Origin of the sequence: Streptosporangium sp. G11, from assembly GCF_051192615.1 — a bacterium.
Classification (GTDB): domain Bacteria; phylum Actinomycetota; class Actinomycetes; order Streptosporangiales; family Streptosporangiaceae; genus Streptosporangium.
The window spans coordinates 1-115,343 of the sequence record NZ_JBPJUQ010000026.1; the positions used below are offsets into that span (position 1 = coordinate 1).

The 115,343-nt window shown below is 71.1% G+C and carries 97 protein-coding genes, 4 tRNA genes and 1 pseudogene (1 of these 102 running past the window's edge); 31 read left to right on the forward strand and 71 right to left on the reverse strand.

Annotation, left to right across the window (positions count from 1 at the left end; translation table 11 throughout):
* A partial coding sequence (locus ACSDR0_RS23520) for a hypothetical protein (protein WP_435291033.1) occupies window positions 1-282 on the forward strand: 282 nt, incomplete at its 5' end.
* 456 nt (window positions 283-738) lie between these two features.
* On the opposite strand, the gene tyrS is transcribed toward ACSDR0_RS23520, so the two are convergent.
* The 10 genes from tyrS to argC form a co-directional block, all read right to left on the reverse strand.
* Window positions 739-2,007, reverse strand: a complete 1,269-nt coding sequence (gene tyrS, locus ACSDR0_RS23525; protein ID WP_435291034.1) for a tyrosine--tRNA ligase — start codon at window positions 2,005-2,007, stop codon at window positions 739-741.
* A gap of 168 nt (window positions 2,008-2,175) precedes the next feature.
* Window positions 2,176-2,826, reverse strand: a complete 651-nt coding sequence (locus ACSDR0_RS23530) for a DNA-3-methyladenine glycosylase (protein WP_435291035.1) — start codon at window positions 2,824-2,826, stop codon at window positions 2,176-2,178.
* Window positions 2,827-3,165: 339 nt separating this feature from the next.
* Window positions 3,166-4,563 carry an argininosuccinate lyase gene (gene argH, locus ACSDR0_RS23535; RefSeq protein ID WP_435291118.1) on the reverse strand — a complete coding sequence of 466 codons (1,398 nt, stop codon included), beginning with the start codon at window positions 4,561-4,563 and terminating at the stop codon, window positions 3,166-3,168.
* Window positions 4,564-4,625: 62 nt separating this feature from the next.
* Window positions 4,626-5,825: an argininosuccinate synthase gene (locus ACSDR0_RS23540; RefSeq protein WP_435291036.1), complete on the reverse strand. Its 1,200-nt coding sequence runs from the start codon at window positions 5,823-5,825 to the stop codon at window positions 4,626-4,628.
* A 69-nt stretch (window positions 5,826-5,894) separates the two neighbouring features.
* A complete protein-coding gene (locus ACSDR0_RS23545) occupies window positions 5,895-6,401 on the reverse strand; it encodes an arginine repressor (protein ID WP_435291037.1) in 507 nt (168 codons plus the stop codon).
* Window positions 6,398-7,435: an ornithine carbamoyltransferase gene (gene argF, locus ACSDR0_RS23550; protein ID WP_435291038.1), complete on the reverse strand. Its 1,038-nt coding sequence runs from the start codon at window positions 7,433-7,435 to the stop codon at window positions 6,398-6,400. Before argF ends, ACSDR0_RS23545 begins: the two co-directional genes overlap by 4 nt.
* A complete protein-coding gene (locus ACSDR0_RS23555; RefSeq protein WP_435291119.1) occupies window positions 7,425-8,576 on the reverse strand; it encodes an acetylornithine transaminase in 1,152 nt (383 codons plus the stop codon). Before ACSDR0_RS23555 ends, argF begins: the two co-directional genes overlap by 11 nt.
* Before the next feature lie 56 nt (window positions 8,577-8,632).
* The gene (gene argB / locus ACSDR0_RS23560) at window positions 8,633-9,595 is read right to left on the reverse strand and encodes an acetylglutamate kinase (protein WP_435291039.1); all 963 of its coding nucleotides are present in this window, start codon (window positions 9,593-9,595) and stop codon (window positions 8,633-8,635) included.
* Window positions 9,592-10,746: a bifunctional glutamate N-acetyltransferase/amino-acid acetyltransferase ArgJ gene (argJ, locus tag ACSDR0_RS23565; protein ID WP_435291040.1), complete on the reverse strand. Its 1,155-nt coding sequence runs from the start codon at window positions 10,744-10,746 to the stop codon at window positions 9,592-9,594. The genes argB and argJ overlap by 4 nt, the downstream gene beginning before the upstream one ends.
* Window positions 10,743-11,765 (reverse strand): N-acetyl-gamma-glutamyl-phosphate reductase, encoded by a 1,023-nt coding sequence (gene argC / locus ACSDR0_RS23570; protein WP_435291120.1) that lies wholly within the window; start codon window positions 11,763-11,765, stop codon window positions 10,743-10,745. Before argC ends, argJ begins: the two co-directional genes overlap by 4 nt.
* A 270-nt stretch (window positions 11,766-12,035) precedes the next feature.
* Between argC and ACSDR0_RS23575 the strand changes: the two genes are divergently transcribed.
* From ACSDR0_RS23575 to ACSDR0_RS23585, 3 genes are all read left to right on the forward strand, one after another.
* Window positions 12,036-13,697 carry a class I adenylate-forming enzyme family protein gene (locus ACSDR0_RS23575; protein WP_435291041.1) on the forward strand — a complete coding sequence of 554 codons (1,662 nt, stop codon included), beginning with the start codon at window positions 12,036-12,038 and terminating at the stop codon, window positions 13,695-13,697.
* 185 nt (window positions 13,698-13,882) lie between these two features.
* A complete protein-coding gene (locus ACSDR0_RS23580) occupies window positions 13,883-15,187 on the forward strand; it encodes an MFS transporter (protein WP_435291042.1) in 1,305 nt (434 codons plus the stop codon).
* Between the two features lie 125 nt (window positions 15,188-15,312).
* Window positions 15,313-15,891 carry a Uma2 family endonuclease gene (locus tag ACSDR0_RS23585; RefSeq protein ID WP_435291121.1) on the forward strand — a complete coding sequence of 193 codons (579 nt, stop codon included), beginning with the start codon at window positions 15,313-15,315 and terminating at the stop codon, window positions 15,889-15,891.
* Between the two features lie 165 nt (window positions 15,892-16,056).
* On the opposite strand, the gene ACSDR0_RS23590 is transcribed toward ACSDR0_RS23585, so the two are convergent.
* The 17 genes from ACSDR0_RS23590 to ACSDR0_RS23670 all read right to left on the reverse strand — a co-directional run bounded on the left by ACSDR0_RS23590 (window position 16,057) and on the right by ACSDR0_RS23670 (window position 32,776).
* On the reverse strand, window positions 16,057-16,302 hold the full coding sequence (locus ACSDR0_RS23590) for a hypothetical protein (RefSeq protein WP_329078959.1): 246 nt from the start codon (window positions 16,300-16,302) through the stop codon (window positions 16,057-16,059).
* 174 nt (window positions 16,303-16,476) lie between these two features.
* On the reverse strand, window positions 16,477-19,047 hold the full coding sequence (locus tag ACSDR0_RS23595; protein WP_435291043.1) for a phenylalanine--tRNA ligase subunit beta: 2,571 nt from the start codon (window positions 19,045-19,047) through the stop codon (window positions 16,477-16,479).
* A complete protein-coding gene (gene pheS, locus ACSDR0_RS23600) occupies window positions 19,047-20,096 on the reverse strand; it encodes a phenylalanine--tRNA ligase subunit alpha (protein ID WP_435291122.1) in 1,050 nt (349 codons plus the stop codon). The genes ACSDR0_RS23595 and pheS overlap by 1 nt, the downstream gene beginning before the upstream one ends.
* A 121-nt stretch (window positions 20,097-20,217) precedes the next feature.
* Window positions 20,218-21,300, reverse strand: a complete 1,083-nt coding sequence (locus ACSDR0_RS23605) for an ATP-binding protein (RefSeq protein ID WP_435291044.1) — start codon at window positions 21,298-21,300, stop codon at window positions 20,218-20,220.
* A 79-nt stretch (window positions 21,301-21,379) separates the two neighbouring features.
* Entirely contained in the window at window positions 21,380-22,195 is an 816-nt protein-coding gene (locus tag ACSDR0_RS23610; RefSeq protein WP_435291045.1) for a TrmH family RNA methyltransferase, read from the reverse strand.
* Window positions 22,196-22,267: 72 nt separating this feature from the next.
* Window positions 22,268-22,651: a 50S ribosomal protein L20 gene (gene rplT / locus ACSDR0_RS23615; protein ID WP_012892552.1), complete on the reverse strand. Its 384-nt coding sequence runs from the start codon at window positions 22,649-22,651 to the stop codon at window positions 22,268-22,270.
* Window positions 22,652-22,675: 24 nt separating this feature from the next.
* Window positions 22,676-22,870, reverse strand: coding sequence for a 50S ribosomal protein L35 (gene rpmI, locus ACSDR0_RS23620; protein ID WP_435291046.1), 195 nt, complete (start codon window positions 22,868-22,870; stop codon window positions 22,676-22,678).
* Window positions 22,871-23,000: 130 nt separating this feature from the next.
* Window positions 23,001-23,684, reverse strand: coding sequence for a translation initiation factor IF-3 (gene infC, locus ACSDR0_RS23625; protein ID WP_435291123.1), 684 nt, complete (start codon window positions 23,682-23,684; stop codon window positions 23,001-23,003).
* 271 nt (window positions 23,685-23,955) lie between these two features.
* Window positions 23,956-24,813 carry a shikimate dehydrogenase gene (locus ACSDR0_RS23630; protein ID WP_435291124.1) on the reverse strand — a complete coding sequence of 286 codons (858 nt, stop codon included), beginning with the start codon at window positions 24,811-24,813 and terminating at the stop codon, window positions 23,956-23,958.
* Entirely contained in the window at window positions 24,810-25,985 is a 1,176-nt protein-coding gene (gene mltG, locus ACSDR0_RS23635; RefSeq protein ID WP_435291047.1) for an endolytic transglycosylase MltG, read from the reverse strand. The genes ACSDR0_RS23630 and mltG overlap by 4 nt, the downstream gene beginning before the upstream one ends.
* A 163-nt stretch (window positions 25,986-26,148) precedes the next feature.
* Window positions 26,149-26,805: an endolytic transglycosylase MltG gene (locus ACSDR0_RS23640; RefSeq protein ID WP_435291048.1), complete on the reverse strand. Its 657-nt coding sequence runs from the start codon at window positions 26,803-26,805 to the stop codon at window positions 26,149-26,151.
* Window positions 26,802-27,302, reverse strand: coding sequence for a Holliday junction resolvase RuvX (ruvX, locus tag ACSDR0_RS23645; protein WP_435291049.1), 501 nt, complete (start codon window positions 27,300-27,302; stop codon window positions 26,802-26,804). Before ruvX ends, ACSDR0_RS23640 begins: the two co-directional genes overlap by 4 nt.
* A gap of 52 nt (window positions 27,303-27,354) precedes the next feature.
* Window positions 27,355-30,024: an alanine--tRNA ligase gene (gene alaS, locus ACSDR0_RS23650; RefSeq protein ID WP_435291050.1), complete on the reverse strand. Its 2,670-nt coding sequence runs from the start codon at window positions 30,022-30,024 to the stop codon at window positions 27,355-27,357.
* Between the two features lies 1 nt (window position 30,025).
* On the reverse strand, window positions 30,026-30,280 hold the full coding sequence (locus ACSDR0_RS23655) for a hypothetical protein (RefSeq protein ID WP_435291051.1): 255 nt from the start codon (window positions 30,278-30,280) through the stop codon (window positions 30,026-30,028).
* A complete protein-coding gene (locus ACSDR0_RS23660) occupies window positions 30,277-30,669 on the reverse strand; it encodes a DUF948 domain-containing protein (protein ID WP_435291052.1) in 393 nt (130 codons plus the stop codon). The genes ACSDR0_RS23655 and ACSDR0_RS23660 overlap by 4 nt, the downstream gene beginning before the upstream one ends.
* Before the next feature lie 262 nt (window positions 30,670-30,931).
* Complete coding sequence (locus ACSDR0_RS23665; protein WP_435291053.1) at window positions 30,932-32,242, reverse strand: replication-associated recombination protein A; 1,311 nt, start codon at window positions 32,240-32,242, stop codon at window positions 30,932-30,934.
* Between the two features lie 75 nt (window positions 32,243-32,317).
* Window positions 32,318-32,776, reverse strand: a complete 459-nt coding sequence (locus ACSDR0_RS23670) for a hypothetical protein (protein ID WP_435291054.1) — start codon at window positions 32,774-32,776, stop codon at window positions 32,318-32,320.
* 200 nt (window positions 32,777-32,976) lie between these two features.
* Here ACSDR0_RS23670 and ACSDR0_RS23675 point away from each other — a divergent pair, with 200 nt between their 5' ends.
* Window positions 32,977-33,861 carry a peptidylprolyl isomerase gene (locus ACSDR0_RS23675; protein WP_435291055.1) on the forward strand — a complete coding sequence of 295 codons (885 nt, stop codon included), beginning with the start codon at window positions 32,977-32,979 and terminating at the stop codon, window positions 33,859-33,861.
* A 494-nt stretch (window positions 33,862-34,355) separates the two neighbouring features.
* On the opposite strand, the gene aspS is transcribed toward ACSDR0_RS23675, so the two are convergent.
* The 3 genes from aspS to ACSDR0_RS23690 are packed head-to-tail and all read right to left on the reverse strand — an operon-like array spanning window position 34,356 to window position 38,094.
* Window positions 34,356-36,092 (reverse strand): aspartate--tRNA ligase, encoded by a 1,737-nt coding sequence (gene aspS, locus ACSDR0_RS23680; protein ID WP_435291056.1) that lies wholly within the window; start codon window positions 36,090-36,092, stop codon window positions 34,356-34,358.
* Window positions 36,089-37,354, reverse strand: a complete 1,266-nt coding sequence (gene hisS / locus ACSDR0_RS23685; protein WP_435291057.1) for a histidine--tRNA ligase — start codon at window positions 37,352-37,354, stop codon at window positions 36,089-36,091. The genes aspS and hisS overlap by 4 nt, the downstream gene beginning before the upstream one ends.
* Before the next feature lie 2 nt (window positions 37,355-37,356).
* Window positions 37,357-38,094 carry an MBL fold metallo-hydrolase gene (locus ACSDR0_RS23690; RefSeq protein WP_435291058.1) on the reverse strand — a complete coding sequence of 246 codons (738 nt, stop codon included), beginning with the start codon at window positions 38,092-38,094 and terminating at the stop codon, window positions 37,357-37,359.
* Window positions 38,095-38,241: 147 nt separating this feature from the next.
* Between ACSDR0_RS23690 and ACSDR0_RS23695 the strand changes: the two genes are divergently transcribed.
* Together ACSDR0_RS23695 and ACSDR0_RS23700 are read left to right on the forward strand one after the other, a co-directional pair.
* Window positions 38,242-39,111, forward strand: a complete 870-nt coding sequence (locus tag ACSDR0_RS23695) for a peptidylprolyl isomerase (RefSeq protein ID WP_435291059.1) — start codon at window positions 38,242-38,244, stop codon at window positions 39,109-39,111.
* 65 nt (window positions 39,112-39,176) lie between these two features.
* Entirely contained in the window at window positions 39,177-40,406 is a 1,230-nt protein-coding gene (locus tag ACSDR0_RS23700) for a DUF349 domain-containing protein (protein ID WP_435291060.1), read from the forward strand.
* Window positions 40,407-40,584: 178 nt separating this feature from the next.
* On the opposite strand, the gene ACSDR0_RS23705 is transcribed toward ACSDR0_RS23700, so the two are convergent.
* From ACSDR0_RS23705 to pgsA, 18 genes are all read right to left on the reverse strand, one after another.
* The gene (locus ACSDR0_RS23705; RefSeq protein ID WP_435291061.1) at window positions 40,585-42,780 is read right to left on the reverse strand and encodes a RelA/SpoT family protein; all 2,196 of its coding nucleotides are present in this window, start codon (window positions 42,778-42,780) and stop codon (window positions 40,585-40,587) included.
* 237 nt (window positions 42,781-43,017) lie between these two features.
* Complete coding sequence (locus ACSDR0_RS23710; RefSeq protein ID WP_435291125.1) at window positions 43,018-43,539, reverse strand: adenine phosphoribosyltransferase; 522 nt, start codon at window positions 43,537-43,539, stop codon at window positions 43,018-43,020.
* 164 nt (window positions 43,540-43,703) lie between these two features.
* Window positions 43,704-44,765: a protein translocase subunit SecF gene (gene secF, locus ACSDR0_RS23715; protein ID WP_435291062.1), complete on the reverse strand. Its 1,062-nt coding sequence runs from the start codon at window positions 44,763-44,765 to the stop codon at window positions 43,704-43,706.
* Window positions 44,765-46,540, reverse strand: coding sequence for a protein translocase subunit SecD (gene secD, locus ACSDR0_RS23720; RefSeq protein ID WP_435291063.1), 1,776 nt, complete (start codon window positions 46,538-46,540; stop codon window positions 44,765-44,767). The genes secF and secD overlap by 1 nt, the downstream gene beginning before the upstream one ends.
* 84 nt (window positions 46,541-46,624) lie before the next feature.
* On the reverse strand, window positions 46,625-46,990 hold the full coding sequence (yajC, locus tag ACSDR0_RS23725) for a preprotein translocase subunit YajC (protein ID WP_435291064.1): 366 nt from the start codon (window positions 46,988-46,990) through the stop codon (window positions 46,625-46,627).
* A 225-nt stretch (window positions 46,991-47,215) separates the two neighbouring features.
* Complete coding sequence (gene ruvB, locus ACSDR0_RS23730) at window positions 47,216-48,274, reverse strand: Holliday junction branch migration DNA helicase RuvB (RefSeq protein WP_435291065.1); 1,059 nt, start codon at window positions 48,272-48,274, stop codon at window positions 47,216-47,218.
* 172 nt (window positions 48,275-48,446) lie between these two features.
* On the reverse strand, window positions 48,447-49,067 hold the full coding sequence (gene ruvA, locus ACSDR0_RS23735) for a Holliday junction branch migration protein RuvA (RefSeq protein WP_435291066.1): 621 nt from the start codon (window positions 49,065-49,067) through the stop codon (window positions 48,447-48,449).
* Entirely contained in the window at window positions 49,064-49,651 is a 588-nt protein-coding gene (gene ruvC, locus ACSDR0_RS23740) for a crossover junction endodeoxyribonuclease RuvC (protein WP_435291126.1), read from the reverse strand. The genes ruvA and ruvC overlap by 4 nt, the downstream gene beginning before the upstream one ends.
* Window positions 49,652-49,817: 166 nt before the next feature.
* A complete protein-coding gene (locus tag ACSDR0_RS23745) occupies window positions 49,818-51,095 on the reverse strand; it encodes a cation:proton antiporter (RefSeq protein WP_435291067.1) in 1,278 nt (425 codons plus the stop codon).
* 73 nt (window positions 51,096-51,168) lie between these two features.
* Window positions 51,169-51,921 carry a YebC/PmpR family DNA-binding transcriptional regulator gene (locus tag ACSDR0_RS23750; protein ID WP_435291068.1) on the reverse strand — a complete coding sequence of 251 codons (753 nt, stop codon included), beginning with the start codon at window positions 51,919-51,921 and terminating at the stop codon, window positions 51,169-51,171.
* A gap of 3 nt (window positions 51,922-51,924) precedes the next feature.
* Window positions 51,925-52,515 (reverse strand): pyridoxal 5'-phosphate synthase glutaminase subunit PdxT, encoded by a 591-nt coding sequence (gene pdxT / locus ACSDR0_RS23755; protein WP_435291069.1) that lies wholly within the window; start codon window positions 52,513-52,515, stop codon window positions 51,925-51,927.
* 287 nt (window positions 52,516-52,802) lie between these two features.
* Window positions 52,803-54,485, reverse strand: coding sequence for an alkaline phosphatase D family protein (locus ACSDR0_RS23760; protein ID WP_435291070.1), 1,683 nt, complete (start codon window positions 54,483-54,485; stop codon window positions 52,803-52,805).
* 176 nt (window positions 54,486-54,661) lie between these two features.
* A complete protein-coding gene (gene pdxS / locus ACSDR0_RS23765) occupies window positions 54,662-55,576 on the reverse strand; it encodes a pyridoxal 5'-phosphate synthase lyase subunit PdxS (RefSeq protein ID WP_435291071.1) in 915 nt (304 codons plus the stop codon).
* Window positions 55,577-55,728: 152 nt separating this feature from the next.
* A complete protein-coding gene (locus ACSDR0_RS23770) occupies window positions 55,729-56,730 on the reverse strand; it encodes a DUF3048 domain-containing protein (RefSeq protein ID WP_435291072.1) in 1,002 nt (333 codons plus the stop codon).
* Window positions 56,731-56,868: 138 nt separating this feature from the next.
* Entirely contained in the window at window positions 56,869-57,408 is a 540-nt protein-coding gene (locus ACSDR0_RS23775; RefSeq protein WP_435291073.1) for a hypothetical protein, read from the reverse strand.
* On the reverse strand, window positions 57,405-58,595 hold the full coding sequence (locus tag ACSDR0_RS23780; protein ID WP_435291074.1) for a glycosyltransferase family 4 protein: 1,191 nt from the start codon (window positions 58,593-58,595) through the stop codon (window positions 57,405-57,407). The genes ACSDR0_RS23775 and ACSDR0_RS23780 overlap by 4 nt, the downstream gene beginning before the upstream one ends.
* Window positions 58,592-59,515 (reverse strand): phosphatidylinositol mannoside acyltransferase, encoded by a 924-nt coding sequence (locus ACSDR0_RS23785; RefSeq protein ID WP_435291075.1) that lies wholly within the window; start codon window positions 59,513-59,515, stop codon window positions 58,592-58,594. Before ACSDR0_RS23785 ends, ACSDR0_RS23780 begins: the two co-directional genes overlap by 4 nt.
* A 12-nt stretch (window positions 59,516-59,527) precedes the next feature.
* Complete coding sequence (gene pgsA / locus ACSDR0_RS23790) at window positions 59,528-60,145, reverse strand: phosphatidylinositol phosphate synthase (protein ID WP_435291076.1); 618 nt, start codon at window positions 60,143-60,145, stop codon at window positions 59,528-59,530.
* Window positions 60,146-60,435: 290 nt separating this feature from the next.
* Between pgsA and ACSDR0_RS23795 the strand changes: the two genes are divergently transcribed.
* From ACSDR0_RS23795 to ACSDR0_RS23805, 3 genes are all read left to right on the forward strand, one after another.
* Window positions 60,436-62,568, forward strand: a complete 2,133-nt coding sequence (locus ACSDR0_RS23795; RefSeq protein ID WP_435291077.1) for an elongation factor G-like protein EF-G2 — start codon at window positions 60,436-60,438, stop codon at window positions 62,566-62,568.
* 158 nt (window positions 62,569-62,726) lie between these two features.
* Entirely contained in the window at window positions 62,727-64,331 is a 1,605-nt protein-coding gene (locus tag ACSDR0_RS23800; RefSeq protein WP_435291078.1) for a glycoside hydrolase family 10 protein, read from the forward strand.
* Window positions 64,332-64,439: 108 nt separating this feature from the next.
* Entirely contained in the window at window positions 64,440-66,752 is a 2,313-nt protein-coding gene (locus ACSDR0_RS23805; protein ID WP_435291079.1) for a hypothetical protein, read from the forward strand.
* On the opposite strand, the gene ACSDR0_RS23810 is transcribed toward ACSDR0_RS23805, so the two are convergent.
* A complete protein-coding gene (locus tag ACSDR0_RS23810; protein ID WP_435291080.1) occupies window positions 66,695-67,246 on the reverse strand; it encodes an HIT family protein in 552 nt (183 codons plus the stop codon). The genes ACSDR0_RS23805 and ACSDR0_RS23810 overlap by 58 nt on opposite strands.
* A 286-nt stretch (window positions 67,247-67,532) precedes the next feature.
* On the opposite strand from ACSDR0_RS23810, the gene ACSDR0_RS23815 reads away from it, so the two are divergent.
* Window positions 67,533-68,258: an Asp23/Gls24 family envelope stress response protein gene (locus tag ACSDR0_RS23815; RefSeq protein ID WP_435291081.1), complete on the forward strand. Its 726-nt coding sequence runs from the start codon at window positions 67,533-67,535 to the stop codon at window positions 68,256-68,258.
* Between the two features lie 317 nt (window positions 68,259-68,575).
* Here the strand turns inward: ACSDR0_RS23815 and thrS are convergent, their stop codons facing one another.
* Entirely contained in the window at window positions 68,576-70,543 is a 1,968-nt protein-coding gene (gene thrS, locus ACSDR0_RS23820; RefSeq protein WP_435291082.1) for a threonine--tRNA ligase, read from the reverse strand.
* A 77-nt stretch (window positions 70,544-70,620) separates the two neighbouring features.
* Entirely contained in the window at window positions 70,621-71,226 is a 606-nt protein-coding gene (locus ACSDR0_RS23825; RefSeq protein ID WP_435291083.1) for a glycoside hydrolase family 25 protein, read from the reverse strand.
* A gap of 93 nt (window positions 71,227-71,319) precedes the next feature.
* Here ACSDR0_RS23825 and dapD point away from each other — a divergent pair, with 93 nt between their 5' ends.
* From dapD to ACSDR0_RS23840, 3 genes are all read left to right on the forward strand, one after another.
* Window positions 71,320-72,297: a 2,3,4,5-tetrahydropyridine-2,6-dicarboxylate N-succinyltransferase gene (gene dapD / locus ACSDR0_RS23830; protein ID WP_435291084.1), complete on the forward strand. Its 978-nt coding sequence runs from the start codon at window positions 71,320-71,322 to the stop codon at window positions 72,295-72,297.
* Between the two features lie 240 nt (window positions 72,298-72,537).
* The gene (locus tag ACSDR0_RS23835) at window positions 72,538-73,155 is read left to right on the forward strand and encodes a hypothetical protein (protein ID WP_435291085.1); all 618 of its coding nucleotides are present in this window, start codon (window positions 72,538-72,540) and stop codon (window positions 73,153-73,155) included.
* Window positions 73,156-73,236: 81 nt separating this feature from the next.
* A protein-coding gene (locus ACSDR0_RS23840; protein WP_435291086.1) for an IS5 family transposase occupies window positions 73,237-74,042 on the forward strand; the annotation gives its coding sequence in 2 pieces (ribosomal slippage) (window positions 73,237-73,588 and window positions 73,588-74,042; 807 coding nt in all).
* Window positions 74,043-74,466: 424 nt separating this feature from the next.
* On the opposite strand, the gene ACSDR0_RS23845 is transcribed toward ACSDR0_RS23840, so the two are convergent.
* A complete protein-coding gene (locus ACSDR0_RS23845) occupies window positions 74,467-75,141 on the reverse strand; it encodes a hypothetical protein (protein WP_435291087.1) in 675 nt (224 codons plus the stop codon).
* A gap of 78 nt (window positions 75,142-75,219) precedes the next feature.
* Between ACSDR0_RS23845 and ACSDR0_RS23850 the strand changes: the two are divergent.
* Window positions 75,220-75,367, forward strand: a pseudogene (locus tag ACSDR0_RS23850) (transposase); the annotation flags it as partial.
* A gap of 8 nt (window positions 75,368-75,375) precedes the next feature.
* Here the strand turns inward: ACSDR0_RS23850 and ACSDR0_RS23855 are convergent.
* The 6 genes from ACSDR0_RS23855 to ACSDR0_RS23880 all read right to left on the reverse strand — a co-directional run bounded on the left by ACSDR0_RS23855 (window position 75,376) and on the right by ACSDR0_RS23880 (window position 87,701).
* Window positions 75,376-76,272 carry a TIGR03564 family F420-dependent LLM class oxidoreductase gene (locus ACSDR0_RS23855; RefSeq protein ID WP_435291088.1) on the reverse strand — a complete coding sequence of 299 codons (897 nt, stop codon included), beginning with the start codon at window positions 76,270-76,272 and terminating at the stop codon, window positions 75,376-75,378.
* A 198-nt stretch (window positions 76,273-76,470) separates the two neighbouring features.
* Window positions 76,471-77,133 (reverse strand): potassium channel family protein, encoded by a 663-nt coding sequence (locus tag ACSDR0_RS23860; RefSeq protein WP_435291089.1) that lies wholly within the window; start codon window positions 77,131-77,133, stop codon window positions 76,471-76,473.
* Window positions 77,134-77,270: 137 nt separating this feature from the next.
* Complete coding sequence (gene recQ / locus ACSDR0_RS23865) at window positions 77,271-79,172, reverse strand: DNA helicase RecQ (RefSeq protein ID WP_435291090.1); 1,902 nt, start codon at window positions 79,170-79,172, stop codon at window positions 77,271-77,273.
* Between the two features lie 362 nt (window positions 79,173-79,534).
* Window positions 79,535-83,137 carry a galactose-binding domain-containing protein gene (locus ACSDR0_RS23870; RefSeq protein ID WP_435291091.1) on the reverse strand — a complete coding sequence of 1,201 codons (3,603 nt, stop codon included), beginning with the start codon at window positions 83,135-83,137 and terminating at the stop codon, window positions 79,535-79,537.
* Window positions 83,138-84,213: 1,076 nt separating this feature from the next.
* On the reverse strand, window positions 84,214-87,135 hold the full coding sequence (locus tag ACSDR0_RS23875; protein WP_435291092.1) for an ATP-binding protein: 2,922 nt from the start codon (window positions 87,133-87,135) through the stop codon (window positions 84,214-84,216).
* 494 nt (window positions 87,136-87,629) lie between these two features.
* A tRNA-Val gene (locus ACSDR0_RS23880) sits at window positions 87,630-87,701 on the reverse strand.
* Between the two features lie 486 nt (window positions 87,702-88,187).
* Between ACSDR0_RS23880 and ACSDR0_RS23885 the strand changes: the two genes are divergently transcribed.
* Complete coding sequence (locus ACSDR0_RS23885) at window positions 88,188-88,604, forward strand: SsgA family sporulation/cell division regulator (protein WP_184547867.1); 417 nt, start codon at window positions 88,188-88,190, stop codon at window positions 88,602-88,604.
* Between the two features lie 24 nt (window positions 88,605-88,628).
* On the opposite strand, the gene ACSDR0_RS23890 is transcribed toward ACSDR0_RS23885, so the two are convergent.
* Entirely contained in the window at window positions 88,629-89,249 is a 621-nt protein-coding gene (locus ACSDR0_RS23890; protein ID WP_435291093.1) for a DUF305 domain-containing protein, read from the reverse strand.
* A gap of 121 nt (window positions 89,250-89,370) precedes the next feature.
* Here ACSDR0_RS23890 and ACSDR0_RS23895 point away from each other — a divergent pair, with 121 nt between their 5' ends.
* Window positions 89,371-90,756: an LVIVD repeat-containing protein gene (locus tag ACSDR0_RS23895; protein WP_435291127.1), complete on the forward strand. Its 1,386-nt coding sequence runs from the start codon at window positions 89,371-89,373 to the stop codon at window positions 90,754-90,756.
* 75 nt (window positions 90,757-90,831) lie between these two features.
* On the opposite strand, the gene ACSDR0_RS23900 is transcribed toward ACSDR0_RS23895, so the two are convergent.
* From ACSDR0_RS23900 to ACSDR0_RS23910, 3 genes are read right to left on the reverse strand one after another with little or no spacing between them, the layout of a single operon-like run.
* The gene (locus tag ACSDR0_RS23900; RefSeq protein WP_435291094.1) at window positions 90,832-91,662 is read right to left on the reverse strand and encodes an aminotransferase class IV; all 831 of its coding nucleotides are present in this window, start codon (window positions 91,660-91,662) and stop codon (window positions 90,832-90,834) included.
* Complete coding sequence (locus ACSDR0_RS23905) at window positions 91,659-92,678, reverse strand: chorismate-binding protein (RefSeq protein ID WP_435291095.1); 1,020 nt, start codon at window positions 92,676-92,678, stop codon at window positions 91,659-91,661. Before ACSDR0_RS23905 ends, ACSDR0_RS23900 begins: the two co-directional genes overlap by 4 nt.
* A 4-nt stretch (window positions 92,679-92,682) precedes the next feature.
* On the reverse strand, window positions 92,683-93,585 hold the full coding sequence (locus ACSDR0_RS23910) for a LysR family transcriptional regulator (RefSeq protein ID WP_435291096.1): 903 nt from the start codon (window positions 93,583-93,585) through the stop codon (window positions 92,683-92,685).
* Window positions 93,586-93,644: 59 nt separating this feature from the next.
* On the opposite strand from ACSDR0_RS23910, the gene ACSDR0_RS23915 reads away from it, so the two are divergent.
* Complete coding sequence (locus ACSDR0_RS23915; protein ID WP_435291097.1) at window positions 93,645-94,976, forward strand: NAD(P)-binding domain-containing protein; 1,332 nt, start codon at window positions 93,645-93,647, stop codon at window positions 94,974-94,976.
* Between the two features lie 40 nt (window positions 94,977-95,016).
* On the opposite strand, the gene hutH is transcribed toward ACSDR0_RS23915, so the two are convergent.
* Window positions 95,017-96,564, reverse strand: a complete 1,548-nt coding sequence (gene hutH / locus ACSDR0_RS23920) for a histidine ammonia-lyase (RefSeq protein ID WP_435291098.1) — start codon at window positions 96,562-96,564, stop codon at window positions 95,017-95,019.
* A gap of 152 nt (window positions 96,565-96,716) precedes the next feature.
* Here hutH and ACSDR0_RS23925 point away from each other — a divergent pair.
* The 9 genes from ACSDR0_RS23925 (at window position 96,717) to ACSDR0_RS23965 (ending at window position 100,085) form a co-directional block, all read left to right on the forward strand.
* Window positions 96,717-96,788 (forward strand) — tRNA-Gly (locus tag ACSDR0_RS23925).
* Window positions 96,789-96,813: 25 nt separating this feature from the next.
* Window positions 96,814-96,884: transfer RNA gene (locus ACSDR0_RS23930), tRNA-Cys, on the forward strand.
* 14 nt (window positions 96,885-96,898) lie between these two features.
* Window positions 96,899-96,973, forward strand: a tRNA-Val gene (locus ACSDR0_RS23935).
* 285 nt (window positions 96,974-97,258) lie between these two features.
* Complete coding sequence (locus ACSDR0_RS23940; RefSeq protein ID WP_435291099.1) at window positions 97,259-97,486, forward strand: hypothetical protein; 228 nt, start codon at window positions 97,259-97,261, stop codon at window positions 97,484-97,486.
* Window positions 97,461-97,979 carry a DUF6879 family protein gene (locus tag ACSDR0_RS23945; RefSeq protein ID WP_435291100.1) on the forward strand — a complete coding sequence of 173 codons (519 nt, stop codon included), beginning with the start codon at window positions 97,461-97,463 and terminating at the stop codon, window positions 97,977-97,979. Before ACSDR0_RS23940 ends, ACSDR0_RS23945 begins: the two co-directional genes overlap by 26 nt.
* A gap of 13 nt (window positions 97,980-97,992) precedes the next feature.
* Window positions 97,993-98,829, forward strand: a complete 837-nt coding sequence (locus tag ACSDR0_RS23950; protein ID WP_435291101.1) for a helix-turn-helix domain-containing protein — start codon at window positions 97,993-97,995, stop codon at window positions 98,827-98,829.
* 214 nt (window positions 98,830-99,043) lie between these two features.
* Entirely contained in the window at window positions 99,044-99,280 is a 237-nt protein-coding gene (locus ACSDR0_RS23955) for a hypothetical protein (RefSeq protein WP_435291102.1), read from the forward strand.
* Window positions 99,277-99,462 (forward strand): hypothetical protein, encoded by a 186-nt coding sequence (locus ACSDR0_RS23960; protein WP_435291103.1) that lies wholly within the window; start codon window positions 99,277-99,279, stop codon window positions 99,460-99,462. The genes ACSDR0_RS23955 and ACSDR0_RS23960 overlap by 4 nt, the downstream gene beginning before the upstream one ends.
* Entirely contained in the window at window positions 99,459-100,085 is a 627-nt protein-coding gene (locus ACSDR0_RS23965; RefSeq protein WP_435291104.1) for a hypothetical protein, read from the forward strand. The genes ACSDR0_RS23960 and ACSDR0_RS23965 overlap by 4 nt, the downstream gene beginning before the upstream one ends.
* 78 nt (window positions 100,086-100,163) lie before the next feature.
* On the opposite strand, the gene ACSDR0_RS23970 is transcribed toward ACSDR0_RS23965, so the two are convergent.
* Complete coding sequence (locus ACSDR0_RS23970) at window positions 100,164-100,361, reverse strand: hypothetical protein (RefSeq protein WP_435291105.1); 198 nt, start codon at window positions 100,359-100,361, stop codon at window positions 100,164-100,166.
* Between the two features lie 188 nt (window positions 100,362-100,549).
* Window positions 100,550-100,948: a hypothetical protein gene (locus ACSDR0_RS23975; protein ID WP_435291106.1), complete on the reverse strand. Its 399-nt coding sequence runs from the start codon at window positions 100,946-100,948 to the stop codon at window positions 100,550-100,552.
* Window positions 100,949-101,181: 233 nt separating this feature from the next.
* Between ACSDR0_RS23975 and ACSDR0_RS23980 the strand changes: the two genes are divergently transcribed.
* Together ACSDR0_RS23980 and ACSDR0_RS23985 are read left to right on the forward strand one after the other, a co-directional pair.
* Window positions 101,182-102,540, forward strand: coding sequence for a WD40 repeat domain-containing protein (locus ACSDR0_RS23980; protein WP_435291107.1), 1,359 nt, complete (start codon window positions 101,182-101,184; stop codon window positions 102,538-102,540).
* 286 nt (window positions 102,541-102,826) lie between these two features.
* Window positions 102,827-103,744 (forward strand): NAD(P)H-binding protein, encoded by a 918-nt coding sequence (locus ACSDR0_RS23985; protein ID WP_435291108.1) that lies wholly within the window; start codon window positions 102,827-102,829, stop codon window positions 103,742-103,744.
* A 199-nt stretch (window positions 103,745-103,943) separates the two neighbouring features.
* On the opposite strand, the gene ACSDR0_RS23990 is transcribed toward ACSDR0_RS23985, so the two are convergent.
* Together ACSDR0_RS23990 and ACSDR0_RS23995 are read right to left on the reverse strand one after the other, a co-directional pair.
* Window positions 103,944-104,615, reverse strand: a complete 672-nt coding sequence (locus ACSDR0_RS23990; protein WP_435291109.1) for a response regulator — start codon at window positions 104,613-104,615, stop codon at window positions 103,944-103,946.
* A 31-nt stretch (window positions 104,616-104,646) separates the two neighbouring features.
* Complete coding sequence (locus tag ACSDR0_RS23995; protein WP_435291110.1) at window positions 104,647-105,798, reverse strand: sensor histidine kinase; 1,152 nt, start codon at window positions 105,796-105,798, stop codon at window positions 104,647-104,649.
* A 452-nt stretch (window positions 105,799-106,250) separates the two neighbouring features.
* Between ACSDR0_RS23995 and ACSDR0_RS24000 the strand changes: the two genes are divergently transcribed.
* A complete protein-coding gene (locus tag ACSDR0_RS24000) occupies window positions 106,251-106,412 on the forward strand; it encodes a hypothetical protein (protein WP_435291111.1) in 162 nt (53 codons plus the stop codon).
* 37 nt (window positions 106,413-106,449) lie between these two features.
* Here ACSDR0_RS24000 and rfbC read toward each other — a convergent pair whose 3' ends face one another.
* Window positions 106,450-107,049 carry a dTDP-4-dehydrorhamnose 3,5-epimerase gene (rfbC, locus tag ACSDR0_RS24005; protein WP_435291112.1) on the reverse strand — a complete coding sequence of 200 codons (600 nt, stop codon included), beginning with the start codon at window positions 107,047-107,049 and terminating at the stop codon, window positions 106,450-106,452.
* A gap of 250 nt (window positions 107,050-107,299) precedes the next feature.
* Window positions 107,300-107,881 carry a TetR/AcrR family transcriptional regulator gene (locus tag ACSDR0_RS24010; protein ID WP_435291113.1) on the reverse strand — a complete coding sequence of 194 codons (582 nt, stop codon included), beginning with the start codon at window positions 107,879-107,881 and terminating at the stop codon, window positions 107,300-107,302.
* Between the two features lie 55 nt (window positions 107,882-107,936).
* On the opposite strand from ACSDR0_RS24010, the gene ACSDR0_RS24015 reads away from it, so the two are divergent.
* Window positions 107,937-109,079, forward strand: coding sequence for an FAD-dependent monooxygenase (locus tag ACSDR0_RS24015; RefSeq protein ID WP_435291114.1), 1,143 nt, complete (start codon window positions 107,937-107,939; stop codon window positions 109,077-109,079).
* A gap of 142 nt (window positions 109,080-109,221) precedes the next feature.
* On the opposite strand, the gene ACSDR0_RS24020 is transcribed toward ACSDR0_RS24015, so the two are convergent.
* Together ACSDR0_RS24020 and ACSDR0_RS24025 are read right to left on the reverse strand one after the other, a co-directional pair.
* Window positions 109,222-109,785 (reverse strand): YciI family protein, encoded by a 564-nt coding sequence (locus ACSDR0_RS24020; RefSeq protein WP_435291115.1) that lies wholly within the window; start codon window positions 109,783-109,785, stop codon window positions 109,222-109,224.
* Window positions 109,786-110,119: 334 nt separating this feature from the next.
* Window positions 110,120-115,343 carry the 3' portion of a type I polyketide synthase gene (locus tag ACSDR0_RS24025; RefSeq protein WP_435291116.1) on the reverse strand. 569 nt of this gene lie beyond the right edge of the window, so the window shows 5,224 of its 5,793 coding nt (coding positions 570-5,793); the start codon falls outside the window, past its right edge — the gene reads right to left on this strand; it ends in the stop codon at window positions 110,120-110,122.

Below are 115,343 nucleotides of genomic sequence, written 5' to 3' on the forward strand. Positions count from 1 at the left end.
CATCCCCCACCACCACACAAGGCGGAAAAAGGAACGCAGTGGATGTTCAACCAAAGGAATCCGTCCCCCACCCCAAAGGGCAGGTTGAACGGGGTTGTGCATCATGCACTGGCTTTTAACACACTGTTGAGTTCTCAAGAAACGGACGCGTACACCATCACCCTGACCGGCCAGATCGGCCGACCCGAACTCCGGGGCGTTCCATTTCGTATTTCAACCTTACAAGCCTGTCAAGATTGTGTCAAATTGCTTGCTATCGGCTATTTGTCACAAAACCTGTAAACTTGCCAGGGTTTCCATCGCCCCGCTTCCGAGGCAACCCCATGAACCTACCGTGTCATCCGGGCCACAGCGAATCAACCGGTTTTCCGGCGACCTATGCGGGGTCCGAACGCTCAGGTTCGTTCAGGTGGAGTGGCCCTGGGCCCGTCCGCCTGTCGGCGTCCGGCTCGCTCCGGGGCATTGGAAACATTATGCGCCTCTCGGAACATCGTCAAATCAGTCGCGCTTGGCAAAACCGCAGGTCAGAGCGGTTTATTAAGGAAACGAGGGGCGTTCGCTACCGGAATGTTACGCGGTGAGACGGTTGACGCCCCGGCCGGAGCCGGGGCGTCAATCGTCCGGGACCATCGCGTTGACCTGTTCAAAGGCCGGGACGACGCGACAGACCGAAACGGCACGGCGAGCCCGAGGGACACCTGGGATCCAGGAGACCCGAGGAACCCGGACCCAAAAAGATCAGGCCGCGACGATCTCGACACCGCCGACGGAACGCTTGCCACGGCGCAGCACCAGGAAGCGTCCGTGGAGCAGGTCGTCGGCGGACGGCACGTACGCCTCGTCGGTGACCTTGACGTTGTTGAGGTAGGCGCCACCCTCCTTCACCGCGCGGCGCGCCTCCGACTTCGACTTGACCAGGCCACTCTCGGCGAGCAGGTCGACGAAGGACGCCCCCAGGGCGGGCACCTCCGCGCGCGGCACCTCTGCGAGGGCCTCCCCCAGCGTGCGCGCGGGCAGCTCCTCCAGGGAGCCCTGCCCGAACAGGGCCGCCGAGGCGGCGATCACCGCGGCGCACTCGTCGGCGCCGTGCAGCAGCGTGGTGAACTCCTCGGCGAGCGCCCGCTGCGCCTCGCGCCCGGCGGGACGGTCGGCGGCGGCCTTCTCCAGCCCCTCGATCTCCTCGCGGGACCTGAAGCTGTAGATCTTGAGGAACTTCACCACGTCACGGTCGTCCGCGTTCAGCCAGAACTGGTAGAACGCGTACGGGGAGGTCATCTCCGGGTTGAGCCAGACCGCGCCGCCGGCCGTCTTGCCGAACTTGGTCCCGTCGGCCTTGGTGATCAGCGGCACGGTGAGGGCGTGCACGTGGCCGCCCGTCACCCGGCGGATGAGGTCGGTCCCGGCGGTGATGTTGCCCCACTGGTCGCTGCCACCGATCTGGAGCGTGCAGCCGTAGCGCCTGTTCAGCTCCAGGTAGTCGTTGGCCTGCAGGATCTGGTAGCTGAACTCGGTGTAGCTGAGCCCGTCTCCGCCCAGCCGGGCCGAGACCGACTCGCGGGCGAGCATGCGGTTGACCGGGAAGTGCTTGCCGACGTCGCGCAGGAAGTCGATCGCGGACATGCCTTCCGTCCAGTCGAGGTTGCTGACGAGGATCCCGGCCGTCTCGTCCGAGAAGTCGAGGAACTTCTCCAGCTGGACGCGGATCCGCGCGACCCATTCGGCCACGACCTCGGAGGAGTTGAGCGAGCGCTCGGTGCTCCGGCCGCTGGGGTCGCCGATCAGGCCCGTCGCGCCGCCCACCAGGCCGACGGCCCGATGGCCCGCCCGCTGGAGGCGGGTGAGGGTCAGCAGCGGGACCAGGTTGCCGACGTGCAGGGAGGGGGCGGTCGGGTCGAAGCCGCAATAGACCGTGATCGGACCCTCGGCCATCGCCGCGCGCAGGGCGTCGATGTCGGTGGACTGCGCGATCAGGCCGCGCCAGGCGAGGTCATCCAGAATGTCGGTCACGATCCTTGCTTTCCAATGCTCGAAGTGACGTTTAGCGCTCCTGTACACCCTGCCCGATCACGGCACCGTCGCGCCACTCAAAACCCCTCGCGCACGAGACGACCGGCGAGAGGAGCCGCGAGAACCCGCGAACGGGCGGGGAAGGAGCGAGGACCGAGCACGCGCGGCCTACCGGCGGCGCGGAACGTGCGGGCGGTGGGGAGAGACCGTGGGCTCACCGTCGATCCAGAAGCGCCACGGCGTCTCCCTGCCCGACGAGACGCCGGTGCGCGGCCCCGACAGGATGGACGACGCCTTGGCGGGCTCCCCCTCGACCACGGAGAGTGATCCCGGGGCGCAGGCGTCGAGCCCGTTGTGCTCGCGGTTGAACCCGAGCGCCACCGCCAGCCGTGCCGGCCCCTTCGCGAGGTCGACCTCCCTGACGGGACGGGCGCTTCCCACGCTCCGGCGGGCCAGGGCGGTCTCGACCCCGGAGATCACCTCTCCGGCCCGCAGCAGCACACCGGAGCCGACCCCCTCGGGAAGGCACGTGAAGTTGGCGCAGAAATGCATGCCGTACGTGAAGTAGACGTACAGGTGGCCCGGCGGGCCGAACATCACCGCGTTGCGCGGCGTCCGGCCCCGGTAGGTGTGCGACGCGGGATCCTCACCCGGCACTCCGTACGCCTCGACCTCGGTGAGACGCAACGCGACCGGCCCGTGCAGGAGCACCCGCCCCAGCAGGTCGGGAGCGACCTCGTGGGTGGGCCTGTCGAAGAAGTCGCGTCTCAGCGGCGCGGACGCGGCGGGCAATCGCCCGCCGTGCTCGTCAGCGACCATGGCCCGAGGCTCCGGCGACCAAGCGGCTGTCACCCGATCCGCCGCCGGCCGATCGGGCACCGCCCACCCCTCCGGCGATCAGACGAGCCTCACCGACCGGGCGACCCTCAGACGGGCCCCCGCCGGCCGATCGAGCGCCACCCGGCCTCCCGACGACCAGGCGGGCATCGCCCACCCCTCCGGCGACCGGACGAGCCTCGGACGGACCCCCGGCGGCCGGGCGGACGTCACCGCGGCCCCGGCAGGCCGGACGGGCACCATTCGAACGCCTGGTGAACACGGGCCCGGCCGGACCGGGACCGCGCACCCCCACGATCTCGGGACGGCCGTCTTCGGGCATCAGCTTCCGCTCGCCCAGGCGGCCTGGGCGTCGACGATCTCCCGCAGCGCGATGAGCTGGTCACGGACCCGGTCGGGTGCCGTACCGCCGTGTGCCTTGCGGGCGGCCAGGGCGCCGGGCACCGAGAGGACCTCGCGGGAGTCGGGCGTGAAGTGCGGCGAGACCTTGGCCAGCTCCTCGTCGGTGAGCTCGCCGAAGTCCTTGTCGTTGACCTGGCACCAGACGACCAGGTGCCCGACCGCCTCGTGGGCCTCGCGGAAGGCGACGCCCCTGCGGACCAGCAGCTCGGCCAGGTCGGTGGCCAGCGCGAACCCGTCGGGGGCCGAGGCCTCCAGCTTGGCGGTGTTGACGCGCATGGTCGCGACGAGCCCGGCCATCGCGGGAAGGACGAGCAGCAGGCTGTCGACGGAGTCGAACACCGGCTCCTTGTCCTCCTGCAGGTCGCGGTTGTAGGTCAGCGGCAGGCCCTTGAGCGTCGTCAGCAGCGCCATGAGGTTGCCGATGAGACGGCCGCTCTTGCCCCGGGCGAGCTCGGCCACGTCGGGGTTCTTCTTCTGCGGCATGATCGACGAGCCGGTGGAGTAGGCGTCGTCCATCTCGATCCAGCGGAACTCCTGCGAGGCCCACAGGACGATCTCCTCGCCCAGCCGCGACAGGTGCACGCCGATCATCGCCGCGTCGAACAGGAACTCGGCGGCGAAGTCGCGGTCGGCGACGGCGTCCATCGAGTTGGGCGCGGCGGAGTCGAAGCCGAGCTCCCTGGCCACGGCCTGCGGGTCGAGCGGCAGGGAGGATCCGGCCAGCGCCCCCGCGCCCAGCGGGGAGACGGCCGCGCGCCGGTCCCAGTCGCGCAGGCGGTCGATGTCGCGGGCGAAGGCGTGCACGTGCGCCAGCAGCTGGTGGCCGAAGGACACCGGCTGGGCGTGCTGCAGGTGGGTCATGCCGGGGGCCGCCGTCTCGGCGTGCTCCTCGGCCTGGCTCATCAGCGCGGTCTCCAGCTCCACCAGCCGGGACACGATGTGCCTCACGTGGTCGCGGAGGTAGAGCCGCAGGTCGGTGGCGACCTGGTCGTTGCGGCTGCGACCGGCCCGGAGCTTGCCGCCGAGCGTGCCGAGACGTTCCAGCAGGCCGCGCTCCAGCGCGGTGTGGACGTCCTCGTCGGCGACGGTCGGCCGGAATTCACCCGCCTTGCAGGCGCGCTCCAGGTCCTCCAGGGCGCCGATCATCCGCGCCAGCTCGTCGTCGCTCAGCAGGTTCGCGCGGTGCAGCACCCGGGCGTGCGCGCGCGAGGCCAGCAGGTCGTACGGCACCAGCCGCCAGTCGAAGTGCACACTCACCGAGAGCCTGGTCAGCGCGTCGGCCGGACCTCCTTCGAACCGGCCGCCCCACAGCCGCATGGGCTTGCCACCATCAGTCACCGTTGTTCTCCCTCCCCATTCAATCCGCGACCTTAGCCCAATCAGACCAGCCGGGCGTCCCGGGCGGAGGCAATCTTGGAGGGCAGGCTCCACAGCTCGACGAAGCCCTTGGCGAGGGACTGGTCGAAGGTGTCGCCGGTGTCGTACGTGGCGAGGTTGAAGTCGTACAACGACGCCTCGGAGCGCCGCCCGGTGACGGTGGCCCTGCCGCCGTGCAGGGTCATCCGGATCTCGCCGGTGACGTGCTCCTGCGCCTCGGCGATGAAGGTGTCGAGGGCCTTCTTGAGCGGGGAGAACCAGAGGCCGTCGTAGACGAGCTCGCCCCAGCGCTGGTCCACCGACCGCTTGAAGCGGGCGAGGTCACGCTCGACGGTGACGTTCTCCAGCTCCATGTGGGCGGTGATCAGGGCGATGGCGCCCGGCGCCTCGTAGATCTCGCGGGACTTGATGCCGACGAGCCGGTCCTCGACCATGTCGAGGCGGCCGACGCCCTGGGCGCCCGCGCGGCGGTTGAGCTCCTCGATGACCTGGAACGGGGTGAGGTGGCGCCCGTCCAGCGCCACGGGGACGCCCTTGACGAAGCTGACGATGACCTCGTCCGCGTCGCGCGGCTGCGCCGGGTCGGCGGTGTAGGCGTAGACGTCCTCGATCGGGCCGTTCCAGATGTCCTCAAGGAAGCCGGTCTCGACTGCCCTGCCCCAGATGTTCTGGTCGATGGAGTACGGGTTCTTCGTGCTGGTCTCGATCGGCAGGTTCTTCTCCTCGGCGTAGGCGATCGCCTTGTCCCGGGTCCACGCGTAGTCGCGGGCGGGGGCGATGACCTTGAGCTCGGGGTACAGGGCGGCCAGGCCGGCCTCGAAGCGGACCTGGTCGTTCCCCTTGCCGGTGCAGCCGTGCGAGACGTGGGTGCCGCCGAACTCCTTGGCCGCGGCGGCCAGGTGCTTGACGATCAACGGCCGCGACAGGGCGGAGACCAGCGGGTAGCGGTCCATGTAGAGGGCGTTGGCCTGCAGGGCGGGCACGCAGAAGTCGGTGGCGAACTCCTCGCGGGCGTCCACGACGACGGACTCCACGGCGCCGCAGTCGATGGCGCGCTTGCGGATGGCCTCCATGTCCTCGCCGCCCTGGCCGACGTCGACGGCGACCGCGACGACCTCGGCACCGGTCTTCTCGGCGAGGAAGGGAATGGCTACGGAGGTGTCCAGGCCTCCGGAGAATGCGAGTACGACCCGATCGGTCATGATGGATATCTCCAAGATCTTGTTTGTCGCAGATGTCGGATGCTGCCGGGGATAGCCTGCCTGAGCAGGCTAAATACGTCGGTCGGCGTGCCGGAGCAGTCCCTCGGCGACCGCTGCCCCGCCCATCGGGTCGCGGCTGATGACGAGGATCGTGTCGTCTCCCGCGACCGTGCCGAGGATGGACTCCCAGTCGGCGTGGTCGATGGCGGAGGCGAGGAACTGCGCGGCGCCCGGCGGCGTACGGACGATGACCAGGTTCGCGGACGCCTCGGCGGAGACGAGGAGCTCCTCCGCGAGCCTGCCGAGCCTGGCGGCCGGAGACTCGCCGGTACCGAGCCTGGCGAGCCTTATCCGGCCGCCGCCCTCCCCCGGCAGGGCGTAGACCAGGGAGCCGTCCTCGGCGCGCAGCTTGAGCGCGCCGAGTTCGTCCAGGTCGCGCGAGAGGGTGGCCTGGGTGACCTCGACACCGCTCTCCAGCAGGAGCTTGGCCAGCTCGGGCTGGGACCTGACCGGCTGCCGCTGCAGGAGATCGGCGATCCGTGCCTGGCGGGCGACCTTGGTCATCGGGATCGTCATCTGGATCCCTCGCCTCCGGGCGTGTCGTCGCCCGTGGGGCTCTCCCCCGGAGAGCTTTCCGGCCCGGCATCCGGGGAGGCGTCCCGGCCCGCCACCGACACCAGCCAGTGCAGCAGGGCCTTCTGGGCGTGCAGCCGGTTCTCCGCCTGGTCCCACACCAGGCTCCGCGGGCCGTCGAGCACCTCGGCGGAGATCTCCAGGTCGCGGTAGGCGGGCAGGCAGTGCAGGACGACGGCGCCGGGAGCCGCCCGGCTCACCAGCGCGGCGTTGACCTGGTACGGCATGAGGTCGGCGATCCGCTGCTCCTTGCCCTCCTGGCCCATGGAGACCCAGGTGTCGGTGGCGATCACGTCCGCGCCCGCGGCGGCCTCGGCCGGGTCGGTGAGGACGGCGACCGACCCGCCGGTCTCCGTGGCGATCTCGCCCGCCCGCCGGAGGATCTCCGGGTCGGGCAGGTATCCGGCGGGGGCGGCGACCCGCACGTGCATGCCGGCGACGGCCCCGCCGAGCAGGTAGGAGTGGGCCATGTTGTTGGCCCCGTCGCCGAAGTAGGCCAGGGTGAGCCCCGCGGTCCCGCCGAAGTGCTCCCTGACGGTCTGCAGGTCGGCGAGGATCTGGCAGGGGTGGTACTCGTCGGTGAGGGCGTTGACCACCGGCACCGAGGACGCCGAGGCCATGGCCTCGATCCTCTCCTGGCCCGAGGTGCGCCACACGATGGCGCCCACCTGGCGCTCCAGGACCCGGGCGGTGTCCTCGATCGACTCACCCCGGCCCATCTGGGAGGATCCGGCGTCGATGATCAGGGGGAGGCCGCCGAGCTCGCCGATGCCGACCGCGAAGGAGATGCGGGTGCGGGTCGACTGCTTGTCGAAGAGGACGGCGACGGTCTGCGGGCCCTCGAAGGGGCGGTAGCCGTAGCGGTCCTTCTTCACGGCCTCGGCCAGGTCGAGGACCTGGGCCTGCTCCGCGGGCGAGAGGTCGTCGTCCTTCAGGAAGTGCCTGACGTGTGCCTGTCCGGCGAGGTTACTGGGCATCTGCGGCCTCGTCGAGGATCGCGGGAAGCGTGGCCACGAAGGCCGCCACCTGGGCGGAGGTGATCACCAGGGGGGGTGCGAGCCGTACCGCGTCGGGCTGGAGGGCGTTGACCAGAAAGCCCGCGCGCTGTGCGGCGGCCTGGACCTGCGCGGAGCGGTCGGCGGTCAGCACGAGGGCCCGCCACAGGCCGCGGCCGCGGACGCCGGCGAGCAGCGGGTGGCCGATCGCGGCGATGCCCTCGGCGAGTTCGGCGCCGACGATGCGGACGTGCTCCAGCAGGCCGTCCCCGTCGATGGTGTCGAGCACGGCGAGCGCGGCGGCGGCCGAGACGGGGTTTCCGCCGAAGGTGGACCCGTGGTCGCCCTGGGCGAAGACGGTGGCCGCCGCGCCGAAGCCGACGCAGGCGCCGATCGGCATGCCGCCGCCGAGGCCCTTGGCCAGGGTGAGCACGTCGGGCAGGATGCCGTCGTGCTGGTGGGCGAACCAGTGCCCGGTGCGGCCGATCGCCGACTGGATCTCGTCGGCGACCAGCAGCGCGCCGGTGAGGTCGCAGATCTCCCTGGCGGCCGTGAAGTAGCCCGCGGGCGGGGGCACGATCCCCGCCTCGCCCTGGGTGGGTTCGAGGAAGACCGCGGCGCACTCGGCGGTGACCGCGCTCTTGAGCGCGTCGGCGTCACCGTATGGGACGAAGCGGACATCGATCGGGAACGGGCCGAACTGGTCGCGGATGGCGCGCTTGCCGGTCAGGGCGAGCGCGCCGAGGGTACGGCCGTGGAAGCCGTTCTCCGCGGCCACGAAGTAAGTGCGGCCGTTCGACTTGCCGTACTTGAGGGAGAGCTTCAGCGCGGCCTCGTTGGCCTCGGTTCCCGAGTTGGCGAGGAACACCTTGGCCGGGGCCCCGAGCAGGCCGAGCAGGCGCTCGGCGAGCAGCACCTCGGGCTCGTGCAGGAAGAGGTTGCTGGTGTGGGCGAGCGTGGCGACCTGCCGGGAGACGGCCTCCACCAGGGCGGGGTGGGCGTGGCCGAGCGAGCTGACCGCGATGCCGCCGATCAGGTCGAGATACTCGCGGCCGTCGACGTCCCAGACCCTGCTGCCCTCGCCTCGGGCCAGCGCCACCGGGGGCACGCCGTAGTTGGGCATGAAGGCGGCCTCGAAGCGCCTGGCGAGCGCCTCTCCTGCGGGTCGTTCCTGCGGGCTCACTGGTCGTTCCCCTTCAGCTGGGCGGGGGCCTCGGGCCGCCGCCTGACCGGATCGGGCGCGGCCGCCGCCTCGGGGGCGTCGGGCAGCACCATGGTTCCTATGCCCTCGTCGGTGAAGATCTCCAGCAGCACCGAGTGGGGCACCCTGCCGTCGAGCACGTGGGCCCGCGGCACGCCGCCCTGGATGGCGGTCAGGCATGCCTCCATCTTGGGGATCATGCCGCTGGACAGGCCCGGCAGGAGCTTCTCCAGCTCGGTGGCGGACAGTCGCTCGATGATCTCGTTCTCGCCGGCGCCGGGACGCCAGTCGCGGTACAGGCCCTCGACGTCGGTCAGGACGATCAGCTTGGACGCCTGGAGCGCCACGGCGAGCGCGGCGGCCGCGGTGTCGGCGTTGACGTTGTAGACGGTGCCGTCGTCGCTGCGCGCGACCGAGGAGATCACCGGGATCCGCCCGTCGTCCAGCAGCGCCCGCACGGCTCCGGCCTCGACCTTGACGATGTCGCCGACCTGGCCGATGTCGACGCCGACGCCGTCGACGACGGCGTGCTTGCGCACGGCGGTGAACAGGTGGGCGTCCTCGCCGGACATGCCGATCGCGAACGGCCCGTGCCGGTTGATCAGGCCGACCACGTCGCGGTTGACCTGGCCGACGAGGACCATCCTGACGACCTGCATGGCCTCGGGAGTGGTGACCCTGAGGCCGGCGGTGAAGGTGGACTCGATGCCGAGCAGGTCGAGCTGGGCGTTGATCTGCGGTCCTCCCCCGTGCACGATCACCGGCCTGAGCCCGGCGTAGCGCAGGAAGACGACGTCGGCGGCGAACTTCTCGCGCAGGTGCTCCTCGGTCATCGCGTTGCCGCCGTACTTGATGACGACGGTCGCGCCGTGGAAGCTCGCGAGCCAGGGCAGTGCCTCGATCAGCGTGGCGGCCTTCGTCAGGGCCTCGGCGCGTCTCATGAGGAGTACGCCGAGTTCTCGTGGACGTACGCCGTGGTGAGGTCGGTGGTGTGGATCGTCGCCGAGTGCGGTCCCGCCGACAGGTCGATGGTGATCGTCACCTCGCGCGGGGTGAGGTCGACCTTGGAGCGGTCGTCGCCCGCGGCGCCGCCCCTGCAGATCCAGATGCCGTTGATGGCCACGTTGAGCCGGTCGGACTCGAAGACGGCGTCGGTGGTGCCGACGGCCGACAGCACCCGGCCCCAGTTGGGGTCCTCGCCGTAGATGGCGCATTTGAAGAGGTTGGAGCGGGAGACGGCGCGGCCGACGGTGACCGCGTCGTCCTCGGAGACGGCGCCGACGACCTCGATGGCGATGGCCTTGGAGGCGCCCTCCGCGTCCATCAGCAGCTGGCGGGCGAGGTCCGCGCAGACCGCCAGCAGGACCTGCTCGAACTCGGCGAGGTCGGGGACGGTTCCCGAGGCGCCGCTGGCCAGGAGCAGCACGGTGTCGTTGGTGGACATGCAGCCGTCGGCGTCGAGCCGGTCGAAGGTGACCCGCGTCACCTTGCGGAGCACCGCGTCGAGTTGCTCGGCGGGCAGGTCCGCGTCGGTGGTGATCACCGACAGCATGGTGGCGAGACCGGGGGCCAGCATGCCCGCGCCCTTGGCCATGCCGCCGACCATGTAGCCGCCCGCGCCCTTCTTGAAGGAGATCTTCGAGACGGTGTCGGTGGTGCGGATGGCGTCGGCGGCGGCCAGGCCGCCGTCCCTGGCGAGCTGGGAGACCGCGAGGTCGACCCCGGCCAGCAGCGGGTCCATCGGCAGCCGCTCGCCGATCAGGCCGGTGGAGCAGACCGCGACCTCCCCCGCCGAGTCTCCCAGGGCGCCGGCGACCTTCTCCGCGGTGGCGTGGGTGTCCTGGAAGCCGAGCGGCCCGGTGCAGGCGTTGGCGCCGCCGGAGTTGAGGACGACGGCGTGGACCCGGCCGCCGGCCAGCACCTGGGCGGACCACAGGACCGGCGCGGCCTTCACCCGGTTGGCGGTGAAGACCCCGGCGGCGGCGCGCGAGGGGCCGTCGTTGACGATCAGTGCCAGGTCGCGGTCGGCGCTGGACTTGATCCCGGCGGCGACACCCGCCGCGCGGAAACCGAGAGGGGCGGTCACGCTCATGGGGCGACTCCGTTGAGAGGAAGGCCAAGCTCTTCCGGCAGGCCGAGGGCGAGGTTGGCACTCTGGATCGCGCCTCCGGCCGTGCCCTTGGTGAGGTTGTCGATGGCGACGACGGCGACGACGCGGCCCGCGCGCTCGTCCAGGACGACCTGGAGGGCGGCGGTGTTGGCGCCGAGGGTCATCGAGGTCGCGGGCCACTGGCCCTCGGGGAGCAGCCGCAGGAACGGCTCGTCCTTGGTGGCGGCCTCGTAGGCCTCGCGCAGGACCGCCGGGGTGAGGCCGGGCCTGGCGCGGGCGGTGCAGGTGGCGAGGATGCCGCGGCTCATCGGTGCCAGCACGGGAGTGAAGGAGACGGTGACCGGCTCACCCGCCAGCGGGGAGAGGTTCTGCTCCATCTCCGGGGTGTGCCGGTGGACGCCGCCGACGCCGTACGCGCTGGCGGAGCCCATCACCTCGCTGCCCAGGAGGTTCGGCTTGGGCGCCCTGCCCGCCCCGCTGGTGCCGCTGGCCGCGACCACCACCACGTCGGGCTCGACGAGCGAGGCGGCGAAGGCCGGGAACATGGCCAGGGTGACGGCCGTCGGGTAGCACCCCGGCACGGCGATCCTGCGGGTGGCGCGCAGCTCCTCGCGCCGTCCAGGCAGCTCGGGCAGCCCGTACGGCCAGGTGCCCGCGTGGACGCCGCCGTAGAAGTGCTCCCAGGCGGCGGGGTCGGTGAGCCGGAAGTCGGCGCCGCAGTCGACCACGAGGGTGCCGTCGCCGAGTTGCTCGGCGACGGCGGCCGACTGGCCGTGCGGCAGGGCGAGGAAGACGAGGTCGTGGCCGCCGAGGGTCTCGGGAGTGGTCTCCAGCAGGATCCTGTCGGCCAGCGGGGCCAGGTGTGGCTGGTGGGCGCCGAGAGCGGTGCCCGCGCTCGAGGCCGCGGTCAGCGCGCCGATCTCGATGCCGGGGTGGGACAGCAGCAGGCGCAGGAGCTCACCTCCGGCGTAGCCGCTGGCACCCGCGATCGCCGCTCTCATCCGTCCCCCCGATGTCTGCATGTTCATGCACTGTTACTCATGGACTTACTAGAAAGATTATGCATCGAGAAGGATTGCCATGCAAGCCGATAGGACAACGGGTTCCAACGCCTAGAAATGCCCTACCCAGTCGGAAACACCGCGAAAATCGCGCTTCGCGGCTTGTGAATGCGGGCACGAGTTCATCGGCCATGTTTCGGTACTGTTGCACGTACCTACCGGTCGGTATCGTGACGTTTCCGGTCCCTCAGCCTCCGGGAGTACGAACGTATGACTGTCACCCACGACCAGGTCCAGGCCCAGCTCACCGGCCCGGGGCAGCTTTTCGAGACGGAAGAGGTCCCCAGCCACGGCGGGACCGTCAAAACCTGGAAGCACGCGCCCCGCGACTTCCGGGCCCTCCTCGAGACGAGCAGGTTCCACGGCGACAAGGTCTTCCTGACGTACGAGGACGAGCACATCACCTATGAGGAGCACTTCCGGCGGGCCGCCACGCTCGCGCGGCGCCTGGTGGACGAGTACGGCGTGGTCAAGGGCGACCGGGTGGCCATCGCCATGCGCAACTACCCCGAGTGGGTGATCGCCTTCTCGGCCGCGCTGGCCGCCGGGGCGATAGCCGTGCCGCTCAACGCGTGGTGGACCCCGCAGGAGCTGGAGTACGGGCTGTCGGACTCGGGGGCCAAGGTGCTGATCGCCGACGGCGAGCGGGCGGCCGGGCTGACCGGACCGGGCCCGGCGCTGATCGTGACCCGCGGCGAGGCGCCCGAGGGCGCCCGCTCCTTCGAGGACGTGATGGGCGAGGTGGAGGCGGACGTGACGCTGCCGCCGGTCGAGCTCTCCCCCGAGGACCCGGCGACGATCTTCTACACCTCCGGCACCACGGGCCGGCCCAAGGGGGCGCTCGGCAGCCACCGCAACCTCGGGCAGTCGCCCATGACCGTCGCCTACAGCCTGTACCGCAGCGTGATCAAGGCGGGCAAGGACCCGGGCGAGGCGGCCGGGCAGCGCCGCGTCACCCTGCTCACCGTGCCGCTCTTCCACGTCACCGGCTGCTTCGCGGTGATGACCACCACCATGTTCACCGGGGGCGGCCTGGTGCTGATGTACAAGTGGGACCCGGGCCGCGCGCTGGAGCTGATCGAGCGCGAGAGGATCACCGGGCTCACCGGCGTGCCCACCAACGTCTGGCAGCTCCTGTCGCATCCCGACCTGGGCAAGTACGACATCTCCAGCCTCAGCGGCCTCGGGTACGGCGGCGCCCCCGCCCCGCCGAAACTGCTGGAGCGCATCACCGAGCAGCTGCCCGACCGCGCCCCCTCCAACGGGTACGGCATGACCGAGACCACCGCGCTCGTCATCAGCAACGCAGGAGCCGACTACCTGGCCAAACCCGACAGCATCGGCCTGCCGATGGCCGTGGTCGAGGTGAAGATCGCCGACCCGCTCGGCGGCGAACTGCCGGTCGGCGCGGTCGGCGAGCTCTGCCTGCGCGGCCCCAACGTCATCCTGGGCTACTGGAACCGGCCGGAGGCCACCGCGGAGACCTTCGTCGGCGGCTGGCTGCACACCGGAGACCTGGCCAGGGTGGACGAGGAAGGGTTCGTGTTCATCGTGGACCGGGCCAAGGACATGGTCATCCGCGGCGGCGAGAACGTTTACTGCGCCGAGGTCGAGGCCGCCCTGTTCGAGCACCCGGCGGTCGAGGACGCCGCGGTGATCGGGATTCCCCACGACGAGCTGGGCGAGGAGGTCGGCGCGGTGCTCCGGCTGTCGTCCCCGGTGAGCGACGAGGAGCTGCGGGCCTTCCTGCGCGAGCGGATCGCGGCCTTCAAGGTACCGATCAGGTTCTGGGTGCGCGAGACGGAGCTTCCCCGCAACCCCGGCGGCAAGATCCTCAAGACCCGGCTGCGCCAGGAGGTCCTGGGCCCCTGACGCCCGCCGGACGACGCTCCACCCCGTCGCCGTCGCCCCGCAGGCACCCGGCGCCGGGGAGCGGCTCCCACCCCCGGCCCCGCGGGCGCCCGGTGCCGGGGAGCGGCCCTCCCGCGCCCGGCCCCGCGGTGACCTGCCGGAAAACAATTTGCCTTCGCGTAGATCATCACTGAAACTAGCTGTTCGTGCCGGAAAACGCCGATCGATCGATCACCACCCTGCTCCGCCGTATGGCGATGGATCTCAGTCCCCTCCGCGACTCGCGCGACTTCCGGCTGCTCTTCGGCTCCGGCGTCATCACGATGTTCGGCACCTTCCTGACGCTGGTCGCGGTGCCGCTGCAGATGAAGGAGCTCACCGGCTCCTACCTGGCGGTCGGCCTGGTCAGCGTGGCCGAGTTCGTCCCGATGGTGGTGTGCGGGCTCTGGGGCGGGGCGATCGCCGACGCCCTCGACCGGCGCAAGATCATCCTTCTCACCGAGGTGGGCCTCTGCGTCACGGTCACGATCCTGACCGTCAACGCGATGCTGCCCACACCGCAGGTCTGGGTGCTGTACGTGGTCGGCGCGCTCTCGGCCGGGCTGGGCAGCCTGCAGCGGCCCAGCCTGGAGTCGCTGATGCCGCGCGTGGTCAGGCACGACCAGCTGACCGCGGCCGCCGCCCTCAGCTCCTTCCGGTGGAATCTGGGCGCCATCGTCGCCCCGGGCCTCAGCGGCCTGATCGCGGCCTGGTACGGCGTCGCCGTCGCGTACGGCATCAACGTCGTGACCTTCCTGGCCTCCCTGGTCCTGCTCTGGATGGTCCGGGCCCAGCCTCGGCCCGAGAGCACCCAGGCCGCCTCGATCAGGTCCCTGGTCGAGGGGGTCCGCTACGCCGTCGGCCGCCCCGACCTGATGGGCACCTACCTGGTCGACATCGCCGCGATGATCTTCGCGTTCTCCACCGCGCTGTATCCGTTCCTGGCCGACGAGCTGGGCGCTCCCGAGGCTCTCGGGCTCTTTTTCTCCGCCTCGGCCATCGGCTCGCTGATCGCCTCGGCCACCTCCGGCTGGACCGCGCACGTGCACCGGCACGGCCTCGGCGTGATCATCGCGGCGGCCGTGTGGGGCGTCGCGGTGGCACTGGCGGCGCTGATGCCCAACGTCTGGGGCATCTTCGCCTTCCTGGCCGTGGCCGGGGCCGCCGACATGATCAGCGGCGTCTTCCGCGCGACCATCTGGAACCAGACCATCCCCGACGAGTTCCGCGGCCGCCTGGCGGGCATCGAGCTCCTCTCCTACACCAGCGGCCCGATGCTCGGCAACGCCAGGGCCGGCCTGATGGCCGGCCTCGGCGGCACCCGCTTCTCTCTGGGCGCCGGCGGCCTGCTGTGCGTCGGCGCCGTGGCCGCGATGGCCGCGCTGCTGCCGAGGTTCCGCACCTACGACGCCCGCACCGACGAGCACGCGATCAGGGAGCGCGCCCGCCGCGAGGAGGCCGCCCGCGCCTGACAGCGGGCAGCGGGCAGCGGGCAGCGGGCAGCGGGCAGCGGGCAGCGGGCAGCGGCAAGTATCCTCACCGAACGGAATCCCGTTGCTACTGTGAGAACATGACGGTCGACGTACGGAGCCCCGAGATGACGGAGTCCTCGCTGCCCGACTGGGTCTTTCCTCCGCCGGAGGGGTTCGTCGCGGAGGATCTCGATCGCATTCCGCAGTTGCCTGCACACACAGAGTTAATCGATGGAAGCCTGGTCTTCGTGAGTCCTCAGGCTTCTTTTCACACGCGCGCGGTGGATCTACTGGTCAGCGTCCTCCGCCGCGCCGCGCCCGCCGAGCTTCGAGCGCGCCGGGAGATGAGCGTCATCCTGGGCGAGCGGCAGCGGCCCGAACCCGACATCAGCGTCATCCACGCCTCCGCCGAGCACAGCCCGGAGCAGACCTTCTACCGGGCCGAGGACGTCGTGCTGGTGGTGGAGGTCGTCTCCCCCGAGTCCGTGGGCCGCGACCGCGACCGCAAGCCCGTGCTGTACGCCGAAGCGGGCATCGAGCACTTCTGGCTGGTCGAGAACCAGTCGGGAAAGCCTGCGATCTACGTCTACGAGCTCGACCCGGTCACCCGCTCCTACGCGCTCACCGGCATCCATCGCGACCTGCTCAAGGTCTCGGTCCCCTTCGACGTCGACATCGACCTGACGGAGATCGACCGGCTCTAGGATCCGGCTCCGGGCTCCGGGCTGCGCTCACGCCGCCCGGGGCGGCTCCGCCACACCGCCCGGACATCCCTCGTCCCCCGCGGACTCCCCGCTCCACCCGGACGTACCGCCGCCCGTCACGGAATTCGCCTCTCCGCGCGGAAGCCCGCCGGACGAGGCCGCGCCTCACCCGCTCTCGCGCCAGCCGTCGTACTCCTCGGCCAGCGCCTCGAGGCGGGCCACGCCCTCAGGTGGCAACGCCCCTGAGGGGTCCTCGACCACCACCAGCCACTGGGCGTCCTCGGCATCGTCCTCGCCCGCGAGGGTCTCCCTGACCACCGCGGGCACGCCGATCACCGGAAACTCCCCGGCCACGGTCTCGGCGACCTCCTCGGCGTCGTCGCGCTCGGCGAACACCAGCAGATGCCTCATCGCCCCCTCCCGGGGAAAGCCTCTTCCACGCTCCGGGCGAGCGATCCGCCCGAGGCGACCTGCGGGTACGTCATCGTCGCCTCCTGAAGGAAAATCCACCCGGAACGCGAATTACCCCGGCCCGGTACGGCGAAAAGGGGCTCGGGACATGGCCCCGAGCCCCTCGTGAACCGGTCAGACGCCGCGCAGTCGCGCCCCGGTGCGCTCCCCTGCCAGGGCCACGGCCGCGTCACGGGCCGCGGTGGTCTCCTCCACGGTGAGCGTCCGGTCGGGCGCCCGGAAGCGCAGGGAGTAGGCGAGGGACTTCCCGCCCTCGCCGACCTGGGTGCCGGTGTACACGTCGAACAGGCGAATCGACTCCAGCAGCGGGCCCGCGCCCTCGCGCAGCGCCGCCTCCACGGTGGCCACCGGGGTCGCCGCGTCGACGATGAGCGCGACGTCCTGACCCGCGACGGGGTACGCGGAGATCGCCGGGGCCTGCGGCGGACCGGCGGTCAGCGGCTCCAGCCGGGTCAGCTCCAGTTCCATCGCGCAGGTGCGCGGGGGCAGGCCGTACGCCTCGACGACGCGCGGGTGCAGCTCACCGGCGTGACCGACGAGCACGTCACCGGCGTACAGCGCGGCGCAGCGGCCCGGGTGCCAGGGCTCGTGCCGGTCCGCGCGGACGTCGAGGGTGACACCGGCCTCGGCGGCCACCACGCGGGCCGCCTCGACGGCGTCCGCCCAGCCGGCCGCGCGGCCCTTGTCCCACCAGCCGGACGGCTCGAACTCCCCGGCCAGCACGGCACCGACCCGGAGCGGCTGGGCGGGCAGCGCGGACTCGATCGAGGCGAGCTCCTCCGGGCTCGGCCTGCGCTCGACGCCCAGCACCGGGGCGACGGCGGGCGCGCCGGAGGAGGGCCGGTAGACCAGGCCCGCCTCGAACAGCGCCACGTCGCCGAAACCCCGGCCCACGTTGCGGACCAGCGTCTTGAGCAGGCCGGGCAGCAGGGTCGTCCGCATCAGCGGCTCGTCCTCGCTGAGCGGGTTGGCCAGCCGTACCGCCAGGCGGCGTGCGTCGCCGGCGGGCAGCTGCAGGTTGTCGAAGTCGCGCTCCCCGTTGAACGGGTAGGCGAGGATCTCGACGTAGCCTGCGGCGGCCAGCGCGCGGCCGACCCTGCGGCGCAGGCGCTGGCTCTCGCTGAGACCGGCGCCCGCGGGGGCGGCGGGCAGGATCGAGGGCAGGTTCTCGTAGCCCTCCAGCCTGATGACCTCCTCGGCGAGGTCGTTCGGGTCGGTCAGGTCGGGCCGCCACGAGGGCGGGGTGACCGCCAGCATGTCGTCACCGGTGACCGCGAGCCTCGCGGCGATCCCGGCGGAGGCCGGGTCACCCGTGGCCGCGGTGCCGGCGGCCGCGCCGCCCGTCACCGGGCCGGTCGCGGTGGTGCCGCTCTCCACCGTGCAGCCGACCTGCTCCAGGCGGCGGATCACCGTCTCGCGGTCGTAGGCGGTGCCCGCGACCCTGCCGGGGTAGTCGCTCGGGATGGCGATGTGGACCGGCTCGACCTCCACCTCGGCGTGCGTGACGCCCGGCTGGATCGTGCCGCCGCCGAGCTCGGCCAGCAAACGGGCCGCACGCCAGGAGGCGTACAGCGGGAGCTCCCTGTCGACGCCCCGCTCGAAGCGCTTGGAGGCCTCGCTGACCAGGTTGTGCCGGCGCGACATGCGCGCGGTGCCGCTGGCGGAGAAGTGGGCCGCCTCGATCACGACGTCGGTGGAGGCGTCGGAGATCTCGGTGTGCAGACCGCCCATGGTGCCGGCCATCGAGATCGCGCCCGACCCGTCGGTGATCAGGATGTCGTCCGGGTGGAGCTTGCGGACCACGTGGTCCAGTGTCTCCAGCGTCTCGCCCGGCTCGGCCCTGCGCACCACGATCTCGCCGGTCAGCTTGGCCGCGTCGAAGGCGTGCAGCGGCTGGCCGAGCTCCAGCATGACGTAGTTGGTGACGTCGACGGCCAGCGAGACCGGACGCATGCCCGCGCGGGAGAGCCGCGCGCGCATCCACAGCGGGCTCGGCGCCGACGGGTCGAACCCGCGGACCTCGCGGAGCACGAAGCGGTCACAGGCCGACGGGTCGGCGATCGAGGCCGGGTAGGACGGGTCCGACGCGGCGGGCGGGGAGACGTCGGCGGGGTCGATGAACGCCGAGTCGAAGGCGGTGGCGGCCTCGCGGGCCACACCCCGGATGGAGAGCGCGTAGCCGATGTCCGGGGTGATCTCCAGCTCGATCACGTCGTCGCGCAGGCCGAGCAGCTCGACCACGTCCGCGCCGATCGGGGTGCCGCCGGGCAGCACGAGGATGCCGGGCGAGGACTCGGCCACGCCGAGCTCCGACTCCGAGCAGATCATGCCGTCGGACAGGCGCCCGTAGGTCTTGCGCGAGGCGATCTCGAATCCGCCGGGCAGCACGGCTCCGGGCAGCGCGACCGGGACGCGGTCGCCGACCTCGAAGTTGGTCGCGCCACAGACGATCTCGCGCGGCGCGGCCTCCCCCACCTCGACCTGGCAGTGGCGGATGGGCTTCTTGAAACCCTCCAGCGTCTCGATGGAGATGACCTCGCCCACGACGACGTTCTTGATGTCGTGGCCGTAGGGGATGACGGACTCGAGCTTGAGCCCGGCGGCGGTGAGCTTCTCGGCGATCTCGTGCGCCGTGACGGCGGGGAGATCGACGTACTCCCGCAGCCATGAAAGCGGGACCTTCATCAGACCTCCATTCCGAAGGGAAGGGTGAAGCGGACGTCTCCCTCGACCATGTCGCGCATGTCCTCGGCGTTGTGGCGGAACATCAGGGTGCGCTCGACGCCCATGCCGAAGGCGAAGCCGCTGTAGCGGGCGGGGTCGACGCCGCAGGCGATGAGCACCCGCGGGTTGACCATGCCGCAGCCGCCCCACTCGATCCAGCCCTCCGACTTGCAGGTGCGGCAGGGCGGGTTACCGGGCACCGCGGAGGCGCCGCGGCAGACGAAGCACTTCAGGTCCATCTCGGCGGAGGGCTCGGTGAACGGGAAGTAGTTGGGCCGGAAGCGGGTGGTGATGCCCTCGCCGAACATGACCTCGGCGAACCGGTCGAGGGTGCCCTTGAGGTGGGCCATGGTCAGGCCCTCGTCGATCGCCAGCCCCTCGACCTGGTGGAAGACGGGGGTGTGGGTGGCGTCGAGCTCGTCGGTGCGGAACACCTTGCCCGGCGAGATCACGTAGACCGGGAGCTCCCTGCTGAGCAGCGCCCGGATCTGGACGGGAGAGGTCTGGGTGCGCAGCACCTTGCCGGAGTCGACGGACTCCACGAAGAAGGTGTCGTGCTCCGAGCGCGCCGGGTGGTCGGCGGAGATGTTCAGCGCGTCGAAGTTGAACCACTCCCCCTCCAGCTCGGGGCCCTCCGCCACCTCGTAGCCCATCGCGACGAAGGCGTCGGCGATGCGCTCCTGGAGGGTGGTCAGGGGGTGCCTGGCGCCGCGGGGGGCGCGGGCGGAGGGCAGCGTGACGTCGACGGTCTCCTCGACGAGGACCCGCTCGTCGCGCTCGGCCTCCAGCTCCGCCTGCCGCTCGGCGAGGGCGTCGGCGACCGCCCTGCGGGCACCGCCGATGCGCTTGCCCGCCTCGGAGCGGGCCGCCGGGGGCAGTGCGCCGATCTCGCGGTTGGCCAGGGCGATCGGTGAGCGGTCACCGGCGTGCGCGAGGCGCACCTGCTTGAGTTCTTCGAGGTCCCGCGCCGCCTTGACGGCGTCGAGCGCGTCGGCCTGCATGCGCGCCATCTCGTCGGCATGCAGCGGGGTCACCTCGACCGGGTCGTAGTTTGACAAGAGAGAGCTCCGAATCCAGGGCTTGAGCGGCCATGAGTCTAGTCGGGTAAGCCCACCGGGCCGACATTCACGATCAGGCGAAGTCAGGGGTGCCGGTGGGCACCATAAATCGAAACTCGGCGCCGCCCTCGGGCCCGCGCTGCACGGAGATGGTGCCGCCGTGAGCCTCGATCAGCCCCTTGACGATGAACAGGCCGAGCCCGGTGCCGCCACGGCGGCGGGCGTTACCCCGCCAGAACTGCCGGAAGACGCGCGTGACCAGCTCGGGCGGGATGCCCTCCCCCTGGTCGCGGACGGACACGGTCACTCCCCATTCACTCGGCTCGACGACTATTGTCACCGTACCGCGCCCGTGACGCACCGCGTTTTCCATCAGGTTGGCGAGCACCTGGTCGATCTTGTCCTGGTCGAGCCAGGTCTCGGGCAGCTCGCCGCGCACCTGGAGCACGAAGCGGTCCTCCGGCTCGCCCGCCGCCACCCGGCCCGCGATGATCCTGGAAACCCTGGCCGGGACGTCGACCACCTGGCGGTGGATCTCCAGCCGCCCCGACTCGATGCGCGAGACGTCGAGCAGCTCGGTGATCAGCCGGGTCACCCGGTCGGCGTCGGCGTTGACGGTCTCCAGCATGACGAGCTTCTGGTCGTCGGTGAAGCGCGTCCACTTGGCCAGCAGGGTCGCGGTGAACCCCTTGACGCTGGTCAGCGGGGAGCGGAGCTCGTGGGCGACGGTGGAGACCAGGTCGGCGCGGCTGCGCTCCAGGCGAGCTCGGGCTCCGGCGTCACGCAACGTGATGACCACCCGGACGACCCCTCCGCCCCGCCGGGGCTCGCGCACCAGCCGGGCGGCCACCAGGAGCTCCTGGCCGCCGGGGGTGCGCAGCGGCAGCTCGGGCTGGCGGGCCCGGCTGGACAGGCCGCCGTAGGTGTCGAGCCACTTCCACCAGTCGCGTCCGTCGTGGTCGCGGAAGGAGAACACGTCGCGCAGGTTCCGTCCCACGGCCTGCTCACGGGCGATGCCGGTCAGGCGGGCCGCGGCCCGGTTGACGGTCAGCACGTGGCCGTCACCGTCGGTCACCACGAGGCCGTCGGGGAGCTCGTCGACGTCGATCACGGAAGCGGCGTCGGTGCTCTGCTCGCCGGTGTGTTCGCCGTGCACGACCCCGCCTCCTCGACGCTACATGGCCGACAATAGCGGGTTTCCCGCACCGTACGGCAGCCTCGCCGGGCGGGGGGCGTCACCTGGGGCTGGGACCGGTGCGCTGAGACCGGGCAGATGCGTACAGACAGACCGCGGCGGCGGTCGCGAGGTTCAGGCTCTCGGCCCGTCCGTAGATGGGAACCCGGACGACCTCGTCGGCCAGCTTCAGGATCTCCTCGGGAAGCCCCCACGCCTCGTTGCCGAAGATCCAGGCCGTCGGGCCGGACAGGTCCACGTCGTCCAGGGTCTGCCTGCCCGCGCCGTCGGCGGCGAGCACCCGCAGCCCGGTCCCCTTCAGGTGCTCCACGGCCCGCGCCACCGGCACGCCCGTGGTGACCGGGAGGTGGAAGAGGCTGCCGGCGCTGGCCCGCACGCACTTGCCGTTGTAGGGGTCGACCGAGGCGTCGGTGAAGACGACGGAGTCCGCGCCCGCGGCGTCGGCCGTACGCAGCACGGTGCCCGCGTTGCCGGGGTCGCGGACGTGGGCCAGCACCGCCACCAGCGTGGAGGTCGCGACGACGGAGGCTTCCAGGGGCACGTGCACGAAGCGGCACACGGCCAGCAGCCCCTGGGGGGTGACGGTCTGGGCCAGTTCGGCCATGACCTCGCCGCTGGCCCGGTGGACGGGCACCCCCGCGGCGGTGGCCGCGGTGACGACGTCGGCGTGACGCAGCTCGGCCTCGGCCGTGGCGAACAGCTCCACCACGACGCCGTCCAGCGCCAGCGCCTCGCGGACCGCCTGCGGCCCCTCTGCCAGGAAGGAACGGTCGCGGTCCCTGAAGGCCCGCTTCGTCAGCCTCCGTGCGGCCTTGACCCGCGGCGACTTGATGTTGGTCAGCTCAGACCCGGCCATGCCCGTCCCCCAAGAATGCGAATGCGGCCCGCAGCGTCATCGCTGCGGGCCGCATGGTCGTCAGTGCCTCGCTCAGCCGGCGACCGGCGCGTTCACGTCGGCCGGAAGCGCCTTCTTGGCGGCCTCGACCAGCGTCGCGAACGTGGCGGCGTCGTTGACCGCGAGGTCGGCGAGGATCTTGCGGTCGACCTCGATGGAGGCGAGACGCAGACCCTGGATGAGCCTGTTGTAGGTGATGCCGTTCTGGCGGGCAGCGGCATTGATGCGCTGGATCCAGAGACGACGGAAGGTGCCCTTGCGGTCCTTGCGGTCGCGGTAGGCGTACGTCATCGAGTGGAGCATCTGCTCCTTGGCCTTGCGGTACAGCCTGGATCGCTGACCCCGGTAGCCCTTCGCCCGCTCGAGAACGACCTTGCGCTTCTTCTTGGCGTTGATCGCCCGCTTCACGCGTGCCATGTGTATCTATCTCCCCGGGGGCGGTTACTTAGCGAGCAGCTTCTTGATCTTCTTGGAGTCGGCGTCGGAGAGCACGACCTCGGACTTGAGACGACGCGTCACGGTGGACGACTTGTGCTCGTTGTAGTGCGCACGGTTGGCGCGGCGGCGCACAAGCTTGCCGGAGCCCGTGAGCCTGAACCGCTTCTTCGCACCACTGTGCGTCTTCATCTTCGGCATCTCAGCCGTCTCTCCCTCGATCGTGCCGATGTCCCGGGCCGGTAACCCAAGTCAAGGGCGTGCCTGACTACGAGACCGGACCCGGTCTCGGACTGATCTCGCGACTACCTGACGATCCAGGCTATGCGAGTTACTCCTGCGGAGCCGCCACCGCTCCGTTGACGGACACCTCGTCGTTGACGTGGGTCTCGCCTGCGTTCGGTGACTCGTCACCCGAAGGGTTCTCGTCATGCCGCGCCTTGGCCGCCGCCTTCTCGGCCTTGGCCTCTGCCTTCTTCTTGTGCGGGCCGATCACCATGATCATGTTTCGACCGTCCTGCTTGGGCTGGGACTCGACGAAGCCGAGCTCCGTCACGTCCTCCGCCAGCCTCTGCAGGAGCCGGAAACCCAGCTCGGGACGGGACTGCTCCCGCCCGCGGAACATGATGGTGACCTTGACCTTGTCGCCGGCCTTGAGGAACCGCACCACGTGACCCTTCTTGGTCTCGTAGTCGTGCGGGTCGATCTTCGGCCGAAGCTTGATCTCCTTGATGATGGTGTACGCCTGGTTACGGCGCGCCTCACGTGCCTTCATCGCGGACTCGTACTTGAACTTGCCGTAGTCCATGAGCTTGCACACTGGCGGGCGAGCCGTTGCCGCGACCTCGACCAGGTCGAGGTCGGATTCTTGAGCCAGCTTCAAGGCATCGCCGATGGAGACGATGCCCACCTGCTCGCCGTTCGGGCCGACGAGGCGGACCTCGGGCACGCGAATGCGGTCATTGATGCGGGGCTCGGCGCTGATGGGGCCTCCTAGGTTGCGATCCGCGGCCATCCTGACGGAGGCCGCAACATGCTCGATCGTGCCGGGAGGTCGTAGAACGCACACCCTGTTGAGGGCGTTCGAACGCAAGATGCCCCGCACGTCACGCATGCGGGGCCACATGAACTCGAAGGCTTCACGCCGTAAGCTCCCCGGAGATTTACTCCGGTCGTGATCCTGACCTGTCAGCCTTGCGGCCGACGAGGTGGGAGGACGACCTCCGCTTGCGCGTCCAGCAGGCACGCCGGACCGATCGATTCGTTACTCTACCACAACAGCGTGCTCACACAGAATCATCCCGGCCCCCTCGCGAAGGTCGTTCCGCCGGGGCGGAACGCCTGGCGATCTCGGCCTTTCCGGCCTCGCGCATCGCCTCCACCGGCACGTCCGCGCGGCCGGTCATCATCTCGACCTGCCGGACCGCCTGGTGCAGGAGCATCGGGAAGCCCCCGACGACGATCCCGCCCCGCCCGGCCACGGCCGCGGCCGACCTGGTGGGCCAGGGCGCGTAGACCACGTCGAAGAGGGCGGGCACGTCCGCCAGCGTCTCGGCGAAGCCGTCGGCCGCGCCGGAGGGCAGGGTGGAGACGACCAGGTCGACCTCCAGCGCGGTGTCGAGCTTGTCGAGGGTCCGCACCGACAGGTCCATGCCCAGCCGCTCGGCGACCTCCACGGTCTCTCCCGCCCTGGTGGGGTCGCGGACCACGAGGATCGCCTCGTCCAGGCCCAGCTCGCGCAGGGCGGCCAGCGCGGAGGCCGCCGTCGCGCCGCCGCCGAGGACGGTCGCCGCCCTGGGCGGGGCCACGCCCGCCTCGGCGAGCGCCCGGACGATGCCGTACACGTCGGTGTTGTCGCCGTGCCGGGCACCGTCGCGCAGGATCACGGTGTTGGCCCCGCCCACCTGGACCGCGAGCTCGGAGACGGTGTCGAGCAGCGGCAGCACGGCCCGCTTGAGCGGCATCGTGAGCGAGAGCCCCGCCCAGTCGCCGTCCAGCCCGGCGAGGAGACCGGGAAGCCCGGCCTCGTCGCACTCGATCGCCTCGTATCGCCAGTCGTGCAGTCCCATGCCCTCGTGGGCGGCCCGGTGCAGGTGCGGGGAGAGCGAGTGGACGATCGGCGATCCCAGGACCGCCGCTCTCAGCACCCGTTCACCTTGTTCCTCTCGTACTCGGCCTTGAGCGCGAAGAAGTCCGACTCCGCCGAGGCGAACTTGGTGATGCTCTTGCTCGGGCAGGTGGTCACGAACCACACCCAGTCGCCCTTGGTGGGGTTGAGCGCCGCCTGGATGGCGTCGTCGCCCGGGTTGGCGATCGGCCCGGGCGGCAGGCCCGCGACCTTGTAGGTGTTGTAGGGCGAGGTGCTCTCGAGGTCCTTGTGGGAGGCCTCGATGCCGACCTTGTTCAGCGCGTACATCACCGTGCTGTCCATCGCCAGGTTGAGAGGCGGCTCGCGGTCGAGCCGGTTGTAGATGACGCGGGCCACCTTGCCCATGTCATCCTTGGTGCCCGACTCGGCCTGGACGATGCTGGCGATCGTCATGATCTCGTGCGGGGTGTGGCCGAGGGCCTTGGCCTTGCCCTGGAGGTCGTCCTTGTCGGCGGTCTGGTTGAAGCGGTCGACCATCTTGGTCAGGATCTCCGAGGCCGTCATCTTGGGCGTGATCTCGTAGGTGGCCGGGAAGGCGTACCCCTCCAGCTTCCCCCTGGCGTAGGGGGGCAGGCCGAGCTCGCGGACGTTCCTGGCGGCCTGCTGGAACTCCCTCAGCGGCTTGCCCGTCTGCTTGGCGAGCCGCTGGAGGGTGACGCTCAGGCGTAGCCCCTCCTCAAGGGTGATCTTCTCGCGCAACCGCTTGTCCGGATCGAGGAGCTTGACGGCCTCCGCGGCCGCCATTTGCTTGCGCATGGTGTACTCGCCCGGCTGCAGGGAGGAACTCTTGCCCGCCTCGGCGACGGCGTTGACGAAGGCCTTGACGCTCTTCACCACGCCCTGGTCCTGCAGGGTCTGGGCGATGTCGGAGGCGTTCTGGCCGTCCTTGATCTCCACGACGACCTCACCGGACCCCTGGCCGGTGTAGTCGTCGGGGGTCATCACGTCGCGGACCCAGGTGTAGCCGTAGAAGCCGGCGGCTCCGATGCCGCCGATCAGAACGATGATCGCGAGCATGGGGGCGAGAAAGCCGCCCCGGTTGCGGCGGCGCCTCCTGCGCCGGCCGCGTCGGCCGCCGGAGTCGCGGCCTGGAGACGTGTCGGATCCTCGGCGCGACCGACCTTCGTCGTCGGAGCCGACCAGGAAGTCCATATCGAGATCGTTCATAGAGGCGCTGGCCAATCTCCCGCTAGAGACGGACTGGCGTCAAGCGGGTGTGCCGAACCGAAGGAGAGCACCCGGCCAGACGTCCCGGTGTTCCGGGAGCCGTCGTCTGATCCGCGGGTGCGGGTCGCCGCCTGCGGCGGAACCGGGGGTATTCCGCCGGGCATCAACGCTTCCCGAGGTATCTGTTCAGCTCTTCCCGGTATCTCACAAACTCACTCTCTTTGTCAGTGAATTTCGTGATTCTATGCTCCGGAGTGGTGGTAACAAACCAGAACCAATCACCTTGATCTGGCTGGAGTGCCACGATCAATGTCTTCTCCCCGGGATACGCGATGGGTCCGGGCGGCGAGTCAGGCGTGAGGTAGGTGTCATACGGAGACCTCACCTCGGAGCCCCTCTCCGAAACCTCCGGGGCCCCGAACCCCTGCGCACACGGCGTCGCGGTGCCCGAACGGAGCGGCGTCCGGGTCCCGATCCGGCCGTGGATCACTCTAGCGATCTTCGGATGGCCCGGATCCCGCCCGCCCTCCACCTGGACGATGCTCGCCACCGCGACGGCCTCCAAGGGCGACGATCTTTTTTTAGCGGCCGGTTTCCCCAGGATTGGCCGGGTGGCCACCCGCTTGTAACGTTCCAGCGTCGCGGCGAGAGGAGCCGCGACGCTCGTACCGGGCTCGTGGACGGCGGGAGACGGAAGGCCCCCGGCGCGCCGGGGCGGGCCCGGCGCCTCGGAGCCGGTGGGCAGGAGACGGGGGCGCGACGAGCCCTGCCGTCCCCGTGGCGGGCACGAGCACGGACGTCCCGGCCGCGGGCCGCTCACCGAACGGTCCCGCCGCCCGGACTTTCCGCGTTCTCCCCGCCCGAGGGAGACCCGGCGGGAACGCCGGGGGGCCTGCCGGTGGCGCGTTCGGCGTCCAGCGCCGCCTGGAGCAGCACGATGGCGGCCGCCTGGTCCACCACGGCCCGCTGGTTCTTCGCCTTCACCCCGCTGGCCCGCAGGCCCTGCTGGGCGGTGACGGTGGTCAGCCGCTCGTCGAACAACCGCACCGGGACGGGCGCCAACCGCAGCGAGATCCGGTTCGCGAAGTCGCGGGCGGCCTCCGCCGCCTGCCCCTCGCGCCCGGAGAGCGAGGTGGGCAGGCCGACGACCACCTCGACGACCTCGTACTCGGCCGCGATCTCCGCGAGCCGGTCGAGGTCGCCCTTACCGCGCCGGACGGTCTCCACCGGTGTGGCCAGCAACCCCGAGGGGTCGCTGCGGGCCACACCGATGCGGACCGAGCCGACGTCGACGCCCAGCCGAATGCCGTTTCTCATCGTTCCCGCCCCCGCCCCGGCGCCGGACGCGGCGCGAGGACGTCGTTCCTCGTCAGGTGAGCGCCTGCGCGATCGCCTGCTCGACGGCGGCGAGCGCCTCGCCGATCGCCTCGGGACGGACACCGCCTCCCTGGGCGACGTCGTCCTTGCCGCCACCGCCACCTCCGAGGGCCTTCGCGGCGACGCCGACCAGGCGGCCCGCCTTCAGGCCACGGCCGCGTCCCACCTCGTTGACCGCGGCCACGACGACCGGCCGGTCACCGGGGACACCGGCGACGACGACCACCGCCGCGCGATCGGCCGGGAACCGGCCGCGCACGTCAAGGGCGAGCTTACGCAGGTCGTCGGGGGAGGTTCCATCAGGCGCGCGGTGCGTCACGACGGAGACTCCCTGCAGGTCACGGGCGCTTTCCGCCATCGCTCCCGCACCGGCGAGCACCTGGGCGGAGCGCAGCGCGCCCAGCTCCTTCTCTGCGGAGCGCAGCCGGGTGACGATGCCCTCGATGCGCTCGGGCAGCTCCTCCCTGCGGGCCTTGAGCTGCTCCGACAGCTGGGCGACGAGCACGCTCTCCCTGGCCAGGAAGCGGAACGCGTCGAGACCGACCAGGGCCTCCACGCGGCGCACGCCGGCGCCGATCGAGGCCTCGCCCAGCACCTTGACCAGGCCCAGCTGCCCGGAGCTGGCGACGTGGGTGCCGCCGCAGAGCTCGCGGGAGTATTCGCCGACCTCGACGATGCGGACGGTGTCGCCGTACTTCTCGCCGAACAGGGCCAGCGCGCCCATCGCGCGGGCCTCCGCCTGGGAGGTGTGGAAGGCGTTGACCCGCAGGTCGTTGATCAGGACGGCGTTGACCTCGTCCTCGACGTCGCGCAGCACGCTGGGCGGCACGGCGCCCGCGGCGGTGAAGTCGAAGCGGAAGCGACCCGGGGAGTTCTCGGAACCGGCCTGCGCCGCGGTCTCGCCCAGCGCGTTGCGGAAGCCGCGGTGCACCAGATGGGTGGCGGTGTGGCTGCGGGAGATGGCCCGGCGCCGCTCGACGTCGATCTCCGCCTGGGCCTGGTCGCCCACCCGGATCTCTCCGGAGCGGACCTTGCCCCGGTGCACGACGACGCCGGAGACCGGGGACTGCACGTCCACGATCTCCACCTCGGCCCCGCCGGTGCGGATGACGCCCTGGTCGGAGAGCTGGCCGCCGCCCTCGGCGTAGAAGGGGGTGCGGCCCAGCACGACCTCGACCGCCGTGCCCGCGCCCGCCGCGGGCACGGAGGCACCGTCGACGAGGAGGCCGACGACCTCGGCCTCGGCCGTCACGTGGTCGTAGCCCAGGAACTCGACCCTGCCGGTCTTCTCCAGGAGCGTGCCGAAGATCGAGATGTCGGCGTTGCCGGTCTTCTTGGAGGCGGCGTCGGCCTTGGCCCGGTCGCGCTGCTCCTTCATCAGCCGGCGGAAGCCCTCCTCGTCGACCTCCAGCCCCTGCTCCGAGGCCATCTCCAGGGTGAGGTCGATCGGGAAGCCGTAGGTGTCGTGGAGCTGGAAGGCCTGGTCGGCGGCGAGCGTGGCCCGCCCCTTGCGCTTGGTCTCCTCGGCCGCCACGTCGAAGATCGCGGTGCCGGTGCGGAGGGTGCCGAGGAAGGAGGCCTCCTCCGCGTCGATGGCGCCGTGGATCTGCGGGGCGTCGGCCTTGAGCTCGCTGTACTGCTCGCCCATGACCTCGATGGTCACGGCGGTGAGCTCGTGCATGTAGCGCTCCTCGCCCGCGCCCAGCAGGCGCAGGTTGCGGATGGCGCGGCGCAGGATGCGGCGGAGCACGTAGCCCCTGCCCTCGTTGGAGGGCAGCACCCCGTCGGCGACGAGCATCACGCCGGTCCTGACGTGGTCGGCGACGACCCGCAGCGACACGTCGGCGCGCTCGTCGCGGCCGTAGCGCGTCTTGGTGAGGTCGGCCGCCCGGTCGAGGATCTTGTACGTGGTGTCGATCTCGTAGATGTTGTCGACGCCCTGCAGGATCGCCGCCATGCGCTCCAGGCCCATGCCCGTGTCGACGCTCTTGGCGGGCAGCTCACCGGCGATGTCGAAGTCGATCTTGCTCCGGACCGCGCTGAGCTGGTACTGCATGAAGACGTTGTTCCACACCTCGAGGTAGCGGTTCTCGTCGACGACCGGGCCGCCCTCGCGCCCGTACTCGGGGCCGCGGTCGTAGTAGATCTCGCTGCACGGGCCGCCGGGGCCGGGCACGCCCATGTGCCAGTAGTTGTCGGCCAGGTCGCGGCGCTGGATGCGCTCCTGCGGCACCCCGGCCTTGCGCCAGATGTCGGCGGCCTCGTCGTCGTCGAGGTAGACGGTGGCCCAGAGGCGGTCCTCGGGGAAGCCGAACCCGCCCTCGGACTCGGGCTTGGTCAGCAGCTCCCAGGCGAACGGGATCGCCTGCTCCTTGAAGTAGTCGCCGAAGGAGAAGTTGCCGAGCATCTGGAAGAAGCTGGCGTGCCTGGTCGTCTTGCCGACCTCGTCGATGTCGAGGGTCCGCACGACCTTCTGCGCGCTGGCGGCCCGCCTGTAGGGCGGCTTCTGCTGGCCCAGGAAGTAGGGCTTGAAGGGCACCATGCCCGCGTTGACCAGAAGCAGCGTCGGGTCCTCGGCGATGAGGCTGGCCGAGGGCACAACGGTGTGCCCACGCTCCTCGAAGAAGCGCAGGAAGCGGCGGGCGATCTCTGCCGACTCCATGTCAGCGGCCATCCTTTACGTTGGAGTGATAGGAATTTTCAACGGTGTCGAGCCCGAACCTGGACCGCAACTCGATTTCCCGCTCGGCCGCGCCTCGCAGCGCCTCACCGGCGAGATCCCGTGCCTGTTCCAGGGCACCGGTGGCGTTGTGCACGGCCCTTCGGGCCAGGTGGTTCGGGTGCAGTGCCTGAAGCTTACGCATGACCCACACCGCGCCGAACGCGCCCAGCCCCATGTAGAACAGCCTGCGGATCATCGCGGGCGCCTCTCCAGCGCCGGCGCGACGGGCCTGGCGCGCCTACGGGCGCCCAGGGCCCTGCGGACGCCGTGAGTGAGGGCCGCGACCTTGATCATCGGCCCGGTGACCAGGCTCTGGGTGACGTCGCTGACCTTGGCCACATGCCCGCTGACCTGCTTGACGTCCTTGGTGATGGCCTCGATCGCGACCAGCTGCCGGTTGGTCTCGCCGACGGCGGCGGACACGTCCTCCAGCAGCGGCACGACACGGTCGCCCAGCTGGGAGACCATCTTGGTGGTCTCGGTGAGCAGCCGGGCCAGCCTGACCATGACGACGGCCATGAAGGAGACCAGGATCGCCCAGGCCATCGCGGCGATCAGCCCGGCGACCTCTCCTGCGGTAAGCATGTGCGGACCCGCTCCCCTCATAGGTGACCCCGGCCATGGTCGGGCGGATTGGCAAAACCCTATCGTGCCCGATATCACTCATCCCCGCTTACCGCGCACCCCCGGGGGATACGCCGGGACCGGCGGGGTGCGTCGCGCTCCTGTCCGAACCCGCCGGCGCGGGCCTCACCGGGTTCGGAGCCGGAGGAGCAGGCCGTCATCCGGGAGGACGCGCCGGAGAGGCCAGGAAGGACGGGAAGGCCGGGAAGGGTGGTGCCGGGGGCTACTCCCCGCGGAGGAAGGCGCGAATCCTGGACCAGCGGTCGGCGAAGCCCGCCTCGGCGCCGTGGCGGGTGGGCTGGTAGTAGCGCCGGTCCCTGAGCTCCTCGGGGGCGTACTCCTGGCGCACCAGGCCGTGCTCGAACTCGTGGGGGTATCGGTAGCCCTTGCCGTGGCCTAGCTGCTTGGCCCCGGCGTAGTGGGAGTCGCGCAGGTGGTTGGGGACGTGGCCGATGTTGCCGCGCCGAACGTCCTCGGAGGCCGCGCCGATGGCGTTGATCACCGCGTTGGACTTGGGGGCCAGCGCGCAGTGGATGACGGCCTGGGCCAGGTTGAGCCGCCCCTCGGGCAGGCCGATGAACTCCACCGCCTGGGCGGCGGCCACCGCGACCTGCAGGCAGGTGGGGTCTGCCATGCCGACGTCCTCCGAGGCGAAGATGACGATCCTGCGCGCGATGAACCGTGGGTCCTCCCCCGCCTCGATCATCCGGGCGAGGTAGTGCAGCGCGGCGTCGGCGTCGGAGCCCCGCATGCTCTTGATGAAACCGCTGATCACGTCGTAGTGCTGGTCGCCCTGGCGGTCGTAGCGCACGGCCGCCTTGTCCACCGCCCGCTCCACCACCTCGACGGTGACCTCGCCGTCGGCGATCAGCGCAGCGGCCTCCAGGTAGGTGAGCGACCTGCGGGCGTCGCCACCGGCCAGCCGCACCAGGTGCTCGGCGGCCTCGGGCGCCAGGCTCACCCTCCCGTCCAGGCCGCGCGGGTCGGTGACGGCGCGCTCCAGCACCACCCGGATGTCGTCCTCCGACAACGACTCCAGGGTCAGCAGCAGCGAGCGCGACAGCAGGGGCGAGATGACGGAGAAGAAGGGGTTCTCGGTGGTGGCGCCGATGAAGGTGACCCAGCGGTTCTCCACGGCGGGCAGCAGGGCGTCCTGCTGCGCCTTGTTGAAGCGGTGCACCTCGTCGACGAACAGGACGGTCTGGCGGCCGGACATGCCCAGCTCGCGCCGGGCCTGCTCGATGGCGGCGCGGACCTCCTTGACGCCCGCCGACACCGCGGAGACCTCCACGAAACGGCGCTTGGTGACACCCGCCACCACGTAGGCGAGGGTGGTCTTTCCGGTCCCCGGAGGGCCCCACAGGAACAGCGACATCGGCGCCTCGGCCTCGACGAGGCGGCGCAGGGGCGTGCCGGGGCCCAGCAGGTGCCGCTGGCCGACCACCTCGTCCAGGCCGCGGGGGCGCATCCGCACCGCCAGGGGCTCCTGGCCGCGATGGGCCTCCTCCGCCGCCGCATCGAACAGGCTGTCCACGTCTGAGACAGTACCGCCGCCCGGCGGGGCCCCGGCCCCGCGCCGGACGCCCGTGACGTCACGGGCCGGGCGGGCTCAGCCCCAGACCGCGACGGCCCCGCTGTGCCCGGTCCGCACCACGTAGTAGAGCGCCACGACGGCCAGGAGCACGGTCAGCGCCGAGACCGCCAGCTGAACCGGGCGGCCGAACCTGTCGCCGCGCGTGACGTAGACGAGGGCCAGCGCCGCCGCCCCGAGGGCGAAGGTGACGAGCAGCAGCGGGGTGCCGAAGCCCGCGTGCTCGGCGATGCGCTCGCCGAGCTCCCCTCCGGCGGAGGCGAAGCGGCCCTCCTGCAGCGCCTCCCCGCTCTGCCGCGCCGCGAAGACGCTCACCGGCACGACCGGGGCGAGCCCGGCCACGGCCCAGGTGAGCACGGGCCGCGTGCGGGGCGCCAGCGCGTACGCGGCGGCGAGCACCGCGAGGAGTGGCGTCAGGACCACGGCCGCGTGAACGACCAGGGGGTGAAGAGGCAGGCCGAGGATCTCGTCGAACATGGGGGCGCTCCGGTCGTGCGTGGTCCATCATCAGCAAGTACGAATCCCACCATGGGCGGGTTATGGGGAGCGTGAAGAGATCCCTTCTTCCCCTCTGTCCCCATCTGATGAATTCCGCCACTTACGTCCAGCACATCCTGAGGCCGGTACTCTTTTCGCCAGCCGGTAACCATGGATCAGCAATTTTGGAGGACATAGCGGTGAGCGCCGAGGACCGCCAGAGCCAGCTGGCTCGGGAACACAAAGAGCGGCAGGCGAAGCGTGCTGCGCAGACGACCACGTCGAAGCGCAACGTCGTCATCGGAGCGGTCGCCGCGGTGGTCGTCGTCGCGGGAGGCCTGTTCGCCGGGGTGACCCTCCTCGGGAACGACGGTGACGACGCGAAGGTCAACGCCGCCGCCACCGGTTCGCCGTCTCCTTCGGAGAGCGCCGCGACGCCCGAGCCGAGCATCACGGCCGCTCCGACCAACACGAAATGCTCCTACCGCAAGGACACCAGCGGCAGCCCGATGAAGAACGTGGGCACGCCGCCGACCAGGCCCAACCTGAAGCTGAAGACCATGACGATCGCCACCAACCACGGCAACGTCGTGATCGACCTGGCGACCGCGCACGCCCCCTGCACGGTCAACTCCTTCGCCTTCCTGGCCAAGAAGCGCTTCTTCAACAACACCAAGTGCCACCGCCTGGCCACCCCCGAGAACTCCGGCCTGAGCCTGCTGCAGTGCGGCGACCCGCAGGCCAAGGCCGACGGCAAGAACCCCACCGACGGCCAGGGCAGCTCGGGTTACGTCTACGACAGCGAGAACCTCGGCGGGATCCCGTACACCAGGGGCACGGTCGCGGTGGCCCAGGCCGTCGACGCCGTCAACCAGAACGGCAGCCAGTTCTGGATCTCGCTGGGGAACGAGACCGACCAGGTGGAGAAGGCCTACACGCCCTTCGGCGTCGTCTCCCAGGGCATGGAGATCCTCGACAAGATCTCCAAGGGTGGATGGATCACCAACCCCGACGACATCACCGGTGACGGCGGCTCCAACGCCCCCAAGATCCCGGTGATCATCAAGAGCGTGCGGCTCTCCTAGCCGGATCCGCGGCGGCTCGCCGCCACAGGACGCCCCGCCGGTCGGACGACCGGCGGGGCGTTCTCGCTGCCGGGCCCCTTGTCCCAGGCCTCGCGCCTCCCGGGCCCCGCTTCCCGACGCCGCGCCTCCCAAGGCTCATGCTTCCCGGCCATCACGTCCCGACGCCATGCTTTCCGGGTCCCTGCTTCCCGGCCTCATGCCTCCCGGGCTCCTGCTCTCCGGCGCCTCGTGCCTCCCGGCCCCATGCTCCTCGCCCTCCCGCTTCCCGGCCCCCACGCCGGTGAGGACCTCAGCGCAGCCCTACGCGGCCGGAGAGCCTTTCTCGCCCTGTGGGCCGGACAATCCCTGCCGTCCGCTCAGAAGGCCCGTGAGGCGCACGGAGAGCGTCACCGCGGCCCGTGGCCCGCGATCCCCCGGTCCCGGACACGACGAGGGCCCCCGGAACACCGTCCGGGGGCCCTCGTCACACCTGCCTCACATCGGGAGGCGCCGGATCAGGCGTCGGCCTTGGGCCTGCCGTCGACGCCCGCCTCCTTGCGCTGCTCCACCGTGATCGGGGTGGGCGCGCCGGTCAGCGGGTCGTACCCGGAGGCCGTCTTCGGAAAGGCGATGACGTCGCGGATGGAGTCGGTGCCCGCCAGGAGCATGCAGATCCGGTCCCAGCCGTAGGCGATGCCTCCGTGCGGCGGCGGGCCGTACTTGAACGCCTCCAGCAGGAAGCCGAACTTGCTCTCCGCGTCCTCCTTGGAGATGCCCAGCACGTCGAAGACGCGCTGCTGCATCTCGGCCCGGTGGATACGGATCGAGCCGCCGCCGATCTCCATGCCGTTGCAGACCATGTCGTAGGCGTAGGCCAGGGCCTCGCCGGGGTGGTCCTGGAAGTTGTCGGCCCACTCGGGCTTGGGGCCGGTGAAGGGGTGGTGGACCGCGGTCCAGCCGCCCTCCCCGTCCTCCTCGAACATGGGGGCGTCGACGATCCACAGGAAGTTCCAGGCCGACTCGTCGATCAGGCCGCGGCGACGGCCGATCTCCAGGCGGGCCGCGCCGAGCAGGTCGCGGGAGGCGGAGGCCGCGCCGGCCGCGAAGAAGATCGCGTCACCGTGGCCCGCGCCCACCTTGGCGGCCAGGCCGGCCGCCTCGGTCTCCGACAGGTTCTTGGCGACCGGCCCGCCGAGCGTGCCGTCCTCGCCCACCAGCACGTACGCCAGGCCCCTGGCGCCGCGCGACTTGGCCCACTCCTGCCAGGCGTCGAGCTCCTTGCGGGTCTGCGAGGCGCCGCCCGGCATGACCACGGCGCCCACGTACGGCGCCTGGAACACGCGGAAGGTGGTGCCGGCGAAGAAGTCCGTCATCTCGACGAGCTCCTGGCCGAAGCGCAGGTCCGGCTTGTCGGAGCCGTAGCGCGCCATGGCCTCCCGGTAGGTCATCCGGGGCAGGGGGGTCGGCAGGTCGTAGCCGATCGTCTCCTTCCAGATGCGGCTGATCAGCCTCTCGCCCAGGGCGATGACGTCGTCCTGGTCCACGAAGGACATCTCAACGTCGATCTGGGTGAACTCCGGCTGCCGGTCGGCGCGCAGGTCCTCGTCGCGGTAGCACTTGGCGAGCTGGTAGTAGCGCTCGAGCCCCGCGACCTGGAGAAGCTGCTTGAACAGCTGGGGCGACTGGGGCAGGGCGTACCAGCTGCCCGGCTGGAGCCGGACCGGCACCAGGAAGTCGCGGGCGCCCTCGGGGGTCGAGCGGGTCAGCGTCGGGGTCTCGACGTAGGTGAACCCCTGCTCGTTCATCACCTCGTGGGCGAGGTAGGTGGCCCGGGAGCGGATGCGCATGGCGTGCGCGACCTGCTGGCGGCGGATGTCGAGGTAGCGGTACTTCAGCCGCGCCTCCTCCGAGATGCCCGCGGTGCCCTCGATGGGGAACGGCAGCGGCGCGGACTCGCTGAGCACCTCGACCTCGGAGGCGACGACCTCGATCGCGCCGGTCGGCAGCTCGGGGTTCTCGTTGCCCTCGGGGCGGACCCGCACCTCTCCGACGACCTTGACGCAGTATTCGGCGCGCAGGCCGTGGGCGTCGTCCTCCTCGCGGAAGACCACCTGGGCGGAGCCCGAGGCGTCACGCAGGTCGATGAAGACCACGCCGCCGTGGTCGCGGCGTCGCGCCACCCACCCGGCGAGCGTCACTTGCTGCCCGGCGTGCTCCTCGCGCAGTGATCCCGCTTCGTGCGTGCGGATCATTTGTCCAGTCTCTCCTTCAACATCGTGACGATCTCAGCGAGCGGTACGGCGGTCTGGTCTCCGCTGGCCAGGTCCTTGACCTGGGCGATTCCGGCGGCGATGTCCCGATCGCCGAGGATCACCGCGTAGCCGGCCCCCGAGCGGTCGGCGCCCTTCATGGCGCCCTTGACGCCCTTGCCGCCGAACGACATGTCGGCGACCAGGCCCGCCCGGCGCAGCTCGGTGACGAGCAGGAACATCAGGCGGCGCGCCTCCTCGCCCAGCGGCACACCGTACACCTGCACGCGGGCCTCGGCGCTCTCGTCCCCGAACAGGCCCTCGGCCTCCATGGCCATGACCGTGCGGTCGACGCCGAGCGCCCAGCCGACGCTGGGCAGGGCGGGCCCGCCGAGCATCTCGCTCAGCCCGTCGTAGCGGCCCCCGCCCCCGACCGCGGACTGCGAGCCGAGCCCGTCGTGGACGAACTCGAACGTGGTGCGCGTGTAGTAGTCGAGGCCGCGGACCAGCCGGGGGTCGTCGGTGTAGGCGACGCCGGAGGCGGTCAGCAGCGCGCGGACCTCCTCGTGGTAGGCCTTGCACGCCTCGCACAGGTGGTCGACGACCAGCGGCGCCCCGGCAAGCTGGGCCTGCACCTCGGGGCGCTTGTCGTCGAGCACGCGCAACGGGTTGATCTCGATTCGCTGCCGGGTGGGCTCGTCGAGGTCGAGGCCGCGCAGGAAGTCCTGGAGCGCGGCCCGGTAGACGGGACGGCACACCTTGTCACCCAGCGTGTTGATCAGCAGCCGGACCCCGGTGAGCCCCAGGGCGGCGTAGCCGTCGACGGCCAGCAGGATCAGCTCGGCGTCCAGCGCCGGGTCCTCGGAGCCCAGCGCCTCGGCGCCGACCTGCCAGAAGTGGCGGTAGCGGCCCTTCTGGGCCTTCTCGTAGCGGAACTGGCTGCCCGAGTACCAGAGCTTCACGGGAAGCTGCCCGTTGTGCAGGCCGTGCTGGAGGACCGCCCGCACCACCGACGCGGTGCCCTCGGGGCGCAGCGTGATGGAGCGCCCGCCCTTGTCCTCGAAGGTGTACATCTCCTTGGAGACGATGTCGGTCGACTCGCCGACACCGCGGACGAACAGCGCGGTGTCCTCGAAGACCGGGGTCTCGATATAGCCGTAGCCCGCCCGGCGGGCGGGCTCGGTGAGCGCCTCGCGCACGGCGAGCGCCCGCTCGGAGCGCGGTGGAAGCCAGTCGAAGGTGCCCTTGGGCGCCTGCAAAGTCATTTCTAGAGTCCCCTGCCGGGGCCGCGGTCGTGCCCGGCGCCCGCGGGGTCCGCGGGCTCCGCGCCCGCGGCCGCCTTCGCCTCCGCGAGATACGGGTTGGTGGCACGCTCGTGACCGATCGTGGTCTGTGGTCCGTGACCGGGCAGGACCACCGTGTCCTCCGGCAGCGGCAGGCACTTGGCCGCCAGGCTGCGCAGGATGGTCGGGTAGTCGCCGCCCGGAAGGTCTGTGCGGCCGATGGAGCCGGCGAACAGCAGGTCGCCCGAGAAGAGCACGTCCGGGATCTCCTCGGTGCTGGGCAGCCTGAACGTCACCGACCCCCTGGTATGGCCGGGGGTGTGGTCGACGGTGAGCTCCAGGCCGGCCAGTCTCAGCACCTCGCCGTCGGCGAGCTCGCGCACGTCGTCGGGCTCGGTGAAGGTGAGTCCCCCGAACATCTGCTGCCTCGTCGACAGCGACAGCCCCTTGCCGGGATCGGACAGCAGCTCGCGGTCCTCCGGGTGGATCCACGCGGGAACGTCACGCGCGCCGCAGACCGGGGCCACCGACCACATGTGATCGATGTGCCCGTGGGTGACCAGCACCGCCACCGGCTTGAGCCTGTGCTCGCGCAGCAGGTCGTCGAGGTCGCCGACCGCGTTCTGACCGGGATCGACGACCACGCACTCCTCGCCCGCGGCGGGAGCGACGACGTAGCAGTTGGTCTGGAAGGACCCTGCGGGAAAGCCGGCGATGAGCATCTGCCTCAGCTGATCTCGTCAAGAATGCGGATGGGAATGTAACCGAAGGGTACCGGTGCGGGTCGGCGGGCTGCGAACCATGACCCATTGGCCGATACGATTCGCCCACCTCATTAAGTACTACTCGGCACTCGGGAGGGCGAAGCGGTGAGCGGCAAGGAGCGTCAGAAGCAGTTGGCGCGCGAGCACTACGAGCGGCAGACGCAGCGACGCGTCGAACGTGAGGCCAAGGCCAAGCGCAACGCGATCATCGGCAGCACCGTGGCCGGTGTGGTCGTGGTGGCGGGTGTGATCGCCGCGACGACCATGTTCGGGGGCTCCGACACGACGGCGACCGCGACCACCGACCCGGCCCCGTCGGACAACGCCTCAGCGGCCGCGTCGCCGGCCGCGTCGGCCGCCGGAGCGCAGCCGAAGGCCTTCGACCCCGCCAGCGGCACCTGCGGCTACGCCGCGGAGTCCGGTGGCGGCCCGGCCAAGAACGTGGGCCTGCCTCCGGAGAAGGTCGACCTGACACCCAAGAAGATGACCCTGAAGACCAGCCAGGGCGACATCGTCATCGAGGTGTCGGCCGACAAGACACCGTGCACGGTCAACTCCTTCGCCTTCCTGGCGCAGAAGAAGTACTTCAACGGTTCCAAGTGCCACCGGCTGGGTTCCGACCAGTTCCCGATGCTGCAGTGTGGCGACCCGCTGGCCAAGGCCGACGGCAAGAGCCAGACCGACGGCCAGGGCGGTCCCGGTTACCGTTTCGTGAACGAGAACCTGGAGGGCGCCAAGTACAAGCGCGGCGTCGTGGCCATGGCCAACAGTGGTCCCGACACCAACGGCAGCCAGTTCTTCATCGTGTTCGGCGACGCCCCGCTGACCCCGGACTACACACCGTTCGGTACGGTCACCAAGGGTCTTGAAATCCTCGACAAGGTGAACAAGGCGGGCGTCATCACCCCGGGCCCCGACGGCACCGGGGCACCAAAGGAAACCGTCGAAATCAAAGACGTGACAATGTCCAGCTAGAGCTGACGTAATACATACAAGGGGCGGTAAGTCCCGAAAGGCTGATGAAAGTGCGGGAGGACACGGTGAGCACCGACCCGTGGGGCCGGGTAGACGACGACGGCACCGTCTACGTACGTACGGCTGAGGGAGAACGGGCCGTCGGGTCCTGGCAGGCCGGCGAGCCGGAGGAGGCGCTTGCCTACTTCCATCGCAAGTTCGATGAGCTGGCCGGGCAGGTCGCCCTGCTGGAACAGCGGGTCCGCGGCACCGACCTGCCACCCGCCCAGGCCGAGGCGACCATCGTCAAGCTTCGCGAGGCGATCACCGGCGCGCACGCGGTCGGTGACCTCGACGCGCTGCTGAACCGCCTCAACGTCCTCACGGAGCTGGTCGCCCAGCGCCGGGAGGAGGTCAAGGCCGCTCGCGACGTGGCCAGGGCCGAGGCCAAGGGCATCAAGGAGCGGATCGTCGCCGAGGCCGAGCGCATCGCCGACGACACGACCCACTGGAAGACCGGTGGTGAGCGACTGCGCCAGCTGATCGAGGAGTGGAAGGCCGCCGAGCGCATCGACCGGGTGACCGAGGCGGCGCTGTGGAAGCGCCTGTCGGCGGCCCGCACGGCCTTCGCCAAGCGGCGCAAGGCCTATTTCGCGGGTCTGGACGAGCAGCGTGAGGGCGTGCGCTCCACCAAGGAGCGCATCGTGGCCGAGGCCGAGACCCTGGCCTCGTCCACCGACTGGGGCGCCACCGCGTCGGCCTACCGCGAGCTGATGCAGGAGTGGAAGACCGCGGGCAGGGCCTCCCGCGAGGTCGAGGACGAGCTGTGGGGCCGCTTCAAGGGCGCCCAGGACCAGTTCTTCCAGGCGCGTTCGGCCGTCTTCGCCGAGCGCGACGCCTCGCTGGCGGCCAACGCCGAGCTCAAGGAACAGCTCCTGGTCGAGGCGGAGAAGATCCTTCCGGTCACCGACGCCCGCGCCGCCCGGAGCTCCCTGCGCAACCTCCTGGAGCGCTGGGAGGCCGCGGGCCCGGTACCGCGCGAGCAGCGCGACCGCCTGGAGGGTGGCCTGCGCAAGATCGACGAGGCGGTCCGCAAGGCCGAGGAGACGGAGTGGAAGCGCTCCAACCCCGAGGCCCGAGCCCGCGCCCAGAACACGGTCGACCAGCTGCGCAAGTCGATCGCGCAGCTGGAGGGCCGCCTGGCCAAGGCCAGGGACGCCGGCAAGGACAAGGACGTCAAGGACTCCGAGGAGGCCCTGGCCGCCCGCCGTTCCTGGCTGGAGGAGGCGGAGCGCACGCTCGCCGAGTTCTCCTGACCCCCGGCGCCGTCACCGGCTGACGCGACCTCAGGGCCGCGGGACCCCTCCACCACGGAGCGGTCCCGCGGCCCTGACGCTTGTGGCGGGGCGGGCGGAGGCGCGGCCCGAGGGGTCCGTACGGGAGCGGGCGGCCCGCCCGGCCCGGGAGGACGCGGGACGGGGCGGGCGGGAAACCTCAGGAACCGGCGCCGCTGACCCGGTAGACGTCGTAGACGCCCTGGATGTTGCGGACGGCCTTCAGGACGTGGCCCAGGTGCTTGGGGTCGCCCATCTCGAAGGTGAACTTGCTGATCGCCACCCTGTCCCTGGACGTCGTCACCGACGCCGACAGGATGTTGACGTGCTGGTCGGAGAGGGTGCGGGTCACGTCGGAGAGCAGGCGGGGCCGGTCGAGCGCCTCGACCTGCAGCGCGACCAGGAACACCGAGTCGTCGGCGGCGGACCAGGCGACCTCGACCAGGCGGTCGGGCTCGGACTGGAGCTGGTCCATGTTGGGACAGTTGGTGCGGTGCACCGACACGCCGTGCCCGCGGGTGACGAAACCAACGATCTCGTCGCCGGGTACGGGCGTGCAACATCGCGAGAGGCGTACCCAGACGTCGGAGTCGCCCGCGACGACCACTCCCGCCCCGCCACTGCCGCGGGGCCGCCCGCGCAGCTTGGTCGGCACGGAGGTCTCGGCGATGTCGTCCTCGGCGCCCTCCACGCCCCCGATGGACGTCACGAGCTTCTGCACGACCGTCTGCGCGGCCACGTGGCCCTCACCGACGGCCGCGTAGAGGGCGGAGACGTCCGGGTAGCGCAGATCCCTGGCGAGGGCCAGGAGGGACTCTCCGGACATCAGGCGCTGCAGCGGCAGGCCCTGCTTGCGCATGGCGCGGCCGATCGCCTCCTTGCCCGCCTCGATCGCGGTCTCGCGGCGCTCCTTGGAGAACCACTGCCGGATCTTGTTGCGGGCCCGGCCGGACTTGACGAACTTCAGCCAGTCGCGCGAGGGGCCCGCGTCGGGTGACTTGGAGGTGAAGATCTCCACGGTGTCGCCGTTGCCCAGGCGCGACTCCAGGGGCACCAGACGGCCGTTGACCCTGGCGCCGATGCAGCGGTGGCCGACCTCGGTGTGCACGGCGTAGGCGAAGTCGACGGGCGTCGCGTTCTCCGGCAGGGCGATGACCTGGCCCCTGGGGGTGAAGACGTAGACCTCGGAGACCGACAGGTCGAACCTGAGCGACTCCAGGAACTCGCCCGGGTCGGCGGTCTCCTTCTGCCAGTCGAGGAGCTGGCGCAGCCACGCCATGTCGCTGGCGGGCTTCAGCTTCGCCCCCGGAGGACCCGAGGTGGTCAGGTCCTCCTTGTACTTCCAGTGCGCCGCCACGCCGTACTCGGCCCTGTGGTGCATGCCGTGGGTGCGGATCTGCAACTCCACCGGCTTGCCCTCGGGGCCGATGACCGTGGTGTGCAGCGACTGGTACATGTTGAACTTGGGCATCGCGATGTAGTCCTTGAACCGGCCGGGGACCGGGTTCCATCGCGCGTGGATCGTGCCGAGCGCCGCGTAGCAGTCACGGACCGAGTCGACCAGCACCCGGATGCCCACCAGGTCGTAGATGTCGTCGAAGGCGACGTCCCTGGCGATCATCTTCTGGTAGACGGAGTAGTAGTGCTTGGGGCGGCCCTTGACGGCCGCGCGGATCTTGGCGTCCCGGAGGTCTCCGGAGACCTTCTCGATGACCTCCTGCAGGAACAGGTCCCTGCGCGGGGCCCGCTCCGACACCATCCGGGCGATCTCGTCGTATCGCTTGGGATAGAGCATGGCGAACGCGAGGTCCTCCAGCTCCCACTTGATGGTGTTCATGCCCAGCCGGTGGGCGAGCGGAGCGAAGATCTCCAGCGTCTCCCGCGACTTCTGGTGCCGCTTGTGCTCGGGCAGGTAACGCATGGTGCGCATGTTGTGCAGCCGGTCGGCGAGCTTGATCACCAGCACCCGGATGTCGCGGGACATCGCCACGACCATCTTGCGGACGGTCTCGGCCTCGGCGGCGGCACCGAACTTGACCTTGTCGAGCTTGGTGACGCCGTCGACCAGCAGCGCGATGTTGTCGCCGAAGTCCGAGCGCAGCTCGTCCAGGCCGTAAGCGGTGTCCTCGACGGTGTCGTGCAGCAGCGCCGCGCACAGCGTCTCGTCGTCGGTGCCGAGCTCGGCCAGGATCGTGGCCACCGCCAGCGGGTGGGTGATGTACGGGTCGCCGCTCTTACGCTTCTGGTCGCGGTGGTGGTAGGCCGCCACGTCGTAGGAGCGCTCGATGAGCCGCAGGTCCGCCTTTGGATGGGTCGCACGGACCGTCCGGAACAGCGGCTCCAGGACCGGATTCATGCCGCCACCCCACTGTCCCCCGAAACGTGCGAGCCTTCGCCTTACCGCCGGCTTCTCCTCGGCGGTTCCGGACATGGCGGAACCGGCATCGCCTGCTGGGACGGCCGTCTCGGGACCGCCACCGCCGGCGGTCGCGTCGGGGACGACCACATCACGGGGCACTCAGACTCCTTACGTTCGAGTCCAGATCCCTCAGTGTATCCAGACGGGGTTGTGTGCATTCGTCCGCGGGGTCGATCAGACGACGACGAGGGAGTGCAGCTCCACGTCGGTGAGGCGCTCGCGACCCTTGAGGAAGGCCAGCTCCATGAGCACCGCGATGGCGACGACGTCGGCGCCCGCCCTGCGGACCAGTTCCACCGCCGCGCGGGCCGTACCTCCCGTGGCGAGCACGTCGTCGACGATGAGGACGCGCTCTCCGGGGGTGAAGGCATCCCGGTGAACCTCGATGGTGGCGGAACCGTACTCCAGATCGTAGGACGCCTCAAGCGTCTCAGAGGGCAGTTTGCCTTTCTTCCGTACCGGAACGAAACCCGCGCCCGCCCGGATGGCGACCGGCGCGGCCAGGATGAACCCCCGCGCCTCGATTCCCACGATCTTGTCCACCTCGTACAGCCCGGCCAGTTCCTCGGTCACCGCGGTGAACGCCACCGGGTCGGCGAGCAGGGGGGTGATGTCCTTGAACAGCACCCCGGGCTGCGGGTAGTCGGGCACGTCGCGGATGCGGTCGAGGATCAGGCTGCTCAGCTCGGTCATGATCGGCGCTCCTGTGAGGTCTCGGGGCGAAAACACCGGCGGTGCCGGAGGGGGTCGGAAGAGCGAGAGAGGGCTGGAAGGGTGTGGGGGGCGTGCTGGAGGGGGGCGGGGGTAAGGAAAACGCCTCCGCTCCCTGAGCGGGGAGCGGAGGCGCGGACGTACCGTGCTTACTTCTTCTTCCGTTTGTCGCCGGAGGTGGCCGTGGCCCCGCCGGCGACCGTGGCGGCGCCGTTGGAGGCACCCGCGGTGACCGGCTGGCGCACCGTCTTGATCCCGGAGCTTCCCCCGTGGGCGGCGAGCCTGCGGGCGAGCGCCTGGTAGCGCGGCTCGCGCTCCTTCAGCGTGACCAGCAGCGGCGTCGCGACGCACAGCGAGGAGTAGGTGCCGACGAGCATGCCGACGAACAGGGACAGCGACAGGTCCTTCAGCGTTCCCGCGCCGAACAGCGTGGTGCCGATGAAGAGGATCGCCGCGACCGGCAGGATCGCCACCAGGGTGGTGTTCAGCGACCGGATCAGCGTGTGGTTCAGCGCGTTGTTGGCGGCTTCGGTGTAGGTGAGCTTGGAGGTCGTGCCGAGCTTGGCGGTGACCTCCTTGATCATGTCGAAGACGACGACGGCGTCGTACAGCGAGTATCCGAGGATCGTCAGGAAGCCCAGCAGGGTGGCCGGGGTGACCTCGAAACCGGACCAGGCGTAGACGCCGGCGGTGATCACCAGGTCGTGCAGCAGCGCCACGACGGCGGCCAGCGCCATCTTCCACTCGAAGGCCATCGTCAGGTACAGGATGATCGCCAGCATGAAGACGATCAGTCCGATGATGGCCTTGTTGGCCACCTGGCCGCCCCACGAGGCACCGATGACCTGAAGGTTGACCTGGTCCGGCGGCATCTTGAACTCGGTGGCCACCGCCTTCTGGATCTTGGTGACCCCGTCGGCCGGGAGGCTCTCCGTGGTGACCCGCCAGCCGTTCTGGGTCGTCTGCGCGATGACCTGGTGCGCACCGGCGTCGGTGAACGTGGCGCGCACCTGCTCGATGTTGGCGGTCGGGGCCTTGAAGGAGAAGACGGACCCGCCCTTGAACTCCACACCGAGGTTGAGCCCGTTGAAGACCAGGCCCGCGATGGAGATCACCAGCAGGATTGCGGAAAGGGTGTACCAGAGCTTCTTGCGGCCGACGAAGTCGACGTCGACCTCGCCCCGGTACAGCCGGCGCGCGATGCCGGACATCAGGCCTCCTGCGGAACGGTCTTGGGCGCGACGGGGGCCTCACTCATGCGCTCGGCGTCGAGGCCGGAGAGCTTGTGCCCCTTGGCGAAGAACTTCAGCTTGGCCAGCACCGCGACGAACGGCTTGGTGAACATGAACACCACCGCGATGTCGATGAGCGTGGTCAGGCCCATGGCGAAGGCGAATCCGGCCACGCCTCCGACCGCCAGGAAGTAGAGCACCACGGCGGCGATGAACATGACGGCGTCGGCGATGAGGATCGTCCGCCGGGCTCGGACCCAGGCGACCTCGATGGCCGTGCGCAGCGAGCGCCGGCCCTCCTTCATCTCGTCGCGGATCCGTTCGAAGTAGACGATGAACGAGTCCGCGGTGATACCGATCGAGACGATCAGTCCGATGATGTGCGGCAGCGAGAGGCGGAAGCCCGCGAACGCGCCGAGCAGCACGACGGCCTGGTAGGTCACGATCGTGGCCACCACGAGGCTCAGCACCGAGACGATGCCCAGACCGCGGTAGTAGAGCATCGAGTAGACCAGGACCAGCAGGAGGCCGATCGCGCCCGCGATGAGACCGCCGCGCAGCTGGTCGGCGCCCAGCGTGGAGGAGACCTCCTCGATGGAGCTCTTCTCGAACTTCAGCGGCAGCGCGCCGTACTTGAGCTGGTTGGCCAGCTCGTCGGCCGTCACCTGGGTGAAGCTGCCGGAGATCTGCGCCCGGCCGCCGGTGATGGGCTCCTGGATGACGGGCGCGGAGATGACCACGCCGTCGAGGACCATGGCGACCTGGTTGCGGGGAGCCTGCGAGTTGAAGGCGGTGGTGGTGACCTTCGACCACTGGTCGGGGCCCTGGCCCTTGAAGGCGAGCTGGACGAGCCACTCACCGGTGGTCTGGTCGACGCCGGAGGACGCGCTGTCGATCGCGGTACCGGTCACGGCCGCCTTCTCCAGCACGAACTTGGTGCTGCCGTCCTGGCTGCAGCCGACGTACTGCTTGTCCGGCGCGTCCTGGGCCCCGCGGCCCGCGTCCTTGGCGCAGTCGAGCGTCTCGAACTGCTTGAGCGCCGCGGGGTCGATCCCGGTGGGGTCGACGCCCGCCATGGGGTCGTCGGGCGCCGTCGGCGGGACCGTCGGCACGGCGGTGGCGTCGGGCGCGGCGCTCGCGTCCGGGGCCGCGCTCTTGCCGGGCTTGGCGGGCTTGTCGCCGCTCGGCTCGGCCGAGGGCGCGGAGGTGGCGCCGGGGCTCGGGTTGGTGAGCGCCGACGACAGGGCACGGCCGGCCGGGGAGGCTCCGGTGTCGGGCGCGGCCGTCGCACCGGGCTTCGGGGTCGCCGTCTCGGCGGGCTTGGGCTCCTTGGAACCCTTGCGCCCGGAGGCGGTGGGCGAGGGGGACGGCGTCGGCGCCTGGGTGGAGAGCTGACCCGGGGGCGGAGGTGATCCGGCCCCGATCGCCAGCACTTGGCGGAACCTCAGCTCCGCGGTGGTGCCGACCAGCTTGACGACTTCCTCCTGGCCGGCTCCGGGAACGGAGATGACGATGTTGTCGCCGGATTTGGCGACCTCGGCGTCGGAGATGCCGCTGCCGTTCACCCGCTCGCGGATGATGTTCACGGCGAGGTCGAGGCTCTCCTGCGAGGGAGCGCTCCCGTTCGGCGTGACGGGCTGCAGCGTCACGGTCGTGCCGCCGGCGAGGTCGAGGCCATACTCCGGCGTGTACGCCTTGTTGAGGAGCATCGCCCCGCCCATGGCGAGAATGATCGCCAGAAGCACCAGGAGCATGCGCCCCGGTCTGCTCTGGCCGCTGGTCGGTCGGGCCACTGGTCGTCAGTTCTTTCGGTTATAGGGGGTTGGAGGTGAGGCTACTCACGGCTTCTTGCTCGTCGTGTCGTGGTCTGCACCCTGCTGTTCGGCCGTCTCCACGACATCGTGGTCGACAGCCTTGACATTCTCCTCCTCCACGTCGTCGACGGGAACCAGGACACGGCCGATCGCCGCCTTGACCCAGCGGGTCTCCACACCGGGGGCGATCTCCAGGATCACGTCGTCGGCGTCGATGGCCACCACGGTCGCGAAGAGACCCGTCGTGGTCATGACACCGGTGCCCGGCGCGAGACTGTTCTGCATCTTGACCTGCTCCTGCTGCCGCTTGCGCTGCGGCCGGATGAGCAGGAAGTAGAACACCACGACCATGAGAGCGATCATGATCAGGCTCGAATAGTTGCCGCCCACAGGGCCGCTCCCTCTCTTGAGAATGACCGGCGAAAGCCGGACGTCACATACGGCCACGCCGCTCAGCACGTCAGCCTACACAGCCAGCCAAGGCTCGGAGTTTAGGCGAGCTGTTAAGAGCGCGGCAACGAAGTCACGTTTCGGCACGCAGGGAAGTTCCCATTTCGATACAGTTGTCATCGATCTGTGATCAATCCTGTACGACTCCCCTACCGACTCCCAACGTTAGATTTTCCCTGGATCATCCTCAAGATCGACGAGAAACGAGGCGCCGAAGGCGTCCGGCGGGGGCACCAGCCCCAGATGGGTCCAGGCCGCGGCGGTCGCGACCCGGCCGCGGGGGGTACGGGCCAGCAGTCCCTGCCGCACCAGGAAGGGCTCGGCGACCACCTCGACCGTCTCCGGCTCCTCCCCCACCGCGACCGCCAGCGTCGACAATCCCACCGGCCCGCCGCCGAACTTGCGCAACAGCGCTCCGAGCACCGCCCGGTCGAGCCGGTCGAGCCCCTCTGCGTCGACCTCGTAGAGGTTGAGCGCGGCGGAGGCGACGTCCCTGGTGACGACGCCCTCGGCACGCACCTCCGCGAAGTCGCGGACCCGGCGCAGCAGCCGGTTGGCGATGCGGGGGGTGCCCCGGGAGCGGCCGGCGATCTCGCGGGCGGCGTCGCCGGGGAGCTTGACGCCCAGCAGGCGCGAGGAGCGGTGCAGCACCTCCTCCAGCTCGGCGACCCCGTAGAAGTCCATGTGCGCGACGAAGCCGAAGCGGTCGCGCAGCGGCGCGGGGAGCATGCCGGCCCGGGTGGTGGCCCCGACCAGGGTGAACGGGGCGATCTCCAGCGGGATCGCGGTCGCCCCCGGCCCCTTGCCCACCACGATGTCGACGCGGAAGTCCTCCATCGCGAGGTAGAGCATCTCCTCGGCGGGCCTGGCCATCCGGTGGATCTCGTCGATGAACAGGACCTCGCCCTCGGAGAGGGTCGACAGGATCGCCGCGAGGTCGCCGGCCCGCTCCAGCGCGGGCCCCGAGGTGATCCGGAGGGGCACGGAGAGCTCGGTCGCGATGATCATCGACAGGGTCGTCTTGCCCAGCCCGGGACCGCCGCTCATCAGCACGTGGTCCGGCGGCCGGTTGCGCCGCAGCGCGCTCTGCAGCACCAGCGACAGCTGCTCGCGCACCCGCGCCTGGCCGATGAACTCCTCCAGCCGCTTGGGCCGCAGCGCCGCCTCGATGTATCTCTCGTCGCCCTCGGCGTCCGGCGACACCAGATCACGATCGGAGCTCACGCCGTCCCTCCCCCACTCACCGTAGGGCGGAACCGCCCGAGCCCTCTGGGCACCGCGCGGCGCCCTCTGCCGCCGTCTCCGGGCACACGCCTCGTACGGCGGGCTCGCCCGCGGCCGGCGGACACCGGGCTGAGGGATCCGCGCTCGCGCGCGGCCTCGGTGGCCGGGCCCCTCATCGCACGCTCAGCGCGCGAAGCGCGGCCTTGAGCAGGACCGCCACCTGCGGGGTGCGGCCCTCGGCCGTCTCCGTGTCGGCCTGGGGCTCGACGGCGGCGACCGCCTCGTCGGCGTCTCGCGCCGAGTAGCCCAGGCCGACCAGGCCGGAGTGGACCTGGCCGCGCCAGGCGGGTGTGGCGGCGCGGCCGTCGAGGGCGGCGCTGACGGCCTCCTCCGGAGTGCCGAGCTTGTTCTTGAGGTCGACGATGATCCGCTGGGCGCCCTTCGGGCCCACCCCGGGGACCCTGGTCAGCGCCTTGACGTCGGCGGAGGCCACGGCCACCCGGAGCGCGTTGGGGCTGTGCACGGCCAGCATCGCCAGGGCGACCTTGGGGCCGACCCCGTTGGCCGTCTGCAGCATCTCGAAGATGCCGCGCTCGTCGTCGGTGCCGAAGCCGAACAGTGTCAGCGACTCCTCGCGGACCACCAGCGAGGTGGCCAGCCTGGCCTCCTCACCCATCCTGAGCGTCGCCAGCGTGCCCGGCGTGCAGTGCACGAGGACTCCCACCCCGCCCACCTCGACGACCACACCGTCGGGCGCGATCGCGGTCACCTGTCCTCGCACCGAGGCGATCACTTCGCGGTTCCTCTCGGGTATCCGGCCCTGCCACGGCCTCGGAAGTAGGCGGCGGGGGTGGTGCCGGAGCCGCTCGCGGCCTTCGCGGCGGCCTCGGCCAGCCTGCTCTGGGCGCCGCCCCGCCACACGTGGCAGATCGCGAGGGCGAGCGCGTCGGCGGCGTCGGCGGGCTTGGGCATGGCGTCCAGCCGCAGCAGGCGGGTCACCATCGTGCCGACCTGCTGCTTGTCGGCCGTGCCGCTGCCGGTGATGGCGGCCTTGACCTCGGACGGCGTGTGCAACGCGACCGGCAGGCCCCTGCGGGACGCGCACAGGATCGCCACGGCGGAGGCCTGCGCGGTGCCCATCACGGTCCTGAGGTTGTGCTGGGCGAAGACCCGCTCCACGGCCACCGCGTCGGGCCTGATCTCGTCGAGCCACTGCTCGATGCCGGCCTCGATCGCCACCAGCCGGGCGCCTATCTCGTCGTCGGCGGGGGTGCGAACGACCCCGACCTTGACCAGGCTCAGCGGTGCGCCGGGCCGCCCCTCGACGGCACCGAGCCCGCATCGGGTAAGCCCGGGATCGACCCCCATCACCCGCAGCTCGGGCAACCGCACCGACACGCCTCCGCTCGCCGAACACCTGTTCGGTGGCAGACTCTACCGCGTGAGAGCGTCCCGCGCACGGCTCTCCGGGCCCGCGGGCGCCGCGCCGGGATCGCTCCGGCGCGCGAAGCGGCCGACGGCCCCGCGCCGGCGGGCGCCGGGCTCACAGGTGCTGGACGGCGGGTTCGGCGTTCCGGGCGTCTCCCGCCCTGTCGCGCAGCCGGTCCAGGCGGTTCATCACCGGCGAGGCCGAGATCCCGTGGATCACCAGGGAGGCCAGCACGGTGAAGGCGACCACTGCCCAGAGCTCCTCGGCGGGTACGCCGAAGTCGGCCTGGCCGAGCGCGTAGGCGAGGTAGAACAGCGAGCCGATGCCGCGGATGCCGAAGAAGGCGGTCGCGACGCGCTCGCGCGGCCCCGCCCTGCCCCCGAGCCCGGCGATCCATCCGCTCAGCGGCCGGATGACCAGCAGCAGCACCAGGCCGACCGCGGCGCCCCGCCAGGTGAGCGCGGACAGGCCGCCCATCGCGACGAAGCCGCCGAGCAGCACGATCAGCCAGGCGGTGAACAGCCGCTCCAGCTGCTCTATGAAGCCGTGCAGCACCCCGTTGTAGCCGTGGGTGCGCTCCGCCGCCCTGATGGTGCAGGCGGTCACGAACACCGCGATGAAGCCGTACCCGTACACCAGCTCGGTGAGGCCGTAGGCCAGGAACGTCGCGGCCAGCGCCACGAAGCCGTCGCGGTGCTCGGCCAGCCGCAGGTCGGATTTCTGGGCGCGGAAGAAGAGCCGTCCCAGCCCCTTGCCGATCAGCAGGCCGCACACCACGCCCGCGGCGCACCGGTAGAGCAGGTCCACCAGCGTCCACTCGCCGATCCAGCCGACACCCCCGCCGACGGCCAGCGCGATCGCGGCGTACACCAGGGGGAAGGCCAGGCCGTCGTTGAGGCCCGCCTCCGAGGTGAGGGTGAAGCGGACCTCGTCGTCGGCGTTCTCCGAGTCGACGGGCTCGCCGACCTGCACGTCGGAGGCGAGCACCGGGTCGGTCGGCGCGAGCACCGCGCCCAGCAGCAGCGCCGCCGCCAGGGGCCACCCGAGCAGGCCGTACGCGGTGGCGGCCACGGCGAGGACGGTCAGCGGGAGCGTCCACCCCAGCAGGCGCCAGGTCGAGGACCAGTCGCGCCGCCCGAAGGGCCGGTTGATGGCCAGCCCTGCGCCCATGAGCGAGATCAGCACGCAGATCTCGGTGGCGTGCTCGACCAGCGCCCGGTGAGCCACCGGGTCGGGATCGGGCAGGTCCAGGGGCAGGGCGTAGAGAAGGACGCCGCCCAGCAGGCAGGCCAGAGGGAGAGAGAAGGGGCGCCGGTTCAGGAGCCGGGGCAGCGTGGCCGCGAGCAGCGCGGCGACGCCCGCCACGGCAAAAATCAGATCAGGATTGCCCATTGTCCGCGTGATATGCCCTCGATCACGCGGACAAACCTCGCAGACAATACGAGATCACGCCGAATTGCCTGGCTTATGCGTCGAGCTTCTCCATGACCTCGTCGGAGACGTCGAAGTTGGCCCAGACGTTCTGCACGTCGTCGCTGTCCTCAAGGGCGTCGATCAGCCTGAAGACCTTGCGGGCGCCGTCCTCGTCCAGCGGGACGTTCATCGTCGGCATGAAGCTCGACTCGGCCGAGTCGTAGTCGATCCCGGCCTCCTGCAGGGCCTTGCGGACCGGGACGAGGTCGGTGGCCTCGGAGACGACCTCGAACTGGTCGCCCAGGTCGTTGACCTCCTCGGCGCCCGCGTCGAGGACCGCGGTCAGCACGTCGTCCTCGGCCAGCTCACCCTTGGGGACGAGCACGACGCCCTTGCGGTTGAACATGTAGGACACCGAGCCGGGGTCGGCCAGCGAGCCGCCGTTGCGGGTCAGCGCGACGCGAACCTCGGAGGCGGCGCGGTTGCGGTTGTCGGTGAGGCACTCGATCAGCACCGCGACGCCGCCGGGGGCGTAGCCCTCGTACATGATGGTCTGCCAGTCGGCGCCGCCGGCCTCCAGGCCGCCGCCACGCTTGCGGGCGCGCTCGATGTTGTCGATCGGGACCGAGCTCTTGCGCGCCTTGGTGATGGCGTCGTACAGCGTCGGGTTGCCGTCCGGATCGGGTCCGCCCGTCCGGGCCGCGACCTCGATGTTCTTGATGAGCTTGGCGAACAGCTTGCCGCGCTTGGAGTCAAGTGCGGCCTTCTTGTGCTTCGTCGTCGCCCATTTGGAGTGGCCGGACATCGCCTAGAGCTCCCTCACCATCTCAGCGAAATATGAATGCACACCGACATCCCCGGTAAGTTCCGGGTGGAAGGACGTGGCGAGCAACGGTCCTTGGCGGACCGCGACGATCCTATCCCCAGGTTCGGCCAGCGCCAGCACTTCGACCCCCGAACCCACGGATTCCACCCAGGGGGCGCGGATGAAGACCGCCCGCATGCCGCCGCGGCCGGCGAAGTCGACGTCGGCCTCGAAGGAGTCGACCTGGCGTCCGAAGGCGTTGCGGCGGACGACCATGTCGATGCCGCCGATCGTCTGCTGGCCTGCGATGCCGCCCTCGATCCGGTCGGCCAGCATGATCATTCCGGCGCAGGAGCCGTAGGCGGGCATGCCCTCCTTGATCCGCATCCGGAGCGGTTCGAGCAGCTCGAAGGTCTCGGCGAGCTTCCACATCGTGGTGGACTCCCCGCCGGGGATGACGAGGCCGTCGACCGCCTCCAGCTCGTGGGGACGCCGTACGGTGACCGCTCTCGCGCCCACCGCCTCCAGGGAGCGCACGTGCTCGCGCACGTCTCCTTGCAGCGCGAACACGCCGATCGTGGGGACGATGGTCACCGATGGTCCTTCCCGTGCGGGTGGGGTGCCCCCTCAGCGTATGGCCACCCTCGGATGGCCCCAAACCGGTTATCACCGCGGCTCGGCACGGCGATCCGGGCCGTGACGGCGGCCGGGAGCCCGTTCCCGGATCGATCCCGGCCGGGGCTCCCCTCCCGGACGCGTCACGGGCGCCCCGGCGAACGTTCGCCGGGGCGCCCGTGACGGCGGCCCTCAGGTGGTCATCAGGTGATCGTCAGGTGGTCGCCGGCGCCGCGACGCCGGCGATCACGACGATCACGACGGGATCAGGGACGCTTGGTCTCCAGGTCCACGGTCTCCTGGATCCAGTCGATCCCGGGGGTCCTGGCGGCCGAGGGGTCGACCGGGCGCAGGTAGGTCTGCTGCACGCCGGGGACCCGGTCCTCGATCACGAAGGTCGCCTTGGTGTGCGCCGCGGAGCCCGCCTGCGTGACCTGCGGCAGCACCTTGAAGTCCGCGGTCATCCGGTCGCGCTCGATCCTGGTCATCACGTAGCCGCGCTGGTTGTTGTAGAACTTCAGGTGCGGGTTGATGGTCAGGTACGGGTGGGTCGCCGGGTCCGAGTCGAGGCCGTCGCCGCCCGTGGTGATGGACGAGGCGACCAGCTCCGAGCCGACCGTGCGGGTGGTGGGGTCGTCGTAGTCGAGCTTGAGGTCGCTCGCCCAGTGGGCGTGCACGTCGCCGGTGAGCACCACGGGGTTGCGCACCCCGGCGTCCACCCAGCCCTGGGTGATGCGCCGGCGCGAGGCGACGTAGCCGTCCCAGGCGTCCTGGCTGGTGATCTTGGCGGGCCCGGCGTTGTTGTCGCGCTGGGCGAAGAAGACCTGCTGGCCGATGACGTCCCAGCGCGCCCCCGAGTGGCGCATGCCGTCCAGCAGCCAGCGCTCCTGCGCGTCGCCGGTGATCGAGCGGGCGGGGTCGACCGCCGCCGGGCAGTCCCGGTAGCCGTCGCCACAGCCCTGGTCGCTGCGGTACTGGCGGGTGTCGAGCATGTGGAAGGTGGCCATCCTCCCCCACCGGACGCGCCGGTAGAGCTGCATGTCGACGCCCCGGGGGATGGAGGCGCGCCGCAGCGGCATGTTCTCGTAGTAGGCCCTGAAGGCCGCCTCGCGCCGGGCGAGGAAGTCCGGCTGGGGCACCTCGGGCTTCTCGGGGACCTCGTCGGCCCAGTTGTTGTCCAGCTCGTGGTCGTCCCAGACGACCAGCCAGGGGGCGGCGGCGTGCGCGGCCTGCAGGTCGGGGTCGGTCTTGTACTGGGCGTGCCGCTGGCGGTAGTTCGCCAGGCTCTCGGTCTCCGGCCCCTCGTGGTGGCGGATGTTGCCGCCGGGGATGGTGTAGGTGTCGCGCCGGTACTCGTACTGGTAGTCGCCCAGGTGCAGGATCAGGTCGGGCCGCTCCTCGGCCAGGCGGCGGTAGGCGGTGAAGTAGCCGTGCTCGTACTGGGCGCAGGAGACGAAGGCCATCGCCAGGGAGGAACCGTGGGAGAGGGCGTGCGGGGCCGTCCTGGCCCTGCCGATCGGCGAGAGGTACGGGCCGACCCTGAAGCGGTACCAGTAGTCCCTGTCGGAGGGCAGCCCGTTCAGCTCGACGTGGACGCTGTGGCCCCACTCGGGCCTGGCCGCGGCGACACCCCCGCGCAGCACGCGGCGGCCCTTCTCGTCGCCGTAGACCTGCCACTCCACGGGGAAGGGCCGGGCGGGCATGCCGCCCAGGCCGTCCTCGGCGAGCGGCTGGGGCGCCAGGCGGGTCCAGATCACGAAACCGCCGGAGTCGGGATCCCCGCAGGCGACGCCGAGCGTGAAGGGGTCCGAGCGCAGGCCGCGGGAGGCCAGGGACTCGGCGCTCTCCCTGGCGGGCTCCGGACCGGCGTGCGCGGCGGCTGGGACGCCCGCCGCCGCGCCGGCCGCGATGCCGGTGACGAGAAAGGATCGGCGGGTGAACTTCGACAAGGGAACCTCCCGGGTGATCGGGCGCAAACGCCCGTCAGCCTCGCGGAGCATCATGACCGCGGAGTTAACTCCCCCTGTCAGGAAAAAGGCGATCTCCGTCATGGAGATCGCCTGTTTTCCGGTTTCCCGGGGTTTTTCGGGGCTTCTCGGGCCTTCCCGGAGTCCCCGCCCGCGCTTTACCAGCCGCGCTCGGCCAGCCGGTGCGGGGCCGGGATGTCGTCGACGTTGATGCCGACCATGGCCTCGCCCAGACCTCGGGAGACCTTCGCGATGACGTCGGGGTCATCGTAGAAGGTGGTGGCCTTGACGATCGCGGAGGCGCGCTCGGCGGGGTTGCCGGACTTGAAGATGCCCGAGCCGACGAACACGCCCTCGGCGCCGAGCTGCATCATCATCGCCGCGTCGGCCGGGGTGGCGATGCCGCCGGCGGTGAACAGCACGACCGGCAGCTTGCCGGTCCTGGCGACCTCGGCGACCAGCTCGTACGGCGCCTGGAGCTCCTTGGCCGCGACGTAGAGCTCGTCCTCGGGCAGCGAGCCCAGACGCCTGATCTCACCCCTGATCTTGCGCATGTGGGTGGTGGCGTTGGAGACGTCGCCGGTGCCGGCCTCGCCCTTGGAGCGGATCATCGCCGCGCCCTCGGTGAGGCGGCGCAGCGCCTCGCCCAGGTTGGTCGCGCCGCAGACGAAGGGCACCGTGAACCGCCACTTGTCGATGTGGTTGGCGTAGTCGGCCGGGGTGAGCACCTCGGACTCGTCGACGTAGTCGACGCCGAGCGACTGGAGCACCTGGGCCTCGACGAAGTGACCGATGCGGGCCTTGGCCATCACCGGGATCGAGACGGCGGCGATGATGCCGTCGATCATGTCGGGGTCGCTCATCCGGGAGACGCCGCCCTGGGCGCGGATGTCGGCGGGCACCCGCTCGAGGGCCATGACGGCGACGGCGCCGGCGTCTTCGGCGATCTTGGCCTGCTCGGCGTTGACGACGTCCATGATGACGCCGCCCTTGAGCATCTCTGCCATGCCGCGCTTGACCCGGGCGGTTCCGGTGACGGTCGTCTCGCTGACTTCGGGCGTGCTGCTGGACACGGTCTCTACCTCACGACGGCTGGCTGCGGATCACACGGGCCGCCCAAGGGGCGGCCACTACGCTTCCATCGTAGGTGCTGGCGGCCTGCCCCCTTACACGACGCCCTGTCGCTCTTGGGCGATCTTCTTGGACAGGATGTAGGGCTTGCGCGTCAGGGAATGACGGGTTTGGCCGAGGCCAGCGCGACCCAGACCTGTCCCGGGGCGAAGTTCATCGGCTCGCCCGTCTCCGTGGTGAAGACGGTGCCGTCCTTCTCCTTGGGCCTCGACCAGCGGGCCTTGAACGCCTGGCCGTCGCGGAGCACGATCGCCCTGCCCTTGCCCGTGCTGTGCACCAGCGGGGTGTAGCTCTGGTTCTTGTCGTGGAACTGCGAGCGCTCCGTCTTGGTGTACTGCACGACGATCGTGGGCGCGCCGAGCTGGCCGCCCTCGGCCGCCATGTCCTTCTTGCCGTCCTGCCAAATCAGCCACTTGCCCGCCGCCTCCGACCAGCCGAAGGTGAAGCTCGCCGCCGGGTACTTCACGCTGTACGCCTTGCGCGGCACGCCGCCCTCGGGGGCGTCTCCGAAGGTGAACCCGATGTCCTTGGCCTTGCTCGCCTTGGGCGCCCCGGCCAGCAGCTGCCTGGTGTTGGCGAACAGGTTGTAGGGGGCGAAGCGCCCCGGCTGGCGGAAGTACGCGCCCGGCTGCCTGCTGTCGGATACGTCGAAGAGCGGGGCCTCGGCGATGAAGGGGAGCATCTTGGTCTGCGCGCCCGAGTAGGCGAAGGCGGGCCTGCCGAACTGCGGGACGATGTGCAGGTCGGAGATGCGGGCGCTGCGGACCGGGCCGATCTTGGCCGGGATCTTCGAGGAGAAGATCGCCATCAGGCGGGTCAGGCCCGCCTCGACCTGCTCGATGTAGACGACGTCGGCGCTCTTGAGGCCGAGCTGCGGCTTGCCCGCCGAGGTGTTCTCGATCTTCACCGCGAGCACCGCCCTGCGGGCCGCGCCGGGCAGGCCGGTGAAGGGGTGCGTCGGCTCGGGCGTGGGGGTCGGGGCCGCGCTCGGCTCGCCGGCCGCGCCCGCGGGGTTGCCCGGCGCGGTGGGCTTGTCGGAGGAACAGGCGGCGGCCGGGGCCAGGACCGCGACTCCCGCCAGCGTAACGGCGATCATCCGGGACACCCGCACGGCTCATCTCCTCAAGTCGGCCACTCGGTCACTGAGTTACTCGGCCACTCGGCCACGAATCGCCAAGAGCTTACCGGTGTCCGACTTGTCAGATAGTCCGGTTTATATACGCCTTAAATACCCTTATTCGGCGGCCAGGGCCTTCGGAGGCGCGTCGTCGATCTCGAAGAAGGCCGGATACTCGGTGTACCCCGCCAGCCGCAGCGTGCGGGCCAGCCAGCGGCGCTGCGCCGTCCGGGTCACGCCCACCGCGTTGTTGTAGAACCGGCGGGAGTAGAGGACCTTGGCCACCGCGGCGCCCAGCTCCTCCAGCAGGTCGGAGCCCGCCGGGGTGTCGGCCAGCCGGTCGCGGAAGCGCTCCTGGTCCACGACGGCGCGCAGGGCGCGCGACAGGTCGCTCTCGGCGTGCTCGCGCTCCTCCGGACCCGCCGTACGGGCCTCGTGGGCGGCCGCGGCCAGCACCAGGCTCGTCGCCGGGTCCAGCAGCCGGGAGGCCGCCAGCTCCAGGCTGACGGCGGTCCGCCGCACCAGGGCGGCGTCCAGGGACTCGCGGGCCAGCTCCAGGCGGATGTGCATCCGGTCGAGCCGCCCCGCCCGCCAGGAGATGTAGACGGCGAGGAGCACCACGATCGCGCCCACCACCGGGATCAGCGTGGTCGTCACAGCGTGTCGTCCCTCTCGGCCGCCGTACCCGCCGCCAGGTCCGCCCCGGCCGCGCCTGCGGCGCCCGCGGCGTCCTCCTCGACCCCGGTCGTGCTCGCCACGGTCTCGTAGACCCGCAGGACGTCGCGGGCGACCGTCGACCAGTCGTACTTGTGCACGGCGAGGCGGGCCGCCTCCGACAGCTCGGCCCGGCGCGCGGAGTCGTCGAGCAGCGCGGCGGCCTCGCGGGCGAGCGACTTCGCGTCGCCCGTCTCGAACAGCGCCCCCGCCCGGCCGTCGTCGAGCACCTTGCGGAAGGCGGGGATGTCGCTCGCCAGGATCGCCGCGCCCGCCGACATCGCCTCGGTCAGCACGATACCGAAGCTCTCACCGCCCAGGTTGGGCGCGCAGAAGACGTCGACCGTGTGGTAGGCGCGCACCTTGTCCTCCTCGCTGACCATGCCGAGCAGGCCGATCCGGTCGTGGAAGGCGGCCGGGACCCGCTCCAGCACCTCGTCGGCGTCGCCGGGCCCCGCCAGGAGCAGGCGCAGCGCCGGTCGCTCGGCGGCCAGCAGGGAGAACGCCTCCAGCAGCACCGGCAGGCCCTTGCGCGGCTCGTCCATCCGGCCCAGGAAGCCGATCACCTCGCCCTCGTCCCAGCCGGGCAGCGGCTCGCCCTCGGCGTAGCGGCTCACCGCCACCCCGTTGGGGATGAGCACGGCGTCGCCGCCCATGAACTCGACCAGGGTCTTCCTGGCGGCGTCGGACACCGCGATCCTGCCGCCGATCTTCTCCAGCGCGCTCATGATGACCGGCACCCCGACCGAGAAGGACCGCGAGTTGCCGTACGAGGCGTGGAAGGTGGCCACGATCGGTCCCCTGGCCACCCAGCAGGCGAGCAGCCCCAGGGAGGGGATGGCCGGCTCGTGCACGTGCAGCACGTCGAAGCGGCCCTCGCGCACCCAGCGGCGCACCCGGTTCGCCGACAGGAACCCGAACGACATCCTGGCCACCGACCCGTTGAAGGGCACCGGGACGGCGCGGCCCGCCGAGGTCACGTACGGGGGCAGCGCGGCGTTCTCCGCGGCCGGGGAGATCACCGAGACGTGGTGGCCGTCGGCCATGAGCGCCTCCGCCAGGTCGCGGATGTGCACCTGGACTCCGCCCGGGACGTCCCACGTGTAGGGGCAGACGATGCCGATCCTCATGGCGCGGCCTCCCGGGGCTCCAGGTCCTCGAGCCAGAGGCGCTGGAGCATGTGCCAGTCCTCGGGGTGCTCGGCGATGCCCTTCTCGAAGACGGTGGCGAGGCTCTGCATGACGACGGCCACCTTCTCCTTCCTGGTGCCCTCGGCCGGGATCGCGATCTCCTCGTGGAACTGCAGCCCCCAGCCGTTCTCCTCGAAGTAGGGGATCGCCGGGATGAGGGCGGCGCCGGTGTGCACGGCCAGCAGGCCGGGGCCGGCGGGCATCCGGGTGGCCGCGCCGAAGAACTGCACCTCGACCCCGTTCGCGGTCAGGTCGCGCTCGGCGGGCAGCGCGACCGGCAGACCGGCGCGCAGGCGCTGCGCGAGGGTGCCGAAGGTGTGGCCGTCGCCGCCGGTGAGCGGCAGCACCTCCATGCCGAGCCCCTCGCGGAAGGCGGTGTAGCGGTGGAACAGCGACTCGGGCTTGAGCCGCTCGGCCACCGTGGTGAACGGGTGGCCCGTACCGGCGAACCAGGCGCCCGCCTGGTCCCAGTTGCCCATGTGCGGCAGGGCCATGACAACGCCACGCCCCCTGGCGAGGTTGTCGTAGACGGTCTCGGCCCCGGTCACGGTCATGCGGGAGACGATCTCGTCCATGGGGATCGAGGGCAGCCGGAACACCTCGTGGAAGTAGCGGAAGTAGGAGCGCATGCCGTCGCGGCTGAGCGCCCGGATCGCCGGGTCGCCGGGCGAGGTGCCCTTGACCCTGGCGAGGTTGGCCTCAAGCCTGAGCACCGACTTGCCGCGGCGCCTCCACAGGCGGTCGGCGGCGGCACGGAAGGCCCACGCGGTGAGCCTCTCGGGCAGGCGGGGCACGACCGTCCAACCGGCGCCGAACGCCGCGGCGACGAGACGATCCTGGGGGGAGGGCTTGTCGGTCATCGATCTTTCCGATCAGCGAAGGGTCCGTGGCGGGTGGGAGACGGCCTGCCGGCGCACGTGCAGCAGGCGCTGGCCGACCGTGACCGCGCTGGCGACGGCGAGCAGCCAGAGCCCCGCGGCCAGGATGTACGGAACGCCGAGACCGCCGAGGCCCACGGAGACCAGGCCCACGACCAGGCGTTCCGGCCGCTCGGCGAGGCCGACGTCGCACGTCATGCCCAGCGCCTCGGCCCTGGCCTTGACGTACGAGACCACCGCCCCCGCGACGAGGCAGAACAGCGCGACCCCCGCGAGCACCCGCTGCCCGCTCACGACGAACCAGAACACCAGCCCGGAGAAGATGCCCGCGTCGCCGACCCGGTCGAGGGTGGAGTCGAGGAAGGCGCCCCAGGTGCTCCCCGGGCCCGTCATCCTGGCCATGACCCCGTCGAGGAGGTCCGCGAGCACGAAGAAGGTGATCACCACCGTGCCGACGAACAGCTGGCCCCGCGGGTAGAAGAACAGGGCCGCGGCGACGGTGCCGAGCGTGCCGGCGGCGGTGACCGCGTTGGGGCTGATCCCGTGGCGGGTGAGTGCCCTGCCCAGCGGGGTCAAGAGCCTGGTGACGGCGGGGCGCAGAAGTTTCAGCATCGCGATCCGATCGTAGGCCACCGGGCCTGCGTGCGCGCATCGGCGACGGGGAGCGGCGAGCCGCGGGGGAACCGCGTTCGCGGGGCGGTGCGAGATCGCCGGGGACGCCCCGGATATGTAGCGATTAGATCTTCCTCCCGCAAGAGGATCGGCCCAGCCCTCTTGTGATATTCGCCACATGGGTATTTGGTGAACAGACCGAGTCCACGCGGTGAGCGAACTCGGCAGCGGACCCCCGGGGGTGTGGCCCCACCAGGTTGCGCCCCTTCGGTAACGACGCGGGAGGCGATGTGGCGGAAAGAGCAACCGGCGGAACAGCGGGAGCCGCGGGGAGGGCACCCGCGGCCGACCGGCCGGGCATGATACGAAATGTCGTGCTGGTCGGCCATTCCGGTGCCGGGAAGACAACACTTGTGGAGGCACTGCTGGCCGCGACGCGGACCGTCCAGCGACCCGGCAGGGTCGAGGACGGCACGACCGTCAGCGACTTCGACGAGGTCGAGGTGCGCCAGCAACGCTCGGTGAACCTGACCGTGGCCCCCGTGGTCCACAACGACATCAAGATAAATCTGCTGGACACCCCGGGCTACGCCGACTTCGTCGGCGACCTGCGCGCCGGGCTGCGCGCGGCCGACGCGGCGCTGTTCGTCGTCTCGGCCGTCGACGGCGTGGACGGCCTGACCAGGATGCTCTGGGACGAGTGCGCGGCGGTCGGGATGCCCCGCGCGGTCGTGATCACCAAGATCGACCACCAGCGGGCGAACTTCGACGACGCCCTCGGCGCCTGCCAGGACGCCTTCGGCGACGGCGTCTCGCCGCTGTACCTGCCCGTGGTGACCAACGGCAAGGTGAACGGCCTGATCGGCCTGCTCAGCCAGAAGTTCTACAACTACGCGACCGGCAACCGGACGGAGAACTCACCCGGCCCCGCCTACGCCGACCAGATCGAGGTCTACCGGAGCGCCCTGATCGAGGGCGTCATCCAGGAGAGCGAGGACGAGTCCCTCATGGACCGTTACCTCTCCGGCGAGGAGATCGACACCAAGGCCCTCATCGAGGACCTGGAGAAGGCCGTCGCGCGCGGCGGCTTCTACCCGGTGCTGGCCGCGGGGACCGGCGTGGGCGCGCTGGAGGTCCTGGAGCTCATCACCCAGGGATTCCCCTCGCCGCCCGAGCACCCGCTGCCGGAGATCATGTCGATCCACGGCGAGCCCGTCTCCGGCATCACCTGCGACCCCGAGGGGCCGCTGGTCGCCGAGGTCGTCAAGACCACCAGCGACCCGTACGTGGGCAGGATCAGCCTGGTGCGGGTCTTCTCCGGCACGCTGCGCCCGGACATGACGGTGCACGTCTCGGGGCACGGCCTGTCCGACCGCGGGCACGAGGACCACGACGTGGACGAGCGCATCGGCGCCCTCTCCTCGCCGCTGGGCAAGCACCAGCGGACGACCGCCAAGTGCGTGGCCGGGGACATCGCGGCGGTGGCCAAGCTGTCGCGCGCCGAGACCGGCGACACCCTGTCGGACCGGGAGAACCCGCTGCTGATGACGGCCTGGAGCATGCCGGAGCCGCTGCTGCCCGTGGCGATCCAGCCCAGGTCCAAGGCCGACGACGACAAGCTGGGCCAGGCGCTGCAGCGGCTGGTCGCCGAGGACCCGACGCTCCGGCTGGAGAACAACCCCGAGACCCGCCAGCTCGTGCTGTGGTGCATGGGCGAGGCCCACACCGACGTGCTGCTCGACCGGCTGAGCAGGCGGCACGGCGTGGAGGTGGAGAAGACCGAGCTGCGGGTGCCGCTCAGGGAGACCTTCGGCGGCAGCTGCCAGGCCCTGGGCCGCAACGTCAAGCAGACCGGTGGCCACGGCCAGTTCGCCGTCTGCCACCTGGAGGTCGAGCCCCTGCCCTCCGGTGGCGGTTTCGAGTTCGTGGACAAGATCGTCGGTGGCGTGGTACCGCGCCAGTTCATCCCCTCGGTGGAGAAGGGGGTGCGCACCCAGATGCAGCGCGGAGTGCTCGCCGGGTACCCCATGGTGGACGTGCGGGTGACGCTGTACGACGGCAAGGCCCACTCGGTCGACTCCTCCGACATGGCGTTCCAGATCGCCGGGGCGCTCGCGCTGAAGGAGGCCGCGGCCAAGGTGCCCACGCTGCTGCTCGAACCGGTCGACGAGGTGTCCATCCTGATCGCCGACGACTACGTCGGCGCGGTGATGTCCGACCTGTCCTCGCGCAGGGGCCGCGTGCTCGGCACCGAGCCGGTGGGCGTCGGGCGCACCCTGGTCAAGGCCGAGGTGCCCGAGCTGGAGATCACGCGATACTCGATCGATCTGAGATCCATGTCGCACGGGACGGGGACGTTCCGGCGGGTCTTCCTGCGTTACGAGCCGCTTCCCTCGCATCTGATGGAGAAAGTCACCAGCTGACAGGGTTGTGAGGCGTGTGCCCGCCGGTGCCCCGCCCCCGGGGAGCACGCACCGCCAGGCACACGCCTCACAGGGTGCACTCATGTAACAGAGTCATCACGAAACGATTTCGTTTTTCCGGTCAAAGCACACCGGTGCTGGTGCCACACTGGGGAACCATGCGAATCGGACGCCCTCTTCTGGCCGCTGCCGCCCTCGCCGTTCTGACCACGGGAGCCGCCTACACCTTCGGTCCCGAGACCCCGCCCGGCCGGCCGAAGGCCGGGAAGAGCTCGACGGTCTCGGCCGAGCCGGTCGACTCGACGACCGCCGCCTCCGCGTCGGCGCGGTGCGACGTGGACGCGAAGTACCCCAAGCGGCAGCTGCGCGGGGTGTGGATCGCCACGGTCAAGAACATCGACTGGCCCTCGCGGACCGGCCTGTCCCCGGCCCGCCAGCGGGCCGAGTACGTCAAGATCCTCGACAACGCGGCCAAACGGCGGTTCAACGCGGTGTTCGTCCAGGTCCGCCCGGCGTCCGACGCGCTGTACAAGTCGGACCTGGAGCCGTGGTCGCAGTTTCTGACCGGCACGACGGGCAAGGACCCGGGCTGGGACCCGCTGCCCTTCCTCGTCGCCGAGGCCCACCGGCGCGGCATGGAGTTCCACGCCTGGTTCAACCCCTACCGCGCGGCCGTCGACGGCGACCTGGCCAAGCTGCCCGCGAGGCACCCCGCCCGACTCCACCCGGAGTGGATCGTGAAATATGGGGATCTGGCCTACTACAACCCCGGCCTGCCCGCGGTCCGCGACTACGTCACCAAGGTCGTCAAGGATGTGGTGACCCGCTACGACGTCGACGGGGTCCACTTCGACGACTACTTCTACCCCTACCCCGTCGCGGGCGCGAAGTTCGCCGACGGCGCCGCCTTCGCCAAGTACGGCAAGGGCGCCAAGCTCGCCGACTGGCGCCGCGGCAACGTCAACAAGCTGATCGCCCAGGTCGACAAGACCGTGCACGAGGTCAGGAACAGCGTGAAGTTCGGCGTCAGCCCGTTCGGGATCTGGCGCAACAAGTCCGACGACCCCAGCGGCTCGGCCACCGGCGGCATGTCCGCGTACGACTCCATCTACGCCGACGCCCGCCACTGGATCCGCAAGGGCACGGTCGACTACGTCATCCCCCAGCTGTACTGGCCGCGCGGGTTCGAGATCGCCGACTACGACGTGCTGATGCCCTGGTGGGCCAACGAGGTCAAGGGCACCGGGGTGCAGCTCTACATCGGCCAGGGCCTCTACCGTGTCGGCGCCACCGACACCGCCGCCTGGACCAGGCCCGACGAGATGTCCTCCCACCTGACGCGCAACCGCAAGTACGGGCAGGTCTCCGGCGACGTCTACTTCAGCGCCAAGCAGCTCTCCGACAACCCCCTGGGCGCGCTCGACCGCATCGTCAAGAACCACTACACCCGCCCGGCGCTGCTGCCGCTGATGAAGGACCGCGGCGGCCGGGCCCCGGCCAGGCCCGCCGAGCTGCGGCTCCAGGGCACCTCGCTAAGCTGGAAGAGCTCCCCGGACGCCCGCTCGTACGCGGTCTACCGGATCTCCTCCGGCAGACCCGGAGAGTGCGCCACCGCCGACGCCCGCAACCTGGTCGCGGTCGTGCCCGCGGCGGGCGGCGACCGCCAGGCCTTCACCACGACGGGCGGCGGCACCTACCTGGTCACCGCCCTCGACCGCCTGCAGAACGAGAGCGCCCCCACCGCGACCTCGGACGGGGCGTAGGAAGCCGGGTGCGACAGCGGTCCGGCCGGTCCCCGGACCGGCTGGACCCGTGGCACGATCTTCCCCTACGGTGCCAGCACTTGGCAGGAGCTGAAGGGGAGGTCGTTCGTGAAGCGGACGCTTGTCGCGCTCGCGGTGGTACTGGGCCTGCTGTGGCCAGGGGCCGCGCAAGCCGCCGCGCAGTCCGCCACGCAGGCGGACGGACGGGTGGTGCTGATCGGCATTCCCGGCCTGCGGTGGAGTGATCTCAGCCCCACCGGCACCCCGAACCTGTGGCGGCTGGCCGGGCAGAGCGCGGTCGGATCCCTGTCGGTCCGCGCGGTGGGCAGGGTCACCTGCCCCTACGACGGCTGGCTGACGGTGTCTGCCGGGGTGAGGTCCGCGGTCGGCTACGGCTGCGGGCTCCCCCCGCAGCCCGAGCCCGGCCAGGCGGGCGCGGTCATCCCCGGCTACGAGTACCTGCACCGGGTCGCCGGCCAGCGCAACGCGGGCGCCCTCGGCGAGGCCGTGCACGCCGCCGGTGAGTGCACCCTGGCGATCGGCCCCGGGGCCGCGCTGGCCCTGGCCGACAGATCGGGCAAGGTCGACGTGTACGCCCCCTCCCCCGCGCAGATCCGCGCCGACGTGCTCACCAAGTGCCGGGTGATGGCCGTCGACGTCGACGACCTCATCAGGCCGTACGTGACCGGCGAGAGGCTCGCGCGGGAGGAGGACCGGCTCACCGCACAGGAGCGGGCCGCGGCGCTGCGCCTGGCCGACGCCAAGGCGGGGGCGGTGCTGACCGTGCTGCCCAAGGACGTCAGCGTGCTGCTGGCGGGCCTGTCCGACCACGGCGGCAACCCGCACCTGCGGGTGGCCATGATGCGCGACGGAGACGTCTCGGACCGCTTCCTGGGGGCGGCCTCCACCCACCGCGACGACACCACGATCCTGCCGGACATCACCGCGACCATGCTCTCCCTGACGGGCATCGCGACGCCGCCTGGCGTGATCGGGGTCCCCTGGCAGGCGAGCGAGAGGCGGACCGGCGGCACCGAGGCGGCACGCACCGAGCTGGAGCGGGCCGACGTGGCCGGGGAGACGATCAGGAACGTGGGCGGGATCTTCTTCACCGCGGTCGCGGTGCTGCAGGTCGCCTTCTACCTGACCGCGTTCCTGCTGCTGCGCCGCAGGCGGGGGCTGACCGGCATCCGGATGGCCGCGGTGGCGCTGGCCTCGGTGCCCGTGTCGACGTACCTGGTGAACCTCACCCCCTGGCACCACGCGGGATCGCCGGTGCTCGCGCTGGTCGGCGGGATCGCCGGATGCGCGCTGCTGCTGGCCGCGACCGCGCTGGCGGGCCCCTGGCGCCGGGCGCCGCTCGGGCCGCTGGCGGTGGTGGCGGGGACGACCGCGGCGGTGCTGGCGGGCGACCTGCTGACCGGGACGACCCTGCAGCTCAACAGCGTGATGGGGTACAGCGCCGTGGTCGGGGCCCGCTACTACGGGCTGGGCAACATCCCGTTCGCGCTCTTCGCCACCTCGGTGCTGCTGCTGTCCGCCACGATCGCGCACCGCCTGACGCGCGGGGACCGCGCGAACGCGCCGGCCGCCGCAGGGGCGGATCGGCCGGTGCGCGGGGACCAGGCGACCGCCGTGGCGGATCGGCCGACGCGCGGGGACCACGCGGACGTCCCTGTGGCGGATCGGCCGACGCGCGGGGACCACGCGGACGCCGCGACCGCCGTGGCGGATCGGCCGGTGCGCGGGAGCCGCGCGAGCATGGCGGCGGCGGCCGTCGTGGCGGTGCTGGGCGGCTTCGCGATGATCCTGGGCGGCTGGCCGGGCGTGGGCAGCGACTTCGGCGGGGTGATCGCTTTCGTGCCGGGCATCGCGGTGACCGCGCTGCTGATCGCGGGCAGGCGGGTCTCGATCGTCAAGCTGGGCGCGTTCTGCGTGGCGGGCGGCGTCATCGTGATGGCCATCGCCTACCTCGACTACCTGCGCCCGCCGGGCTCGCAGACGCACCTGGGCCGCTTCGTCGGCCAGGTGTTCACCGGCGAGGCCCTCGAGGTGATCGGCCGCAAGTTCGGCGCGATGGTGGGCACGCTGCTCAGCCCCAACCTGATGCCGGTCGTGATCGCCGCGGTGGCGTTCCTCGTCTACGCGCTGCTACGCCCCGAGCAGGCGACCGCGGGGGTGCTGCCCGCCGCGTTCGCGCACTCCCCCGCCCTGAAGGCCGGGCTGATCGGCACCCTGGTCAGCGGGGTGGTCGGCATGCTGGTCAACGACTCGGGCGCCGCGGTGCTGTCCATGGCGCTGGCGCTCGCCGTGCCGCTGACGCTGTCGGCGGGCATCAAGGCCCTGGACGACGACGCCCCGCGCTACGACGACACGGGCCAGGACCCGGCGAGCAACTCCCTGGTGTCGCGCAGCAACTGAGGGAGCACCCGGGTCTGGCCGACGACGGGCATGAAGTTGGTGTCGCCGCCCCACCGGGGCACCACGTGCTGGTGCAGGTGGGCGGCGATCCCGGCGCCCGCCACACCGCCCAGGTTCATGCCCACGTTGAACCCCTGCGCGCCGCTGGCCTTGCGCAGGGCCACCAGGGCTCGCCGGGTGAAGTCGGCGAGCTCGAAGGTCTCCGCCTCATCGAGGTCCGTGTAGTCGGGCACGTGCCGGTAGGGGCAGACCATCAGGTGGCCGGAGTTGTACGGATAGAGGTTGAGCAGCGCGAAGACCGTCTGCCCCCGGGCGACGATCAGGCCGTCCTCGTCGCTCATCCGGGGGATCTCGCAGAACGGGCAGCCGTCCTCGGGGCCGGAACCGGTCGGTTTGCTGGCCCCCTTGATGTAGGCCATCCGATGAGGGGTCCAGAGTCTCTGGAACGCGTCCGGTGTCCCCGCTCCGTGCTGCGCCTCCGGCTCGTTGCTCATGGTCGCCAGCATATTGCCACGCCGATCCCCGCGGTCTTGCGCCTCCCCCGCACCCCGCCCGGCCGCCCGGAACTGCCGGGATGCGGTGCCGGAACGGGACGGGCGGCGTATGTCACACGGTATTGACGGACGAATGCGGTGAATTTCCGGCAGAATCCCCCAAGCACGACCACCGACAGCCGAGGAGCAACCCATGACCGACGTCTCCGTCGAGGAGCCGACCGAGGAGACCGCGTCCCCCGGGTCCCCAGCGTCTCCCACGTCCCTCACGTCTTACACGTCTTCTGTGTCTTCCGCGTCTTCCGCTGAGACGGCCGGGAGGCCCACCCGCCCGTTCTCCCTCAGCCTGTCCCTGTCCGACGCCACGGAGCCGCCGGCGGCACCCGTGCCCTCGGTGTCGCCGGTGTCCTCGGTGGCGTCCCTGAGCGAGCCTGTCTCCTCCCCGGGCGAGCCCTTCCTGGCCGTGGTCGAGGCGCTCCCCGAGCCGTCACCCGTGTCCGAGACGCCCGGCGACGCCCCCGCCCCCGCTTCCGTTCCCGTTCCCGTTCCCGCCAGGACGGCACCGCCCGCCACGACCGGGACGATCCCCTCACCGTCCCCCCTCACCCCGGTGTCCTCGGCCGTGGTGAAGGGCCGGATCAAGGTGGCCGACGAGGTGGTGGAGAAGGTCGCGGCCCTCGCCACGCTGGAGGTCGCGGGCGTCGCCGAGCTGGGGGGCGACGCCGCCCGCGCGGTGGAGCCGATGCGGGAGCGCGCGGGCATCGCCAGGCGCGGCCCCCGGGGTGTCAACGCCCACGTGCAGGACCGTACGGCGGCCGTGGACGTGACGATCGTGGCGGAGTACGGGCACGTGGTGATGGACGTGGCCAACGAGGTCAAGACCAACGTGGCCCGGACCATCAGCCGGATGCTGGGTATGCGGGTCGTGGAGGTCAACGTCGACGTGGAGGACGTCCGCATGCCGGGCGAGACCGGCACGGAGGCTCCCGCGGAGCCGGGAAACAACGCGTAGGACGCTCAGGACCTCGGCGAAGGCCGGGAAGAAGGGCCTTGGCCGAAGGGCCGGGAAACGACGCGGGGGCGCGTAGGCGCCCCCGGACGCCCGCGGGCGGGTGGCCTCGGCCACCCGCCCGCGGGGAGGTATCAGAGCCGGACGCGACGCCTGATCGGGGCCTCAGACCCGAACGCAACGTTCGATCAAAGCCTCAGACCCGAACGCGACGCCTGATCGAGATCTCAGACCCGAACGCAACGTTCGATCAAGGCCCCAGACCCGGACACGGCGCTCGATCGAGGTCTCGAACCAGGATGCAGCGTTCGATCAAGGCCTCAGACCTGAACGCGGCGCTCGATCGCGTCGACGATCTCGGCGAGCGCCTCGTCGACCGGCACCCCGTTCTTCTGCTCGCCGTTGCGGAAGCGGAAGGAGACCGCGCCGTTGGCGATGTCGTCGTCGCCCGCCAGGAGCATGAAGGGCACCTTGGACTTCTGCGCGTTGCGGATCTTCTTCTGCATGCGGTCGTCGGAGGCGTCGACCTCGATCCTGATGCCCCGCTCGCGGGCCCTCTTGGCCAGGTCCTGAAGGTAGGGCGCGTGGGCCTCGGCGATCGGGATGCCGACCACCTGGACCGGCGCGAGCCAGGGGGGGAACGCGCCCGCGTAGTGCTCGACCAGCACGCCGAAGAAGCGCTCGATCGACCCGAACAGCGCCCGGTGGATCATGACGGGCTGCTGCCGGGAGCCGTCGGTCGACTGGTACTCCAGCTCGAAGCGCTGCGGCAGGTTGAAGTCGAGCTGGATCGTCGACATCTGCCAGGAGCGGCCGATCGCGTCACGGGCCTGCACGGAGATCTTCGGCCCGTAGAACGCCGCGCCGCCCGGGTCGAGCACCAGGTCGAGGTTCTCGGACTCGGCGACCTCGCGCAGGGTCTCGGTCGCCTCCTCCCAGTCCTCGTCGTTGCCGACGAACTTGACCGGGTCCTTGGTCGACAGCTCCAGGTAGAAGTCGTCGAGGCCGTAGTCGCGCAGCAGGTCGAGCACGAAGCGCAGCAGCGACTTCAGCTCGTCGCGCATCTGATCGCGGGTGCAGTAGATGTGCGCGTCGTCCTGGGTGAGGCCGCGCACGCGGGTCAGGCCGTGGATGACGCCGGACTTCTCGTAGCGGTAGACCGTGCCGAACTCGAACAGCCGCAGCGGCAGCTCGCGGTAGGAGCGCCCGCGTGCCCGGAAGACCAGGTTGTGCATCGGGCAGTTCATCGGCTTGAGGTAGTACCTGGCGCCCTCGAGCTCCATGGGAGGGAACATGCCGTCGGCGTACCAGTCGAGGTGGCCGGAGATCTTGTAGAGGTTCTCCTTGGTGATGTGCGGGGTGTTGACGAAGGAGTATCCCGCCTCCTCGTGCCGCCTGCGCGAGTAATCCTCCATCACCCGGCGGATCACGCCGCCCTTGGGATGGAAGACCGGCAGGCCGGAGCCCAGCTCGTCGGGGAAGGAGAACAGGTCGAGCTCGGCGCCCAGCTTGCGGTGGTCGCGCTTCTCGGCCTCCTCCAGCAGGTGGAGGTATTCGTCCTGCTTCTCGCGTGACTCCCAGGCGGTGCCGTAGATCCGCTGGAGCTGCGGGTTCTTCTCGCTGCCCCGCCAGTAGGCGCCACCGGAGCGCATCAGCTTGAACGCCGGGATGGACCGGGTGGTCGGCACGTGGGGGCCGCGGCACAGGTCCTTCCAGCGCAGCTCGCCGGTCTTGGCGTCGAGGTTGTCGTAGATGGTCAGCTCCGCGCCGCCCACCTCGACGCTCTCCTCGTCGGCCGCGCCGCCCTTGAGGCCGATCAGCTCCAGCTTGTACGGCTCCGAGGCGAGCTCCTCGGCGGCCTGCTCGTCGGAGACGGGCCTGCGGGAGAAGATCTGCCCCTGCTTGACGATCTCGCGCATGCGCTTCTCGACGCGCTTGAGGTCGTCGGGGGTGAACGGGTCCTTGACGTCGAAGTCGTAGTAGAAGCCGTTCTCGACCGGCGGGCCGATGCCCAGCCTGGCCTCGGGGAAGATCTCCTGGACGGCCTGGGCCATGACGTGCGCGGTGGAGTGGCGGACGATGGCGCGCCCGTCGGGGCTGCCCGCGGGGACCGGCTCGATCACGTCGCCGTCGGCCACCGGGGCCGCGAGGTCCCTCAGCTCGCCGTTGGCGCGGGCGGCGACCACCGAGCGGCCGTCCGCCTCCAGCGCCTGCCCGTACGTCGTGCCTCCCGCCACCACACGCGCGGCTCCGGCGAGGGTGATACGAAGTTCTGGCACGGCGGACACGGTTGCTCCCTGGAAGAGATCGGTGAGTCGACGAGTGGTCTGGGAATCGATGCTACCGGTGTCGGCAACGCGATTTCTCAGGCGTCGCGGCTCCGGCGGTAGCCCAGGGAGGTCAGTTCGGCCCGGGTGCCGCGGAAGACGTTGCGATCGACCGGGTTGTTCGAGTGCTGGTGGATCGTCCACCTGTCCCACGGCGTCGGCACCTCCGGCCTGCCCCGGGGATGGTCGGGCGCGGCGATCCACAGCGGGTAGGGCTCCAGCCCGGCGCAGTTGCCGTTTCGCGCGAACGCCAGGAACGTGTAGACCACCGGCTTGACCCCGGCCAGCGCGATGATCGCCTGGCACCAGCTTCGGGCGAACCGCGCCACCCTGGGCGCGGGGAGGCGGTCGTTGGTCTCCAGGTCGAGGGCGAGCAGGTCCCCCCGGCGCAGCCCGCCGGCCCGCCGCACGATCCGCAGGAAGTGCACCGCCTGCGCCTCGGGGTCTCCCGCGGGGCGGGCGAAGTGGTAGGCGCCGCAGACGATCCAGCTCTCGCGCATGCCGTTCCAGTTGTCGCCGAACCACTTGTCGGTGAAGGTGCTCCCCTCGCTCGCCTTGGCGAAGGCGAAGGAGACCCCGCCCTTCGCGTGCGCGCCCCAGTTGACGGCGCCCTGCCAGTTCGACACGTCGATCCCCTGCAACATGGCGGCCACGCTAACCACCGGCCACCGCGGGCACACGCCCGACGCTCCCTCGGCGTACTGCCATTGCGGCCGCTTTGGCTAGGCTTGGTCGGCGTGAACGCAGCAGCCCAGATCACCGGCGCGCACGCGGCCGGCATCGCGACCATTACCTCCGGCGGAACCGTGCTCGACACGTGGTTCCCGTCCCCGCAGCTGGGCGAGCCCTCCTCGCCGGGCACCAGGCGGCTGACCGAACGGGAGGCGGTCGAGGAGCTCGGTTCCGGGGTCACCGCGCTCCTCGGCCCCGACGAGGACCGCGGCGTGGAGGTGGTCGCGGTACGCACCGGCATCGCCAAGCTGTCGGAGGCCCCGGCCGACGCCCACGACGCCTACCTGCGCCTGCACCTGCTGTCGGCGCGTCTCGTCCAGCCGCACGGCCAGAACCTGGACGGGCTGTTCGGCCTGCTCAGCAATGTGGTGTGGACCAACCACGGCCCATGCGCCGTCGAGGGCTTCGAGCAGGTGCGGCTCCGCCTGCGCGCCCGGGGTCAGGTGACCGTCTACGGCGTGGACAAGTTCCCCCGGATGGTCGACTACGTGCTGCCCACCGGCGTCCGGATCGCCGAGGCCGACCGGGTGCGCCTCGGCGCGCACCTGGCGAGCGGCACGACCGTGATGCACGAGGGTTTCGTCAACTTCAACGCCGGGACGCTCGGTACCTCCATGGTCGAGGGCCGCGTCTCCGCGGGCGTCGTCGTGGGCGACGGCTCGGACGTCGGCGGCGGCGCCTCGATCATGGGCACCCTGTCAGGCGGCGGCAAGCAGGTCATCTCCATCGGGCGGCGCTGCCTGCTGGGCGCCAACAGCGGCGTCGGGATCTCCCTGGGTGACGACTGCGTCGTGGAGGCGGGTCTCTACGTCACCGCCGGGACCAAGGTGGCCCTGCCCGAGGGGCGGGTGGTCAAGGCGGCCGAGCTCTCCGGCGTCTCCGGCCTGCTGTTCCGCCGCAACTCCACCTCGGGCGCGGTCGAGGCCGTGCTTCGCCAGGGGACGAGTGTGGAGCTCAACAGCATTCTGCACGCCAACGACTGATCATCGCCTCTCGCCCGGGAGCACCACCGTGAGCGCGCTCCGCCGCCCTCGCGGAGCGCCGGGACGGTGTCCGGGTCGCCCCGCGCGACCCGGAGGCCGCGGGGACGCGTGGATGTTCGTCGCCGGGTCCCCCAGCTGACAGGGTGGCCCCACGGGCCTCACGGGCCTCATGTCGACGCGGGCGAACCGGCCTCCTCACCGGAAAGCTCGGGAGGGGGTCTTCGCGCTGGAAGGATTCAGATGACCGGTCAGGAGATGACGGGCGACGGCGAGAGCGTGGCGGGGGCGGCGGCCCGGTGGGTGACCGGGCTGTTCGCGCCGCAGGTTCTGGTCATCGGGCTGCCCCCGCTCGTCGGGCTGATGGCCGACGGCTGGCCGGGCGCGGCCTGGGGCCTGGTGGCCTCGGCCCTGTGCGGCGGGATCCCCGCCCTGGTGATCCTGGCCGGGGTCCGTTCAGGACGCCTCGACTCCCATCACCTGGTCGACCGGGCGAGCCGGACGGTGCCGCTGCTGGTGGCGGTCGCGGCGGTGGCCGTCGCGCTGGCGCTGCTGGTCCTCCTGGGGGCGCCCCGGCTCCTGGTGGCCACGGTGACCGCGATGCTGGCCGCGCTCGTGGTCACGGTCCCGATCACCCTCTGGTGGAAGATCTCCTTCCACGCGGCCGTGTCGGCGGGCACCGTGGTGGTGCTGGCCCACGTGCTGCCCGTCGCGCCCACCCTGGTCGCGGGCACGCTGGTCGTGGCGACGGTGTGCTGGGCGCGGGTCAGGCTCACCCACCACACGCCCGCCCAGGTCGCCGCCGGGGCCGTCACCGGAGCGGGGACGGCCTGGGCGGCCCTGAGCGCCTTCGGCGTCTGAGCGGGCGTCCTCCGGCCCGCAGGACGGCGAGGGGCCCCTCTAAGACCGTGACTCATTTGGCGGTCGGTCGTTGGATACAACGTGGATGCATTTCTTCAGCGAGTGGTCCCTGACGAGTTGTGGGAGCTGTTTCAGCGCGTGGTTCCCTCGGCGCCCACCCGGCCGCAAGGCGGTGGGCGGCGACGTGTGGATGACCGGATGATCCTGGCCGCGATCGTGTACGTGGCCACCACCGGTTGCGCCTGGCGGCAACTGCCGCCGGTCTTCGGCGCCTCCTGGCAGACGGTGAACCGTCGCTTCGCCGAGTGGAGCGCCGCCCGGGTGTGGGCCAAGCTGTATCGGATCATCCTGGACGAGCTGGGCGCGCGCGGAGAATTGGACTGGTCGCGATGCGCGATCGACTCGGTCAGCGTGCGTGCCATGAAAGGGGGGAGCTGACAGGCCCGAATCCTGTCGATCGCGGCAAACCCGGGTCGAAGATCCACCTCATCACCGAGCGGACCGGTCTGCCGATCTCTGTCGCAATCAGCGCGGCCAACACCCACGACAGTCAGGAACTGCAGCCGCTGGTGCGCGGCATCCCGCCGATCCGCTCCCCTCGCGGACCGCGACGCCGCCGGCCGGCGAAGCTACACGGCGACAAGGGGTATGACTATCCGCACCTGAGAACCTTCCTGCGCAGCCGCAGAATCGCCCCGCGCATCGCCCGCCGAGGCATTGAGTCCAGCCAGCGTCTGGGACGCCATCGCTGGGTGGTCGAGCGGACCGTCTCCTGGCTGGCCGGCTGCCGACGCCTCCACCGCCGCTATGAACGCCGCGCCGACCACTTCGCGTCCTTCGTCGCCATCGCCGCCGCCCTAATTTGCTACCGCCGCCTGACCAAATGAGTCACTGTCTTACACACGGTACCTCCGACTGTAGAACCGCCGGGCCGGCCGCACGTTCGGCTGTGGGGGATAGCCGACGAGTTCGCTCATGCCGCATTTGTACCAGCCTGCGTGGGCCCCCGCAGGGTCGGCCGTGGCGTGTAGAGGTTCGGCGTGTGGCAATCCAGGCAGCAAGGAGGAGAAGGTGTTCACGCGGGGGCATCCGCGACCTTCTCGACAGCCGCTACCCCGGCGAGGAGATCGCCGACATCCTGACGAAGCACATGCACACGGGGGCGGCGAGCACCCCGTGGCGCAGGACACCCTCCGCCGGCGCACGATTCCCGGGCCACCCCTTCGCCGAGATTCTGCTCACACGGCCTCCGCACTCCGAACCCACCGTCCGCGTCTCCCGCCGCCGCATCACGGGCGCGCCGCCTGCCCGTCAGTCCTTCCTGCTGTCCCAGGGGTCGCCGATCCAGCTGTCGAAGGAGGGGATTAGGGCCACGAGGGCGGCTCCGAGCCGCCAGTCCAGCTCCGGTGCGTACAGACGTACCGTGTCCCCGGACGACTTGAACTCAAGCGGGACCTGTCCGCCGGAGCGCCACTTGATGCGGCGTGGGCCGCGCGGGAAGTCGCCACCGCCGCCGCCGAACAGGGCGGCCACGAGGATGAGCGGCAGCAGGGGCGAGCAGAGCCACCACACGCACCACCAGAACAGCCGGCCCTTGTATCCCACCGCGTCGGGGCTGCCGGCGCGGCTCACCGTCCAGCGTGTGCGCAGTCCCTGGCTGAACGCCTTGTCACGCGTGAACATGCCGAGCGGTTCGCCGTGCGGGCCGAGCACCTTGAACTGTGCCCGCCCGCTGCCCGTGGAGACGGTGACCAGGGTGGCGACCCGCGCCTGGCGATGCTCGTCCGCCCACAGGACGAAGGAGCGGGCTCCGCTCTTCCGGGCCGCGAGGTAGGCGGATATGCCGTTGGGCAGCACCTCGCGTTCCACATAAGCGACCGGCCGCGAAGTTCCCGGTCCATCGGAGAAGCTGATCCGGCAGTCGAGCTGCCCGCCAGGGGTGGTCCTCAGTCGCCGCAGTGCTTGCAAGGTCAGAGTGCTGGTCACCTGACGGGCTCCTTCGCGCGTGTTTGTGTCGAATGGTCAGCACGAAGGTACGCGTGCGCGGCCCCCGTTGTTCCCTTCCAGCGACTCGGCCGGCACCGCTGGGTGGTGGAACGGACCTTCCTCCTGGCTGACCGGCACCCGCCGATTACATCGCCGCTACGAACGCCGATCCGATCACTTCGGCTCCTTCGCCGCCCTCATCTGCTACCGCCTACTCGCCAAATGAGACACGGTCTAAAGAAGGCTCTTGAGGAACTCCCGCGTCCGGGTGCCCGGGGAGTACTCGGCGGCGACGAAGTCGGTGACCCCGGCCTTGGAGAGCGCCTCGATCCGCGCCCCCACCTCGTCCTCGTCCCCGACGATCGCCACGTCCGCCGGACCCTCGGCGCCCTCCCTGTCGAGCATCGCCCGGTACGACGGCAACTGGCCGTAGATCTGGAACCGCTCGGCGGCCAGCGCCCTGGCCGCGTCGGCGTCGTCGGTGACGCAGACGGGCAGCGCGCACACGATCCTCGGCGCGGGCCGCCCGGCGGCCCGCGCGGCCTCGGTGACGGCGGGCACCACGTGCTCGGCCACGGTCCTGGGACCGGTCATCCACAGCACGGTGCCGTCGGCCACCTCCCCGGCCAGTCTGAGCATCCTCGGGGCCAGGGCGGCGATGAGCACGGGCAGTTCCTTGGGCCTCGGCGTGTCCAGCCCGAGCCGTCCCGTGAGGGTCTCGCCCTGGAAGTCCGCGTTCTCCCCGTGCGCGAGCGGCATCAGGATCGACAGGTACTCGCGCATGTGGCGGGCGGGCCGCTCGAAGCTCATGCCGTACATGCCCTCGATCACGATCTGGTGCGAGAGCCCGATGCCGAGCGCGAGCCGCCCGTCGAGGACGGCGTTGACGGTGAGGGCCTGCTGGGCGAGGGCCGCCGGGTGGCGCGGGTAGGTCGGGACGACGGCGGTGCCGAGCTCGATCCCGGGCACCTGGCTTCCGATCACGGCGAGCGCGGTCAGCGTGTCGAGGCCGAACGTGTGGGACGTCCAGACGGAGGCGAAGCCGTCGTCGGCCCCGCGGGCGATGCGCTCCCGCAGCTTGCCCAACTTGTCCGGCCCCTGGGATTCGCTGACGAACAGTCCAAGTCGCATCGCTACCGAACTCCATTCTAGTAAGTTCCGGTCAGTCTAGGACGATCACAGCGATCACGCAGCGGCGCGGGCTCCGGGGCACGGCCGGAACACCGGGGAAGAGCAGGCGAAAACAAGAAAAGGGCGGGCGGGCGGCCGGAAAGGCCTAGGAAGGCCGGGTACGGGCCGGACAGAAGTCGGGAGAGAATCGGGCGAGGGTCAGGGAAGCTCGGTGAACCGCTCCACCTGCTCGATCTTGCCCGCGATGACGATCACGTCCCCGTACCCCAGCACGGTTCCGGCGTCGGCGTAGGTGAACTCGTCGTACTGGCCCTTCACGCACACCACGGTCACGCCGTACTTGCGCCGCAGGTTGGACTCGCCCAGGGGCACGCCGACGTACTCGCGGGGCGGGCGGGTCTTGACCACCGCGTAGTCGCCGTCCACCTCCATGTAGTCGAGCATCCGCCCGTTGAGCAGGTGGGCCAGCCGCTCCCCCATGTCGTGCTCGGGGAGGATCACGTGGTGGGCGCCGACCCGCTCCAGGATGCGGCCGTGCTCGCGGCTGATCGCCTTGGCCCAGACGTCCTCGATCTCCAGCTCGACGAGCAGGGACGTGGTGAGGATGCTGGATTCCAGGTCGGTGCCGATGGCGACCACCGCCCGGTAGAAGTCGGGCACCCCCATCTGCCGCAGCGCCTCGATGTCGGTGGAGTCGGCGACGACGACGTGGGTGAGCTTTCCCGCCAGGCTCTGCACCACCTTGGGGCGGCTGTCGATGGCCAGCACCTCGGTGCCCCTGCGAAACAGCTCGACGGCCAGGGAGCTGCCGAAGCGGCCGAGCCCGATGACCACCACCGGATCGTTTCTTCTGTCAGCCAACGATCGTCCTCTTTCGGAAGTCCGCAGCCATGGGGGGATCCGTCAACGCGAGAAGCCCGGAGGCGGACGACAGCCTCCAGGCTCTTACATGCGTCTCGCTGCGCGGGCCCTCGGGCCCGAATTCGCCCGATACTACCTCAGGGGAACTCCAGAAGGGCTTCCTCGCCCTCCCCGGAATCCCGGCCGGTTCCCGCGAGGGTGTCGAGGACCTGCTGACCGTATTTGGCCAGCTTGTTCTCCCCGACCCCGCTGACCGTGCCCAGCTCGGCCAGGGACGAGGGGGACATGGTCGCGATCTCTCGCAGGGTCGCGTCGTGGAAGATCACGTACGCGGGCACGCCCTGCTCCTTCGCGGTGGCTCCGCGCCAGGCGCGGAGCAGCTCGAACACCGGGACCGCCTCCGGTGGCATCTCGACGGGCTCGGCCCGGCGCGAGGTGGAGGTCGTCGAGGACCTGGAGGCCTTGGCGGCCCGCGGCGCCTTCTCCGGCTCGCGCCGCAGCGGGACCTGGCGTTTGCGGCCCAGGACCTCCGCGCTCGCCTCGGTCAGCACCAGCGTGCCGTAGTCGCCCTCGACGGCCAGCAGCCCCTGCGCCAGCAGCTGGCGCACCACGCCGCGCCACTCGGCCTCGCTCAGCTCCGTGCCGATGCCGAACACCGTCAGGCCGTCGTGGTCGTGCTGGATGACCTTGGCCGTCTTCTTCCCGAGGAGGATGTCGATGATCTGGCCGGCGCCGAACTTCTGGCGGCGCTCGCGCATGAGCCGGAACACCGTCGACAGGACCTTCTGCGCGGCGACCGTGCCGTCCCACGACTCCGGCGGCGACAGGCAGGTGTCGCAGTTGCCGCAGGAGGTGCCCTCCTGGCCGAAGTAGGCGAGCAGCCGCGCGCGGCGGCACTCGACCGCCTCGCACAGGGCGAGCATGGCGTCCAGGTGGGCGGCCAGGCGGCGGCGGTGGGTGTCGTCGCCCTCGGAGGTGTCGATCATCTTGCGCTGCTGCACGACGTCCTGGAGGCCGTAGGCGAGCCACGCGGTGGAGGGAAGGCCGTCGCGCCCGGCCCTGCCGGTCTCCTGGTAGTAGCCCTCGACGGACTTGGGCAGGTCGAGGTGGGCGACGAAGCGCACGTCGGGCTTGTCGATGCCCATGCCGAACGCGATGGTGGCGACCATGACGAGGCCGTCCTCGCGCAGGAAGCGCGCCTGGTTGGCGGCGCGGACGCGCGCGTCGAGCCCCGCGTGGTAGGGCAGCGCCTCGATGCCGTTCTGCACCAGGAACTCGGCGATCTTCTCGACCGAGTTGCGCGACAGGCAGTAGACGATGCCCGCGTCCCCGGCGTGCTCGGTGCGCAGCAGCTCCAGCAGCTGCCGCTTGGGCTCGTTCTTGGGAGCGATGCGGTACTGGATGTTGGGGCGGTCGAAGCTCGCCACGAAGTGGCGGGCCCCCTCCAGGTTCAGGCGGGAGGCGATCTCGGCGTGGGTGGCCTCGGTGGCCGTCGCGGTCAGCGCGATGCGCGGCACGTCGGGCCAGCGCTCGTGCAGCGCGGACAGGGCGAGGTAGTCGGGCCGGAAGTCGTGCCCCCACTGGGCCACGCAGTGCGCCTCGTCGATGGCGAACAGCGAGATCACCCCGCTGTCGAGCAACCGGAGCGTGGCGTCGACCCGCAGGCGCTCCGGTGCCAGGTAGAGCAGGTCCAGCTCGCCGGAGAGGAAGGCCGACTCGACCCGGCGGCGCTCCTCGAAGTCCTGGGTGGAGTTGAGGAACCCGGCCCGCACGCCGAGCGCGGTCAGGGCGTCGACCTGGTCCTGCATGAGCGCGATGAGCGGCGAGATCACCACTCCGGTGCCCTTCCGCACGAGGGCGGGGATCTGGTAGCACAGCGACTTGCCGCCGCCGGTCGGCATGAGCACGAGGGCGTCGCCACCCGACACGACGTGCTCGATGATCTCCTGCTGGCCCGCCCGGAACGAGTCGTAGCCGAAGACGCGCTGCAGGACCCGCGACGCGTCGGTCACCTCGGGGCCGTTCTCGGGGGAAGCCATCGGGACAGTGTACGAGGATCTTCCCGCTGGTCGGCGGCGAACGGACCGGAAGCGCGGGCCTCGTCCGGGGCCGTACCGGGCCATACGGGGCCCGGAGCAGCGGCGCGGGGCCGGCGGGGTTTTCGACAGGGCAGGGGGCGGGGTCCCGGCGGAGAGGTCCCGGCAGGGGAAAGGGCGGGGTCCTGCCAGAGGGGACGGGGTTCCGGCGGGGAGGTCCCGGCAGGCAGAAGGACGGGATCCTGGCGGAGGGGACGGGGTTCCGGCGGCGAAAAGGTGCCGCCGGGAGGGTCGGACCTCCCGGCGGCACCGGCACCGCGGTCTCGCTTCTCCCGCGCTCCTCCTACGGAGTCACGGGTTCGGGGTCACGGGTTGACGTTGATCGTGAAGGTCGACGTCGTGTTCCTGATGTTCTGGAAGTTGTTGCTCATCTGGAGGTTGTTGAACGTGGCCGAGCCGACCGCCGGGCCCTGACCGGGCTCGGGCATCTCGTTGGCCCAGATGGCCCAGCCGGACTTGGCGTCGAAGGCGTCGCCGCTCTTCTTGGCACCGGTGATCGAGACGTTCGTGAAGATCGTGTCGGTGACCGGGTTCTGCGGCTGGCCTCCGGAGTAGTTGGTCTGGAACATGATGCCGCCGTAGGTCGGGTCCACGATGTCCACGTTGTTGACGCGGATGCCCTGGAAGACCTTGGAGGCGGAGAAGACCCAGATCGCCGGGAAGACCTGCTGGCCCCAGAAGTGACCGCCGGCGCGGACGATCGAGATGTTCTCGAACCTGGTGGGCGGGCTGGCGCCGAAGCCGTTCATCGGGTAGCCGAAGTCCAGCGAGCTGATCGTGATGCCGGAGTAGACCAGCGTGTCGGCGATGTAGATGTTCCTGAAGACGTTGTCGTACCCGCCGTAGACCGCGACGCCCGCGGCCCGCCAGGTCAGGATGGACGTCAGGTTCTCGTAGACGTTGCCCTTCATGTCGGCGCCGCCGGCGTCGATGGCCGAGAACAGCGCGAAGCTGTCGTCACCGGTGGCGCGGGCCTCGTTGTTGCTGACGAGGTTGTCCGTGCTGCCGTTGGTCATGTTGATGCCGTCGGCGAACATGTTGCGGATCCGGGAGTTCTTGATCGTCACCCGGTCGGTGTTGGCGCCCCAGTAGAGGCAGACCATGTGCTCGTTCCAGATGTTGTCGATCACCACGTCGGCGACGTTCGAGAAGTCGAACACCTTGCCCGGGCCGTCGATGCGCGAGGTGTAGTTGCCGAAGTAGGCGAAGTTCGCGAAGGACGAACCGTTCGCGCTGGCCTCGGCGCGGAAGCCGACGTCGGTGTTGTCCTGACTGTCGGGCGCCCGGAACTGGGTGTACCAGGGGCCGGCGCCGACCACCTTGACGGCCTTGCCGTAGACCTGGAACTTGCTGGACGTCTGGTAGGTGCCCGCCGGCAGGTAGACGCCGACCAGGTTGCCGGTGTTGTCCATCCGCACCCGGTCGAGGGCGTTCTGCACGTCCTGGTGGGTGAAGCCGGTGGGGGTCGTGTACTTGGCGGGGTCGGGGTTCGCGACCGGCGAGACCTGCTCGGTGTTGATGAAGTCGATCGCGTAGGTCGTGGTGTTGGCGGGGTCCTTCTGCAGCCTAATCTTGCTGCCGGCCGGGACGGTGGTCCCGAGCATGACGTTGGCCTCGTCGTAGATGTGACGCGGCCCGCCGGAGCCGGGCGAGTTGTTGGGGCCGGCCTCGGGGCCGTACAGCCAGGCGTACTTGGACGTCAGGTTGATGGGCTTGAGGAAGGTGCCGTTGACGTAGACGTTCAGCGTCGAGTCGATGCCGCCGCCGCCCGCGGAGTCGGGGATGGAGAAGCGGGTGACCAGGGTGTTGGTGCTGGCCTTGGTGGTGAACTCGACGTAGCTGCCCGTGCTGTTCAGCGTCACGGCCCTGCGGCCGGACGCCTCACCCGCCGGGCTGCCGATGTCGCGGTTGGGGCCGACCACGGTCGCCCCGCCGCCGACGACGGCGTCCTCGGCCTCGTAGAAGTCGTACGGCATGTTGGCGCCGCGGCCGACGAAGAACGGCTGGGTGCTGGTGTTGTTGGCCCGCTTGACCGGCAGCTCGTTGGCGTCGTCGGCGAGGACCGTCCTGACGGTGAACTTGCCGTTGGCCGCCGTCCAGGTGCCCAGGTTCACCGGGCTGGTGGTGGCGCCCGGCGCGATCACGCCGGTGTGGGAGCCGGTCAGGGTGCGGACGACGCTGCCCGCCTCGTTGAGGACGGTCAGCGTGATGCCGTGGGCGCCGCTCGCGGAGGCCACGGTGCCCTGGTTCCTGATCGCCACGGAGAAGGTGACGACGGCGCCGTTGGACGGGTTGCTGGGGGTCCAGCTGGTCGTGGCGACCAGGTCGGAGGTGTCGACCGGCCTGACCACGAGCGGCGCGGAGGCCGCGAAGGTGTTGTTCGACTCGTTCTGCTCGATGACGGCGTTGTCCTCGTCGACCTTGGCGCTCAGCGCGTAGCTGCCCGCGTCACGGGGACCGGCGTTGGCGGTCACCGTGGCGGACGCTCCGGCGGCCAGCGCGCCGACCGAGGCGGTGCCGACCTTGGTGGTGCCCAGGTAGAAGTTGACGTTCGTCGCGCCGGAGGCCGCCGAGCCGGCGTTGCGCACCGTGGCCGAGAGCGTGACGGAGTCGGTCTCGATGGGGGACGCGGGGGACGCGGTCAGGCCGGTGATCGTCAGGTCCGGGTTCGGCGCCGGGGTGCCGATGATCTGGAACTCGGCGACCTGACCGGCGGGGGCGCCGGTGTTGGAGGTGATCCTGAGCTGGACGTCGGCGTAGGCGCCGCTGACCGGGATCGTCACCGTGTTGCCGGAGGCGGGGTTGAAGGTGTAATTCGCCGCCGCGGCCAGGCTGGTGAAGGTGGTCGAGCTCTGCGCGCGACCGAGGACCTGGATGTTCTGCGTGCGCGTTCCCCAGGCGCTGTCGGGGTTCAGCTTCACCACGACCGAGCTGAGGGTGGCGTTGGCGCCCAGGCTGACGGTCAGCGTGTTGGGGTAGCTGCCGCCGTTGCCCTCCCAGTAGGTCGCTGTGTTGTTGTCGTTGGCGTTGGCGGCCACGAAGGTGAAGACCGAGGAGGAGGCGGTGATCGCCTTGCCGATGGCCAGGTTCGACCCGGGCGGGGTGGTGCCGTTACGGGTGACGGTGTTGCTGTTGCCCGACTGGTTGCCCGCGGCATCCTTGGCCTTGACGTAGTAGGACACCGTCGCGGTGGCCGGCTGGGTGTCGGTGTAGGTCAGGACGTTGCCCGCCACACTGGCACGCAGGGCGTTGTTGGCGTAGACGTCGTAACCGGTCACGCCGACGGTGTCGGTCGAGGCGTTCCAGGTCAGCCTGATCTGGCCCGAGCCCGGCTCGGTGTAGGCCAGGTTCGACGGCGTGCTCGGCGGCGTCGTGTCACCGCCGGAGACGGGGCCGTACACCTCGAACTCGGAGATCTGACCTGCGGGCCAGCCCGTGTTGGCGGTGAGGTTCAGCCGCAGGTAGCGGGCGCTGGTCGCGGCGAAGTTGATCGTCACCGTGTTGCCGGTCGCCGGGTTGAAGGTATAGCCGGCCGAGCCCACGATCGTGGTGGTGGGCGTGGAGCTCGTGCCCGCCAGCACCGACAGGGTCTGCGTCCTGGTCTCCCAGGCCGTCGCGGGCGGCAGCTTCAGGACGACCTGGTCGACGCTGGTAGCGGCTCCCAGGTCGACCTGGACCCACTGCGGGAAGGCGTTGTTGTTGCTCTCCCAGTAGGTGGTGGCGTTGCCGTCGGTGGCGTTGCCCGCGTTGTAGGGGGCGTTGGCACTGCTGGAGGAGGCCGCCTTCCCCGCCGCCAGGTTGGGGCCGGCCGCCGCCGAGGCCGGCGCGACGACCGCCCCGGCCAGAGCGAGCAGGCTGGTCGCGGCCATCGCCGCCATCAGCCGTAACGCCAGGTACTGCTTTCTCATTGCGTTCCTCTATATCTCTCGTCTGGAACGACAGGGTCGGGAGGGAGGCCGTGGCCTCCGCCGCGCGACGCGCTCGGCACCCGGGAGTGCCTCGCTCACGAGGTGCGGATCCCTGGTCCTCTTCTTGCGGGTCCTCGGAATCCGGCGGGCGGGCGGCCGTGTGACCTGTGCGGGCCGATCCGCGAGCCGTGCCTCGTTCGTCGCTGGGGGGTGCTGGTCGCCGTGTGCGCCGGTGCTCTTCTTGTGGAGATGGCCGGCGGGACGAGCGATGGGTGAACGTCGGATCTGTCGGTGAGTCCCGGACGGGGGGTCCGGAACCGCGGGCCCCTGGCCGGCCGCGGCGGCGCGGACGCTCTGCCGGGCTCGGGTCGTGGCGGACCTGCCGTCAGCTGACGGTCAGTGTCGGCGCGGGGGCGATGAGTGTCGCAACCGGGGCCGCCAGGGCGGCGACCGACCGCGCAATGCCGAGAACGACATCACCTGGGGCCTCTCCGGAGGGGTGGGAGGGATGTGCGGGCACAGCACATCACTGCCGTAAGTTGCGGAGAACAGAGAGAATTTAACAGGACTTTGCAATATTTTTGCATTGCGCTGGCCAAATGTTACATACGTGCTACGGCCGCGTCAACGGGTCGAGAAAGGTGGCTTACTTCGGCCCGCCGCCCCAGGTGCGATCCGGCCGATCCGCCTGCCGCACGGGCCTTCCGGCCCTTCCCCGGGCGGGTGCGCGAGGGCGGCGCGGCCCCCTCGGGAGGGCGCCCCGCGCGGCGGGAGGGAGGGTGCGCCGACGGCGAAGCGGGATCGGGGAAACATCACGGAAACACGGCCGCGCGGAACGGCCGGCGCGGCGGGAGCCGGGAAGACGGAGCTCACGGGCCCGTACGTCAGGCCCGTACGACGCGGCTCCCCCTGGCGGGCGGCCGGAGGCCCCCGGCCCCGGAAGGCGCCGTGCCGGAGCCCTCCGGGGGCACGCGGCCCGGGACGAAGCCCGGAGACACGATGAGAAAGAGCGGCTTTTGACTATTTAGCCTGAAATATGTGGCCTAGAAGACAGCCCCCTGAAACGTGGTGACCCCTCATCCCTCGAACAGGCGCAGCCGGTGTGCCGTGGCCGCGGCCTCGCCGCGCGAGGCGGCGCCCAGCTTGGCGAGGATGTTGGAGACGTGCACGCTGACGGTCTTCGCCGAGATGAACAGCTCTCCCGCGATCTCGCGGTTGCTGCGGCCGGTCGCCACCAGGCCCAGCACCTCGTGCTCGCGCGCGGTGAGCCCGAACCCCGCCCCCTCGGAGACCGGCTCCGTGGAGGCGGGCTCCTCAGAGAGCGCGATCCTGGCCCGCCTGGCGAGGGAGCCGATCTCGGCGGCCAGCGGCGCGGCCCCGACGCGCGCGGCGATCTCCGCCGCCCGGGGCAGGCTCACGGCGGCCTCGTCGCGCTCCCCCGCCGCGACGGCGGCCCGGGCGGCGCCCAGCAGGGCGCGGGCCTCGGCGTAGGGCTGGCGGAGCGCGGCCCAGGCTGCGGCGGCCGCCTCCCACGCCTCCCGGCCGGGCGTCCCTTCCGCCTGGGCGGCCTCGGCCGTGAAGGTGAGGCTGTGCGCCCTCTGGAGCTCCCCTTCCACCTCGAGCTTCTCCGCCACCGCGCGCAGCCGGGACAGCGACGGCGGCGGGGAGGACCAGGACGGCGAGGAGGACGAGGACGGCGAGGGCGGGGCCGCCCGCAGGCAGACGCGCAGGAACGGCCACGCGTAGCGGGGGCTGAGCCCCAGGTCGCGATCGTCCAGGGTCCGCTCGACGAGCGCGGACGCCTCGTCGTGACGGTCGCGCGCCACCAGCAGCGCGATCTCCCTGCGCAGGTGGGGCAGGACCGTCTGGTCCCTGTGGACGCCCCGGGCGAGCACGGCCCGCGAGGCCTGGAGGAGCGAGGCGGCCCGGTCGAGGTCACCGCGTGCCAGCGCGATGTCGGCGACCAGCCCCTGAAGGCTCGCGCCGTAAGGTGACGGCGGGCCCGCCTCCAGGGCGTGCTCGACCACCTGCGACGCCTCGTCCCAGCGGCCCAGCGAGACCAGGGGCTCGGCGAGGTTGATCGCCAGGAAGGCCCCGGACGTGCGGGCCAGGCCGTAGGTCTCGGCCTCGGCGATGCCCCGGCGGGCGACCTCGGCGGCCCGCTCGTGCCACCCCGCTCCCTCCAGGGCGTCGGACTCGGAGATGACGGCCCGCATCAGCGCGTTGTAGGTGCTGGCCCGGCCCGCCATCTCCCGCGCCCGCGCGAACGCGGCGATCTGGTCCTCCATGTGGGAGTAACGGCACCTGGCCCAGGTGAGCGTGACGAGCGCGTGGGCCTCGACGTCGGCGTCGCCCACCTCCTGGGCGATGCGCATGGCCTCCTCGGCCATCGCCTCCTTCTCGGCCCACTCGTCGGGGTGGTGGAGCACGCGCGACAGGTTCTCCAGGACCTGGGCGCGCAGGGAGGTCGGCGGGTCGGCGGGGACGAGCTCGACGGCGGTGCGAAGATCTTCGGCGAACCCGGCCCTGCCGAGGTCGTACCGGACGAGCCCGCGCTGCCGCAGCAGCCGGGCCGCGCGGATCGGGTCGGTGGCGGTGTCGATCTCCCGCAGGGCCGCCTTGGCCAGGGAGATGCCCCGCTCGAACTCCCCCGCCAGGTGCGCCACGGTGACGGCCTGCCGGAGCACGTCGACGTGGTCGGCCGCGATCCGCTCCGCGGCGTCGGGCACCGCCTCCCACAGCTCGAGGACCCTGGTCAGCATCCGCAACTGCTCGTCGTAGGCGGCCGCCTTCCTGGCGGCGGCGGCCGCGTGCCACGCGCTGATCAGCGCCCAGAGGGAGTTGTGCGCGGCGTGCCAGTGGTGGGCGAGCTCGATGGCCCCCCGGGGGGCGGGCAGGATGCCGGGGTTGGACTCCAGGGCCTCGGCGAAACGGGTGTGCAGGCGCGTGCGCTCGCCGGGCAGCAGGTCGTCGTGGACGGCCTCGCGGATCAGGGCGTGCCTGAAGGCGTACGTCTCGCCGTCGACCACGAGCACGTTGCCCGCCACCGCCGGGCGCAGCAGGCGGGACAGCTCGCCCTCGTCGGCCCCGGCGACGGCCGAGAGCATCGTGTGCTCGATCCTGGCGCCGCCCGCGGCGGCCAGCCGCATCAGCTCCTGGGTCTCCTCCGGCAGGCGCTCGACGCTGGCCAGCAGCAGGTCTCGCAGCGAGTCGGGCAGCGTCTCGCCCTCGCCCCCGCTGAGCAGCGCCTCGACGAACAGCGGGTTTCCCTCGCTGCGCGCGTAGACCAGGTCGATGTCGGCGACCGGCCCGCCGTCGAGGATGCTCGCGGCCTGCTGGTCCACCTCCCTGCGGTTCAGCCTGCGCAGGTCGAGGCGGGCGACCCAGTCGACCCGGCTCAGCTCGGTCAGCAGCGGGCGCAGGGGGTGTGTGCGATGGAGCTCGTCGGCCCGGTAGGTGACCAGGGTCAGCAGGGGCACGTCGGAGCGCTGGTAGCGGACGAGGAACGACAGCAGGTCACGGGTGGAGCGGTCGGCCCAGTGGGCGTCCTCGATGACCAGGACCGTCGGCCGGGTCTCGGCGAGCCGCTCCAGCAGGCCCAGGACCTGCTCGAAGAGCCTGGCACGCGCCTCGGCGCCCTCCCTCTCCGGCTCGCCGAACTCCGGCAGCAGCCGGGCGAGCCCCCGCGTCGTCCCGCCGGGCAGCAGCGCGGCGACGCCGTCGTGGCCCAGGTCGCGCGCGAGCCTGCGCAGCACCGCGGTGAAGGGGGCGAAGGGGAGGCCGTCGGTGCCCAGCTCCAGGCACCCGCCGATGAGCACCAGGGCGTCGTCGGAGCGCTCGGCGAACTCGCGGACGAGGCGGGTCTTGCCGACCCCGGCCTCGCCTCCCAGGAACACGGTCGAGGCCGATCCGGAGCGCGCCCTGGCGAGCGCGTCCTCCAGAACGGCGAGTTCGTCGGCGCGGCCGACGAACAGGGGGCTTACCGTGTGGGCTCTCACGCCCCCAGGATGCCACCGGCCACCGACAGTCAGAGCTTCGCCCGGCGCGCCTCCCCCGCCGCGCCCGGCCGGTCGGTCGATCGGCCAGCCGAGACTCCGGGACTCCGGAGTCTTTCCTCGGTCTCAGGAGAGGGCGGTGCCCGGCCGCCGACGGCGGCCGGGCGCGAGCGAGGGCTCCGGAGGTCCGCGACCTCCCGGAGGAGGCCCGGAACCCTCGTCCGGGACGGGTGAGATCACCTGCCGCCAGAAGACAGCCCTGAGAACGCCGTAGCGTCCCGGACATCCGCCAGGAGAGTGAGGGGAGGGCCGGCGCCGTTCAGCGCCCTGCGGGCACCAGGGCGCCCCGCCGGCGCCTTCGGGCGCCTCGTGCGCCTCACTTGGGGAACGAGACGGCGCCCGTGCCGGCGTCCTCGGCCACGCGGGAGGTGTCCCGGCATGGAAAAAGCCCCCCGGCTGACGTCAACCAGGAGGCTCTGACCTGCGACTTGCTAGTGTGGGCGATACTGGGATCGAACCAGTGACCTCTTCGGTGTGAACGAAGCGCTCTCCCGCTGAGCTAATCGCCCGCCCTGTGCGGCCCCTCACGGTGCCGACGTGGAAAACCATACAGCAATCCGGGAGTGCTCGCGAAGCGGTGGGCGACACATAATGATCTTGAAAGACGACACGGCGGGGAGGCAAAGGTCTGAGGATGCATCCGGCGGGGGGCTACGGTGTCATAGCATCGTCCTGATCCGTAGAAGCACCGAACGACCCGCGCTCGACCCGAATCACCCGAGACGCCCCGCCAGGGAGTCGACGGTGACCAAAACGAGACGCAAAACCCTTGCAAATACGGCCCTGTTGGTGATGTTTAGCCAGGTAGATGCCCAAATGTCGCGCTGTGATGTGTGTTACAGAAGGGCGTGGAGGCGGAATCTTTCCTACAGGTTTCTTTGTTCCGCGTGATAGCTCGCGAGGGACGAAGCCGTTCAGAGCGGCAAGAGCTCAGAGCAGTAAGAGCAGCGAAAGCCCCGCAGAGGGGACCGACGACGAAAAAGGTTTGGCTGACGATGAACAGCGCCACCGTCTCTGCCGAGCTAGGCCTTCGGCTTGTGGTCCCCGACCGTACCACCGTCCCCCTGCTCGCCGGGCTCAGCTATACGGCCGGTGACCCGTACGCGATCAGGATGGCCTTCCACGTGGGGAATGACGAGCCGGTCGAGTGGATCTTCGCTCGCGAGCTGCTGACGGTCGGCATCGTGCGGCGGGTCGGCGACGGGGACGTCCAGGTGTGGCCGGCGCGCGCCGACGGCGAGCGCACCCTGCACATAAGCCTCACCTCACCGTTCGGGCAGGCCCTGTTCGAGGTGCCGCTGGCGCCGCTCACGGAGTTCCTGCACCGGACGTACGAGCTGGTCCCCGCCGGTCGCGAGACCGACTTCATGGATCTGGACGCCGAGCTCAGCAACATGCTCTGGAGCTCGTGACGGACTCCCCGCGGGGCTTCGGGACTACGCCCCGGGCCTGAGCAGGTCCCGCATCCGGGCGATCTCGATGCCCTGACCCGAGACGACGTCCTTGGCGGTGGCCAGCATGGCCCGGTCGGAGCCCTCGCGCAGCTGGAGCCCCGCCATCGTGACCGCCGCCTCGTGGTGAGTGATCATGAGGGTCAGGAAAAGGGTGTCGAAGGCCGCCCCCCTGGCCGCCCTGAGCCGGTTCATCTCCTCCAGCGGGAGAGTGTGGCCGCCGTGGCCGCCGCTCCCGTCGTGCTCGCCCGGAGTCCGTCCGGCCGCCCTCAGCCACGAGGTCATCGCCGCGATCTCCGGCCGCTGCGCGGCGGTGATCCGGCCGGCGAGCCTCCGCAGGACCGGCGAGGACGACCGGGACGGCACCAGCGCCGCCATCTCCAGCGCCTGCCGGTGGTGCGGGATCATCCCCTCGGCGAACCGCACGTCGGCCGCGGTGACGCGCGCCTCGGTCTCCCCCAGGTTCTCGCCCGGCCGCGCCGTGCGGCCGGGTTCCCCCGGGCCGCCCGGGATGATCACGGGCGCGCCCGACCCGGCGACGAGCGGGGCCGGTCGCTCCGGTCCGGTGTCCGCGCATCCCCCGAGAACCGATGCCACGATGATCATCGCGATAACCTGACTCGGCACACGCATCCTCCGCATAGCTTCAATAATGGGGCAAGTGGACCGACGTAATGGGGGCACCGTGCGACCGATCGTGGCATTCGTCCTGGCCGCGCTACTTCTCGTGGCCGGGTGTGGGGCGGACCCGGCCCCCTCGGCCTCGCCACCGTCCGTGGCCGCCGCGCCCACCTCGGCGGCGCCGGCCACCCCGGAGGAGAGCCCTGGCGCCTCCGGGCAGACGACGGAGACCCCCGCTCCCGGGATCTCTGGGGACGGCACCCACAGCGACAACATCACGCACCTGGCCAACGTGCCTCCCGGCGCCCCGCTCAACGGGCCCCAGTCGTGGGGAACCGACCTGGCCTTCCAGGGCGACTACGCGTTCGTCGGCAACTTCGACGGCTTCACCGTCTTCGACATCTCCACCCCGGCGAGCCCCTCGGTGGCCAGCCGGGTGCTCTGCCCCGGCGAGCAGAACGACGTCTCGGTGAGCGGTGACCTGCTGTTCCTGTCGATCGACTCCGCCCGGGAGGGCCCGGAGTGCGACGCCCAGCGCGGCGAGCCGGAGGCGGACGGCTGGGAGGGCATCCGGATCTTCGACATCTCGGACAAGGCCAATCCCACGTTCGTCGCGGCGGTCCAGACCGACTGCGGCTCGCACACCCACACCCTCGTCCCCGGCAAGACACCGGACAAGGTCTACCTCTACATCTCCTCCCCCGGCCCCGAGCCCGGCACGGTGACCTGCGCGCCGCCGCACAACAAGATCTCCGTGGTCGAGGTGCCCGTCAAGGACCCGAAGAGCGCCAAGGTGATCTCCAAGCCGGTGCTCTCCGACAAGCCCGCCGAGGGGGGCATCGGCGGCTGCCACGACCTCACGGTCTACCCGGAGAAGAACCTCGCCGCCGCCGCCTGCTTCGGCGACGGGATCCTGCTGGACATCGCCGACCGGGTCAACCCCAAGGTGCTCCAGCACGTGAGCGACAAGAAGAACTTCGCCATCTGGCACTCGGCGACGTTCAACAACGACGCCACCAAGGTCGTCTTCGGGGACGAGCTGGGCGGCGGCGTCAGCGCGACCTGCGACTCCAACACCCCGAAGACCAGCGGCGCCAACGCGGTGTACGACCTCGGCAAGGACCGCAGGCTCAAGCTCCGCGGCTACTTCAAGATCCCCAGGGAGCAGGCGTCCGACGAGAACTGCGTCGCGCACAACGGGTCGCTGCTGCCGGTGCCGGGCAAGGACATCATGGTCCAGTCGTGGTACCAGGGCGGGATCTCCGTCTGGGACTTCACCGACGCGACCGAGCCCCGGGAGATCGGCTTCTTCGAGCGCGGCCCGGTGCCGGGGGTCGGCGGCTCCTGGTCGGCGTACTACTACAACGGCCACATCTACTCGAGTGACATCACCAAGGGCCTGGACGTGCTCCGCATCGACGACCCGCTGACCGATCCGGCCTCCAAGGTCAGGCTCAAGGAGCTGAACGCGCAGACCCAGGTGTCCTACTAGCCCGCCGGACGACCGGCTCCGGCTCCGGCGGGGTGCACCGCCGGAGCCGGGACCGGAGAGCCCGGAAACCGGGGCTCAGGGGTCGAGGTCGGCGGCGGAGCGCTCGGCGAAGACCTGCATGGCCTTGGCCGTGATCGGGCCGGGCGCGGCGGGCAGCACGGTCCGGTCGATCGCGCGGATCGGCTGGATGTCACGGGTGGTCGAGGTCAGGAACGCCTCCTCGGCCTCGTACAGGGCCGAGAGCGGGACGTCCTCCTCGACTCCCCCGCACCACTCCAGGGCGAGCGCGCGGGTGACCCCGGCCAGGCAGCCCGAGGCGAGCGTGGGGGTGAGCAGCCGCCCCTCGCGCACCACGAAGATGTTGCTGCCGGTGCCCTCGCACAGGTTGCCCGCGAGGTTCTCGAAGATCGCCTCGCCGCCGCCCCTGGCCTTGGCGTAGAACAGCGCCTTGGCGTTGTCGCCGTAGGAGGTGCTCTTCACCCCGGCGAGCGCGCCGCGCTCGTTGCGCGGCCAGGGCACGACGGTGACGTCGGCGGTGGCCGGGAACGGCTTCTGCTCGTCGACGATCACCACGCTCGTGCAGCCCTTGTCGCCCCGGTCGGAGCCGAGCGGCCCCGGGCCGCTGGTGTAGGTGACGCGGACGCGGCCGAGCTTCCACGGCGGGGCCTCGGCCAGGCAGGCGCGGATCCCGTCGGCGATCGCGTCCACGTCGGGGTCCGGCAGGTCCATCCGCCGCGCCGAGAGCGTGAGCCGATCGAGGTGGCGGGTGAGCGCGAACGTGGTGCCGTTCACGCACTTGATGGTCTCGAACACCCCGTCGCCGACCATCAGGCCGTGATCGAACACCGAGACGGTGGCCTGATCCGGAGAGATGAGTGCTCCGTTAAGCCATATAGGTACGTTCATACGACTCCTTCTGAACCTGATGTTGATGCCAGCGCGATGAGCCGGGAGGCCTTCAGCTCGGTCTCGTCCCACTCGCGTCGCGGGTCGCTACCCCAGGTTATGCCCGCGCCCGTACCGAAGCGGATCTCGTCGGACGACATCCAGAACGTGCGGATCCCCACGGCCAGCGACGCCCGTCGCCGGTCGGCGTCGACCCAGCCCACGGTCCCACAGTAGGGCCCGCGCGGCTCGGGTTCGAGCTCATCGATGATCCTCAGGGCCGAGGATTTCGGGGCCCCGGTCACCGACCCCGGCGGGAAGGTCGCGGAGAACAGCTCCGGCCACCCGTACTCCGGCGCGAGCCGCGCCCGGACCGTGGAGACCAGATGGACCAGGCCGGGGTACTCCTCCACCTCGCACAGGGCGGGCACGCTCACCGAGCCCACCGCGGCGACCCTGCCCAGGTCGTTGCGGACGAGGTCGACGATCATCACGTTCTCCGCGTAGTCCTTCTCCAGCAGGTCGTCCACGGTGACCCCGGTGCCCTTGATCGGCCCGGACTCGACCACGTCGCCGTCCCTGGACAGGAAGAGCTCCGGGGAGGCCGACACGACGCTCAGCCCCGGCAGGCTCACCGCGGCGGCGTAGCGGGCGGGGTTGCCCTCCGCCAGCCGTACGGCCAGGGCCAGCGGATCCGGCCTCTCCCTCGCGGGCAGCGGCGCGGTCAGCACCCGGCACAGGTTGGCCTGGTAGACCTCGCCCCGCTCGATGTAGGCGCGGATGCGCCGCACGCCGTCCTCGTACGCCGCCCGGTCGAGGGAGCTGCGCCACGACGACGGGTGCGGCCCGCGCCAGGGGCCGCGCGGCGTGGGCAGCGGGGCCCGGCGGACGTCGCCGAACCTGGCGCACGTCACCTTGCCCTCGTAGTCGATCACGACGGCCCACCACCCCTCACCGTCCAGCGCGGCGAGGTCGGTGGTGAGGTCCCGAAGACCGGTGGCCAGATATCCGGTGACATGCGCAAAAGAGTCATGCACTGCCCTATTGTCCCGCCCTTCCGGCCAGCAGCCGCACCAGGGTGCGGGCGGCGGCCAGGGGGGCGGGCGGCAGGGCGGCGTAGACGGTCCTGCGCGGGGCGAGATCGCCGAGGGAGCGGAGCACCAGATCGGACGGTACGGCGTACGCGGCCATGGCGGGCACCAGCGTGATGCCGAGCCCGGCCGCGACGAACCCGAACTTGCCCGTCCACTCGGCGATCCTGACCGTGGCGCGGGGCGCGAACCCGGCGCGGGCGCAGGCCGCGGCGAGCGCGGTGGCCCGGCCGGGCGGGGGCGCCTCGATCCAGGTCTCCTCCCGCAGCTCGCGCAGGTCGACGATCTCCTCCGCCGCCAGCCGGTGGCCGCGGGGCAGCGCGACGAGCAGCTCGTCGTCGGCCAGCTCGACCATCTCCACCTCCCCCTCGCGGGGCAGCTCGGACGGGTAGTCGCTGACCACCGCGACGTCCAGGCCGCCCTCGCGCATGCGGCGCAGCAGGCTCCCGCTGGGGCCCTCGATCGGGACGAGCTCGACCTCGGGGAAGTCCTCGCGGAACGCGCGCAGGGCGCCCGGCACGAGCGCGACGTTGGCGGTGGCGAACGCCCCCACCCGCAGCCGCCCCCGGTAACCGCCGTGGATCCCGGCCAGCTCCTCCTCCGCCCTGGTCAGCCGGTTCAGGACGACCTGGGCGTGGTGGTGCAGCGCCTCGCCTGCGGGCGTCAGCCGCACCCCGCGCGGCAGCCGCTCGAACAGCGGGCCGCCCGCCCGCTGTTCGAGCGCGGCGATGCGGCGCGACACGGCCGACTGGGTGTAGTTGAGCCTGCCGGCCGCCGCGGTGAACGACCCGGTGCGGGCCACGGTGTCCAGCAGGCGCAGCCCTTCGACGTCGAACACATTCCCCCTTCGCATGCCTTACATGCAATCTAGTCGCTGGTGGAATGCCTACCAGGTTCCGTAGCGTGAAGCGCATGATTTCTTTTCTTGGCCTGGGACACATGGGCGCCCCGATGGCCCGGCGGCTGGTGGGGGCCGGACACACGGTGACGACGTGGAACCGCACCCCCCGCACGATCGAGGGGGCCGCCACGGCGGCGTCGCCCGCCGAGGCCGTGGCGGGCGCGGAACTGGTCGTCACGATGCTCAGTGACCCCGTGGCGGTCAGGCGGGTGCTCGCGGACGCGGCGCCGGGGCTGCGGGCCGGGACGGTGGTCGCGGAGATGTCGACGATCGGGCCCGAGGCGGTGGCCGGGCTGCGCGACCTGCTTCCCCCGGGGGTGGGACTGGTCGACGCGCCGGTCCTGGGCAGCGTGCGGCCGGCCGAGGACGGCACCCTGACGGTGCTGGCCGGGGGCCTGCCCGAGGATCTGGCCCGCTGCCGGAGGATGCTGGAGGTGTTCGGCCTGGTGGTCGAGGTCGGCGGCCCCGGCGCGGGCGCGGCGATGAAGCTGGCCGTCATGAGCGCGCTGGTGCCCGCCCAGGTGCTGCTCGCCGAGACCCTCGCGTACGCGGCGGCGACCGGGGTGGACACCGCGACCCTGCTGGACGTGCTCGGCGGCACGCCGCTTGGGGGGCTGGTCGAACGAGTCCGCCCGGTCGTCGAGACCGGCCCGTACGAGACGCGCTACGCCCTCGGCCTGGCGGCCAAGGACGTGGCACTGGCCGCGCACGGAACCCAGACGCTCGCCGCCGCGGCCGGGACGAGACTGGCGGGCGCGGTGGCGGCCGGGCTCGGCGGGGCGGACCTCTCAGCGATCTTCACGCACGTCGCCGCGACCGGTCCCGCAGGGGCGGACCGGACGGGCGAGGCGGGCCTGACGGGCCAGGTGGGCTCGGTGGGCTCGGTGGGCTCGGTGGGCTCGGTGGGCTCGGTGGGCTCGGAAGCCCCGGCCGGCCCGGAAAGCCGTACCGGCGTGGAGAGGCTGAACCCGGCCGCGGTTCCCGCCACCAACGGGTTCTACTCCCACGCCACCAAAGCCGCGGGCCTGCTGTTCGTCTCGGGGCAGGTGGCGCTGGACGAGGAGGGGAAGGTGGTCGGCGAGGGGGACATGACGCGCCAGTCCGAGTATGTGATGGACCTGCTGGCACGCATCCTCGCCGACCAGGGCTGCGCGTTCGACGACGTGACCCACATCCGGAGCCATGTCACCGACATGTCGCTGCTGCGAGAGTACGGGGCCGTGCGCAAGCGTTTCATCACCGGCGAACCCCCGGCCAGCACGACCGTGGAGGTCTCGCGGCTGTTCCGGCCGGGGCTGCTCATCGAGGTGGAGGTGATCGCCGCCCTTCCCGCGAACCGGTGAAGGCGGCCGCCTCCACCGGTCCCACCGGCGCGCCGGGGCTCTACGACAGGGGGCCGGTGATCGTCTCGGCGGCGGCGACGACCGCGTTGGCCTCGACGAGCTGGACCACCGCCTCGATCTCCGGCGCGAGGAAGCGGTCGGGGCCGGGACCGGGGACGGACTGGCGCAGGACGTCCACCACGGCCCCGGTCGCCGGGGCGGGGCGCAGCGGGGCGCGCAGGTCCAGGGCCCGCGCGGCGGTGAGGACCTCCACCGCGAGCACCCGGGTGAGGCCGTCCACCGAGCGGCGCAGCTTGCGCGCGGCCGACCAGCCCATGGAGACGTGGTCCTCCTGCATGGCGGAGCTCGGGATGGAGTCGACGCTCGCGGGCACGGCCAGGCGCTTGAGCTCGGAGACCACCGCCGCCTGGGTGTACTGGGCGATCATGTGGCCGGAGTCGACGCCGGGGTCGTCCGCGAGGAAGGCGGGCAGGCCGTGGCTGCGGGCCACGTCCAGCATGCGGTCGGTGCGGCGCTCGGAGATGCTCGCCATGTCGGCGACCGCGATGGCCAGGAAGTCGAGCACGTAGCCGACGGGGGCTCCGTGGAAGTTTCCGTTGGACTCCACCCGGCCGTCGGCCAGGACCACCGGGTTGTCGATCGCGGAGGCGAGCTCCCGCCCGGCGACCAGGGCTGCGTGCGCCAGGGTGTCGCGGGCGGCCCCGGCGACCTGCGGGGCGCACCTGAGGGAGTACGCGTCCTGGACGCGCGTGCAGGTGCCGTCCCGGTGGGACTCCATGATCTGCGAGCCGCCGAGCAGGGCCCTGAGGTTGGCGGCGCTGGCCGCCTGCCCGGGATGCGGGCGCAGGGCCTGCAGGTCGGCGGCGAAGACGCGGTCGGTGCCGAGGAGCGCCTCCACGCTCATGGCGGCGCTCACGTCGGCGGTCCTGAACAGGCGGGCGAGATCGTCCATGGCCAGGATGAGCATGCCGAGCATGCCGTCGGTGCCGTTGATGAGCGCGAGCCCCTCCTTGGCCACCAGCTCCACGGGCTCGATGCCCGCCTGCTTGAGTGCCTCCGCGGCGTCGGCCCGCTCCCCCGCGGCGTCGCGGACGACGCCCTCGCCCATGATCGTGAGGGCCACGTGGGAGAGCGGCGCGAGGTCGCCGGAGCAGCCGAGGCTTCCGTACTCGTGCACGACGGGGGTGATCCGCGCGTTGAGCAGGCTCTCCAGCACCTTGGCCGTCTTCGGGCGCACGCCGGTGTGGCCGGTGGCCAGGGTGTGCAGGCGCAGCAACATCATCGCCCGGGTCACCTCGATCTCGACCTCGGGGCCCGACCCGGCGGCGTGCGACCGTACGAGGGACCGCTGCAGCTGGGCGCGGAGCGAGGGGTCGATGTGCCGGGTGGCCAGGGCGCCGAACCCGGTCGAGACGCCGTAGGCGGGGGTGGGGCTCTCGGCCAGCTCGTCCACGCGGGTGCGGGCCGCCGCCATGGCGGCCACGGCGTCGTCGTCGAGGCGCACGGGGGCGCCGTGCCTGGCGACCCTGACGACCTCTTCGAAGCTCAGCGGCTCCGGCCCGATGTTCACGACCTCGTTGTCGCGCATGCTGTCAACTCTCTCGCGTAGGTTGAGCTGTGGTAACTGGTGAACCCATTGCTGGCTCCTTACATCTCAAGATACCGGTCGTATTCGGTTTGGGGAGTCGCCGGGTATTCGCTAGAGTTCTCACAGTGAGTCCGGGCCGGTTCCGGACGCACGCGGAAGTGGCTCAGTGGTAGAGCATCACCTTGCCAAGGTGAGGGTCGCGGGTTCGAATCCCGTCTTCCGCTCGAAGGGTCTTCGGGCTCTCACTCCGGTGGAGTGGCCGAGAGGCGAGGCAACGGCCTGCAAAGCCGTCTACACGGGTTCAAATCCCGTCTCCACCTCTGGTTTTCAGCGAGGACGATTAGCTCAGCGGGAGAGCGCTTCCCTGACACGGAAGAGGTCACAGGTTCAATCCCTGTATCGTCCACCACCGCCCATAGCATCTATGGGCTGACCAGGTCAAACGGTCGCCAAAGTCCCAGCTCAGGGGCCTTGGCGGCCTTCTGCTTTCTCTGGTTGGTTGCCGTTGATCGGCGTTGTTTCCCGTCTCGGTGCTGACGTTGTGCTGACCCACGATCGGCATCAACAGACTCCTGCCCTGCTGAACGCAGGATCTTTGCTTGTACCCGAAAGCGCTTGACGCACCTCCCGCATCGGGCGACGATCACACGGTAAGCGAGCAAAGTCCGGCAAAGTCCCAGCGGAAGGTCAGAGCATGAAGATAACGTTCCTCGGCAAGACCACGACCGGCGACCAGTCGCCCACCCTGTACGACACGGACGAAGACAAGTACCTGATCCAGGGATGGATAGTCTCTGACCGGGAAGTTCTGGATCAGCTCGACATCCCCTCTCACGAGACGGTGATCCTCGTTCCCAAGGCCCTGATGTCGCACCTGCCGAAGGCCCAGGAGTCCGATGGAGACCCAACGTCTAGCGCGTGAGCAGTTCCGAGAGCTGTTTCCTGGACATGGCCGCGCCTTCCATCTGGAACTCAGGGACGCCTACGGCGTGGCCGACGAAGACGGCCCGTTCCGCAAGTGGCTCCAGAGGCAACCCGATGACTTCGAGTGGCACACATCGTGGCTGAACTTCGCCCGAGACGTGATCGGGCGGGGAACGACCATTCAGCGCGCTCGGGTCGTGACCGAGCCTCTTACCGATTACATCCGCTGGGAGATGTCCATAGATCCCCAGAACCTCGAAGCCGGGGAAGACATCCGTTACCTGCCTCGGCAGGCTGCGGAAGACATCCAGTTTCCCAACGAGGACTACTGGCTGTTCGACGATGACGCCCTCGTCCTGAGCTTGTTCATGCATGACGGGACATCGGCGGGGTTCGCCCTCGTCAGTGATCCTGTTCTGCTCAAGCAGTGCCGCGTAGTGCGTGACCAGGTCTGGTCCCGCGCGGTTCCCTACGCGCGGTACGCCGCCTAGATCCGCCGCCCCAGTGTCCACGCCCGCCCGTCAGGCCCAAGAGGCTCTAGGAATCCGCCTCCGAGACATCCGTAAGGATGCTGGCTTGACGGGTTTGGCGTTGGCGGCAATGGCCGGATGGCACTCTTCCAAGGTCTCTCGCATCGAGTACGGCAAACGTGGCCCCTCTGAAGAAGACCTTCAGGTGTGGTGCCGTTGCTGCGGCGCAGAGGATCAGTTGCCTGACTTGCTCGCCACGGTGCGGAACATCGAGAGCATGTACGTCGAGTGGCGACGTCAGTTGGGAGCAGGTACCCGGAAGCGCCAACGTGAACGGGTCACCATGGAGGCGGAAACCCGCCTGTTTCGTATGTTCGAGACCTTCTACGTTCCCGGCTTGCTTCAGACACCGGAGTACGCGGCCTCCGTGATGACCAGCGTGGTGGACTTCCTTCGGGTGCCGAATGACATCGAGCAAGGTGTACGAGCACGGATGGAGCGCCGCCACATCCTGTATCGCAGCGATCATCTGTTCCATGCGGTGATCTGCGAGGTGGCCCTGACGGCCGGTGTGGTCTCGCCTGACGTGATGCGGGGCCAACTGGACCAGTTGCTTACCGATGCGGCTCTGCCGAATCTTCGATTGGGGATCATTCCCACCACGGCCCCCCATCACTGCCTGCCCTTGACGGGGTTCTGGATTCTGGACAGGCGGGTCGTACAGATCGAGACGCTCGCTGCCAGCTTGGCCCTCAGCCAGCCTCAAGAGATCACTTTGTATGAGCGCGCCTTTGAGGGATTCGCAGCCTCAGCGATCTACGGCAAGCCTGCGCAGGAGCTGATCAAAGCGGCGAAAGCCAGCCTCACGTAGAGCTGGCAAAGTGCGGCAAAGTCCTTGGATGCCAGAAATACCGCCCCCTACCGTCTGAGACATGGCGACCAGACGGAGAGCAACAGAGCCCCATTTGGAGGGGCACGCGAGCGACGAAACAGCGAAATCCGATGGGTAAGAACCTCCCGAGACGTTGCGCCGTCTCGCCCAGCTGGTGAACGCGCAAGGGGTCCGTACATCGATCATTCACCGTGTGGGGCTCCGCCTCTACGGTGACCGCCCTGACCCGTTCCCGCGAAGCGACCGTTTCGAACTGGTCGCGCACAGCCGTGATGGCTGGGAGGTCGCGACGGTGACCTTGGGCGAACGCGTTGGCCGCTTCATGGTCTCGCTCCCCACGATCGAGGTCGGGTGCCAGTCGGTGAGCCCAGACGCACCTGACGCGATGGTGGACCTGATCCTCGCGGCGCTCCCGAAGGAGACGGTGTGAAGCGGGAGATACCGGAGTTCGACGTGACGGAGAACCCGGACGGCACCCTTGAGTCACGCCGCACAGGCAGCCCCGCCAGCGCCCCGGCCGACGTGACCGCAGCGACGTTCCGAGATCTTCAGTTGGGATGCCTGGCCGCGCGGGTGGCGTGGTCGCTCGTACCGGGCGGGAGGATGCGGTGACCAGCGCCGCGCGGACACAGCTTCGCGTTCCCTACGTCATCGCCCATGCCGACGAGGCCGCGCCCCAACACCTTCGGTTCACCCGGCGCCCCCTCGGCGGGCTACGACTCGCCTACGAAGACCCGCGCCGGGGCGACATGGCCCATGGAGCATTGCGCGTCCGGGTTCTGAACAACCGGCGAGGGGCACCCCAGTGGCGGATGCTCAACACGCTGCGGCAATGGCGTTGCATGGAGAAGCTGCTGTGCCAGGTCTGTGGCGAGCCGGCCACCGACCCCGAGTCGGGCCGCATCCCCTGGATCATGACCGATACCGCGTTCCGCGAGCTTCCCCACGAACCTACCGGCGGCCTCACCAGCGCTCCCCCCACCTGCCGGGCATGCATCCCCGAGGCACTGGCGACCTGTCCCCAGTTGCACATCTCCTCGGCCGTCTGCACCGTCGCCCGCGCCATACCCGCCGCCGTCCTGGCCGACATGTTCACCCCCGGCCCCGGCGGGAGAGCGATCCCCACGGGTGAGCACAACGTTGAGATCAGCCTGAGCGAAGACACGCTACTTACTCACGCGCTGGCCACACAGTTGATCGTTCAGGTTCACGACCTTCGACCAGCGCACACCTAGCGATCACCGCTAGGTGAAACTCCCCGGTAGCGCCATCCTTCTCAGGATGGTTCTCCAATCAGCTGAGTCTGCCAAGAGCTATTGTTCAGCCCCTCCTACGGCGATCTTGAGGGCTTTGATGACCTTCTCGGCCAAAGCGAGGATGAAGGTTCGTCCGTCAGCCGTGCAGGCCAATACAGGACACACGATCGCTACGGAAAGAATGATCATCAGCAGGGGGATCATGCCGAGGGCGACAATCACAACGCGATGCAAACGAGCGAGCAAGAGCAACACTGACGTACCTCACGCGAATAGAGGAAAAGCATCTAAAACAGCCGTGAAGGACGTGAGCCCCGGCTATGGCTAGTCACCGGCGTCCCTATCGCGTGAGCTGGGCAGGAGCCTATCCCATGAAGTGGGATGAAACGTAGTAAATGCCAGAAGCCCCCGGCGTACGCCGGGGGCTTCTGGCACTGGCGGAATTAGGCTGCCACGCCTTCGGAGGTCGGGGCCTGGAAGAGGACCAGAGGCACCGCAGAGACTGGAGCCACAGGAGGGGTGACCTTGGCCACGCTGGTGGTGTTCGAGGTTGCCTGGCTCAGCAGGGCACGCAGGGCGTCAACGCCCACCGGCATAGCCGGGGCAGGCTCTACGGTCGCAGGGACCTCAACGGGCTTCGGCGTGGCGGCCGTGCCGTCGAGCATGGCGCGCAACGCTTCGACCCCACGGGGCAGGTCCGGGTTCACCATGACTGGTGTGGCCTTGGCAGGGGCCGGGGAGGCCGTGACGGTCTCGGCGTCGAACGCCTCCCACTCGTCTTCGGACAAGATCAGCGGGCACACCGTGACCGGGGAAGAAACCTCGTCCTCAGTGGTCTCCAAGTCCGTTTCTTCATTCGCCGCGACCGTGAGGGGAGCCAGCAGGGCAGGGATTTCTTCGGCGACGTTCGTTTCTTCGCATCCCTCGTCGTCGATGTCCTCAACGATGTCGCCTTCGGCGATGTCCTCATCTTCGAAGGTCTCGGCGGGCTCACCGGTGTAGATGTAGCGGACGCTGGGACGGCCGCATCGTCGCCAGCGGAGGCGGCGGCTACAGGAATGTCGGCGACCACGGCGTGCGGATCTGGGATGCCAGGACCGGCCGACAACTCGGCTCCTCCCGCGCGGGCCACACGGATACGATCACCTCGCTGGCCTTCAGCCCGGACGGACGGATCCTGGCCAGCGGCAGCGCCGACAGGACCGCCCGGCTGCGGGACGCGCGTACCCACCGGCGAATAGGCCGGCCCCTGGTGGGCCGCCGTGATTCGGTGAAATCGTTGGCCTACAGCCCGGACGGCACGATCCTGGCCACGGGAAGCGGCGGATGGGGCGCACGGGACACCACGATCAGGCTCTGGGACCTCAAGACCCACCGTCAACTCGGCGCGCCCCTCGACAGCCACACCAGCTCGGTCGAGGCGCTGGCGTTCAGCCCGGACGGCCGAACCCTGACCACGGCCGTCGGCGACTCAAGGGGCGGCGCCGGGTCGGTACTGCTGTGGGACGTCGTGACGCGGCGACGTCTGAACGGCCCCCTTACCGGGCACACCGACTGGGTCCTCAGCGTCGCGTACACCTCCGACGGGAGGATTCTCGCCAGCGGTGGCGGCGACAACACCATCCGATTCTGGGACGCCGCGAGCCACCGGCGGCTCGACCCCCCGCTGGTCGGCCACACCAACTGGGTCAACACCGTGGCCTTCAGCCCCGACGCCAGGATTCTGGCCAGCGGAAGCGGCGCCGGAGGCAGCGACGGGGAGCACACGATCAGGCTGTGGGACGTCGAAACCCGACGGCAGCTGGGGGCGCCCATCACCAGTCACACCGACTGGGTCAACAGCGTGGCGTTCAGCCCCGACGGCACGACCCTGGCCAGCGGCAGCAGCGACGGCACGGTTCGCCTGTGGGACGTGCGTACCCGCGCACAGCTCGGGCCGCCGCTCACCGGGCACACCAATGGGGTCTACCAGGTGGTGTTCAGCCCTGATGGCAGGATGCTGGCCAGCGGCAGCGCCGACACGACGATCCGGCTCTGGGACGTGCGGACGCGACGTTCGCTGGGCCAGCCCATCACCGGGCACACCAACCCCGTCGTGGCGGTGGACTTCAGCCCTGACGGGAACACGCTGGTCAGCGGGAGCGGTTCCGACACGGGCCGCCGCGACCTGACCGTGCGGCTGTGGGACGTGCGCACGCGCCAGCCGGTGGGCCTGCCCCTCATCGGGCATACGGACTGGGTCAACGCCGTCGCGTTCAGTCCCGACGGAAGCATGGTGGTCAGCGGCGGCAGCGACGACAGCGTGCGGCTGTGGGACGTCGGCCTGCCCGGCGATCTCGCCGGGTCGGCCTGCGCCATCGCCGGACGCACTCTGACGCGGGAGGAGTGGGACGACTATGTGCCGCCTGGGCCGCAATTCCGCCGAGTCTGCTGAAAGCTCGACCATTCCGGGTCCTCGGCCACCGGAGCCGACGGACCGCCGTCGGCAGCGCATGGCACCGCGGTAACCCTTGATGTTGTGAGTCATGTGGCCCCCTCCCCCGCCCGAGGGAAGCCGCGGGAGCCGGGCAGGCTCCTCGCCGGCGTGCCGGGCGACCCGGCGGCCGGACGATCCCGTGGCCCGGAGTAACGTCTCAGGTACGGTACGTCAGGACGCCGGGCACACCGTGATCCACTGCCGGGGCGCCTGGCGCGCCGTTCCGGAGTGAGGGGGCACGGCGATGGCCGACGACGATCCGATTCTCGTCACCGGTGCCGGCGGGGCCGTCGGGGGTGTCGGCCGTACCGTGGTCGGGCTGCTGCGCGGGCGGGGCCTGCCCGTACGGGCGATGGCGCACCGCGACGACGAGCGCACGGACGCGCTGCGCGCCCTCGGGGCCCAGGTGGTGGTCGGCGATCTCACCCGGCCCGCCGACGTGGCGGACGCCCTCGAGGGTTGTTCCCGGATGTTCTTCAGCATGAGCGTGTCACCGTCGTACCTGGAGGCCGCCGCGACCGTCGCGACGGTCGCCCGCGCGGTGGGCGCCCTGGAGGCCCTGGTCGGCATCTCGCAGATGACCGTGTCCCAGATGAACGCGCTGAGCACCGAGGAGTCCCACCAGCAGCGGCTGCACTGGCTGTCGGAGCAGGTGCTCGACTGGTCCGGGCTTCCGGTCGTGCACGTCCGGCCCACCGCCTTCCTGGAGAACCCGATGTTCACGACGCTGGCCGCGCGCTCCATCGCCGGCAGCGGGACCATCCGGCTGCCCTTCGGCACCGGCCGCACGTCACCGGTCGCGGCCGGCGATGTCGCGGCCGTGGTCGCCACGATCCTGGAGGATCCGCGACCGCACATCGGGAACGTGTACGAGCTGACCGGACCCCGGTCCCAGGAGATGACCGGTGTCGCCGAGGAGTACTCCCGGGCGCTGGGAAGGAAGGTCACCTACGTGGACGTCCCGCTCGACACCTGGGTCGACGAGGTTCTCGCCCCCGCGGGGCTCCCCGCGCACACCGAGGAGCACATCATCACCATGGCGCGCCTGCACCGCCTGAACCGCTACGACCGGGCGACCGGGGACGTCGAGGCGGTCACGGGAAGGCCCGCGACGACGGTGGAGGAGTTCGTCGCGGGACGGGCCGCCGACTTCACCCGGTGAGCACCCGCGCCACCCGGGTGCGTCCGGCGAGCGGGCGCGACGCCCTCACCCGGCCGCGAACGGGGTTCCCTGTCACGAGCCGTCCTCGGTGAACCGCCTTTCCTGCCGCGAAACCGGCGCGAGCGGGTCACCCCGAGGTCACGGTGTGCCCGTGGAGCGGACGCTGCCCGGCTACCCACCGGCCCGGGATCACCCCCGGTCACGGGGTGCCCGCGGAGCGGGGCACGATCAGGCCCGACTCGTAGGCGAGGACGACGAGCTGGGCGCGGTCGCGGGCCCCGGTTTTGATCATGGCGCGGCTGACGTGGGTCTTGGCGGTGAACGGGCTGATCACCATGTCCGCGGCGATCTCGTCGTTGCTGAGCCCCCGGCCGACCAGCGCCACGACCTCCCGCTCGCGCCTGGTGAGGACCTCCAGCGCGCCTTCCGCGCCCGCGCCGGCCGGCCGGGACACGTACTGGGCGATCAGCTTGCGGGTGATGCCGGGCGACAGCAGGGCGTCCCCCCGCGCGGCCACGCGCACGCCGTGGAGCAGGTCCTCGGGTTCGGTGTCCTTGACGAGGAATCCGGCCGCCCCCGCGCGCAGGGCGTCGAAGACGTACGCGTCGAGCCCGTAGTTGGTCAGGATCACGACGCGCACGCCGGCCAGGGCCGGGTCGGCGGCGATCCGCCGGGTCGCCTCGATGCCGTCGAGCACGGGCATCTGGATGTCGAGGAGCACGACGTCGGGGACGTGGCGGGCGGCCAGCTCGACGCCCCGCAGCCCGTCGGCCGCCTCGGCGACCACCTCGATGTCGTCCTCGGCGTCGAGCAGGGCGCGAAACCCCGCGCGGATGAGCGCCTGGTCGTCGACGAGCAGCAGGCGGATCACGGGGCACCCTCCGGTAGGAGCCCGGCGCGCGTCACGCGGGACCGTCCACGGGAAGTTCGGCGCGGACGCTGAAACCGCCCTCGGTACGGGGACCGGCGCGCAGCCGCCCGCCGAGCGCGGTGACCCTCTCGCGCATGCCGCTCAACCCGACCCCGGGCACCGGGGCGGCACCGGGCGCCGCGCTCCCGTCGTCGTCGATCTGCACGGTCAGCGCCTCCGGGCCGTAGGTGATGCGCACCGACGCCACCGCGGGACCGGCGTGCCTGGCCGCGTTGGTGAGCGCCTCCTGGACGATCCGGTACGCGGTGCGGTCGACGTCCGCGGAGAGCGCCCGCCGCTCCCCGTCCACGATCACGGTCGCGGGCAGGCCCGTCGCCCGCGACCGCTCGACCAGTTCGGCGAGGCGGTCGAGCCCGCTGCCGGGCGGCTCGTCGTCGCGCAGCACCTCCAGGGTGGCGCGCAGCTCTCTCATGGCCTCCCCGCTGGCCTCCTGGATGGCGAGCAGCGGAACGGGCACCTCCTCACCCCGCTTGCGGGCGAGGTGGACCGCGACCCCGGCCTGCACCTTGATCACGGAAATGCTGTGGGTGAGCGAGTCGTGCAGCTCCCTGGCGATCCGCAGCCGTTCCTCGTCCGCGCGGCGGCGGGCCGTCTCCTCGCGGGTGCGCTCCGCCTCGGCGGCACGTTCCTCCGCCCGTCTCAGGTCGTCCCCGCGGTGGCGGGAGACCACGCCCATGACGCCCGCGGCGACGAACCAGCCGATCAGCAGTCCGGTGGACTGCTGCGAGAATCCCCCGGACCCGGCCTCGGCCCCCGCTTCGGATGACAGGCCGACCACCAGGTTGCCGCCCAGGAACACGGCGCCCGCGGCCACCGCGGCGGCGCGGTGGCCGGTCAGGACCGTGGTGTAGACGGCCACCAGCACCGGGAAGGCCGTCGGAGGCCCGACGGCCGCCCGCACGGAGTAGGCCATCATGCACACCGCAGTGACCAGCGCTATCACGGCCGGGAAGCGGCGCCGGGCGGCGAGCGGCAGGGTGCCGGCGAGCAGCAGCGCGTACTCGGCCGGCCCGTGCGGAGCGCCCTGCGCGGGTCCGGCGAGCGTGCCCGCCACCAGCAGCAGGGCGATCCCCCCGGCGAGCGCCGCGTCCGGCACCTGACCGCGACCTGCCCACCCGCGCACCCGGTCACCCCATCCGCGTACGCGACCGACCCGTCCGGGTGCGTGACCGGCCCATCCGCGTACCTGGTCACCCCATCCGCGTACGCGACCGACCCGTCCGGGTGCGCGATCGGTCCGTCCGCGTACCCGGTCGCGTGCGTGATCGTGCCATCCGTACGCGTACCCCCGCTTTCCGCGCACGTGACCGCGCCGTTCGCGCATGCGACTCATGCCCGAACAGTAGACCGGGCGCCGCGCTCTCCGCCTCCTCCCCGGAGAGGGGACCGGGACTACTCCCGGCGCGGTAGCTTCCCGTCCGCTACGTCCCCGGTGCCGGGTACGAGAGCATCCGCCGGTGCGACGCCCGGGAGCGGGCCGGTCGGCGACCATCGGGCGGCGGGTGGCTGGACGGGCCGCTGGCGGGCCTGCCCGGCGCCGACCGGCCGGGGGCGAGGCTCGCCCTGCTCGCCGCGATGGCGCCGTACCGCGTCACCGACGCCGACGTGGCGGCCTGGCGGGCCGGCCACCCGGACGACGCCGACCTGGTGGGGCTGGGCGCGTACGGCGCGATCACCGCTGTCGAGGGCATCGAGGCGTCGATCCGCCGGGATCTGCCCGCACCGTCCGGAGCGTGATCGCGGCCGGCATCACGACCGGCGGCGGGGCGCCGCCTCAGGCGCGGAGCTCGGCGTAGAAACGGCGGCACTCCTCGTACTCCGGAAGCAGCCCCCGCCGCCCGGCCTCCGCGAGGGAGGGCGCCGCCGCGTCCTTGGCCGACAGCAGCGGCGTCACCCCGTCCGGCCAGCCGATCCCCAGCTCGGCGTCGAAGGGGTCGATCCCGTGCTCGCGTCCCGGCGCGTAACCCTCGGAGCACAGGTACGCCACCATCGCCTCGTCGCTCAACGCCATGAACCCGTGTCCCAGCCCCTCCGACACGTACACCGAGCGGTGGTCGACGTCGTCCAGCACCACCGACTCCCACCGCCCGAACGTCGGCGACCCCACCCGCACGTCGACCACCACGTCGAAGACCGATCCGCGCACGCACTTCAGATACTTCGCCTGCCCCGGCGGGACGTCCGCGAAGTGCATCCCCCGCACCGTCCCGCGACGCGACACCGACAGGTTCGCCTGCGACAGCGCCAGCCCCTGCCCCGTCGCCTCGCTGAACGCCCCACCGCGGAACCACTCGTGGAAACTCCCGCGCTCGTCCACGAACACCTCCGGCTCGAACACCCAGGCACCGTCGATACCGAGCGGACGCATGCCCATGGGCCTCCCTCTCGCTCCCTGGTGGCGGCTCTCTCCGGGACCGCTCCAAGGACGGGACCGTTCCAGAGGCCGATGAGCCGATTGTCACGGATGGGTGCGGATCGGACGGACGATCCGGGCAAGCTGGCCACTTCTGGTCATCAAAGACTCCCGGAGGGCGACGTCGCCCTCCGGGCCCGGTCGGAGTCACCCTGACGCTGCCGTCAATGGAACCCGCCGGCGCCGACGTGTGCTCGGGGAAGGTGCCGCGCTAGTCGTCCGGCACGGCCGAGCCGTGCACCATGGTGTCGGCGATGGCCTTGACGGCGGGCCGGGTGACACTGCCGGGAGGCGCGCTGACCAGGGCGAACAGGGCGCTGCCGTAGAGCGCGATGAGCGCCGGGACCTTCTCGCGCGCGATCTTCAGCCCCAGCTGGTCGTGATGCCCGGCGGTGAAACGCACCGCGACCTCCTGCAGCCCCGCCAGCGCCGCGGCCAGCGCCGGGCGGCGTACCGCCTCCAGCTGTAGCTCGAAGATCGCGAGGTAGCGGTGGCGCAGCGTGGTCGCCGCCACGAGCAACGACTCGGTCAGCATCTCCACCAGGTCGGCGCCGCCCGCGGGCCGCTGCTCGGCCGCCCGGTCCATGTCGGCCAGGTGGAGCTCGACCACCCGCTCGGCGGCGGCCACCAGCAGCGCCTCGCGGCTGCGGAAGTAGTTGGACGCCGTGCCGGTCGGCAGCCCCGCCTCCTTCTCCACCGCACGATGGGTCACCCCGTGCACCCCCGAGGCCGCCAGCAGGTCGATGGCGGCGTCCGTCAGGGCCTGGCGGCGGGCTGGATTGGTAGGCGGCACCCGGCCATGCTACCAATAACCGTAGTAGTACGAACGTAGTGAATGGAGGCGTGTCATGCGTGTAGTCGTGGTCGGTGCCGGGCTGGGCGGGGTGGCGGCCGCGGTGGGCCTGCACCGCCAGGGGCATCGGGTGACCATCTACGAGCGGGGCGCCGAGCTCCGCGAGACGGGCACCGGTGTGGTGGTCATGCCCAACGGGCTCCGGGCGCTGGAGGAGCTCGGCTACGACACGAGGGGGCGATTCATCCCTGCTCACAGCGCCGGGCTGCGCGACTGGCGCGGGCGGCCGCTGCTGATCACCGACGCCGTACGGGCGCAGCGCGAGGTCGGGTCGACGACCGTGGCCGACCGGGCGGAGCTGCACCGCACCCTGCGCGCCCCGCTACCCGCCGAGGCGGTGCGGACCGCGACACCGGTGGAGCGGCTGGAGCCCGGCGTGGACGGGGTGGCGGTGTTCCGCGGCGGCGAGCGCGTCGACGAGGCGGACGCGGTGATCGTGGCCGACGGGATCGGCAGCAGGCTGCGCGGGCAGCTGTTCCCCGGTCACGGCGGTCTGCGCAGGATCGGCCGCATGGACCTGCGCGGCACCCTGCCCCGGCCCGCGGGGCTGGACGTGGAGGAGTTGCTGGCCGGCATCCTGATCGACCGGCGCACCGGGGCGATGTTCGGGCTGTTCCCCCTCGGCGCGGACAGGCTGTACTGGTTCACCGACTCCGCGCTGCCGGAACCCGTCCCGGGGCCGGAGGAGGCGCGGGCTCAGATGCTGGCGCTGATGGCCGACTGGCACCCGGCCGTCCCCGCGCTGCTGGCGGCCACCTCGGCCGACGACGTCTACGTCGACCCGATCGCCTGCCTGGCCAAGCCGCTGCCGACGTTCGTGACCGGCAGGATCGCGCTGCTCGGCGACGCCGCGCACGCCATGACGCCCGACCTCGGGCAGGGCGCCAGCCAGGCCTTCGAGGACGCCGCCGCGCTCGCTCACCACCTGTCGGGGGCCGGGCCCGCCGAGGTGGCCGAGCGGCTGCTGCGCTACGACGCGCAGCGCCGCCCGCGCGCCAACCGGCTGATGCGGGCCGCGGAGCGGCAGTCACGGCTGACCTCGCAGACCGGGGCCGCCGCCTGGACGCGTGACATCCTGCTGCGCGTGATCCCGGCCCGCCTGGCCACCCGTCGGCTCGCCGCCATTTGGCACAATTAGCGCGGCCCGGGGTGCGACGAACCGGGTCGACCCGCCCTGGGCCTCGTCCTTTCCGGCCGATGAGGCCTCCGGCGATCCCGGCGCGGCTCACTCGCCCCGCCCGCGCTCGAAGACGTCGTGGCGCCGTCGCGACGGCGTGCCGTCACCGGCCGGGCGAGCGCTGAGCGGGCCTGCCGCCGAAGCGCCAGGGGTGAACGCGCGTACGGCCGCTCCCGCCGGTCGGCAGCAGGGTCGCGGCGGCTTCACGGTCGGGCGCCTCGACGACGGCCGCCCGGCCGAGCCGCGCCTCGCCGTCGAGGGCGAGCAGCTCGCCGTACACGATCATGTGCTTCGACGGGACCGGCTCGGGGACGGACTCGCCCATGGCGAGGAGCAGGAACCGGCCGTATCCGGCGACGGCGTCGGTGAAGTCCCACATGGTGCGGCCCAGGACGTTGTGGAAGCGGCACAGCAGCACCGACTCGAAGACGCCGCCGAGGTAGTAGGGCTCTGCGTAGGCGAACGTGCGGGCGGCGTCCGCGTCGGGAAGGTCGACGATGTGCAGGCTGCCCGTCGAGACGGCCTCCTCACCGTCGCCGGTCAACGTGGGGCCGCGGGCGACCAGCCGCTGCCCGTACGCGTCCAGGAAGGACCAGTGCTCCTCGGTCAGGCTCACCTTGAGCTCGAAGGCGCCGGGGCGGTCGCGGCCGTACACGAAATACTCCACGGCCGCTCAGCCTAGGGGATCGTGGCGGCGGTGGCCGGTACGGCTCCGGACACACCGCCCGGGACGTGCGCGGCCGTACAGGGGGCACGCCGGGTCCGGCCGGGCCGGTGATCGTGGCGATCACACTGGCGGCCGAACCCCGACCCCGGCCGCACACCCGCCCGAAGCGGCCGAACCCCGGCCTTGGCCGCACACCCGCCCGAACGCGTGACCACCATCGTTTCCCCGCGCGGTCTTCGGGTCTTGTGGGGTGCTCGGTCCCGGCCCGCTCGTGAAGAGCGCCGCCGCCGGCGCCGGACTGGGGATGAGTCCGGCACCGGCGGTGGCGCGGCTCTCAGTGGTCGCCGGGCGGTGACTCCGGGGACTTCAGCGTCTCCAGCCAGCCCTCGATGGCGCGGGCCATCGAGGGAGACCTGTCCTCCAGCATGGTGTAGTGGTCGCCCTCGACCTCCCGCAGGACGTGCTCGGTGTGCCAGGAGGCGCGCCAGTCCTCGGTGACCGGCACCTCGCCGTCGAAGCCGGGCAGCGGGGTGTCCGGGTGCAGGAACAGGATGGGCGCCCGCACCTCCCCCACCGTGCTCTCGCGGAACAGCCGGTAGTAGCGGCCCATCGCCGCCAGCCGCGCGCTGGTGAACGGGCCGAACGCGGCCTCCCTGTCGAACATGCCCCGCACCAGTTGCATGCCGATGTCGTCGATGACCTTGTCGTCGGGCATGAAGGTGTCCAGCAGGATCAGTCCCACCGGGTTGACGCCGATGCTCTCCAGATAGCCGACGGCGGAGTGCGCGAAGATCCCTCCCGCGCAGTAGCCGAGGACCGCGAACGGCTCGTCCCCCGCCGCCCGGCGCACCGACTCCGCCCACACGCGCACCGCGGCGTCGACCGTGCCCGGAAGACTCTCCTCCTTGGCGAAACCGGGCACCGTGAGCGCGAAGAGGTCCCGTACGCCGCGGAAGTTCGCCGCGAGCCGGGCGAACTGGGTCGCCCCGCCCAGCGCCATGGGGGTGCTGAAGCAGAACAGCGCGGGCCCGCCGGGACCGGAGGCCAGCTTGACCGGCGGCGGGATCTCGTCGAGCTCCTCGACCGAGGAGAAGGAGGGACGCAGGTCGGCCATGGCCCGCAGGAGACCCATGGCCTCGTGCATCTTCCCCGCCCGAGCGGCTTCGTGGAACAGCGCGCTGGGGGTCTCCGAGGGGTCGGCCCCGCCCGGTGAGCCGTCTCCACCGCCCAGGCGGGTCGCCAGCTCGCCCAGGAGGTGTTTCGCCAGGTCGGAGGGGTTGGGGTAGTCGAAGACCACCGTCGCGGGCATCCGCAGCCCGGTCGCCTTGACGAGGCCGTTGCGCAGCTCCATGGAGGTCAGCGAGTCGAAGCCCGCCTCCAGGAAGTTCTGGTGCGCGTCGACCGCCTCGGGGCCGGGGTGGCCGAGCGCCCTGGCGGCGTGCACCCGCACCGCCTCGCGCAGCACGTCCAGCCGCTCCTCCTCGGGCAGCCCGGAGAGCCTGGCCACCAGCGGCGCCCCGCCCGTCTCCTCCTCGTCGTCACCGTCGCCGCCGCCGTCGAGGATCGCGGTGACCTCGGGGAGGGCGCGCAGCAGCGGGCGGGACCTGGAGAGGGTGTACGCGGGGGCGAACCGGCTCCAGTCGATGTCGGCCACCACCAGGTGGGACTCGTCGTGGTCAAGGGCCTGGCCGAGCGCGGCCGTGGCGGCTGAGGGCTCCATGGCGCGCACGCCGAGGCGGCGCAGCCGGGAGCCGACCTCGTCGTCCACCATGCCGCCGCCGCCCCAGGCACCCCAGGCGACGCAGGTGGCGGCCAGTCCCCGCGCGCGGCGCCGGGCGGCCAGCGCGTCCAGGAACGCGTTCGCCGCGGCGTACGCCGCCTGTCCCCCCTGGCCCCACACGGCGGCTCCCGAGGAGAACAGCGCGAACAGGTCCAGCGGGCGGTCGCCCAGCAGCTCGTCCAGGTGTCGCGCGCCCGCGACCTTGGCCAGCCCGACCTCGGCGAACTCCTCGACCGTGGTGCCGCCCAGCGGCGCGCCGTCCTGGACGACGCCGGCCGCGTGGACCACCGCGCGGAGCGGGTACTCGGCGGGCAGCGAGTCCAGCAGGCGGCGGAGGTCCTCGCGGTCGGCGACGTCGCACGCGGCGATCGTGACCGTGACGCCCAGTGCCGCGAGCTCGGCCTCCAGCTCGGCGGCGCCCGCGGCGGCGCGACCTCGGCGGCTGGTCAGGAGCAGGTGCTCGACGCCCCGGCCCGCCAGCCAGCGGGCCACGTGCGCGCCGACCCCGCCGGTGCCGCCGGTGACGAGCGCGGTGCCGCTCAGCCGCCGGACACCGCCGGAACCAGCGTCGCGCGCCCGCCCCGCCGCGCCGGGAGCCTCACCGGAGCCCGGGGACTCCAGGGATTCCCCGGAGGCGGGGAATCCCGCGGAGCCCGACGACTCCGTGGACTCCGGGGACTCCGGGGAGTTCCGGGAAGCCGGGGGTCGTCCAGTGGAAGTCTCGCCGAGTGGTGCCCGTACCATCCTGCGGGCGAGGATCCCGTTCTCCCTGACCGCCAGCTGCTCCTCTCCGCCCGGCCCGGCCAGCACGCCGCAGAGGCGGTCGACGGCCCGCTCGTCCGGGGCGGGGGGCAGGTCGACGAGGCCGCCCCAGGTGTCCGGATGGTCCAGGGCGAGGACGGTGCCGATCCCCCAGACCTGCGCCTGGAACGGGGCGGCGTCCCCGGGCCTCCCGGTCTCCGCCCCGGAGGTCCCCGCGGCACCGGAAGGGCCGGTGGTCCCGGAGGCGCCGGTGTCCACCGCGCCGGAGGTCACGGCCCACAGCGGGGCGGTGACGCCGGCGTCGCCCAGGGCCTGGACGAGCGTGACGGTCGCCGCCGTGCCGCGCGAGAGCCCCGGGTGCGCCGGGTGGGGGCGCTCGTCCAGCGCCAGCAGGGAGAGCACGCCGGTCACGGGCTCGTCGGCGAGCCGGTCGCGCAGCGCGGAGGTGAGCGCGGCGCGGTCCTGTCCGGCCACCTCGACGGGCACCACCCGGGCGCCGTGCCGGGCGAGCCCGGCGACGACCGCGTCCGCCGGGGCCGGGCCGCCGTCCGCGGGCAGGGCGACCAGCCACGAGCCGGTCAGCGTGCCGCCCGCCGGGTCGCCGACCGGCCGCCAGGCCACCCGGTAGCGCCAGGAGTCGATCGTGGCCCGCTCCCGCGTACGCCGCCGCCAGGAGGACAGCGCGGGCAGCACCTCGCTCAGGACGTCGGGAGCGAGGCGCAGGTCATCGGCGAGGCTCAGCGCGTTCCCGTGCTCGACCGCCTCCCAGAAGGCGGTGTCCACCGGGTCGGCGGCCGGGGCCTGCGCGACCGGCGCGGACTCCAGCCAGTAGCGCCGCCGCTGGAAGGCGTAGGTCGGCAGGTCCACCGGGCGGGCCCCGGGGTACAGGCCCGACCAGTCGACGGTGGCGCCCCGGACGTGCAGCTCGGCCGCGGAGGCCAGGAGCCGGGGCAGCCCGCCGTCGTCGCGGCGCAGGGTGCCGGTGACGACGGCGTCGTGGCCGAGCGCGTCGAAGGTCTCCTGCAGGCTCATGGTGAGCACCGGGTGCGGGCTGGTCTCGACGAACACGCCGTACCCCTGCGCGGCGAGCGCGCGGACGGCGGCGTCGAAGCCGACGGTGCGGCGCAGGTTGGTGTACCAGTACTCGGCGTCGAGGCCGGTGGTGTCGATCCAGTCTCCGGTCACCGTGGAGAGCATCGGCACCTCGCCCGGACGGGGCTCGATCGGCCCGAGGTCGCGCAGCAGGCGCTCGCGCAGCTCCTCGACCTGCGCGGAGTGGGAGGCGTAGTCGACGGGGACCTTCCTGGCCCGCACGCCCTCCCCGGTCAGCTCGTCGATCAGCTCGTCGAGGGCGTCCGGGACGCCGGAGACCACGACCGAGCGTGCCCCGTTGACCGCCGCGACGGAGATGCGGTCCCGCCAGGACTCCAGCCGCGCGGTCAGCTCCTCGACGGGCAGCCCGACGGAGACCATTCCTCCGCGCCCGGCGAGCACGTCGCCGATGGCCCGGCTGCGCAGGGCGGCGACGCGGGCGCCGTCGTCGAGGGAGAGCGCGCCGGCGACCGTGGCGGCGGCGATCTCGCCCTGGGAGTGGCCGATCACGGCGTCGGGGCGGATCCCGTACCCGCTCCAGAGCCTGGCCAGCGACACCATGACCGCCCACAGCACCGGCTGGACCACGTCCACCCGGTCCAGCGGGGGCGTGCCGGGCTCCCCGCGCAGCACGCCGGACAGCGACCAGTCCACGAACGGCGCCAGCGCCCGCTCGCAGTCGGCGACGTGCGCGGCGAAGGCGGGGGACGCGGTGAGCAGTTCGGTGGCCATCCCGGCCCACTGCGAGCCCTGGCCGGGGAAGACGAACACCGTCTTGCCCGGCGTCCCCGCCACGCCGGTGACCGCGCCGGCGGCCTCGTCGCCCGAGACCAGCCCGCGCACCCCGGCCAGCAACTCCTCGCGGTCGCGTCCCACGACCACGGCCCGGTGCGGGAAAGCGGTGCGCGCGGCGGCCAGGGCGAGGCCGACGTCGGCGACCGGCCGCCCGGGGTGTTCCTCGGCGTGGGCGAGGAGCCGGTCGAGCTGGGCGCGGAGGGCGGGCGCGCTCTTGGCCGAGACGGCCCACGCCGCCGCGACCTGCGGCAGCGCGAGCGCCGGCGCGGCCTCCCCCGCCTCGGCGGGCTCCCCGGACGGCTCGCCGGGGACGGGGGCCTGCTCGACGATCACGTGGGCGTTGGTGCCGCTGACGCCGAAGGAGGAGACGCCCGCCCGGCGGGGCCGGTCGGCGTCGTCCGGCCACTCGACGGGTTCGGTCAGCAGCCGGACGTTCCCGGCCGACCAGTCCACGTGGGAGGAGGGCTCGGACACGTGCAGGGTGCTGGGCAGGACGCCGGCGCGCAACGCCATCAGCATCTTGATCACACCCGCGACCCCGGCGGCGGCCTGGGTGTGGCCGATGTTCGACTTGATCGAGCCCAGCCAGAGCGGCCGGTCCTCCGGGCGGTCCCTGCCGTACGCGGCCAGCAGGGCCTGCGCCTCGATCGGGTCGCCGAGGGTGGTTCCGGTGCCGTGCGCCTCGACGGCGTCCACGTCGAACGCGGCGAGACCGGCGTTGGCCAGCGCGCGGCGGATGACCCGCTGCTGGGACACCCCGTTCGGGGCGGACAGGCCGTTGCTGGCGCCGTCCTGGTTGACCGCGGAGCCGCGGATGACGCCGAGGATCGGGTGACCGTTGCGGCGCGCGTCGGACAGCCGCTCCAGCAGCAGCATGCCCGCGCCCTCACCCCAGCCGGTGCCGTCGGCGTCGTCGGAGAACGCCTTGCAGCGGCCGTCTCGCGCGAGGCCCCGCTGACGGCTGAACTCCACGAAGGTCTCGGGCGTGGCCATGACGGTCACCCCGCCGGCCAGGGCGAGCGTGCTCTCCCCGCGCCGCAGCGAGTCGCACGCCCAGTGCAGCGCCACCAGTGACGACGAGCACGCGGTGTCGACGGTGACCGCCGGGCCCTTGAGGCCGAACACGTAG

Bases quoted from the DNA above. Each gene is read 5' to 3' on its own strand.
- ACSDR0_RS23530 (WP_435291035.1), bottom strand. From the start codon at position 2,826: ATGGTCGCTGACGAGCACGGCGGGCGATTGCCCGCCGCGTCCGCGCCG.
- argH (WP_435291118.1), bottom strand. From the start codon at position 4,563: ATGCGGCTGTGGGGCGGCCGGTTCGAAGGAGGTCCGGCCGACGCGCTG.
- ACSDR0_RS23540 (WP_435291036.1), bottom strand. From the start codon at position 5,825: ATGACCGATCGGGTCGTACTCGCATTCTCCGGAGGCCTGGACACCTCC.
- ACSDR0_RS23545 (WP_435291037.1), bottom strand. From the start codon at position 6,401: ATGACGATCCCGATGACCAAGGTCGCCCGCCAGGCACGGATCGCCGAT.
- argF (WP_435291038.1), bottom strand. From the start codon at position 7,435: ATGCCCAGTAACCTCGCCGGACAGGCACACGTCAGGCACTTCCTGAAG.
- ACSDR0_RS23555 (WP_435291119.1), bottom strand. From the start codon at position 8,576: ATGCCCAACTACGGCGTGCCCCCGGTGGCGCTGGCCCGAGGCGAGGGC.
- argB (WP_435291039.1), bottom strand. From the start codon at position 9,595: ATGAGACGCGCCGAGGCCCTGACGAAGGCCGCCACGCTGATCGAGGCA.
- argJ (WP_435291040.1), bottom strand. From the start codon at position 10,746: ATGAGCGTGACCGCCCCTCTCGGTTTCCGCGCGGCGGGTGTCGCCGCC.
- argC (WP_435291120.1), bottom strand. From the start codon at position 11,765: ATGAGAGCGGCGATCGCGGGTGCCAGCGGCTACGCCGGAGGTGAGCTC.
- ACSDR0_RS23575 (WP_435291041.1), top strand. From the start codon at position 12,036: ATGACTGTCACCCACGACCAGGTCCAGGCCCAGCTCACCGGCCCGGGG.
- ACSDR0_RS23585 (WP_435291121.1), top strand. From the start codon at position 15,313: ATGACGGAGTCCTCGCTGCCCGACTGGGTCTTTCCTCCGCCGGAGGGG.
- ACSDR0_RS23590 (WP_329078959.1), bottom strand. From the start codon at position 16,302: ATGAGGCATCTGCTGGTGTTCGCCGAGCGCGACGACGCCGAGGAGGTC.
- ACSDR0_RS23595 (WP_435291043.1), bottom strand. From the start codon at position 19,047: ATGAAGGTCCCGCTTTCATGGCTGCGGGAGTACGTCGATCTCCCCGCC.
- pheS (WP_435291122.1), bottom strand. From the start codon at position 20,096: ATGGCGCGCATGCAGGCCGACGCGCTCGACGCCGTCAAGGCGGCGCGG.
- ACSDR0_RS23610 (WP_435291045.1), bottom strand. From the start codon at position 22,195: ATGGCCGGGTCTGAGCTGACCAACATCAAGTCGCCGCGGGTCAAGGCC.
- rplT (WP_012892552.1), bottom strand. From the start codon at position 22,651: ATGGCACGCGTGAAGCGGGCGATCAACGCCAAGAAGAAGCGCAAGGTC.
- rpmI (WP_435291046.1), bottom strand. From the start codon at position 22,870: ATGCCGAAGATGAAGACGCACAGTGGTGCGAAGAAGCGGTTCAGGCTC.
- infC (WP_435291123.1), bottom strand. From the start codon at position 23,684: ATGGCCGCGGATCGCAACCTAGGAGGCCCCATCAGCGCCGAGCCCCGC.
- mltG (WP_435291047.1), bottom strand. From the start codon at position 25,985: ATGAACGATCTCGATATGGACTTCCTGGTCGGCTCCGACGACGAAGGT.
- ruvX (WP_435291049.1), bottom strand. From the start codon at position 27,302: ATGAGAAACGGCATTCGGCTGGGCGTCGACGTCGGCTCGGTCCGCATC.
- alaS (WP_435291050.1), bottom strand. From the start codon at position 30,024: ATGGAGTCGGCAGAGATCGCCCGCCGCTTCCTGCGCTTCTTCGAGGAG.
- ACSDR0_RS23655 (WP_435291051.1), bottom strand. From the start codon at position 30,280: ATGATCCGCAGGCTGTTCTACATGGGGCTGGGCGCGTTCGGCGCGGTG.
- ACSDR0_RS23660 (WP_435291052.1), bottom strand. From the start codon at position 30,669: ATGCTTACCGCAGGAGAGGTCGCCGGGCTGATCGCCGCGATGGCCTGG.
- ACSDR0_RS23670 (WP_435291054.1), bottom strand. From the start codon at position 32,776: ATGTTCGACGAGATCCTCGGCCTGCCTCTTCACCCCCTGGTCGTTCAC.
- aspS (WP_435291056.1), bottom strand. From the start codon at position 36,092: ATGATCCGCACGCACGAAGCGGGATCACTGCGCGAGGAGCACGCCGGG.
- hisS (WP_435291057.1), bottom strand. From the start codon at position 37,354: ATGACTTTGCAGGCGCCCAAGGGCACCTTCGACTGGCTTCCACCGCGC.
- ACSDR0_RS23690 (WP_435291058.1), bottom strand. From the start codon at position 38,094: ATGCTCATCGCCGGCTTTCCCGCAGGGTCCTTCCAGACCAACTGCTAC.
- ACSDR0_RS23705 (WP_435291061.1), bottom strand. From the start codon at position 42,780: ATGAATCCGGTCCTGGAGCCGCTGTTCCGGACGGTCCGTGCGACCCAT.
- secF (WP_435291062.1), bottom strand. From the start codon at position 44,765: ATGTCCGGCATCGCGCGCCGGCTGTACCGGGGCGAGGTCGACGTCGAC.
- secD (WP_435291063.1), bottom strand. From the start codon at position 46,540: ATGCTCCTGGTGCTTCTGGCGATCATTCTCGCCATGGGCGGGGCGATG.
- ACSDR0_RS23745 (WP_435291067.1), bottom strand. From the start codon at position 51,095: ATGGGCAATCCTGATCTGATTTTTGCCGTGGCGGGCGTCGCCGCGCTG.
- ACSDR0_RS23750 (WP_435291068.1), bottom strand. From the start codon at position 51,921: ATGTCCGGCCACTCCAAATGGGCGACGACGAAGCACAAGAAGGCCGCA.
- ACSDR0_RS23770 (WP_435291072.1), bottom strand. From the start codon at position 56,730: ATGATCGCCGTTACGCTGGCGGGAGTCGCGGTCCTGGCCCCGGCCGCC.
- ACSDR0_RS23780 (WP_435291074.1), bottom strand. From the start codon at position 58,595: ATGAGGATCGGCATCGTCTGCCCCTACACGTGGGACGTCCCGGGCGGA.
- ACSDR0_RS23785 (WP_435291075.1), bottom strand. From the start codon at position 59,515: ATGACCGACAAGCCCTCCCCCCAGGATCGTCTCGTCGCCGCGGCGTTC.
- pgsA (WP_435291076.1), bottom strand. From the start codon at position 60,145: ATGCTGAAACTTCTGCGCCCCGCCGTCACCAGGCTCTTGACCCCGCTG.
- ACSDR0_RS23800 (WP_435291078.1), top strand. From the start codon at position 62,727: ATGCGAATCGGACGCCCTCTTCTGGCCGCTGCCGCCCTCGCCGTTCTG.
- ACSDR0_RS23810 (WP_435291080.1), bottom strand. From the start codon at position 67,246: ATGAGCAACGAGCCGGAGGCGCAGCACGGAGCGGGGACACCGGACGCG.
- ACSDR0_RS23825 (WP_435291083.1), bottom strand. From the start codon at position 71,226: ATGTTGCAGGGGATCGACGTGTCGAACTGGCAGGGCGCCGTCAACTGG.
- ACSDR0_RS23835 (WP_435291085.1), top strand. From the start codon at position 72,538: ATGACCGGTCAGGAGATGACGGGCGACGGCGAGAGCGTGGCGGGGGCG.
- ACSDR0_RS23855 (WP_435291088.1), bottom strand. From the start codon at position 76,272: ATGCGACTTGGACTGTTCGTCAGCGAATCCCAGGGGCCGGACAAGTTG.
- recQ (WP_435291090.1), bottom strand. From the start codon at position 79,172: ATGGCTTCCCCCGAGAACGGCCCCGAGGTGACCGACGCGTCGCGGGTC.
- ACSDR0_RS23870 (WP_435291091.1), bottom strand. From the start codon at position 83,137: ATGAGAAAGCAGTACCTGGCGTTACGGCTGATGGCGGCGATGGCCGCG.
- ACSDR0_RS23885 (WP_184547867.1), top strand. From the start codon at position 88,188: ATGAACAGCGCCACCGTCTCTGCCGAGCTAGGCCTTCGGCTTGTGGTC.
- ACSDR0_RS23890 (WP_435291093.1), bottom strand. From the start codon at position 89,249: ATGATCATCGTGGCATCGGTTCTCGGGGGATGCGCGGACACCGGACCG.
- ACSDR0_RS23900 (WP_435291094.1), bottom strand. From the start codon at position 91,662: ATGAACGTACCTATATGGCTTAACGGAGCACTCATCTCTCCGGATCAG.
- ACSDR0_RS23910 (WP_435291096.1), bottom strand. From the start codon at position 93,585: ATGCGAAGGGGGAATGTGTTCGACGTCGAAGGGCTGCGCCTGCTGGAC.
- ACSDR0_RS23915 (WP_435291097.1), top strand. From the start codon at position 93,645: ATGATTTCTTTTCTTGGCCTGGGACACATGGGCGCCCCGATGGCCCGG.
- hutH (WP_435291098.1), bottom strand. From the start codon at position 96,564: ATGCGCGACAACGAGGTCGTGAACATCGGGCCGGAGCCGCTGAGCTTC.
- ACSDR0_RS23940 (WP_435291099.1), top strand. From the start codon at position 97,259: ATGAAGATAACGTTCCTCGGCAAGACCACGACCGGCGACCAGTCGCCC.
- ACSDR0_RS23945 (WP_435291100.1), top strand. From the start codon at position 97,461: ATGGAGACCCAACGTCTAGCGCGTGAGCAGTTCCGAGAGCTGTTTCCT.
- ACSDR0_RS23985 (WP_435291108.1), top strand. From the start codon at position 102,827: ATGGCCGACGACGATCCGATTCTCGTCACCGGTGCCGGCGGGGCCGTC.
- ACSDR0_RS24000 (WP_435291111.1), top strand. From the start codon at position 106,251: ATGGCGCCGTACCGCGTCACCGACGCCGACGTGGCGGCCTGGCGGGCC.
- rfbC (WP_435291112.1), bottom strand. From the start codon at position 107,049: ATGGGCATGCGTCCGCTCGGTATCGACGGTGCCTGGGTGTTCGAGCCG.
- ACSDR0_RS24015 (WP_435291114.1), top strand. From the start codon at position 107,937: ATGCGTGTAGTCGTGGTCGGTGCCGGGCTGGGCGGGGTGGCGGCCGCG.